This window comes from Serratia nematodiphila DZ0503SBS1, assembly GCF_000738675.1.
Classification (GTDB): Bacteria; Pseudomonadota; Gammaproteobacteria; order Enterobacterales; family Enterobacteriaceae; genus Serratia; species Serratia nematodiphila.
On record NZ_JPUX01000001.1, the window covers coordinates 3602938 to 3718280 of the forward strand.

At 59.4% G+C, this 115343-nt stretch carries 102 protein-coding genes and 2 pseudogenes (1 of these 104 running past the window's edge); 52 read left to right on the forward strand and 52 right to left on the reverse strand.

From position 1 onward, the window contains the following. The 7 genes from JL05_RS16600 to JL05_RS16630 all read left to right on the forward strand — a co-directional run. Positions 1-1831, forward strand: the 3' portion of a protein-coding gene (locus tag JL05_RS16600) for a putative bifunctional diguanylate cyclase/phosphodiesterase (RefSeq protein WP_033633055.1). The gene continues 275 nt to the left of window position 1, outside the view; 1831 of the gene's 2106 nt are visible here — the last part of the coding sequence; its start codon lies off the left edge, out of view; it ends in the stop codon at positions 1829-1831. A gap of 277 nt (positions 1832-2108) precedes the next feature. After that, entirely contained in the window at positions 2109-3485 is a 1377-nt protein-coding gene (locus tag JL05_RS16605; protein ID WP_033633057.1) for a glycosyltransferase family protein, read from the forward strand. Between the two features lie 76 nt (positions 3486-3561). Next, positions 3562-4839 (forward strand): glycosyltransferase family 2 protein, encoded by a 1278-nt coding sequence (locus tag JL05_RS16610; RefSeq protein WP_033633059.1) that lies wholly within the window; start codon positions 3562-3564, stop codon positions 4837-4839. Then, entirely contained in the window at positions 4839-6287 is a 1449-nt protein-coding gene (locus JL05_RS16615; RefSeq protein ID WP_033633060.1) for a radical SAM protein, read from the forward strand. Before JL05_RS16610 ends, JL05_RS16615 begins: the two co-directional genes overlap by 1 nt. 3 nt (positions 6288-6290) lie before the next feature. Continuing rightward, positions 6291-7100, forward strand: coding sequence for a hypothetical protein (locus tag JL05_RS16620; protein WP_033633062.1), 810 nt, complete (start codon positions 6291-6293; stop codon positions 7098-7100). After that, positions 7097-8269 (forward strand): MFS transporter, encoded by a 1173-nt coding sequence (locus tag JL05_RS16625; protein WP_033633064.1) that lies wholly within the window; start codon positions 7097-7099, stop codon positions 8267-8269. Before JL05_RS16620 ends, JL05_RS16625 begins: the two co-directional genes overlap by 4 nt. Before the next feature lie 22 nt (positions 8270-8291). Next, a complete protein-coding gene (locus JL05_RS16630; RefSeq protein ID WP_033633065.1) occupies positions 8292-9104 on the forward strand; it encodes a hypothetical protein in 813 nt (270 codons plus the stop codon). Between the two features lie 30 nt (positions 9105-9134). Here the strand turns inward: JL05_RS16630 and JL05_RS16635 are convergent, their stop codons facing one another. Further along, the gene (locus JL05_RS16635) at positions 9135-10328 is read right to left on the reverse strand and encodes an MFS transporter (protein WP_033633067.1); all 1194 of its coding nucleotides are present in this window, start codon (positions 10326-10328) and stop codon (positions 9135-9137) included. 149 nt (positions 10329-10477) lie between these two features. Here JL05_RS16635 and JL05_RS16640 point away from each other — a divergent pair, with 149 nt between their 5' ends. Further along, the gene (locus tag JL05_RS16640) at positions 10478-11395 is read left to right on the forward strand and encodes an ABC transporter substrate-binding protein (RefSeq protein WP_021504584.1); all 918 of its coding nucleotides are present in this window, start codon (positions 10478-10480) and stop codon (positions 11393-11395) included. A gap of 53 nt (positions 11396-11448) precedes the next feature. On the opposite strand, the pseudogene JL05_RS16645 reads toward JL05_RS16640, so the two are convergent. Beyond that, positions 11449-13223: pseudogene (locus JL05_RS16645) on the reverse strand (sigma-54-dependent Fis family transcriptional regulator). A 276-nt stretch (positions 13224-13499) separates the two neighbouring features. Here JL05_RS16645 and exaC point away from each other — a divergent pair. After that, positions 13500-15020: an acetaldehyde dehydrogenase ExaC gene (exaC, locus tag JL05_RS16650; RefSeq protein WP_033633069.1), complete on the forward strand. Its 1521-nt coding sequence runs from the start codon at positions 13500-13502 to the stop codon at positions 15018-15020. Positions 15021-15076: 56 nt separating this feature from the next. Here exaC and adhP read toward each other — a convergent pair whose 3' ends face one another. From adhP to JL05_RS16665, 3 genes are all read right to left on the reverse strand, one after another. Beyond that, positions 15077-16093, reverse strand: coding sequence for an alcohol dehydrogenase AdhP (gene adhP / locus JL05_RS16655; RefSeq protein WP_004928541.1), 1017 nt, complete (start codon positions 16091-16093; stop codon positions 15077-15079). Between the two features lie 197 nt (positions 16094-16290). Continuing rightward, positions 16291-17580: a bifunctional sulfur transferase/dioxygenase Blh gene (gene blh, locus JL05_RS16660; RefSeq protein ID WP_033633070.1), complete on the reverse strand. Its 1290-nt coding sequence runs from the start codon at positions 17578-17580 to the stop codon at positions 16291-16293. A 16-nt stretch (positions 17581-17596) separates the two neighbouring features. Then, positions 17597-18508, reverse strand: coding sequence for a sulfite exporter TauE/SafE family protein (locus JL05_RS16665; RefSeq protein ID WP_238545856.1), 912 nt, complete (start codon positions 18506-18508; stop codon positions 17597-17599). A gap of 65 nt (positions 18509-18573) precedes the next feature. On the opposite strand from JL05_RS16665, the gene JL05_RS16670 reads away from it, so the two are divergent. Next, positions 18574-19812: an NAD(P)/FAD-dependent oxidoreductase gene (locus JL05_RS16670; RefSeq protein ID WP_033633072.1), complete on the forward strand. Its 1239-nt coding sequence runs from the start codon at positions 18574-18576 to the stop codon at positions 19810-19812. A 127-nt stretch (positions 19813-19939) separates the two neighbouring features. Next, entirely contained in the window at positions 19940-20233 is a 294-nt protein-coding gene (locus JL05_RS16675; protein WP_033633073.1) for an Rdx family protein, read from the forward strand. A gap of 6 nt (positions 20234-20239) precedes the next feature. Here the strand turns inward: JL05_RS16675 and JL05_RS16680 are convergent, their stop codons facing one another. Continuing rightward, entirely contained in the window at positions 20240-21181 is a 942-nt protein-coding gene (locus JL05_RS16680; RefSeq protein ID WP_033633074.1) for a LysR family transcriptional regulator, read from the reverse strand. 97 nt (positions 21182-21278) lie between these two features. Here JL05_RS16680 and JL05_RS16685 point away from each other — a divergent pair, with 97 nt between their 5' ends. The 7 genes from JL05_RS16685 to JL05_RS16715 all read left to right on the forward strand — a co-directional run bounded on the left by JL05_RS16685 (position 21279) and on the right by JL05_RS16715 (position 25892). Beyond that, positions 21279-22478 (forward strand): MFS transporter, encoded by a 1200-nt coding sequence (locus tag JL05_RS16685; RefSeq protein WP_033633075.1) that lies wholly within the window; start codon positions 21279-21281, stop codon positions 22476-22478. Between the two features lie 94 nt (positions 22479-22572). Next, positions 22573-23067, forward strand: coding sequence for a TIGR00645 family protein (locus JL05_RS16690; protein ID WP_004928561.1), 495 nt, complete (start codon positions 22573-22575; stop codon positions 23065-23067). A 187-nt stretch (positions 23068-23254) separates the two neighbouring features. Continuing rightward, positions 23255-23710 carry a 3-hydroxyacyl-ACP dehydratase FabZ gene (gene fabZ / locus JL05_RS16695; protein WP_004928563.1) on the forward strand — a complete coding sequence of 152 codons (456 nt, stop codon included), beginning with the start codon at positions 23255-23257 and terminating at the stop codon, positions 23708-23710. Between the two features lie 30 nt (positions 23711-23740). Continuing rightward, entirely contained in the window at positions 23741-24529 is a 789-nt protein-coding gene (locus tag JL05_RS16700) for a spermidine synthase (RefSeq protein WP_004928565.1), read from the forward strand. A gap of 80 nt (positions 24530-24609) precedes the next feature. Then, positions 24610-24804 (forward strand): ribbon-helix-helix protein, CopG family, encoded by a 195-nt coding sequence (locus tag JL05_RS16705; RefSeq protein ID WP_004928567.1) that lies wholly within the window; start codon positions 24610-24612, stop codon positions 24802-24804. A gap of 147 nt (positions 24805-24951) precedes the next feature. Beyond that, positions 24952-25353 carry a VOC family protein gene (locus tag JL05_RS16710; RefSeq protein ID WP_015377846.1) on the forward strand — a complete coding sequence of 134 codons (402 nt, stop codon included), beginning with the start codon at positions 24952-24954 and terminating at the stop codon, positions 25351-25353. After that, positions 25353-25892 (forward strand): dihydrofolate reductase family protein, encoded by a 540-nt coding sequence (locus JL05_RS16715; RefSeq protein ID WP_174262915.1) that lies wholly within the window; start codon positions 25353-25355, stop codon positions 25890-25892. Before JL05_RS16710 ends, JL05_RS16715 begins: the two co-directional genes overlap by 1 nt. Here the strand turns inward: JL05_RS16715 and JL05_RS16720 are convergent. The 3 genes from JL05_RS16720 to JL05_RS16730 form a co-directional block, all read right to left on the reverse strand. Next, positions 25877-27271 carry an MFS transporter gene (locus JL05_RS16720; protein WP_033633077.1) on the reverse strand — a complete coding sequence of 465 codons (1395 nt, stop codon included), beginning with the start codon at positions 27269-27271 and terminating at the stop codon, positions 25877-25879. The genes JL05_RS16715 and JL05_RS16720 overlap by 16 nt on opposite strands. Positions 27272-27384: 113 nt before the next feature. After that, positions 27385-28452, reverse strand: a complete 1068-nt coding sequence (locus tag JL05_RS16725) for an oxidoreductase (RefSeq protein WP_033633078.1) — start codon at positions 28450-28452, stop codon at positions 27385-27387. Between the two features lie 12 nt (positions 28453-28464). Then, the gene (locus tag JL05_RS16730; RefSeq protein WP_033633079.1) at positions 28465-29214 is read right to left on the reverse strand and encodes a DeoR/GlpR family DNA-binding transcription regulator; all 750 of its coding nucleotides are present in this window, start codon (positions 29212-29214) and stop codon (positions 28465-28467) included. 143 nt (positions 29215-29357) lie between these two features. On the opposite strand from JL05_RS16730, the gene JL05_RS16735 reads away from it, so the two are divergent. Beyond that, on the forward strand, positions 29358-30233 hold the full coding sequence (locus JL05_RS16735; protein WP_033633080.1) for an alpha/beta hydrolase: 876 nt from the start codon (positions 29358-29360) through the stop codon (positions 30231-30233). On the opposite strand, the gene JL05_RS16740 is transcribed toward JL05_RS16735, so the two are convergent. Both JL05_RS16740 and JL05_RS16745 read right to left on the reverse strand, forming a co-directional pair. Further along, positions 30160-31377 (reverse strand): MFS transporter, encoded by a 1218-nt coding sequence (locus tag JL05_RS16740; RefSeq protein ID WP_033633081.1) that lies wholly within the window; start codon positions 31375-31377, stop codon positions 30160-30162. The genes JL05_RS16735 and JL05_RS16740 overlap by 74 nt on opposite strands. Continuing rightward, positions 31368-32522, reverse strand: a complete 1155-nt coding sequence (locus JL05_RS16745; RefSeq protein ID WP_033633082.1) for a serine hydrolase domain-containing protein — start codon at positions 32520-32522, stop codon at positions 31368-31370. Before JL05_RS16745 ends, JL05_RS16740 begins: the two co-directional genes overlap by 10 nt. A 121-nt stretch (positions 32523-32643) precedes the next feature. Between JL05_RS16745 and JL05_RS16750 the strand changes: the two genes are divergently transcribed. From JL05_RS16750 to JL05_RS16775, 6 genes are all read left to right on the forward strand, one after another. Further along, on the forward strand, positions 32644-33531 hold the full coding sequence (locus JL05_RS16750) for a LysR family transcriptional regulator (protein ID WP_033633083.1): 888 nt from the start codon (positions 32644-32646) through the stop codon (positions 33529-33531). Positions 33532-33756: 225 nt separating this feature from the next. Further along, positions 33757-35061 (forward strand): MmgE/PrpD family protein, encoded by a 1305-nt coding sequence (locus JL05_RS16755; RefSeq protein ID WP_033633084.1) that lies wholly within the window; start codon positions 33757-33759, stop codon positions 35059-35061. A 19-nt stretch (positions 35062-35080) separates the two neighbouring features. After that, entirely contained in the window at positions 35081-36418 is a 1338-nt protein-coding gene (locus tag JL05_RS16760) for an LLM class flavin-dependent oxidoreductase (protein ID WP_033633085.1), read from the forward strand. 17 nt (positions 36419-36435) lie between these two features. Next, positions 36436-37350, forward strand: coding sequence for an ABC transporter substrate-binding protein (locus JL05_RS16765; RefSeq protein WP_033633086.1), 915 nt, complete (start codon positions 36436-36438; stop codon positions 37348-37350). Further along, on the forward strand, positions 37347-38252 hold the full coding sequence (locus JL05_RS16770; protein ID WP_033633087.1) for an amino acid ABC transporter permease: 906 nt from the start codon (positions 37347-37349) through the stop codon (positions 38250-38252). The genes JL05_RS16765 and JL05_RS16770 overlap by 4 nt, the downstream gene beginning before the upstream one ends. Then, positions 38249-39010, forward strand: coding sequence for an amino acid ABC transporter ATP-binding protein (locus tag JL05_RS16775; RefSeq protein WP_004940693.1), 762 nt, complete (start codon positions 38249-38251; stop codon positions 39008-39010). The genes JL05_RS16770 and JL05_RS16775 overlap by 4 nt, the downstream gene beginning before the upstream one ends. 39 nt (positions 39011-39049) lie before the next feature. On the opposite strand, the gene JL05_RS24455 is transcribed toward JL05_RS16775, so the two are convergent. The 3 genes from JL05_RS24455 to JL05_RS16790 form a co-directional block, all read right to left on the reverse strand. Next, positions 39050-39187 carry an AcrZ family multidrug efflux pump-associated protein gene (locus tag JL05_RS24455; RefSeq protein ID WP_033633088.1) on the reverse strand — a complete coding sequence of 46 codons (138 nt, stop codon included), beginning with the start codon at positions 39185-39187 and terminating at the stop codon, positions 39050-39052. A gap of 193 nt (positions 39188-39380) precedes the next feature. Further along, positions 39381-39851 carry an Rrf2 family transcriptional regulator gene (locus JL05_RS16785; RefSeq protein WP_004940698.1) on the reverse strand — a complete coding sequence of 157 codons (471 nt, stop codon included), beginning with the start codon at positions 39849-39851 and terminating at the stop codon, positions 39381-39383. Between the two features lie 131 nt (positions 39852-39982). Beyond that, complete coding sequence (locus JL05_RS16790; protein WP_033633089.1) at positions 39983-40378, reverse strand: DUF427 domain-containing protein; 396 nt, start codon at positions 40376-40378, stop codon at positions 39983-39985. A 230-nt stretch (positions 40379-40608) separates the two neighbouring features. On the opposite strand from JL05_RS16790, the gene osmB reads away from it, so the two are divergent. After that, positions 40609-40821, forward strand: a complete 213-nt coding sequence (gene osmB / locus JL05_RS16795) for an osmotically-inducible lipoprotein OsmB (protein ID WP_004940700.1) — start codon at positions 40609-40611, stop codon at positions 40819-40821. A gap of 153 nt (positions 40822-40974) precedes the next feature. On the opposite strand, the gene JL05_RS16800 is transcribed toward osmB, so the two are convergent. Next, complete coding sequence (locus tag JL05_RS16800) at positions 40975-42522, reverse strand: methyl-accepting chemotaxis protein (RefSeq protein ID WP_050501279.1); 1548 nt, start codon at positions 42520-42522, stop codon at positions 40975-40977. Between the two features lie 413 nt (positions 42523-42935). On the opposite strand from JL05_RS16800, the gene JL05_RS16805 reads away from it, so the two are divergent. Together JL05_RS16805 and JL05_RS16810 are read left to right on the forward strand one after the other, a co-directional pair. Then, a complete protein-coding gene (locus tag JL05_RS16805; protein ID WP_033633090.1) occupies positions 42936-44174 on the forward strand; it encodes a hypothetical protein in 1239 nt (412 codons plus the stop codon). A gap of 46 nt (positions 44175-44220) precedes the next feature. Then, positions 44221-44619 (forward strand): SRPBCC family protein, encoded by a 399-nt coding sequence (locus JL05_RS16810; RefSeq protein ID WP_021504564.1) that lies wholly within the window; start codon positions 44221-44223, stop codon positions 44617-44619. Between the two features lie 6 nt (positions 44620-44625). On the opposite strand, the gene JL05_RS16815 is transcribed toward JL05_RS16810, so the two are convergent. Beyond that, positions 44626-46344, reverse strand: a complete 1719-nt coding sequence (locus JL05_RS16815) for a penicillin-binding transpeptidase domain-containing protein (RefSeq protein ID WP_033633091.1) — start codon at positions 46342-46344, stop codon at positions 44626-44628. A gap of 107 nt (positions 46345-46451) precedes the next feature. Next, a complete protein-coding gene (gene mrdA / locus JL05_RS16820; RefSeq protein ID WP_033633092.1) occupies positions 46452-48377 on the reverse strand; it encodes a penicillin-binding protein 2 in 1926 nt (641 codons plus the stop codon). Positions 48378-48671: 294 nt separating this feature from the next. Here mrdA and JL05_RS16825 point away from each other — a divergent pair, with 294 nt between their 5' ends. Then, entirely contained in the window at positions 48672-48953 is a 282-nt protein-coding gene (locus JL05_RS16825; protein ID WP_004940713.1) for a YjcB family protein, read from the forward strand. A 37-nt stretch (positions 48954-48990) separates the two neighbouring features. Here the strand turns inward: JL05_RS16825 and JL05_RS16830 are convergent, their stop codons facing one another. The 3 genes from JL05_RS16830 to JL05_RS16840 are packed head-to-tail and all read right to left on the reverse strand — an operon-like array spanning position 48991 to position 51116. Beyond that, the gene (locus tag JL05_RS16830; RefSeq protein WP_015377827.1) at positions 48991-49440 is read right to left on the reverse strand and encodes a MarR family winged helix-turn-helix transcriptional regulator; all 450 of its coding nucleotides are present in this window, start codon (positions 49438-49440) and stop codon (positions 48991-48993) included. 57 nt (positions 49441-49497) lie between these two features. Next, complete coding sequence (locus tag JL05_RS16835) at positions 49498-50547, reverse strand: FUSC family protein (protein WP_238545857.1); 1050 nt, start codon at positions 50545-50547, stop codon at positions 49498-49500. After that, a complete protein-coding gene (locus JL05_RS16840) occupies positions 50544-51116 on the reverse strand; it encodes a cysteine hydrolase family protein (RefSeq protein ID WP_033633093.1) in 573 nt (190 codons plus the stop codon). Before JL05_RS16840 ends, JL05_RS16835 begins: the two co-directional genes overlap by 4 nt. Positions 51117-51371: 255 nt before the next feature. Here JL05_RS16840 and JL05_RS16845 point away from each other — a divergent pair, with 255 nt between their 5' ends. After that, positions 51372-52571: a multidrug efflux MFS transporter gene (locus tag JL05_RS16845; protein ID WP_004940721.1), complete on the forward strand. Its 1200-nt coding sequence runs from the start codon at positions 51372-51374 to the stop codon at positions 52569-52571. A 171-nt stretch (positions 52572-52742) separates the two neighbouring features. Here JL05_RS16845 and JL05_RS16850 read toward each other — a convergent pair whose 3' ends face one another. The 4 genes from JL05_RS16850 to JL05_RS16865 form a co-directional block, all read right to left on the reverse strand. Further along, positions 52743-53234, reverse strand: coding sequence for a nuclear transport factor 2 family protein (locus tag JL05_RS16850; protein ID WP_021504558.1), 492 nt, complete (start codon positions 53232-53234; stop codon positions 52743-52745). A 9-nt stretch (positions 53235-53243) separates the two neighbouring features. Continuing rightward, on the reverse strand, positions 53244-53696 hold the full coding sequence (locus JL05_RS16855; RefSeq protein ID WP_033633094.1) for a MoaF-related domain-containing protein: 453 nt from the start codon (positions 53694-53696) through the stop codon (positions 53244-53246). A 310-nt stretch (positions 53697-54006) separates the two neighbouring features. Then, on the reverse strand, positions 54007-54441 hold the full coding sequence (locus JL05_RS16860; RefSeq protein WP_021504557.1) for a VOC family protein: 435 nt from the start codon (positions 54439-54441) through the stop codon (positions 54007-54009). A gap of 18 nt (positions 54442-54459) precedes the next feature. Further along, entirely contained in the window at positions 54460-55329 is an 870-nt protein-coding gene (locus JL05_RS16865; protein ID WP_033633095.1) for a helix-turn-helix domain-containing protein, read from the reverse strand. Between the two features lie 178 nt (positions 55330-55507). Between JL05_RS16865 and JL05_RS16870 the strand changes: the two genes are divergently transcribed. Together JL05_RS16870 and JL05_RS16875 are read left to right on the forward strand one after the other, a co-directional pair. After that, positions 55508-56425 carry a DMT family transporter gene (locus JL05_RS16870; protein WP_033633096.1) on the forward strand — a complete coding sequence of 306 codons (918 nt, stop codon included), beginning with the start codon at positions 55508-55510 and terminating at the stop codon, positions 56423-56425. 54 nt (positions 56426-56479) lie between these two features. Beyond that, positions 56480-57376: a PhzF family phenazine biosynthesis protein gene (locus JL05_RS16875; protein WP_033633097.1), complete on the forward strand. Its 897-nt coding sequence runs from the start codon at positions 56480-56482 to the stop codon at positions 57374-57376. A 158-nt stretch (positions 57377-57534) separates the two neighbouring features. Here the strand turns inward: JL05_RS16875 and JL05_RS16880 are convergent, their stop codons facing one another. From JL05_RS16880 to JL05_RS16910, 8 genes and pseudogenes are all read right to left on the reverse strand, one after another. Continuing rightward, positions 57535-57867: a hypothetical protein gene (locus tag JL05_RS16880; protein ID WP_033633098.1), complete on the reverse strand. Its 333-nt coding sequence runs from the start codon at positions 57865-57867 to the stop codon at positions 57535-57537. Further along, positions 57854-58192, reverse strand: a complete 339-nt coding sequence (locus JL05_RS16885) for a hypothetical protein (protein WP_050501254.1) — start codon at positions 58190-58192, stop codon at positions 57854-57856. The genes JL05_RS16880 and JL05_RS16885 overlap by 14 nt, the downstream gene beginning before the upstream one ends. A gap of 52 nt (positions 58193-58244) precedes the next feature. Continuing rightward, a complete protein-coding gene (locus JL05_RS24935; RefSeq protein ID WP_072010121.1) occupies positions 58245-58679 on the reverse strand; it encodes a hypothetical protein in 435 nt (144 codons plus the stop codon). Between the two features lie 262 nt (positions 58680-58941). Next, the gene (locus JL05_RS16890; protein WP_033633099.1) at positions 58942-59241 is read right to left on the reverse strand and encodes a hypothetical protein; all 300 of its coding nucleotides are present in this window, start codon (positions 59239-59241) and stop codon (positions 58942-58944) included. 336 nt (positions 59242-59577) lie between these two features. Further along, a pseudogene (locus JL05_RS25185) lies at positions 59578-60432 on the reverse strand (RHS repeat domain-containing protein); the annotation flags it as partial. A gap of 147 nt (positions 60433-60579) precedes the next feature. Beyond that, positions 60580-60933 carry a hypothetical protein gene (locus tag JL05_RS16900; RefSeq protein WP_033633100.1) on the reverse strand — a complete coding sequence of 118 codons (354 nt, stop codon included), beginning with the start codon at positions 60931-60933 and terminating at the stop codon, positions 60580-60582. A gap of 3 nt (positions 60934-60936) precedes the next feature. Next, positions 60937-65235 (reverse strand): RHS repeat-associated core domain-containing protein, encoded by a 4299-nt coding sequence (locus JL05_RS16905; RefSeq protein ID WP_033633101.1) that lies wholly within the window; start codon positions 65233-65235, stop codon positions 60937-60939. 31 nt (positions 65236-65266) lie between these two features. Beyond that, positions 65267-65698 (reverse strand): DcrB-related protein, encoded by a 432-nt coding sequence (locus JL05_RS16910; RefSeq protein ID WP_033633102.1) that lies wholly within the window; start codon positions 65696-65698, stop codon positions 65267-65269. Positions 65699-65932: 234 nt separating this feature from the next. On the opposite strand from JL05_RS16910, the gene JL05_RS16915 reads away from it, so the two are divergent. Both JL05_RS16915 and JL05_RS16920 read left to right on the forward strand, forming a co-directional pair. Next, complete coding sequence (locus tag JL05_RS16915; protein WP_033633104.1) at positions 65933-66937, forward strand: alpha/beta fold hydrolase; 1005 nt, start codon at positions 65933-65935, stop codon at positions 66935-66937. A 69-nt stretch (positions 66938-67006) separates the two neighbouring features. Next, entirely contained in the window at positions 67007-67657 is a 651-nt protein-coding gene (locus JL05_RS16920; RefSeq protein WP_033633106.1) for a dihydrofolate reductase family protein, read from the forward strand. A gap of 42 nt (positions 67658-67699) precedes the next feature. Here JL05_RS16920 and JL05_RS16925 read toward each other — a convergent pair whose 3' ends face one another. Beyond that, positions 67700-69316 carry a serralysin family metalloprotease gene (locus JL05_RS16925; protein ID WP_033633107.1) on the reverse strand — a complete coding sequence of 539 codons (1617 nt, stop codon included), beginning with the start codon at positions 69314-69316 and terminating at the stop codon, positions 67700-67702. 411 nt (positions 69317-69727) lie between these two features. Between JL05_RS16925 and JL05_RS16930 the strand changes: the two genes are divergently transcribed. Further along, complete coding sequence (locus tag JL05_RS16930) at positions 69728-70081, forward strand: AprI/Inh family metalloprotease inhibitor (RefSeq protein WP_004940750.1); 354 nt, start codon at positions 69728-69730, stop codon at positions 70079-70081. A 4-nt stretch (positions 70082-70085) separates the two neighbouring features. Here the strand turns inward: JL05_RS16930 and JL05_RS16935 are convergent, their stop codons facing one another. Next, the gene (locus JL05_RS16935; protein WP_033633108.1) at positions 70086-70607 is read right to left on the reverse strand and encodes a chromate transporter; all 522 of its coding nucleotides are present in this window, start codon (positions 70605-70607) and stop codon (positions 70086-70088) included. Beyond that, positions 70604-71170, reverse strand: coding sequence for a chromate transporter (locus JL05_RS16940; protein WP_033633658.1), 567 nt, complete (start codon positions 71168-71170; stop codon positions 70604-70606). The genes JL05_RS16935 and JL05_RS16940 overlap by 4 nt, the downstream gene beginning before the upstream one ends. A 103-nt stretch (positions 71171-71273) precedes the next feature. Here JL05_RS16940 and JL05_RS16945 point away from each other — a divergent pair, with 103 nt between their 5' ends. Further along, entirely contained in the window at positions 71274-72185 is a 912-nt protein-coding gene (locus tag JL05_RS16945; RefSeq protein ID WP_033633109.1) for a LysR family transcriptional regulator, read from the forward strand. A gap of 292 nt (positions 72186-72477) precedes the next feature. Beyond that, a complete protein-coding gene (locus JL05_RS16950) occupies positions 72478-73647 on the forward strand; it encodes a cupin domain-containing protein (protein ID WP_033633110.1) in 1170 nt (389 codons plus the stop codon). Between the two features lie 37 nt (positions 73648-73684). Here JL05_RS16950 and JL05_RS16955 read toward each other — a convergent pair whose 3' ends face one another. From JL05_RS16955 to JL05_RS16995, 9 genes are all read right to left on the reverse strand, one after another. After that, a complete protein-coding gene (locus tag JL05_RS16955) occupies positions 73685-74989 on the reverse strand; it encodes a c-type cytochrome (RefSeq protein ID WP_015377807.1) in 1305 nt (434 codons plus the stop codon). A gap of 11 nt (positions 74990-75000) precedes the next feature. Continuing rightward, entirely contained in the window at positions 75001-75459 is a 459-nt protein-coding gene (locus JL05_RS16960; RefSeq protein ID WP_004940763.1) for a (2Fe-2S)-binding protein, read from the reverse strand. After that, positions 75459-77681: a xanthine dehydrogenase family protein molybdopterin-binding subunit gene (locus JL05_RS16965; RefSeq protein ID WP_033633111.1), complete on the reverse strand. Its 2223-nt coding sequence runs from the start codon at positions 77679-77681 to the stop codon at positions 75459-75461. The genes JL05_RS16960 and JL05_RS16965 overlap by 1 nt, the downstream gene beginning before the upstream one ends. A 201-nt stretch (positions 77682-77882) precedes the next feature. Then, positions 77883-78707 carry a M55 family metallopeptidase gene (locus JL05_RS16970; protein WP_015377804.1) on the reverse strand — a complete coding sequence of 275 codons (825 nt, stop codon included), beginning with the start codon at positions 78705-78707 and terminating at the stop codon, positions 77883-77885. A 16-nt stretch (positions 78708-78723) separates the two neighbouring features. Beyond that, positions 78724-79779, reverse strand: a complete 1056-nt coding sequence (locus tag JL05_RS16975; protein ID WP_004940769.1) for a P1 family peptidase — start codon at positions 79777-79779, stop codon at positions 78724-78726. A 171-nt stretch (positions 79780-79950) separates the two neighbouring features. Continuing rightward, positions 79951-82050, reverse strand: coding sequence for a peptidase domain-containing ABC transporter (locus JL05_RS16980; protein ID WP_033633112.1), 2100 nt, complete (start codon positions 82048-82050; stop codon positions 79951-79953). Then, positions 82043-83317 (reverse strand): HlyD family secretion protein, encoded by a 1275-nt coding sequence (locus JL05_RS16985; RefSeq protein WP_033633113.1) that lies wholly within the window; start codon positions 83315-83317, stop codon positions 82043-82045. The genes JL05_RS16980 and JL05_RS16985 overlap by 8 nt, the downstream gene beginning before the upstream one ends. Before the next feature lie 261 nt (positions 83318-83578). After that, positions 83579-83815, reverse strand: a complete 237-nt coding sequence (locus JL05_RS25785; protein WP_238545859.1) for a hypothetical protein — start codon at positions 83813-83815, stop codon at positions 83579-83581. Between the two features lie 358 nt (positions 83816-84173). Then, complete coding sequence (locus JL05_RS16995) at positions 84174-84917, reverse strand: sulfite exporter TauE/SafE family protein (RefSeq protein WP_033633114.1); 744 nt, start codon at positions 84915-84917, stop codon at positions 84174-84176. Between the two features lie 107 nt (positions 84918-85024). Here JL05_RS16995 and JL05_RS17000 point away from each other — a divergent pair, with 107 nt between their 5' ends. Further along, positions 85025-85906 (forward strand): LysR family transcriptional regulator, encoded by an 882-nt coding sequence (locus JL05_RS17000; RefSeq protein ID WP_033633115.1) that lies wholly within the window; start codon positions 85025-85027, stop codon positions 85904-85906. 6 nt (positions 85907-85912) lie between these two features. Here JL05_RS17000 and JL05_RS17005 read toward each other — a convergent pair whose 3' ends face one another. The 4 genes from JL05_RS17005 to JL05_RS17020 form a co-directional block, all read right to left on the reverse strand. Continuing rightward, positions 85913-89485 (reverse strand): molybdopterin cofactor-binding domain-containing protein, encoded by a 3573-nt coding sequence (locus tag JL05_RS17005; protein WP_033633116.1) that lies wholly within the window; start codon positions 89483-89485, stop codon positions 85913-85915. After that, complete coding sequence (locus tag JL05_RS17010) at positions 89478-90020, reverse strand: (2Fe-2S)-binding protein (protein ID WP_033633117.1); 543 nt, start codon at positions 90018-90020, stop codon at positions 89478-89480. The genes JL05_RS17005 and JL05_RS17010 overlap by 8 nt, the downstream gene beginning before the upstream one ends. A gap of 85 nt (positions 90021-90105) precedes the next feature. Then, positions 90106-90579, reverse strand: a complete 474-nt coding sequence (locus JL05_RS17015; RefSeq protein WP_004938613.1) for a MarR family winged helix-turn-helix transcriptional regulator — start codon at positions 90577-90579, stop codon at positions 90106-90108. A gap of 66 nt (positions 90580-90645) precedes the next feature. Beyond that, positions 90646-91704 carry a 2,5-dihydroxypyridine 5,6-dioxygenase gene (locus tag JL05_RS17020; protein ID WP_015377796.1) on the reverse strand — a complete coding sequence of 353 codons (1059 nt, stop codon included), beginning with the start codon at positions 91702-91704 and terminating at the stop codon, positions 90646-90648. 326 nt (positions 91705-92030) lie between these two features. Here JL05_RS17020 and JL05_RS17025 point away from each other — a divergent pair, with 326 nt between their 5' ends. The 5 genes from JL05_RS17025 (at position 92031) to JL05_RS17045 (ending at position 96833) form a co-directional block, all read left to right on the forward strand. After that, on the forward strand, positions 92031-93182 hold the full coding sequence (locus JL05_RS17025; protein ID WP_033633118.1) for an FAD-dependent monooxygenase: 1152 nt from the start codon (positions 92031-92033) through the stop codon (positions 93180-93182). Beyond that, positions 93179-93973, forward strand: coding sequence for an alpha/beta hydrolase (locus JL05_RS17030; protein WP_033633119.1), 795 nt, complete (start codon positions 93179-93181; stop codon positions 93971-93973). Before JL05_RS17025 ends, JL05_RS17030 begins: the two co-directional genes overlap by 4 nt. A gap of 15 nt (positions 93974-93988) precedes the next feature. Next, a complete protein-coding gene (locus tag JL05_RS17035) occupies positions 93989-94741 on the forward strand; it encodes a maleate cis-trans isomerase family protein (RefSeq protein WP_015377793.1) in 753 nt (250 codons plus the stop codon). 9 nt (positions 94742-94750) lie between these two features. Beyond that, positions 94751-95380: an N-carbamoylsarcosine amidohydrolase gene (locus tag JL05_RS17040; protein ID WP_033633120.1), complete on the forward strand. Its 630-nt coding sequence runs from the start codon at positions 94751-94753 to the stop codon at positions 95378-95380. 142 nt (positions 95381-95522) lie between these two features. Beyond that, positions 95523-96833, forward strand: a complete 1311-nt coding sequence (locus JL05_RS17045) for an MFS transporter (RefSeq protein WP_033633121.1) — start codon at positions 95523-95525, stop codon at positions 96831-96833. A 36-nt stretch (positions 96834-96869) separates the two neighbouring features. Here JL05_RS17045 and JL05_RS17050 read toward each other — a convergent pair whose 3' ends face one another. Together JL05_RS17050 and dcp are read right to left on the reverse strand one after the other, a co-directional pair. Then, the gene (locus JL05_RS17050) at positions 96870-97493 is read right to left on the reverse strand and encodes a hypothetical protein (protein ID WP_033633122.1); all 624 of its coding nucleotides are present in this window, start codon (positions 97491-97493) and stop codon (positions 96870-96872) included. A gap of 90 nt (positions 97494-97583) precedes the next feature. Then, a complete protein-coding gene (dcp, locus tag JL05_RS17055) occupies positions 97584-99785 on the reverse strand; it encodes a peptidyl-dipeptidase Dcp (RefSeq protein ID WP_033633123.1) in 2202 nt (733 codons plus the stop codon). Positions 99786-100111: 326 nt separating this feature from the next. Between dcp and JL05_RS17060 the strand changes: the two genes are divergently transcribed. From JL05_RS17060 to JL05_RS24945, 9 genes are all read left to right on the forward strand, one after another. Continuing rightward, the gene (locus tag JL05_RS17060; RefSeq protein WP_134942532.1) at positions 100112-100375 is read left to right on the forward strand and encodes a hypothetical protein; all 264 of its coding nucleotides are present in this window, start codon (positions 100112-100114) and stop codon (positions 100373-100375) included. Then, positions 100372-100659 (forward strand): E492 group microcin, encoded by a 288-nt coding sequence (locus JL05_RS25930; RefSeq protein WP_135638172.1) that lies wholly within the window; start codon positions 100372-100374, stop codon positions 100657-100659. The genes JL05_RS17060 and JL05_RS25930 overlap by 4 nt, the downstream gene beginning before the upstream one ends. Before the next feature lie 80 nt (positions 100660-100739). After that, the gene (locus JL05_RS24370; RefSeq protein WP_139182632.1) at positions 100740-102266 is read left to right on the forward strand and encodes an MchC protein; all 1527 of its coding nucleotides are present in this window, start codon (positions 100740-100742) and stop codon (positions 102264-102266) included. Positions 102267-102284: 18 nt separating this feature from the next. Beyond that, the gene (locus JL05_RS24940) at positions 102285-102725 is read left to right on the forward strand and encodes a toxin-activating lysine-acyltransferase (RefSeq protein ID WP_072010105.1); all 441 of its coding nucleotides are present in this window, start codon (positions 102285-102287) and stop codon (positions 102723-102725) included. 27 nt (positions 102726-102752) lie between these two features. Further along, positions 102753-106559, forward strand: a complete 3807-nt coding sequence (locus JL05_RS17070) for an AMP-binding protein (protein WP_033633125.1) — start codon at positions 102753-102755, stop codon at positions 106557-106559. Then, complete coding sequence (locus tag JL05_RS17075; RefSeq protein ID WP_033633126.1) at positions 106559-110701, forward strand: non-ribosomal peptide synthetase; 4143 nt, start codon at positions 106559-106561, stop codon at positions 110699-110701. The genes JL05_RS17070 and JL05_RS17075 overlap by 1 nt, the downstream gene beginning before the upstream one ends. Before the next feature lie 250 nt (positions 110702-110951). Then, positions 110952-111212, forward strand: coding sequence for a hypothetical protein (locus tag JL05_RS17080; protein WP_016927848.1), 261 nt, complete (start codon positions 110952-110954; stop codon positions 111210-111212). Positions 111213-111236: 24 nt separating this feature from the next. Next, positions 111237-111404, forward strand: a complete 168-nt coding sequence (locus tag JL05_RS25420; RefSeq protein WP_156106908.1) for a hypothetical protein — start codon at positions 111237-111239, stop codon at positions 111402-111404. A 42-nt stretch (positions 111405-111446) separates the two neighbouring features. Beyond that, the gene (locus JL05_RS24945; protein ID WP_072010106.1) at positions 111447-111734 is read left to right on the forward strand and encodes a hypothetical protein; all 288 of its coding nucleotides are present in this window, start codon (positions 111447-111449) and stop codon (positions 111732-111734) included. Positions 111735-111921: 187 nt separating this feature from the next. On the opposite strand, the gene JL05_RS17085 is transcribed toward JL05_RS24945, so the two are convergent. Both JL05_RS17085 and JL05_RS17090 read right to left on the reverse strand, forming a co-directional pair. Continuing rightward, on the reverse strand, positions 111922-114021 hold the full coding sequence (locus JL05_RS17085) for a peptidase domain-containing ABC transporter (RefSeq protein WP_033633128.1): 2100 nt from the start codon (positions 114019-114021) through the stop codon (positions 111922-111924). Continuing rightward, on the reverse strand, positions 114014-115300 hold the full coding sequence (locus tag JL05_RS17090) for an HlyD family secretion protein (protein ID WP_033633129.1): 1287 nt from the start codon (positions 115298-115300) through the stop codon (positions 114014-114016). The genes JL05_RS17085 and JL05_RS17090 overlap by 8 nt, the downstream gene beginning before the upstream one ends. Between the last annotated feature and the right edge of the window lie 43 nt (positions 115301-115343).

A 115343-nucleotide genomic window follows, 5' to 3' on the forward strand; every position in this document is an offset into this window, starting at 1 on the left:
GCGCAGCGGCGCCTACCGGTGGTTTATGCTGGCGTTTAACGCCCGTCAGGACGGCATGGCGCAGGAGCCCAGCTGGTACCTCACCGCCACCGACATCCATCCGCAAATGCTGCAACGCCAGCAAAACGTTCAGGCGCTCTCTATCCAGCAAGACATGCTGGACGCCAGCGTCGACTGCATCAAAGTGATCAATCACGACGGCACGCTGCGCCACATGAATCGCTCCGGCAGCCTGGCGCTCGGTCTTGATCCGGCGCAAAAAGAGTTTGGCATGCCCTGGCTGGGGCTGCTGTCCCCCGAGATCCGTCGCCGCGGCAGCAAGGCGCTGCGCAACGTCAGAGCCGGAAAAAATGCGCGCTTCACCGGATTGAGCGTGACGCCTCAGGGTAAAAAACAGCACTGGGACAACATTCTCACACCGGTCAGCGATGAACACGGCGCCGTGGCCGAGATCTTGTGCGTCTCGCGCGACGTGACGTCGCAACGCGTGATGGAACAACGTCTGTTGCTCGCCAGCGAATATGACGAATTGACCGGCCTGCCCAACCGGCGCTTATTCAAGAAAAAGCTGAAGCAAGAGATGAAACGCGCCCTGCACGGCAAAAAGTCGCTTGGGCTGATGCTGCTGGATCTTGACCACTTCAAGCTGGTGAACGACACGCTGGGCCACGCGGCGGGCGACCATCTGCTGCGGGTCTTGGGTAAAAGGCTCAGCGCCTGCATGAGTGCGCATTCGTTCGTCTCCCGCCTCGGCGGCGACGAGTTCGCCGTGGTGATCAGCGATGTCGAAAACGAGCAGGATATTTTCCGCATCGCCAACAAGTTTCTGCTGCAGTTGGAGACGCCGATCACCCACGGCGGCAAGACGCTGCATTGCGGCATGAGCATCGGCGGCGCCATCTATCCCAAAGACGCTCGCGACGCTTCGGAGCTGATGAAATGCGCCGATACCGCGTTGTATGAACTGAAAGACGGCGGCCGCGGCGGCGTCTACATGTTCGATCGCAAGATGATGGACAAAGCCCGCGCCCGCGCCAGCCAGCTCAACTACGCGCGCCAGATCGTGCGCGACAACTGCATCCGCCCCAGCTACCAACCGAAAGTCTGCCTGATCGACGGCAGCATCGTCGGCTTTGAAGCGCTGCTGCGCTGGCACTGCCCGCAAAACGGCGTACAGCTGCCGGCGACGGTAAGCGAGGCGTTCAACGACTACGAATTGGCAACCAAGATCAGCGAAGCCATGCAGCTGAAAGTCTTCGCCGATATCGCCCGCTGGCGCGCGGCCGGCGTGGCGGTGCGGCCTATTTCGCTGAATGTGTCGCCGATCGAGTTTTTACGCGACAACTACGCCGAAACCTTCCTGCAACGCCTGCTGAAGTTCCACATTCCCCATCACCTGATCGAACTGGAAGTGACCGAACACGCGTTCAACAAGCACGGTTCGAAATACGTACTGCGCGCGCTGCAAATGCTCAAAGAGATGGGTATCCGCATCGCGCTGGACGACTTTGGCACTGGCCACTCCTCATTCAGCCATATCATGGATTACCCGCTGGACTGCATTAAGCTGGACTGCGACTTTATTCAACGCATGAACACCGAACCGGCGATCCTGGCGATCGTGGAAAGCATCGGCATTCTCGGTCAAAAACTGTCGATCGATATCATCGCCGAAGGCGTGGAAACCGAGCAGCAGCGCCAAACGCTGTGCGAAGCCGGTTTCCATATCGGCCAGGGTTTTCTGTTCAGCCGGGCGGTGGAGTCCCAGCAGGTGCCCGAGTTGCTGCAGGCGATACTTCAGCCTGCCGAAGGCGGCATGGCGAATCGTTAAATCGGCATCGCATGCCCCACATTCGGGGGGTTGATCCCCCCCTCTTTTCCTCTGCTTGTTTCACGCCTCCCGCACCGGAATATTTGTGAGAGCCCTCACAAAGCATAAACGTATCTTTACATTTTTGAACGGTTAAGCTTCCGTTCTGTCAGATTTGAGTGTATTCCAGAGCGTCAAAACGATTCTTTTTCCACTCAATTGGGAACGTTACCGGAGACTTGTTAAGAAATAGTTAATTTAAATCAATGCACTACAAATAATAGCAGGAGGTACTGCGATGCACGAAAGGCAAGAGAAGAATGCAATGTTCATTTCGTTCGATGCCGTCTCGGTCTCGGGGATCACGGTGGAAGCAATGAAGATTGCCAAACGACTGCAAGCCTGTGGATTTCGCTCTTATCTTGATCTGGGATACGACATCAAGATTGATAAGGGAAACTTTAATAAACCCTATCAGCATGAGCATGACATCTACCGCGATGTCTTTACGCTGGTCCGCCTGGACGACATCACGTCGATTCGAGATTACCACCCCGCCTTTCTCGACTACGCACACGCGGCGTTGATCGGCCAGAAAACGCCCATTGACGAGCAAGAAAAAGCCGCTTTGTTGCATACCATCGCGTTGACGGCGCGGCAGCTGGCGGATCGCCTCGTCGCCCAATGGGAAGCGCTCGCAGTCAGCCATGTGGTGGTGGAAAACGGCACGCTGCCGGAAAACATCATCTATACCAAAGCGCTGTATCTGGCGATCGAAGATTATGGCCGACGTTATCGACTGACGCGTTTCGTCATCTGGCGCGATCATGACCTGATGTGGAACAGCGAAAAAAAGGTGCTCAAATACGGCCCGCCACCTTATTCTCACGCCATCAAACCTATCCCTTCAAAATACATTACCTATGTCACGCTCAATCACGATCTGAAGCAAAAGCTGGAGGCCTGGTGCAATCATGATGTCCATGTCGAGGTAAAGAAAAATACCTATGACTTCTCGGACAGTCACGAAAGAACGAATGTCAGAAAGCAGATGAATATTCGCGATAATGATCTTCTCATTGCCAGAACCACCCGCATCATCCCTCAGAAAAGATTGGACCGCGATATTATGCTGATCAGCCGGCTTAACGATTTATTTATCCGCGACCACAACACTCGACGCGCCTATTTGGCGATCGCCGGCAATGAATATGAAAACCCGTCATGTTATCTGCAACTCGCCAAATTGGCGCAGGAACTGAATGTTCTCCCCTATGTCAAATTCGTCGGCATGCTTCCCCATGTCGATATGCGCTCGGAAAACGACGCGTTTTGCATAGAGGACCTCTATCACTCTTGCGACCTGGTCTCTTTTCTCACCTCGTATGATTATGATAGCTATGGCAATCCTATCGGTGAAGCGATCAGTTGTCGCCGTTGCTATATCACCACTCGCTACGAATATTATCACGAAGTCTACGGCCGGCATGGGTTTGAAGCGCCCGTCATGCCGATCTCCGAGTTACAGGATGGGCCGCCGAACGACGAATTCATCCAGGAAGTCTACCGGTTCATTAATAACAAGGAGCAGATGAAGCGCGTGGCGGAAAAGAATTACGCGCTGGGCAAGCGAATTTTATCCAACAACGTCATGGAGTTCTTAAATATCAGCTAATCATCGAATAACGTGACATTTCATTTTCAGACAAGCCATTTCTAACTGTGGACTTTCATTAGCCCTTGGAGGATCTATGCGTGATACTGTTTTTGTGTCTGTCGTACTGCCCGTTTATAATGAAAGCGACCGTATTGAGGCGGTTTTACTTTCGCTGTTCAATCAGCACACCAAGAATGAATTAATCACCCACGACACTTACGAACTGATTGTCGTTGATAACAACTCCACCGATGATTCCGTCGCTAAAATAAACGCGTTTAGTGAAAGGCATCCGGCTATGGCCATTCATGTTATCGCCGAAACGGTGCAGGGTGTCTCCTCGGCTAGAAAACGCGGCATGGACTATGCGTCGCTGCGTTCTAAAGCCCGCGACAGCCGGCTGGGAAATAAACGCAAGCACTATATCGTTTCCGCCGATGCCGATTGCACCGTGGATGCATTTTGGCTTTACGAGCTGGTGAATACCATGATCGAGCAACAAGGCGACCTGGGCACCTGCAACTATTACTACCCTCCCGCAGAGTTTGAGCACCGCCCTAACCTGTTCCGCGAGATCCAAAAAACGCTGCGTCTGCGCGAATTTTCGTTCTCCCTGTTCGGCGGCTTCCCCGACGGCAAAGGGTTCGGGGTGGAGCGCAGCCTGTATGACGCGGTAGGCGGCATCGAAATCTTCTACCAGCTCAACCATGGCCGCTTTGTCGAACACCTGTCCGACGACTGGGACTTCGGCATTAAGGTCATCGCCTACGGCGGCAAGCCGGTTTACGCTCGCCATGCTTACGTTGAGATCAACAGCCGCCGGGTGGACACCATTCTCGATGAGGTGATCAACGGCATCGCCTACGGTAAGGACGGCATCATTATCATGAAGGACGTCCGGCCGGACGTTGAGCGGCAGAAAACCGCGCTGGCGGACGCCACGCCGGCGGAGGCGAAACTGGCCTGGGACTACTCGATCAAGGACTACACGCCAAAGAATATCTTACTGCCGGTGCTGCTCAATCCGTATCTGCTGTTGGAAAACAGCGAAGTGCGCGATTTCTTCTCCGGCCCGCTGGCCGACAGCCTCTACCGCCGCATTCACGAGCTGAAACACGAGATGCGCATCATCGATTTCAAACCGATCCATGCCTACAAAACCCCCGCCTATCGGCTCTACCTCGAATTTCGCGATGCGCTGTTTGCCGCCATGCGGCGCGCCGTCGGTGACGATATCGGCTTCCCGCCCGCATTGCCGGCCTGCTTCGATACGGTCAAAGACGAGGATTTCACCCGCTTTGTTTATTACTTCTGTGAAGACCGCGAGTCCGGCGAAGCCCACAACTATTTCGGCAACGGAGGGGTATTCTGATGAACGACGAAGCCTTGCACTCATTGCTGGATATCGATGAAAACTATCCCACGCCGCGGGTGAACGCGTTCCTGGCGCAACCGGAAAACCGGGCCTTTCTGGAGTACGTCCATAAGGATCCGTTCGGCTGTCACGTGTTCCCCGGCGATCTCGTCGACTACCCGCTGGCCGCGTTTTTTGCCGATATGGAGGCCGACATTCGCCAGGCGGGCAAAATCCACCTCTGGGCCTATATCCCGACCTGCCGCTATCGCTGCCATTTTTGTCAGTACCCCACGGTGATCCTCAATCCCAAGGCGCCCGCCTCTCAGGCGGTATTCCGCGATTTGGTCGATTTCAACATCAAGGAGGCGCAAATGTGGCTGGCGCGCGTGCCCAGCCTGGCCGAAGTGGAAATCGGCGAATTCAACGTCTTTGGCGGCACGCCGTCCTTGCTGCCGGAGCCGGAACTGCGCCGCATGATGGCCTTCTACTTCAGCCACTTTAACTTCACCAACGCCACCCTGCGCTTCGAAGGGGAGCCCGGCACCCTGAACAAAGCCTATCTGGCGCTGCTGAAAGAGCTCGGCTTCAGCAAAATCAGTTTCGGCACCCAATCCTTCAATGACGACATCATCACCGCCTGCGGGCGCATGCACTCGGCCGAAGAGTGCGTGGAGACCATTCATCACGCGCGCGCGCTCGGCATTGATTGGGTCAGCGTGGATCTCATTTACGGCATGCTGGGCCAAAGCGTGGACGACGTGAAATACGACATGGAAAAAGCCCTCGAGCTGAATCTGTCGCACGTCGTCTGCACCAAGCTGCACATGGATGAGTTTATTAAAAATCGCACCGGCGTCTCGGGCGAGCGCGAAAGCCTGTGGCAGAAAAAGGGGCTGATCAGCATCAACAACCTGCGCTTCCCTGGGCTGGGCAAACAGTACCAAATGCGCGAGCTGGTCGAGAACTACCTGAATGGCGGCTATACCGAACACCCCACCATGTACTTTCACCGCAATGACCAACAGCCGGAAAAGTGGAAAGCGCTCATCACCGATCTCGACAAGCAGTATCCGGAAGTGGCGATCGGTTTGGGCGGTAGCTCCAAATCGACGCGATCCGAAGCCATCAACATCACCGGCTACAAGAAGTACAAGGAAGCGCTCAACCAAGACCGCCTGCCCATCGAGGAAAGCCGCGGCTTCTCCCCGATCCAGCGTGAAGTGAACGCCTTCAAAATGGCGCTCTCCACCTTGCTGCCGGTGGACGATCGGGTGTTTAAACGGCGCTTTGACGGCAACAGCCTGTTTGCCAACCCGGTCATCCGCCGCACGTTGAAAACCCTGGTGGATAAAGCGCTGGTCACCGTCGATGGTTCGTGCGTTACGCTCACGCCCATCGGCGTCACGCTGGTCGAAGCCATTATCAATACCCAATTTTCCGCCGCATTCGCCAATCAGGAGTGAAAGATGACGACGACAGTCTCCGATCCCAAACCGGTATTCAGCTTCTATTACATCGGCATCGATACCGAAGCCGGCGTCACGCCACAACAGTTTGAAACCTTCGTGCGCGAACAAGGCGTACATATCCCCTGTTATCCCGGCTGGCGCTGGACGTTGCTGCGCGGCCTGCGCGGCGAACGCGTCGGGCAATACCTGATGCTGTACGAGATTGACAGCGCCGAGCAGCGCGATCGTTACGTCACCGCCACCGGGCAGCGAACGGCGCACGCGCACGAATTCTGGCGGCGGCATGCCGCCGCGCAGGAAATCCTCGCCGAGTGGCGAAAACTGGGCACCTACAGCCTGCTGCCGACGCTGTTCAGCGATTATCGCCTGCTGGCTGAGAACAGAAAAAGCGACGTGCCGCCCGGCCCGCGTTACCGGGAACGGCCGGGCGAACCGCCCGAGGCGCGCATTATCGGCATCCACAATCTGGCGCTGCGCGAAGGCGTGACCCCGGCGCAATTCGAACGCTTTATCGCCGAAAATCACCATCGCATTGAGGATTATCCGGGCTGGAAGTTTCACTTGCTGAAGGGAGAGCGCGGCAATCGGCTCGACCAGTACGCGGTGATGATGGAAATCGTCAGCCTGGCGGCGCTGGACGTGTTCTATCCGGAGCCCGATATCGCCACCGACGAAGCGGCAACCTTCGCCAAAGCGCATCGCGACACCAAGCAAATGTATGAAGAGTGGAAGCAACTGGCGTCATTTTCCGGTTCACCGCAGATTTATACCGATTATCTGTCCGTCGCGCAGAGCCGATCGTCATGATGCTGCCTTGGCTAACCGGCGAGGCCGCAGAGAATCATCGCCGGCAAATCGCCACCCGAGCGATCTTCTTCCTCGCCGGGTTGGGCATGGCCGCCTGGGCGCCGTTGATCCCTTTCGTGAAAGCGCGATTGGGCATCGATGACGGTGCGCTCGGTTTGCTGCTGTTTTGCCTCGCCGCCGGCTCCATGGCGATCATGCCCTTCGCCGGTTATCTGATCGCCAAACTGGGGTGCCGCGCCGTGTTGCTGGGCGCAGGCGCCTTGCTGTGCATCGACTTGCCGCTGTTGGCGTTACTCGATGAGCCGCTGTTGATGGGGGCGGCATTGGGGGTGTTTGGCGCCGTCAACGGCATCATGGATGTGGCGATGAACTCACAGGCGATAATCGTCGAGCGGGAGAGCGGCCAGGCGAAAATGTCCGGTTTTCATGGCTTCTACAGCCTTGGCGGCATTGCCGGTGCCGGCGGCGTCAGTCTGTTGCTGCTGGCGGGCCTCGCCCCGGCCCAGGCCATCGGCCTGATCGCCCTCCTCATCGCGATCCTGCTGCTGATCGTCGCCGGCGATTTACTGGCGCACGGCGGCATCGACGAGCGGCGACGGGGCGGCGCGCGGTGGGCGCTGGCCCACGGCAAGATCCTGTTTATCGCCCTGCTCTGTTTCTTCGTGTTCCTGACCGAGGGGGCGATGCTCGACTGGTCGGCATTATTCCTGCATGCCGAGCGCGGCGTGGCCAAATCGCAGGCGGGGATCGGGTTCACGCTGTACGCCGTCGCCGTGGCCTGCGGGCGGCTGTATGGCGACAGGCTGATCGGCGCCGTCGGGCGCTTCCGCACCCTGCTGCTCGGCAGCCTGTGCGCTGCGGCAGGCGTGCTGTTGACCGTCACCGTCCCTCTGGCATCGGCCGCCTTTGGCGGGTTGATGCTCGCCGGCCTGGGCATCGCCAACATTGTTCCCATTCTGTTCAACGCCGTCGGCAATCAAAAACAGGTGCCGCCTGGCCAAGCGTTTCCGGCCGTGACGCTGGTCGGCTATCTCGGCTTATTAACCGGCCCGGCGCTGATCGGTTTTATCGCCAATTACACCAGCCTGGCCCTGGCGTTCGGCTGCACGCTGCTGTGCCTGTTGCTGGTCAGCATCAGCGCCAAAGCCGTGACGAACACATCTCACTAACTTAACTTGCGAGGATCGTTTAATGCATGCATCAACCACGCCGGTTTTCTCCCTGCACTACGTGGGAATCAACCTGAAACGGGGCGTCGCCTCGGATCGTTTCGAAGCGTTCGTTCGCCGTAAAGGCGTCGCCATCCCGGCCTATCCCGGCTGGCGATGGACGCTGCTGCGCGGCCTGCGCGGCGAGCGTGAAAATCAGTACCTGATGGTTTATCAGGCTAAAGACGCCGCCACCTACGCGCGCTATATCGACGGCAACGGCGAGCTGACCGACGAGGCGCACGCCTTTTGGCGGCAGTGTCCGGAGGCCGCCGCGCTGATTGAGGAGTGGAAAACCTTCGCGACCTTCGCCGAACTGCCGACCCTTTACACCTGTTACCGTCTGGTGGCCGAGAATAGCCGCAGTTCATTGCCGCCCGGCCCCAATTACCGCAGCGAACCAGGGAAGGAAAGCATTCAGCGTGTCATCGGCATTCATAACCTGGCGCTTAAAGCGGGCGTCTCGCCCGAGCAGTTTGAACGGTTCATTACCGACAACATCCACCGCGTGGAAGACTACCCGGGCTGGAAGTTTCACCTGCTGAAGGGCCAGAGCGGTAACCGGCTGGACCAATACGCGGTGATGCTGATCATTGAAAGTCTGGCGTCGCTCAACGCGTTCCATCCGGAGCTCGATGTTTCAACCGAGCAAGCGCTCAGGTTCGTGGCCGAGCATCAGGACACCGAACGCATGTACGACGAGTGGAAAACACTGGCGTCGTTCTCCGGCGCGCCGCAAATCTACACGGATTACCTGGCGATTGGCGGCAACGAGAATGACGCCCATCCGGCGTAAACCGCGCGGCGGCGTTGAGCGCCGCCGCTTTCACGGCCGCCGTTCGCCGAACGGTGCCAGCTTCATGCCGACCAGCGTCACCACGCAGATGATCGCCCCGGCGTAAAAGGTGGAGGCGGAACCGAACAGCTCCCACAGGGTTCCGGCGCCGAGACTCGCCAGCAGCAATGCCGCGCCGCTGATCAGATTGAACATGCCGAACGCGGTGCCGCGCAGATGCGCCGGCGCAGTGTGCGCCACCATCGCCGCCAACAGTCCCTGCGTCATGCCCATGTGTACGCCCCACAGCGCCACGCCAAACAGCACACCCGCCCAATGATCGCTCAGCGCCAATACCAGGTCGGCGGCGATCAGCACCAGCAGCCCGGCTTTCAGTAATCCTTCATGGCTCATGCGGTCGGACAATTTACCGAACGGATAGGCCGAACAGGCGTAGACCAGATTCATGGCGACCATCACCAGCGGGATCAACGCCAGCGGCGTGCCGCCCTGCTGCGCCTTCAACACCAGGAACGCTTCACTGAAGCGCGCCAACGTGAAGATCGCGCCGATGCTCACCACCCACCAATAGCTGCGCCCCAACAGCCGCAGGTTGGCGCGGGTAATCGGGTTGGTGCGCTTGTGGGTTATCGCGGCGGCCGGCTCTTTCAGGCCGAAAAACAGCAGCGCAATCGCCAGCGCCGCCGGGATCGCCGCCACCCAGAAGATGGCGCGAAAATCGTTGTGCCACAGCAGCATCAGGCCGACGGCCAGCAGCGGCCCTAAAAAGGCGCCAACGGTATCCAGCGACTGGCGCAGCCCGAAAGCCGCGCCGCGGATCTCCGGCGGCGTCACGTCGGCCACCAGGGCATCGCGCGGCGCCCCACGGATGCCTTTGCCCACGCGATCCAGCAGGCGCGCGCTCATCACCATGCCGGAAGACGACGCGATGGCGAAAAACGGTTTGCTGATGGCGCCCAGCCCGTAGCCCAGCAGCGCCAGCCCCTTGCGTTTGCCGAGGTAATCGCTGAGCACGCCGGAGAACACCTTGACGATCAACGCCGTCGCCTCCGCCAGCCCTTCGATCAACCCGATGACGATCACGCTGGCACCGAGCGTCGTCGCCATAAACAGCGGCAACAGGCTATGGATCATCTCCGAGGAAACGTCCATCAGCAGGCTCACGCCACCCAATACCCACACGCCGCGCGGTATGCGGCCCAACGTAGCGAAACGCGACGACATGGTTCATCCTCGATCGATTCAGCGCCGCCAGAGGCGCCTCATGATTTTTCCAAGATTGGTTAGTTGATTTTGTTCGTTCACAGATCTGCCGCCTTTAGAGATAGTGCAACGACCGTGTGACACCCATAATAATGAAGGTAATTAACATAATGATATATAGCAAAAAGATGATAGTGATTGCGGCGCTGCTGAGTTTTTCCGCCGCCGCCGCACCAGGCGTGGATCTCGTCGCCAACGAAACGCCGATCCACACGGTGAAGAGCGCCGAAGCCGTGGCCAAAATCCCCGCCGGCTTCCGGTTCGTGGAACCCGGCACGCTGACGGTCGCCATTTCTCTGCTGGGCAGCGGCCCGCCGTTCGGCCTGTACGCCCGCGACAATAAAACGGTGATTGGCAGCGAGGCGGACATTGCGCGCCTGGTGGCCGACGGTTTGGGGTTAAAACTCAAGCTGGTGCCCACCTCGTGGGAAGACTGGCCGCTGGGGGTGGCCTCCGGCAAATATGACGCCGCGGTTTACAACATCACCGTGACCAACGAACGCAAGACCAAATTCGATTTCGCCACCTATCGGCAGGATACGCTGGGTTTCTACGTCAAATCCGACAGTAAAATCACCCAGATCAAAACCGCGCCGGATATCGCCGGTAAAAAGATCATCGTCGACTCCGGCACCAATCAGGAAGCGGTACTGCTGGCCTGGGACAAGGAGAACCGCGCCAAGGGATTAGCGCCGCTGCAGCCGGTGTACGTCACCGATAAGGCCGCCTCCACGCTGGCCATTCAGTCGGGCCGCGCCGACGCCACCTTCGGGCCCAACGTCTCCGGCGCTTATCAGGCGCGGCTGACCGGTAAAACCCGGCTGGTGGGCATCGTGCCCGGCGGCTGGCCGAAGACCGCCAACATCGCCGTCACGCTGAAGAAAGGCAACGGCCTGGTGGACGCGGTGCAGGCTTCGCTCAACAGCGCCATCGCCAACGGCAGCTATCTGCAGGTGCTGGATCGCTGGGCGGAGAGCGACGAGAAGATTGCCCATTCCGAGATTAACCCGCCGGGACTGGGGGATTGAGAGAGCAACAGGCCCCGCGCAGCGGGGCCTTATCGCCGCTCAATCGCGCCGCCTTATTCCGCCGCCGTTTTCTGCCTCCCCAGCCTGCGGTACAGCGTGCTGCGTGAAACGCCGAGCGCCTTCGCCGCCCGGCTGAGATTGCCGCCCGCCCTGTCGATCGCCGCCTGCAGCGCCCCCAGATCGGTATCGGCGTTCTCTTGCCGCGGCGCCAGCACCGCAATGGACTGAGGAAGATCGTCCAGGGTAAGCACCGCATGATCGTCCGCCAGCGCCAGCAGCACCTTGAGCGTGCTCAACAGTTGCCGCACGTTGCCGGGCCACGGATAGCGCGCCAGCATCGCCAGCGCCTCCGGCAACAGACGAATGTCGCGCCGCTCGCCGCCCAGCTCTCGCCACAGCTGCAAAATGAAGGCCTCCAGCTGCGCCCGCTCTCTGAGCGGCGGAATGCGCAGGCTGTATTCCTGTATGCGGTACAGCAAATCCTCGCGAAACGCCCCGCCTCTACCTGCCGATGCAGATCGTGGTGCGTGGCGCAGACCAGCGCGAACTCGACCGGATAAGCGCTGCGGCTGCCGAGCGGGGTGACCGTTTTTTCCTGTAATACCCGCAACAGGCGCGTTTGCAGACCCGCCGGCATGTCGCCGATTTCATCGAGAAACAGCACGCCGCCGTCCGCCTCGCGGATCTTGCCGATGTAGCCTTTCGGATTGGCGCCGGTAAACGCCCCCGGCGCATAGCCAAACAGTTCGGATTCGATCAGCGGCTCAGGCAGCGCCGCGCAGTTGATCGCCACGAAGTTGCCGTTGCGCCAGCGGCTCTCTTGAAACAGGCGGCGGCTGAAATGCTCTTTACCGCAGCCGGTTTCGCCGGTCACGCACAGCGAAAGGCCGGCGTTGAGAATGCGCAGCGCTTTCTGATGCTGCTCGTCGTGCCGTTCCGCCGGCGGCGCAGAACGCAGAGCGCTGACGCGGCGCTGCGGCGCCTCAAGCAACGAATAATAGTGCTGTTGATTGCCGGCCAGCGTCTGGCGCGGTGCCCCGGAAGGCTGTCGCAACAGGTCGGGAAACAGCTGGGTGAACTCAACGGAGCCGAATGAGGCCGACGAGAGCTGGAACTCCATCATCGCCAGTCGATTGGCGGCGATCAGCACTTCGTCGTGAAACACCAGCAGCAGCTCTTGCGCGCTGCCCAGGCAGCGGGCATCGGCGTGCAGACGCAGCGTCCAGTGGCGGTCGGCGATCGCGCTTCTGACCCAGCGGTGTTCGATATGCCGCACCGCCTGCATGATCAGGCGCTGTGCATCGCGGTACGGGCGCTGCGCGGGTGCGGAGAGATCCAGTATGCCGGCAATGCGGCCATCCGGCCGATAGATCGGTGCGGCGGTGCAGTTCAATCCGGCATTTTGGTTGAGAAAATGCTGGTCGCCGCGCACTTCGCAGAACGCACCCAGCGCCAGCGCGGTGCCGATGGCGTTGGTGCCCCGCTCCGCTTCTCCCCACTGGTTGCCCGGCGCCAGCGCAAAGCGCGACGCCTTATGCAGAAAGTCGGTATTGCCGCGGGTTTCCAGCACCAGCCCGTCGGCGTCGGCGATCACCACAATGGCGGGCTGGCGCGTAATTTGCGCGCCCAGCTGCTCGATCAGCGGCTGTACCCGCTGCGGCACCCAATCGTTGCGGCTGCGCAGCTCTTCGAGCAATCCGGCTTTGATAAACGGGATATGTTGATCGGTGCGCGTCAAGCCATAACCCTGGCTGCGTTGCCAGGATTCCGCCAACGGCTGGGTCAGCAAGCTGGCGCCCTCTGCGGGCAAGCGGTCGTCAGACAACATGCGTTTCTCCCCCGTTCGCGAGTGTTGCAAATGTGTATCATAAATGTGTATCAGGCGTTGCGACACGGGACACAAAAAATCATCGGCGACGGCGGCGCCACCCGAAGTTCTCAGCTCTCTCAATGCTTAAGGTTTTAATAACTCGTTCTTTTTTTTACGGATGCTACCTCTGTCGCTAATCTGGCACGCGCCGTGCTTCTCTTTGCTGCGGCGACATGCCGCATTCACAGGCGCAGCCCAATAGCGCCGCTTTTCATCTGCAGAGAGGTGCTTAACATGAAATATGTCCACCCCGGTTTGCCTGGCTCGCTGGTTTCGTTCCGCAAACGCTATGGCAACTACATTGGCGGCAAATTCGTCGAACCGGTATCCGGCAACTACTTCACCAACACCTCGCCGGTGACCGGCCAGCCGATCGCCGAATTCCCGCGTTCCGACGCCAAAGACATCGAGCTGGCGCTTGACGCGGCGCATGCGGCGGCGGAAGCCTGGGGTAAAACCAGCGTGCAGGAGCGTTCCAACGTGCTGCTGGCGATCGCCGATCGCATCGAATCGCGGCTGGAGATGCTGGCGCTGACCGAAACCTGGGACAACGGCAAACCGATCCGCGAAACCCTGAATGCCGATCTGCCGTTGGCGGTCGACCATTTCCGTTACTTCGCCGGTTGCCTGCGCGCGCAGGAAGGCACCGCGGCGGAGATCGACCAGAACACCGTGGCCTACCATATCTATGAACCGCTGGGCGTGGTCGGCCAGATCATTCCGTGGAACTTCCCGCTGCTGATGGCCGCCTGGAAACTGGCGCCAGCGCTGGCGGGCGGTAACTGCGTGGTGCTGAAACCGGCGGAACAAACGCCGCTCGGCATCAGCGTGCTGATGGAAGAGATCGGCGATCTGCTGCCGCCGGGCGTGCTCAACGTAGTGCAAGGTTTTGGCGCCGAGGCCGGCGAAGCGCTGGCGCGCAGCAAACGCATTGAAAAAATCGCCTTCACCGGCTCCACGCCGGTCGGCCGCCATATCCTCGCCTGTGCGGCGGAGAACATCATCCCCAGCACCGTCGAGCTGGGCGGAAAATCGCCGAACATTTATTTTGAAGACATCATGCAGGCGGAACCGGAGTTTATCGACAAAGCGGTTGAGGGGCTGGTGCTGGGCTTCTTCAACCAGGGGGAGGTGTGCACCTGCCCTTCACGCGCGCTGATCCAGGAATCCATCTACCCGCAGTTTATGGAGAAAGTGCTGGCGCGTATCGCTACCATCCGCCAGGGCGATCCCTTCGACACCGAGACCATGATCGGCGCCCAGGCGTCAAAACAGCAGTACGACAAGATCCTGTCCTATATCGAGATCGCTAAAAACGAGGGAGGCAAAATCGTTGTGGGCGGCGAGCCCGCCCAGCGCGGCGACGAAGTGCAAAACGGTTTCTACCTGCAGCCGACGCTGATTACCGGCAACAACAGCATGCGTTTCTTCCGCGAGGAGATCTTCGGGCCGGTGATTGGCGTCACCACCTTCAAGGATGAGGCCGAAGCCCTGGCGCTGGCCAACGACACCGAGTTCGGGCTGGGCGCCGGGCTGTGGACCCGCGACATCAACCGCGCTTACCGCATGGGCCGCGCGATCAAGGCCGGCCGCGTGTGGACCAACTGCTACCACCTGTACCCGGCGCACGCCGCGTTCGGCGGCTACAAGAACTCCGGCATCGGACGCGAAACCCACAAGGCGGCGCTGTCGCACTATCAACAGGTGAAAAACCTGCTGGTCAGCTACGACGCCAAGCCGCTGGGCCTGTTCTGAATCCGGCGTAATGACAAGAAGGCCACCCGCAGGTGGCCTTCTTTTTTTCGCGTGGCCTACTTCGCCATGCCGAGATCGATCACCATGCGACCGCGAATGGTGCCCGCCTTCATCTCGTCGAAGATGGCGTTGATATCCCCCAGCGGCCGCTTGGTCACTTTCGGCGTCACCTTGCCTTCGGCGGCGAACTGGAACGCCTCCTTTAGATCTTCGCGCGTGCCCACCAGCGAACCCACCACCTGAATGCCGTCCAGCACCAGGCGCGGAATGCTCAGATCCATGCTCTCCGGCGGCAGCCCCACGGCCACCACTTTACCGCCGGCGCGCACCGCATTCACCGCCGAGTTGAAGGCGGCTTTCGCCACCGCCGTCACCACCGCCGCGTGAGCGCCGCCGGTTTGCTGCTGAATGATCTCCTCCGCGTTTTGCGTTTTGGAGTTGATGGTCAGATCGGCGCCGATCTGTTTGGCGAACTCCAGCTGACCGTCGTTGACGTCGATGGCGATCACTTTGGCGTTAAACACGTTCTTGGCATACTGCAGCGCCAGGTTGCCCAGCCCGCCCAAGCCGTAGATGGCGATCCACTGCCCCGGTTTGATATCGGAAATCTTCACCGCCTTGTAGGTGGTGACGCCGGCGCAGGTGATGCTGCTGGCGGCGAAAGAATCGAGCCCATCCGGCACTTTCACCGCGTAGTCCGCCACCACGATGCACTCTTCCGCCATGCCGCCGTCAACGCTATAGCCGGCGTTTTTCACCGAGCGGCACAGGGTCTCGTTGCCGCTGACGCAGTATTCGCAATGGCCGCACCCCTGGTAAAACCAGGCGACGCTGGCGCGGTCACCCACTTTTAACGAGGTGACGCCCTCACCGACGGCGGAGACCACGCCGATGCCCTCATGCCCCAACGTAATGCCCGGCACCTCACCGAAATCGCCATTTTTCACGTGCAAATCGGTGTGGCACACCCCGCAACACTCCATTTTCAACGCCGCTTCGCCGTGCTTCAGCGGGCGCAGCACTTTATCCTGAATGTCTACGGTATGGTTTTTCGTCACTACGGCAGCTTTCATGGTGTTTTCCTTAGCAGAGTGGGAAGTACAGTTGTTAATGTAGTGACTGTATTCGGTGAGGGCAAGTGCCACCTGTTTTGTGTAAAAACAAATAATTAAATATGAATCAGTCTGCTTATTTCATAAAAAACCATTAACAGACGGCGCGATCGCCTCGAGGTTGGCAGCCGTGAACGATCGCGCCTCCATGGCTTGATTTATCCCTTGAAGCGATTAACTGGGATTTTGAGGTAGTGCCGCCCATCATCTTCGCAATCTGGCAGAACGCCGCCGCGAATATTGACCTGCAGCGCCATCAGCATCAATTCCGGATGCGGCAACGTGGCGTCTCGCTGCTTTCTTTGCGCGATAAATTGGGCTTTATCCATGTTGGCCACCCAGGGGTTGTTCTCGCGCTGCTCTCGCACGGTGCTTTCCCAGCGGGCCTCACGCCCCGCCGGGCGATAATCATGGCCGGTAAACAGGCGGGTATCCGCTGGCAGGCTCAAGATCCGCTGCAACGAATCCCACAGGGCTTCCGCATTTCCGCCGGGGAAATCGGCCCTTGCGGTGCCGCTGTCCGGCATGAAAAACGTATCGTGAATAAACGCCGCATCGGCGATGTGATAAGTGACGGACGCCAGGGTGTGGCCAGGAGACAGCAAGACTTCAGCACGCAGGTTGCCGATAAAAAAGACGTCCCCATCCGCAAATAGCGCATCCCACAGGGTTTCGGCGGGAGGCAATTCTTTCAAATTATAGATGTCTTGCCACAGCCCCTGCACGGCGGTAATTTTTTCGCCTATGCCGGTGAGAGCGCCGGTTTTCTGCGCCAGCCAGGTGGCGGCAGAAAAATGGTCGGCATGCGGGTGCGTATCCAGCACCCAGGCCACTCCCCATCCTTGCTGCTGGATAAAGCTTAAAATGGTGCGGGCCTGCTGATGCGAGACCGTGCCCGATCGGCGATCAAAATCCAGCACCGGGTCGATGATGGCGCAGCGACGCGCTGCGGGATCGGCGACGACATACTGCAGGCTGCCGCTTTCCGGCTCATAAAACGCGTGCACTTGCGCGTGAGGCTGAACGGCCTGATGCCGGCCATACCAGCCCAGCGCCTTATCGGCATCGGCGCCATACTCTGCGCACTGGCTGCGAAATTGCGCTTCGTCTATCTGGCCTTCACGCAGCGCATACAGCAGGGAAAGGCAGGCAGAACGCGCTCCGCTCCTGCAATGCGCCAGGCTCTTCTCACCCCGCCGCAACAGGTAATGGAAGGTATAAACGGTCTCCCAGGTCAGCGTGTCGAATGTGTAAGGCAGATAGACGTAGCCCATTCCCCATTGCTCAGCCAACGCTTTTTCTTGTTGATGGTTAAGGTACTCGCCCGGCTCTTCATCTGGCCGATTGTTGACGATAAACCGATAGCCTTGTTGATGCAGGATGGCGAAATCATTCGCTGCGGGCGCCCCCGAAAAGGAGAGCTGATGATGGTAAGTACGGATGTGCATATTTTTTCCTTTTGTTTTATAGGCTTTTAAAAAGCATATAAAGGGCCAGCACCAACAACATGCCGGCATAGAGCACACGGATAATGTCCTCGCGTTTTTTCAGGCGCTCGGTGAGTGCCACCCCCACGACGCCCCCCAGAACACCGCCGACGATGAGCCAGCAGGTAATGACCAGCGACACCTTGCCAGACATGGCATAGCTTGCGCTTGTCGATAATCCCATGGCGGAAACCACGACCAGTGAGGTCGCCACCGCTTCAACCAGCGAAAAGCGGAAGAACCAGAGCAGCGCCGGCACCACCAAAAATCCGCCGCCGATGCCCAAAAAACCGGCCACCGCGCCCAGCGCCAGCACGCTGGGCCACACGATGGCGGGATGAAATGTCGGATGGGAGGACGGTAATCCGTTGCCTGCCCGATGATTTTTTTTCAGCGTCAATCCGGCGACAACCAGCATCAGCAGAGAGAAAGGCAGGGTTAAATGGTGCCCGTCCGTCATTTTTCCCACCTGAGAGCCAGCCAGCGTTCCCACCACCGCCACCAGAGAAACGGTAACGCCGGTCCGCCACCGGACGTTTCCTTTGGCGGCATGAACAAAAAGATTGATCAGCGCGCTAATGGCAACGGACATGGCACTGGTGCCTATAACCAAGTGCGTATCCGGGATTTTCACCATATACAGCAACAAGGGAACGCAGACGATGGATCCGCCTCCCCCGGTCAGAGCCAGGAGAAATCCGACTATTCCCCCGGTTATCACCAACAGCGTCAGGGTATAAAAAGTAAAATGGAAAAAATCCAATGCATTAATTCCCTTTCGATATTTATGGCATTTATTAACGATCAGTTTGCGTTGATTGTCAAATAACTTATTACATTTAGCTATTACATATAGCCAAATCGAATATGCGATTTTTAATATAACCATAAGTTCTATAAATTATCTTTAAATCTGAGCCGCAACCCCCTACTTTCTTATGAAAGGAGACCTGCATGAAACCAGAAAAAATAAACACCCTGAAGAAAGTTGTTGTTATTGGCGGTGGTTCATCTGGCATCGGCGTCATCGCAAGCATAAGGAAGCGAGTTAAAGATGCGGATATAACTGTCGTTGAACCCAATGACTGTCATTATTACCAGCCGGCATGGACCCTGGTGGGCGGCGGGCTCTTTGATATCAATAAAACGCAGCGCGCCATGCGCGATGTTATTCCTTCTGGCGTCTCATGGCTCCAGGACAGCGTTGTCAGGGTTGATCCCAATGAAAAATATATCGAGACCCGTCAGGGGAAACGCGTAAGCTATGATTTCCTTATTGTTGCCTGCGGCCTTGTTTTACGTTGGGATAAAATAGAAGGCCTTGAAGAGACGTTAGGATTTAACGGCGTCACCTCTAATTATCGTTTTGATCTTGCAGAATACACCTGGCAACTGGTCCGGGAGATGCAAGGCGGCAAGGCGATATTTTCCCAACCCACGCTTCCCATAAAATGCGCCGGCGCGCCGCAAAAAGCCTTATATCTTTCATGCGACCATTGGCGGCGGCAAGGCGTTCTGAATAATATTAACGTCAATTTCTGCCTTGCGGGCACGGCGGTTTTCGGCATTCCGCAATTTGTCCCCCCGCTGAGTGGCTATTTGGAAAAATACCGTGCACAGGTCAACTTCAATCATAATTTAATCCGTATAGATGGCGAAAATCGGCAAGCGATATTTGCCGTGGAGAAAAATGAAGAGGAAAAACGCGAGTTAACCCTGCCCTTCGATATGCTTCACGTGGTGCCGCCTCAATCAGCCCCGGCGTTTATTTCGCAAAGCGGACTCGCGGATGGCACCGGCTGGTGCGATGTGGATAAATTGACGCTGCAACATAAGCATTGGCCGGATATTTTTGCGGTAGGCGACTGTTGCTCAACGCCAAACGCCAAAACCCTGGCGGCAGCGCGAAAGCAGGTGGTGGTGGTGGCGGAAAACGTCGCGGCACGTATTCATGGCACGCCTCTCACAGCCCATTATGATGGTTATGGTTCCTGTCCATTGACGGTCGAGAAAGGCAAAGTTGTGCTGGCGGAGTTTGGCTATGACGGTAAATTGCTGCCCACGTTTCCACTGCTCGACGCAACCCAGCCCAGCCGTATGGCCTGGTGGCTGAAAGCCTGTTTTTTACCCCGGTTTTATTGGGCGGGCATGCTGCGCGGGGTTGAATGGTTTGCCGGAAGCAAGCGGCCGTGATGCACTCTCGGCTCCCCTTGTCGCTCTGGCCGCAGCAGGCGCTTGACTATTCGGCGATACACGGCCACCATCGCTTGCGAGCCAGCAGGCTGATTGCAAGCCGTCACCACTAACCGGTCGATCAACGATGAAAAACGCACCCGCCGTTACGATTCACTACTGTTCACAATGCAACTGGCTGCTGCGCGCCGGCTGGATGGCGCAAGAGCTGCTGAGCACCTTCGGCGACGATCTCGCCTCCGTCACCCTGATGCCGGGCACCGGCGGGGTCTACCAAATCAGCGTCGATGGCGTGATGATTTGGGATCGCAAGATTGACGGCGGCTTCCCCGATGCGGCGCAGTTAAAGCAGCGGCTGCGCGATCACAGCTTCCCCGATCGTTCTCTCGGCCACAGCGACGGTAAAAAAGCCAGACACTGAAGGCCGTCAGCGCCCCGTCGGCGGCTGCGCGCCGAGAATGCGCGGCATCGTTTCTTTCATCATTTCCATGAATTTGCGTAAACGCGCGGGATAATAGCTGGCGTAGGGATACAACAGGTAAATAGGCAGTGGCTCAGCTCGCCACAGGGGTAACAGCGTCTGCAGAGCGCCTTGCGCCAATTCTTCTTTCACCACCCAAGACGACACGATCGCGACGCCCAGCCCTTCCAGCGCCGCCTTGCGCGCCGCATAAAGGCTGTCGGTGCTCAACCTCGGCGCGATGTCGAAACGCCGCTGTTCACCGCTGGTCGCGTGGGTCAAGACGACCTCATTACGATAAAAACTGTTTACCGCCAGCCACGGCAATGAGGCCAAATCGTCGAGATCGACGATCGCCGGTCGTTCAGCCAACAGCGCCGGTGACGCCACCGTGCTGCGCGGCACCTCCGCCAGCAACACCGCCACGACCGACGGATCGGTCACCGCACCGACGTGAATGGCGCAATCCACCCCCTCGGGAATAAAGTCCGGAGAATGATCGTTCAGCGTCCACTCAACGTAAGTTTGCGGGTAGCGCCGCAAATACTTGCCCAACGGACCGATCAGCTGCTCCTGGCCGAATGCGTGCGGCGCCCGCACGCGCAACACGCCGACCGGTTCGTCGCGCGCGCCGCCAAGCCCTTCTTCCAGGCTTTGCCATTGTTCAATCAGCCCCCGCGCCTGGCGGTAACAGCGCTCGCCGTCGTCGGTCAGTTTGAGGGCGTGGGTGGTCCGCTGGATCAGTTTGGCGCCCAGCAGCTGTTCCAATGCCTGCAGACGCCGGCTGATCGTCGGCTGAGAAGTGCCCAGCTGCTGCGCCGCCGCCGACAGGCTGCCGCTTTCGACGATGCGCACCAGCGTATGCAGCAAAGTTATGCGGTCGCCGTTAGGTAAGTTAATTTTATTCATACGTTGAGTGTATAACAGTTTTACCTGCGAGGGGGCTACAGCGGCATGAAGCAAGCGGTAAAAATGACCGCACATTCACTTTGCAGGAATTTTTACCATGAACACCGCCACCACCCACGGTGCACCGTCCGCCAACGTCGTATTTCTGCTGGCCGCCGGCGCCGGCCTCAGCGTCGCGTCAATCTATTACAGCCAGCCCATGCTTGGCATGATGGGCGCCGATTTCCACGCCGGCGTCGCCGATGCCGGCATGGTGCCGACGCTGACCCAGTTAGGCTATGCGCTGGGCATTTTACTGTTGGCGCCGCTCGGCGACCGGTACGATCGCCGGCGGATCATTCTGGTAAAAGGCGCGCTGCTGACGCTGACGCTGTTACTCTGCGCTTTTGCTGCCTCGTTCCCGCTGTTGTTGCTCAGCAGCCTGGCGATAGGCCTGACCGCCACCGTCGCGCAGGACATTATCCCCGCCGCCGCCACGCTGGCGCCGGAGGCCAGCCGCGGCAAAACCGTCGGCGCAGTGATGACCGGGCTATTGGCCGGCATTTTGCTGTCGCGGGTGTTCAGCGGCGCGATCGCCGAGTACGCCGGCTGGCGCAGCGTCTACGCACTCGCGGCGCTGGGCGTTTTGTCGATCACGCTGACGATCTGGCGCATGTTGCCGCGTCTTCGCCCTCATAACGCGCTGAGTTACCCCGCGCTGCTGCGCTCGCTGGGACATCTGTGGGCCGAGTATCCCGCGCTACGGCGCGCAACGCTGGCGCAAGGCTTTCTGTCATTGGGCTTCAGCGCTTTCTGGTCAACGCTGGCGTTGATGCTGGCGGAGCGCTACCAGATCGGCAGCGCGGCCGCCGGCGCGTTTGGCCTGGCGGGGGCGGCGGGTGCGCTGGCGGCGCCGTTGGCGGGCAGTCTGGCCGATCGGCACGGCCCTGACGTCGTGACCCGTATCGGCGCGGGACTGGTTCTGGCCTCCTTCGCCTTGATGTTTCTGCTGCCGCTGTTGCCGCTCCCGGCGCAACTGGCGCTGATTGCGCTGAGCGCCGTCGGATTCGACCTGGGCATCCAGGCTACGCTGATCGCGCACCAAACCATCGTTTACGGTCTCGATCCGGCAGCCCGCAGCCGATTGAACGCCCTCTTGTTCACCGGCGTGTTCATCGGTATGGCGACCGGCGCCGCCCTCGGCAGCCGCATTCTGGCAAGCGCGGGCTGGCCGGGCGTCGTGGCGCTGGCGACGGCGGCGGGGGCCGTGGCGCTGTGGATCCGCAGCGGGCGCAAAACGGCGCGCGTAGTGGCCTGATAGCACCCTCTACTGGCGCAAGCGGTTGATTTCACCCAGGCCTCTTGCGCTATACTGAGCGCCCTTTTTGCTACGCATTTAAAACAATTTTATGATGGAACGCTTGCTAGAAAACGCGATGTACGCCTCCCGCTGGCTGCTCGCGCCGGTTTATTTCGGCCTTTCGCTCACTCTGGTCGCCCTGTCGATCAAGTTTTTTCAGGAAATTCTCCACGTCCTGCCAAATATTTTTGCCGTTACCGAAGCCGATCTGGTGTTGACCTTGCTGTCGCTGATCGACATGGCGCTGGTCGGCGGCCTGTTGGTGATGGTGATGTTCTCCGGCTATGAAAACTTCGTCTCGCAATTGGATATCACCGAAGGGAAAGAGAAACTGAGCTGGCTGGGCAAAATGGACGCCACCTCGCTGAAAAACAAGGTCGCCGCATCTATCGTCGCCATCTCCTCCATTCACCTGCTGCGGGTGTTTATGGACGCCAAGAACGTGCCCGACAACAAGCTGATGTGGTATGTGATCATCCACCTCACCTTTGTGCTCTCCGCCTTCGTGATGGGTTATTTGGACAAGGTGACCCGCTCCAAGCACTAAACGCGCCACCACGCCCGATCGTCAGGATCGGGTGTCTTCCCCTCCTTCGCTGTTCCCCAACCGTCACCGCCGTCATGTCTTTCATCTGGCACATCTGATGATAATTTTATTATAATGTCATTACACTCATTATGGACCGAACGCCGGCCACGCACCGGATTCGCCGCAGACAGGATCACGCACTTCCATGCCATTAAACGGTCACCCCCTGCAATTCAACGATATTCAGGCGATCCTGCCTCATCGTTATCCCTGCCTGTTGGTCGATCGCGTGCTGCCCGCCGGCACCTGCATTGCCGAAGGCCGGCTGAGCGCCATCAAGAACATTACCGCCAATGAGCCGACGTTCTGGAACGGCCATGCGCACTTCGCCGGTTTTCCCGGCGTGCTGTTGGTGGAAGCGCTGGCGCAAAGCACCGGGCTGCTGGCGCATTATTATCTCGGGGCGTTGAATGAAGGGGAACATTACTACTTCGCTTCCATTCAGCGGGCGCGGTTTTATCGCGCCGCCCGTCCCGGCGACCAGGTGTTGATGGAGGTCGCCTTTGTACGCCGGCGGGGCGCGATCGCCCGCTTCACCGGCCGCGCCAGCATCGATGGCCGGCGCATTTGCACCGCCGATTTCATGTGCGCCCGTAAATAGGCCGCTTGCCAAAGGAAACCTGCGAATACCATGTCTCTGGTTGACAGCTTACTCAGAACCCTCGATTTCTCCCCGCGCGGCCAGGTGATCGCTCGCGAAACCGACGCCTGGGGCGAAATCATCGTTTCTGATCACAAGGACTACCGCACGCTGCGGTTTGACGGCATCTGCGAGCAAAGCAAGATGAGCCTCAGCAACCCCGCGCAACCGATCCACAACTACATCAAAGCGATGCTGATGGCGGTGGCCTGGCAGCCGCCGACCTCGGCGTTGATCCTGGGATTAGGCGGCGGCAGCTTGCTGCGTGCGCTGCACGCGCTCGATCCGGCCATGCGTCTGGACGTGGTTGAACTGCGCGCCGCGGTGATCGCCGTCGCACGCCGCTATTTTACGCTGCCGGCCACCGACACCATCAGCCTGCGTACCGCCGACGCCATGGACTTTGTGCGCCCGCCCGCCGAGACGCGTTACGATCTGATTTTCTCCGATCTCTATTCGGCGTTCGCCATGGATCCGCAGCAAGGCACCCAGACATTCCTGGAAAACTGCGCCGCGCGGCTGAACGACGGGGGCTGGCTGGTGCTCAATTACCACGATCTGCCCGATGAAAACAGCCTGCTGTACCACAGCCTGCACCGGATATTCGGCACCGTATTATTTTGCGTCGCCCCCAGCGGCAACGTGATCATTTACGCCACGCCGGCGCAGGTGACGTTGCCGCTCAGCACGCTGCGCACGCTGGCCGCCGGCAGCGGCGAGCTGTTCAACTGCGAACTCGGCTACCTGTCACGCAAAATAGAACGGCTGCATTTCCGCTAAGAACGAGCGGCGACGCGGTCTGGCTGGCCGCTTCGTCCACATGGTATTATCATTCAGTCATCATTCTCTGGAGGATCCTGATGGAAAAGAAAACGGCGCGGCTAACGGTGCTGATTGACCCGGACAAGAAGAAAGCTCTGGAAGAGCTGTGCCTGCAGCAGGACGTCACCCCTTCTCAGGTGGTGCGTCAACTGATCCGCGATTATCTGCACAAGCATCAGGTGGATTATCCCAGCCAGCCGACCCACGCCAATCCGCGCGTCGAGAGCAATTGAGGCGGCCCGCCCCATAAACCGTGAAGCGCGCTTTGCCCCCCTGCGCGCGTCCCTAATCCGAATCCTCCACGGCGGTCTGTCCATCCTGCGATATCGCTGCTACTGTTTTAGGCGTTCATTATTCTCTCTTGGGGAAGGAAACGCGCCATGTTCAGCCATATTACCGTCGGCGTCAGCGATCTGGATGCCGCCGCCGCGTTCTACGACGCCATTCTGTTGCCATTGGGCTTACAACGGCGGGAAGTGACGCCGGACGGCGGCCCCGCCGCCCGCTGCTGGGTGATGCCAGGCCAAACGCTGCCGCGTTTTTACGCCTACCAACCCTTCGACAGACAGCCCGCCAGCGCCGGCAACGGCAGCATGCTGGCCTTCCTCGCCGCCGACGAGCTGGCGGTTAAACGCGCCTACGCCGCCGGTCTGCTGGCGGGCGGCAGCAGTGAAGGCGAGCCCGGCGAGCGCGCGCACTACGGCAAAGGCTATTTCGGCGCTTACCTGCGCGATCCCGACGGCAACAAGGTGCATGTGGTTTATCGGGGAGATCTCGCCTGATGAAATGCTCGGTTTACATCGCCACCAGCGTAGACGGATTCATTGCCGGCCCGGATGGCGACATCGACTGGCTGCTGCGGCCCGAATATGCGGTTTCGCTGCTCAATGGGTTGAGTTTTGAAGCGTTTGTCGCCGACATCGACGCGCTGGTGATGGGCCGCCATACCTATGATAAAGTCCGCGCCTTTCCCGAGTGGCCTTATGGCGCACTGCCGGTGGTGGTGCTGTCGACGCAGCCGCCCGCGCCGCACGCAACAGGCCACGTTCGCTGGATGAATGGCGAACCGGCGGCCATCGTGGCGCAGTTGGCCGAGCAAGGCTGCCGTCACCTGTATATCGACGGCGGCCAGACCGTGCAACGCTTCCTGCAGGCCGGCTTGATCGACGAACTGACGATTACGCGCGTGCCGCTGCTGCTGGGCGGCGGTATCCCCTTATTCGACGCCGATGGCCAGGAGCAGCGCCTGCGCCTGCTTGCCGTCACCTCATCGGACAACGGTTTCGTGCAAGAACGCTACGCGGTTCAGCGCGCGCCGTAACGCAGCATCAGGCGGCGGCCGCCGAAGGCGATGAGCAACGCCGCCAATGCCAACAGCGCCGCCACGCCGTAGGTCACCCGCATGCCGTAAGCCGCGGCGGCCGCAGTGCCCGCGACCTGCTGCGAAGCCAGATAAAACAGCGCCCCCATCGCCGACGCGCCGGTGATCGCCCCCAGATTGCGCGACAGGTTCACCATGCCGGCGATCAGCCCGCGCCGTTCAGGAAACAGATCCTTCATCAGCATGGTGTTGTTGGCCACCTGAAACAGCGCATAGCCGGCGGTCAACAGCGCGATCGGCGCGACATAGCCAAGTACGCCCCAACGGCCCAGCAGCGACAGCAATCCCGCCCCGGCAGCCACTGCCGCCAGCCCAAGCTGGGCGATGCGTTGCGATCCAAAGCGATCCACCAGATAGCCGGCCGGTATGCCGGTCAGGATCGCCACCGCCGGTCCCGCCGACATCACCAGTCCCACCTGCGCGGCGCTTAAGCCCAGCGCCCGCGACAGATAGAACGGCCCGACCACCAGCGTGGCGGTCATCACCGTCATCACCAGCGCACTGGCCGCCAGCCCTGCCGTCAGGGCCGGATGGCGGAACATCGACGGCGCAAGCAACGGCGATGCGGCGCGGCGTTCCACGCGGATAAACAACCCCGCCGCCAGCAGAGCGCCCAACATCAACCCCAGGTTAAGCGCGCCGAAGTCGCCGCGCCCGAGGGTCATCGCCAGCGAATAGCAGAGCAATGCGCCGCCCAGCAGCAACGTGCCGGCGCGATCGAACGGTTCCGCGCGCGTTGCCGCGCGCGGCCCATTCGGCAAGTATCGCCAGGCAAGCCACAGCGCCAGCAGCCCCAGCGGCAGGTTGATCAGGAACATCGCCCGCCAGCCGAAACCGGCGATCAGCGCGCCGCCCAACGACGGCCCCAGCGCGGTGCCCACGGCTGACATCGTGCCGAGCAGCCCCATCGCGCGGCCGATTTTTTCCGTCCCCAGAACCTCGCCCGCCAGCGCCATGGCGATTGACATCATGACTGCGCCCCCCAACCCCTGCGCCAGGCGCGCCGCCAGCAACAGCCACAGTTGCGGAGCCAGCGTGCAAATCAGCGAAGCGGCGGTAAACAGCGCGATGCCCGCCAGCAGCAGGCGGCGGCGATTGAGGCTGTCGCCCAAACGGCCGATGCCGATAATGCAAGTGGTGACGGCCAGCAAATAGCAGAGCAACACCCACTGCACCGCCTGGAACGAGGCATGGAACGCAGTGGCGAGCGCCGGCAGCCCGACGTTGGCAATGCTGATGCCAAGCGATGACAGCAGCATGCTCAGAGAAAGAGCGGCCAGTATGCCGCGGACGCCTTGCGGCGAAGGGTGGGATAACATGATGAACACTCCTGACATAGACTGCGGGTAAGCCTATGTCAGGGGTTAGCATGGCGGAAGACGCATGGCATGCACTGTATCCATGCGCCTGACGCCTTATCTGACGCGAGCCGTTACCAGGCGGCGATTTCCGCCTCGGAGAGCGGCAATGGCTGAGTCACACCGGTTTCCGCCGCCAGGGTGGCCGCTTCCAGCACCGCCATCACCGCCAACGCCTGCGCCGCGGTAACCGGGTTGGCGCCTGCGCCGCGCAACGCATCGCGCACCTGGAAGTAATACTGGCGCTGATCGCCATCCGGCGTCGGCAGCGTGCGCACCGGCTCCGTGCCGATAAACAGGCTCATCGCGTCGTCGTCTTTGCCCCACTCCGCCGAACCCGGCGTCACGCCGGCCAGTAGCTGGCTTTCCTGCCCGTCGGCGCGCGCTTTGACCACGCTGCCTTTCTCGCCGTGCACGGTAAAGCGTGAGACGCCACCCGCCACCAGCATGCTGCCGTGCAGGATCACGCGGTGCGTCGGATAGTTCAGCACCACGTGGGCCCAGTCGTTAATCTGCGCGTTGGGGCGCAACGTAGCGATGTTGGCCTGCACGCTGTGCGGCAAACCGAACAGCTGCAGCGCCTGATCGACCATGTGCGGCCCCAGATCGAACCACAGCCCGCTGCCTGGGAGGTTTTGTTCACGCCAGCGCACCCGTACTTCAGGGCGATAGCGGTCGATATGGGACTCAAAGTGCGTCACCTTACCGATCAGCCCCTGCTCGATCACCTGTTTCACCCCCAGGAAATCGCTGTCCCAGCGACGGTTCTGGAACACCGACAGCAGGCGGCCGTGCTTCTCCGCCGCGGCAATCAGCGCGCGCGCCTGCGCCAAATCCAGCGTAAACGGCTTATCCACCACCACGTGCTTGCCCGCCTCCAGCGCGGCCAGCGCCAGCGGCGCATGGGTGTCGTTCGGCGATGCGATCACCACCAAATCCACCTCCGGCCGGCGGATGGCCTCCAGCGGATCGGCGATCACCTGCGCGTGCGGCAGATCGGCATGTACCTTGGCGGCATCGCGCGAAGCCACCACGCTCAGTTCCAACCCCGGCACCGCGTTAATCAGCGGCGCGTGAAACGCCTTGCCGACAAAGCCGTAGCCAATCAGCGCCACCTGCAACGGTCGAGCGGTATCCTTCATCAGTGTTCTCCTCTAGCGGTCGTCGGCGACGACACAAAGTTCAATCAATGATTGTTCGTCCAGGTTGTCCCACGGGCGATCGGTAAACAGGCGTTGGATCTGCGCCAGATCCGCAACGTGATGCGGTTCGCAGCGGTCCAGTTTCATATGGTCGGCCACCAGCCAGCGCTCGCCGCTGTTAGCCAGCATGGCGCGTTTGACCTCTGCATCGGCCTCTTCGCCGGCGCTCAGTCCCAGCTGAGGATGCACCGCGCAGGCGCCCAGCAAGGCGATATCCGCACGGTAGCGCGCCAGCAACGCCAGCGTGGCGCTGCCGGCGAACAGCCGCTGGCGCGCATCCCACTGGCCGCCGAGCAAGATCAGGTTGATCTCCGGCCTGTCGCTCAGGCACTGCGCGATATCCAGCGAAGCGGTGATCACCGTCGCCGGGCCGCGCAACGCCTGCGCCACCGCCAACAGCGTACTGCCCGCATCCAGCATCAGGGTGCTGCCGGGCGGGATCTGCGCGGCCACCGCGCGGCCAAGCCGCTGCTTGACCTGCGGCAACAGCGCAGCGCGCGCCTGGCGCGGCATGCCGGACGGTTCGAGCGCTATCGCGCCGCCGTGATGTTTCTGCGCCAACCCTTGCCGCTCGAGATCGGCCAAGTCGCGGCGCACGGTATCGACCGAAACACCGATGGCGGTGGCCAATTCCGCCACCGCCGCCTGCCCGCGTTCGCTGAGCAAATCCAGTAAATGGCGCTGTCGTGCCGCTTTGTGCATGGGGTCATTTCCGCAGTAGAACGCATAAAACAGCAATATACCGCAAAAAGAAGCAAAAAAGAACGCCCGTCGGCGGCGCATTCCGCATCAAACATTAAAAAAGCATTAGGTGGATAATCGAGCGTCACCAACAAGGAGAAGTTATGAAAATCGACCTGATGTTCGACGATACCGCCGCCAGAGCGGTGCAATACAACGCCCGCGCGTCGGTGGAGGATTTTGACGCCTGCATGGCGGAATACGCCGCGCTGGCCCAGCGCGCCAAGGCACAGACGCCCGGCATTTACGATCTGCGTTACGGCATGAGCGCCGCCGAGCGCCTCGATCTGTTCCCGGCCTGCACGCAGCCCGCCCCGCTGCTGATCTTTATTCATGGCGGCTACTGGCATTCACAGCGCAAAGAGGAAGCCTGTTCGATGGCCGCCGCGTTTGCCCAGCGCGGCGTGGCCGTCGCCACGCTGGAATACACGCTGGCGCCAGAAGCGACGCTGGCGGAGATCGTGCACGAGGTGCGCAGCGCCGTCGCCTGGCTTTATCATCACGGGGCGCCTTTCGGCATCGATCCGGCGCGCATTTTCGTCAGCGGCAGTTCGGCCGGCGGCCACCTGTGCGGCATGCTGATCGCCGACGGCTGGCAACAACGCTATCGCCTGCCGCCCGACGCGATCAAAGGCGCGCTGGCGCTGAGCGGCCTCTACGATTTGCGCCCGCTGTGCGATATCTACATCAACGACTGGCTGCATCTGACGCCCGAACAGGCGCAAACCCTCAGCCCGCTGTTTCTGCTGCCGGAGAAAGACCATGCGCCGCAGATCCTGCTCGACGTCGGCCAACGCGAAACGCAAGGGTTCAAAAACCAGACGCAGGCCTATTATGACGCCTGCCTGGCGCGCGGCCTCGACGTTCAATTGCTGGCCGATCGCCACTGCAATCACTTTACGCTGGTCAACGAACTGGCCGATGCGGAAAGCGCGATGTTCCGGCAGGTGATGGCGATGATTGACGCAACGCAGCGGTAGCCTGCCGTTGCAACCGCAGCCTGGCGGCAATCGCGATCGCCGCCAGTGCGGCAAACATGGCCCCACACAGCAGGCTGCCCTGTAGCCCCCACGCGGCGATAAACCAGCCGCCCGTCAGCGCCCCCACCGCCACCCCCAGATTGATAAAGGCGATATACAGCCCGGTGGCGAACGCTGGCGCCTGCGGCGCTTCGGATGTCAACCAGACCTGCGTCACGATCAAACCGCTGGTGTGCACCGCTCCCCAATACAGACAAAGCACCGTCATCGAACCGATATTCGCGCTGCCGTAGCGATACAGCAGCGCATAAGCCACAATCAAGGCTATCGGATGCAGCAGCACCGTCACTGCACGATGGCGGCTCAACCCCTTGCCGGCCAACAGATTGCCCGCGACGCCGCCCACACCGAACACCACCAGAAGAAAGCCGATGGCGGCGGCGCCAATGCCGGCTTCACGGCTGAGGTACTCGGCCGCATAAGCGTAGACGGCGAACATCGCGGCAAAGATCAGCACGCAGGTAATGATATTCAACCACAGCGTGCCGCTGCGCAGGATTGCCAACTGTTTGCCATAGCTGAGGCGCTGCACGGCCGCATCAGGCAAGCGCCACAGCAATCCCAACGCCGCCAGAAGGTTTACCAGCGCGCAAAATCGGAACGACGCCTCATAGCTGAACTGCCCGGCGATCCATTGCGTCAATGGTATCCCCAACACCATGCCCATGCTGGTGCCGATAAACGCATAGGCGGTTGCTTTGGTGGCCAGATGCGGCGGATAAAGCGCCGCGGCCGCCACCATGGCCAGTGAAAAATAGATCGGATGAAACAACGCCGGCACAATGCGCAGCAGCATCAGCATGGCAAAGCTGTCCGCCTGAGCGGCCAGCGCGCTGGCTGCCGCAAACACGGCCAACGCGATCAACAACATGCGTTTGCGATTGAAACGCGACGCCAGCAGCACCAACAGCGGCCCGAGCAGCGCGATGGTCAGGGCGAAGATCCCGACCAGCCAGCCGGCCTGCGCCGTGGAGATGCCATACCGTGCGATGATCTGCGGCAAAATGCCCACCACGCCGAACTCGATGCAGTAGACGCCGAACAGCCCCAGCGCGATGAAGAAAATCGGTGGCATCAGGCGCATTGCATCGCTCCCGTCGCGGCATAGACCGCCTGACAAATCTCGCCGACAAAGGCGCCGGACATGCCCTCCAGCGCCGTGTTGGTAAACGCCACCACGCTCAGTTGCCGGGCGGGATCGACGAACCACGAGTGGCCATAGGTGCCGCCCATTCGCCAGCTGCCAACGGACTCCGGCGTTTGCGCGGCGATGGGGTCTTTCAGTACGGTAATGCCGAGGCCGAAACCACGCCCCGGCCAAAACGGCATCGGCAAATCGCCGATTTGGTTGGTGGTCAGCGCCATCACCCATTCGGCCGGCAGCACCTGCCCGCCCCCCTGGCGCAACGCTTCCAGCAGGCGCAGGAAATCCTCCGCCGAGCCGACCATGCCGGCGCCGCCTGAGGCGTAAGCCAACGGATCCAACGCTCGCGCCGGCGACAGATGAAAACCGGCGCTGCCATCGATGAACGGTAAACGATCCGGTTGGCGCAAACGGCGCGGCTCGCCGGGATGGTCGGCGTAAGCGGCCGCCAGGCGCGCGGCGTCCACCGCAAGGAAATCGGTATCCGTCATCGCCAGCGGCCCGGTCACCCATTTTTTTACTGCCTGCGCCAGCGGCAGGCCGCTCGCCTGTTCGATCGCCGCGCCCAGGACATCGGTGGCGATGGAATAGCGCCACGCCGCGCCGGGCGCAGCCAGCAAAGGGGCGCAGGCAATACGCCGCACGTTCTCCTGCAGGCTGACAGACGCTTCATCCATGCCGTCGGAGACGCCCAGCTGGGCATAGAATCCCCCTTCCGGCTGGAAAAAGCGGTAGCTTAGTCCGGCGGTGTGGGTCATGAGATGCCGTAGCGTCATCAACGGAGCGGTGCCATCCGCCAGCCGCGGGCGAAAATTCGGCAGCCAACGGGTGATCGGATCGTCTAACCGCATGGCGCCTTGCGCCATCAATGCCAGCGCCGCCGTGGACACGATCGGTTTGGATACCGAAGCCAGACGAAACAGCGTATTGAGCGCCATCGGCTTGCCCGCTTCGCGATCTGCCATGCCCGCCGCGCGGCGATAAACGATCTCACCGCCCTGCGCCACCAAAACGACCGCGCCAACCAATCGTTTTTCGCGCAAGGCTTGCTCAATCGCGTTGGCAGAGGATCCGTATTCATTCATCTTTATTACCCCAGGTAGTCAGCCCATGCTGTCGCCACCGAGCATAGAGCGTGGCGATTAACGAAAAAACAGGCTAGATTTCCTTTCATAGCGGACACTCAAGTCCGCAATGGGGCAAGCAATGGATAATCTGTCTGGGGTGAACGTCTTTGTGCAGGCCGCAGAGACGCTGAGTTTCGTAGAGGCCGGGCGCGTGCTCGGCATTTCCGCTTCCGCAGTGGGGAAAAGCGTCGCCCGCCTGGAAAATCGGCTGGGCGCGCGTCTGTTCCACCGCAGCACGCGCAGCATGACGCTGACCGCAGAAGGCCGGCTGTTTCTGCACCGCTGCCAGCGCATTCTCGGGGAATTGGCGGCGGCGGAACGGGAAATCAGCGATACGCACAGCGCGCCGCGCGGCAAGCTGCGTGTCAGTTTGCCGCTGGTGGGCGGCCTGCTGAATCCGGTGCTGGCGGAATTTGTCCGGCGTTACCCGGAGATTGAGCTGGAAACCGATTTTTCCGACCGTCGAGTCGCGGTGATCGAAGAAGGGTTCGATGCGGTGATCCGCGTGGGCGATACCGAGGATTCTCGCTTAATGAGCCGCCAACTGGGCACGTTTCACCTACAGCTGGTGGCGGCGCCAGAGTATCTGCGCCGAGCGGGAATACCCCGCCAACCGGCAGAACTGCGCGATCACGCCTGCCTGTTATACAGATTCCCCACCACCGGCAAAGTCGAGACCTGGCCGGTGGCGGGCGGAGATAAACTGCTCGACGAAGGCCTGGGCAAGCGCACGGTATGCAACACCGTCGACACGCTGATTTACCTGGCGGAACAGGGCCTGGGCATCGCCTGCTTGCCCGATTTCGCGGTGCGAGAGGCGCTGGAGCGTCGGCGGCTCCAAACGGTGCTTGGCGACCACTGCCGACACAGTGGCAGTCTCAAAATTCTCTGGCCTTCAAGCAAACATCTTACACCGCGTCTCAGGGCATTTATCGACATCATGAGCGTTCGCCTTTTCTCGGCCTGAGTCCTCTATCGTGCTAGAGCAAATTCAGCTTTGCTTTGCACAAAAATAGCTAAGGCGCAGCCTGCCGCGCCTGCCAGCAGCTCTGACGGCGGCGCAGTGCCGTCGTTATATTCCATTCAGAGATATGGAAGCGCCGTTCGTTCTTTCGGGACAACGAAAATCGCCACACAATACCTTTCACCCCGCACTCGTGCATAACCGTATATAAATTCAGGTGTTAACGCCTTGTCATTACCGATAACCGCCCAATTCGCCCATCTGATATTGAACAGCCAGCCGGATGAAAACGCCCTGTCAGCCGCTCGCCGCGGCGTGAAAGATTACTTCGCCTGCGCGCTGCCGATTGCCCGCGGGGCGTTGAGCGATGCAGGTCTGGCAGCGATCGGTAAGACGTTTCCGCCGAACGGCAGCGAGAACCGCGCACTGCGCTATGGCTATGTCAGCCACGCGTTGGACTTCGATGATTACCATCCTGCGCTGCGTGGCCATCCGAGCACCGTAGTGCTCTCAGCCCTGCTGGCGCTGAACGGTGAGAGTGACGATGTCACTGAGCTGTTAACCGCCTATGTCATCGGCGTAGAGGCCGCTGGCCGGCTGGGATTGGCCGCTGGCACGCAACATTACGCGCTGGGTTTTCACAGCACCGCCACCCTGGGCGCGGTCGCCGCCTGCGCCGCCGTGGCGCGTTATCTGCAGCTTGACCAGCGGCAGACGCAGATTGCTCTGGGCCTGGCGGCCACGCAGGCAGCGGGCCTGCGCAGCCAGTTCGGTTCGGCGGCCAAACCGCTGCACGCCGGGCTGGCGGCACGCAACGCGGTCAACGCCGCCCTGCTGGCTCAGGCCGGCTTCATCGGCCAACCGGAGGGCGTGCTGGACAGCCTGCTGACTTCCCACGGCGGCGGCCGGCAAAAACCGGAATGCCTGACCGCCGGCTGGGGCACGCCCTGGCGCATCCTGCAGCCGGGGCTGGAGTTCAAGCGGTACCCGACTTGCGGTGGCACTCACAGCGCGGCCGAGGCGGCGCTCGCCCTGCGCGCGCGGCTGCTGGCACAAGGCGACGCCCTTGCGGAGATCGCACAGGTTGAGGTCAGTTTTCCGCCCGGCGCAGATACTGCGCCCTTTATTCGCCAACCGGCCACCGGTGTGGAAGCGCGCTTTAGCCTCGAATACGTCATCGCCGATGCGCTATACCACGGCGAGGTCCCGCTGACGCATTACGGCGAGCAGCCTGTCGATGCGGCTATCGCCGCCCTGGCGGCAAAAGTTGAGCGTCATGCCGATCCCGCAGCCCCGCCGGACGCGCTCGATCCGGAGATGCGCTTCCATCGCCTGACCCTGACGCTGCAGGACGGGAGGCAAATAAGTGACATAGTCACAAGAAAGCAAACCGCCGCCCGGCCGACAGACCTCGACGCCAAGCTGCGCGCCATTCTGCAGCTGCTTCCGGGCCTCGAAGGCGAGAGCGTTATCCGCGACTGCGCCCTTATGTCCCCTGGCGCGCTGCCGCGACTGATTGCATTGTTAAATTAATAATAAAACAGGAATAATTATGAGTACTTCACCTTCAACACCATCGCGCCAACTCCGTCTCGGCCTGTTCGTTCAGGCGCTGGGGCACCACATCGGGGGATGGCGCGCAGAAGGCGCCAGCGGTTCACCGACCGATATCGACTGGTTCTCCTGGATCGCAAAAAAAGCCGAAGAAGGCACCTTCGATATGTTCTTCGTCGGCGACGCGTTGGCAACCAGCGTGCACCGCCTGCCCTCGACGATGTCACGCCTGGAGCCGCTGACGCTGCTCGCGGCGCTGGCGGTCAACACCCGCCATATCGGGCTGGCGGCGACCGCCTCCACTACGTTCGATCAACCCTTCCACCTGGCACGCGCCATGGCCTCCATCGACCATATCAGCCACGGCCGCGCCGCCTGGAACGTGGTGACCTCTTTCTCCAGCGATGCGGCGCGCAACTTCAGCCGTGAAGATCTGCCGTCGCACGCCGAACGCTATGAAGTGGCGCGGGAATTCCTCGAGGCCAGCTACAAACTGTGGGACGGCTGGGAAAAAGACGCCATCGTGCGCGACAAGCAAAATGGCGTGTACGCCATCGACGAGAAAATCCACGCCGCCAACCATAAGGGCAAGCATTTCTCGGTGCAGGGCCCGCTGAACATTTCCCGCTCGCCGCAAGGACGGCCGGTGATCATTGAGGCCGGCTCTTCCCCGGCCGGCCAGCAGCTGGCGGCGGAAACCGCCGAAGTGGTGTTCACCGCCGCCGCCAGCCTGGAAGAAGGACAAGCTTTCTACCGCAGTCAGAAAAAATACGTGGCCGACGCCGGCCGCAACCCGGACCACCTGCTGATCCTGCCAGGTGTGATGCCGATTGTCGGGCGTACCAAAGAAGAAGCGCAGGAAACCTGGTATCAGCTGAATCAACTGGTGGATATCGATAACGGCATTGAGCAGCTGTCGGCGCGCTTTGGTTTCGATTTGAGCGATTATCCGCTGGACGGCCCGGTGCCGAACGTGGGCGCCACCGAAGGCGGCCAAAGCCGCGTGAAACTGCTGACCGATCTGGCCGCGCGGGAAAACCTGACGCTGCGTGAGCTGGCGGCCGTCGCGGCCGGTTCGCGCGGCCACCGCGTGGTGGTAGGCACCGCCGAAGAGATCGCCGACGACTTCCAGCTGTGGCTGGAACAGCAAGGCGCAGACGGCTTCAACATCATGCCGGCGGTATTGCCCAACCAGCTGGAACTGTTCGTCGAGCTGGTGATCCCGGAGCTGCGTCGCCGTGGCCTGTTCCGTGAAGAGTATCAGCATGCAACCCTGCGTGAAAACCTGGGTCTGCCGGAACCGGCAATCAACTTCGCTAACGTAAAATCGGCTTAATCCGCAGGGAAATCATGATGAAAACCACATTCAAACGCACCGTACTGTCCCTGCTGTTGGCTTCCTCCACGCTGGCGCCGTTGGCAGCCGGTCATGCCGCTGAAGGCGATGTTCCCTTCAAGGCTGCGGTGAAAGCTGCCGCCGATCCCGCGCTGCACGACAGCCTGCCTGAAGCGATCAAAAAGGCCGGCTATATCGTTGCCGGCACCAACCCGAACACCCCGCCGACCACCTTTTACCAGGCGGACAATAAAACGCTGGCCGGGCGTGAAATCGACGTGATGAGCGCGATTGCCGATCGCCTGGGCGTGGCGATCCACTGGAAGGACACCGGCGGCTTCGACAACATCATCCCCGGCCTGAAGTCCGGCCGTTATGACGTCGCGCTGGCCAACATTGACGCCAACAAAAAGCGCTTCCAACAGGTGGACTTCGTCGGCTATTACCACGCTTCCAAGCTGGCCTTGATCGCGCGCAAAGATGCCGCGCCAGGCCCTTACACCGAGCTGGCGCAGCTGTGCGGCCAGACCGTCGGCGCCGGCGCAGGCACCTCGCAGATCACCCGCCTGCAGCAGGCCAGCGATCAATGCGTCGCCGCCGGCAAGCCGGCCATCACCATGCCGATCTTCCCGGACCGCCCGGCCGGGGTGCAAGCGGTGATCAGCGGCCGCGTACCGATGTTTTTCGGCCCGTATGAAGGGTTGCGCTACCAGGCCACCCACGTTAAACCGCTGACGCTGGCCGGTGATATCAACATTGACGGCACCACGGTGGCCATCGCCCTGCCGAAAGGCTCCGAACTGGTGAAACCGGTGCAGGCGGCGCTGAATTCTCTGATCGCCGACGGCAGTTACCAGAAAATCCTCGACGGCTGGGATATCGGTTTTGGTGCAGTGAAAACCGCCGGCATCAATGAAGAGATCGCCAAATGAGTGGGCAACACCCTGTCGACGACGCGGAACTGAGCATCGTCGGCCATCGGCATTACGGGCGCTGGCTCAGCGCCCTGGTTGTGCTGTTGATCGTCGGCGTTATCATCAATTCCATGCTGCACAACCCGCGCTTTGAATGGGCGGTGGTGGCGGAAAACCTCACCGAGGCTTCCATCCTCAACGGCGTGCTCATGACGCTTAAGCTGACGGTGATTTCGGTGGTGTTCGGCTTCGCCGGTGGCGTGCTGCTGGCGATGATGCGCCTGTCGGCCAATCCGGTATTGGCTGCGGTAAGCTGGTTCTACACCTGGTTCTTCCGTGCGGTGCCGATGCTGGTGCAGCTGTTCCTTTGGTACAACATCGCCGCGCTTTATCCGCGCATCAGCCTGTGGATCCCGTTTCTTGGCGAAGTCGCCAGCGCGCCGACCAATACCCTTATCAGCACCTTCAGCGCGGCGGTGATCGCGCTGGTGATGCATCAGTCGGCCTATGCGGCGGAGATCGTGCGCGCAGGCATCCAAAGCGTCGGCAGCGGCCAGCTGGAAGCCGCCAAAGCGCTGGGATACCGTCGTGGGCAAATCCTGTGGCGCGTGGTATTGCCGCAGGCGATGCGCACCATCCTGCCGCCGGCGGGCAATGAGGTGATCGGGCAGTTGAAAACCACCGCGGTGGTGTCGGTGATTGCCCTGCAGGACGTGCTGTATTCGGCGCAGATCATTTACCAACGCACCTACGAGGTCATCCCGCTGCTGCTGGTCGCCACCCTGTGGTATCTGGCCATGACTTCGATTCTGTCGATTGGCCAATACTACGTGGAGCGCTATTTTGGCCGCGGCACGCAGGCAACGCGCCGCGGCGGGTTCTTCCTCAACCGCAAAGCCCCTCAGGGAGGTGAACAATGAGCGCATCCATCCACATCAACCGGGTGCGGAAATCCTTTTCCGGCACCGACGTGTTGAAAAACATCAGCCTGACCATCCCGGCAGGCTCGGTGACGGTGATCCTCGGCCCTTCCGGCTCCGGCAAATCCACCCTGTTGCGCTGCATCAACCACCTGGAAAAGCTGGACGGCGGCACCATTCGCGTTGGCGAACAGCTGATCGGCTATCGTCAAAAAGGCCGGCATCTGTACGAGCTGAAAGAAGCCGAGGTGGCCGAACAGCGTAAAAGCATCGGCATGGTATTTCAGCAGTTCAACTTGTTTGCGCACCGCACCGTGTTGCAAAACGTCAGCGACGCGCCGCTGCGGGTGAAAAAGGAAAAAAAAGCCGAGGTGCAGGAACGGGCGAAGCAGCTGCTGGCCCGCGTCGGGCTGGAACATCGCATCAACGCCTGGCCGCGAGAACTGTCCGGCGGCCAGCAACAACGCGTCGCCATCGCCCGCGCGCTGGCGATGAACCCGCAGGTGTTACTGTTTGATGAACCGACCTCCGCCCTCGATCCTGAATTGGTTGGCGAAGTGCTGCAGGTGATGAAAGACCTGGCGCATTCGGGCATGACCATGGTGGTGGTCACGCACGAAATCGGCTTCGCCCGCGAAGTGGCCGACCAGATTGTCTTTATGGATCAGGGAAAGGTGGTTGAAACGGGCAGCGTGCAGCAGGTTCTGGATGCGCCGGGACATGAGAGGACGCGCAACTTCCTGGCGACGGTATTGTAGTCCTGCGTCAGGGGGCGTTGCGTCCCCTGACGTTCAAATTCAGCCGTTTTTTTTGCGGCCGATAGCGGAAAAGACGTTGAACACTTCACCCAAGCCGTAAATCGCGCCGAGCAAGACGGCCACCATTACCGGCACCAGGACCACCACGGTGGCCAAGCTTTCAAGCATTTCTAACATCGTTCTCTCCTGGTTTATAAGCACAGCGAATCTGCGCCGGAAGAAAAGGTTTCCGGCCAATCGATCGATTATCGTGGGGAGGCAGTCTAAAACGTGAGCCACATCACACTTGATGCGAGCTAATGTAACTTACACAATTACATTAACGCAATGCAAAAAATGCTCTGCGGGAAGACGGAATTGGCGTGGGTTTTTATTGCGTATCCGCTTGATATTGCGCTGAACAAGGGACAAAAGGATAGCCGGCTTGCCGCTCGACCTGCCCGGCCATTTCGGCGATGCTGGTTTGCGCCAGGCTGGCCTCCAGCGCGTGACCAACGCGCGCAAACTCTTGCTCCAGCACCGGGGTAATCGCGTGGCCGATATAACACGCATCGTTAGGCCGGGCGCGGTGCAGCATGAAATAGGGTTGATCCTCCACCGCGCGATACACGTCCAGCAGCGAGATCGCTTCTGCCGGCCGCGCCAGCAGCGCCCCGCCGCCTTGCCCCATCTGCGAATAGGTCAGCCCGGCCTCCGCCAGCGCGCCGAGGATCCGCCGCACCACCGTCGGGTTGGTGTTGACGCTGCGCGCGATATCTTCGGAACGCACCGTCTGGCCACGACACAGCGTGATGTTGGTCAGAATATGGATGGCAACGGCAAATCGCGTAGAGGTAGACACCTTGGCACCTGCTCAGAGTTTCGTTTATGTCGGATTAAAACATAAGGAAAGCGTATCAGTTTCCAGTAATACACATAATGAGTAGGGATAAGCGGAATGTCAACCTGCCCCCGCCCGGCGGCGGCGGCAGGTCAGGCTTCAGTACTGATTTCTGTCACTTTGTCGGGATAAAATGCCAGATAATCCTTGATCGCCACCACGGCGTTGTAAGGCATTTCATAGCTCCAGGCCGTATTGGCCCCCTGTGCGCCGTTCAGCGTGAAGGTGAAATAACTGCAGTCGCCCTTATACGGGCAGTAGCTGACGTGCTCGTTTTTCTGCAACAGCGCCATATTCACGTCCTCACGCGGAAAGTAAAACACCGGCGGATAGGTGGCTTCCTGCAGGATGAGCGCATTGCGACTGTCGGCCAGGGTTTTCCCGGCAGCACGCACCACGACCAGCGTCGGATGACGGGTCAAGGTGATCGGGTGATCCGGGCCGGGGATTTTCACCGGTTTGCCGGACGCGGAAACGAGATCGGACATGGCGGCCTCCAGAGTGTGTGCCCCGCCCCCGCGAGGCGTCTTCCCAGTATAGACCAGCGGTTTTGTCGGTGGCCGCACATTCGGCGAGCAATCGCTTTTCACCGCCGCAAAATTAAGAATTTTTACCTGTTCGATTTTCTTTCGGAGGAATACATTCATCCCAACTTCTACCGGTGGGTTAATCGGATTATTTTTAATCCATTAATCAGCCAATTTACCAGGAACTCATTATGAATATTAAACGTGCCGCAGGTGTGTTGGTGGTGGTGATGGCGACGCTTTCCGTTACCGCATGTGGGCATATGTCCAATCGCGATCGCAACACGGCGATCGGCGCGGGCGTCGGCGCGGTCGGCGGCGCAGTGCTGACCGACGGCAGCACGCTGGGCACCCTCGGCGGCGCGGCGCTGGGCGGCATTATCGGCCACCAGACCAGCCGTTAATCCTCCCGTTAAAATAATCTCTGCAGGCCGACGCTTTTTTAATCCATAAGCGCCGGCCTGTTTTTATTTATCGAAATAACGTCTCTCAGCACAGGGAAATAATGAATAACATTAAGCGCAGCGTTATTATTCATTAACCCGCGTCAGGGTTATTTATTGCACCGGCAGCCTGAAGCGCGCCATCGCTTTATCCAATCGTTCCGACTCCCCCTGCAGCAACTGCGAAGCCTCGGTCACCGCGCTCACCACGGCGCCGGTTTGCTGCGCCACCTGATTCAGCGCGGTGATGCGCGCCGTCACGTCCTGGATGCTCTCCCCTTGATTGAACGACGCCAGCGAGATTTCCCCCATCAGCGCACTGCATTTGTTCACCAGATCGATAATTTTGCGCAGGTTACCCGTCAGCCGTTCGACCGCCTGCGAACCTTGATCGATTTGCTGCAATGAGCGACCGATCAACTGCTGAATATCGCGCGTCGAATGGCTGCTCTTTTGCGCCAGCAAGCCCACTTCTTTAGCCACGATGGCGAAACCGCGGCCGTGAACGCCGGCGTGCGCGGCCTCGATCGCCGCATTCAACGCCAGAATATGGGTCTGAAACGCCACGCTGTCGATCAGCGCGACAATGCCGCGCATCTCAGCCGATTGGTTGACGATCCCGTGCATCGAAACATTGACGGTTTGCATCATCTGCTCACCGGCGCCGGCGCACTGCCGGGCCTGTTCGGTTCGTTGGCTGGCCTGCTGCGCGTATTGGCCGTTTTCTTCCACCCGCGCCGCCAACTGCTGCACGTGCTCGGTCGCCAACTGCAGTTCCCCGTTCTGCTTCGCCGACTGTGCCGTCAACTGTCGATTGCCGTCCGCCAGCCGCTCGACGCCGTTCAGGATCCCGCTCGCCGCATCGCGCACCTCGCTTACCAGGCGCTGCAGACCGCCCTGCATGTGGCCAATGCTGGTTTGCAGCTGACGCATCTCGCGGTTCAACGCCCGCTCAGGCGGCAGCGGCCGCGAAAGATCGCCGGCGGCCAGCACGTTGAGGTGGACAATTGCCCGCTGCAGCGGCGCTATCACCCAGCGGGCGACGCCGAACCACACCCCCACGGCGATCAGCGCCAGCGCGGCCAATGCGCCAAGCGCAAAGGTATTGGCCTGCTCCAGCGCCGCCAATTGCCGCACGTTGACGTCATTGCCATGCTGTTCGTTCAGCGCCTGATAAGCGAGGTACTTTTCGTTGAAATCCGCCTGAAACGCCTGGATCGGCACGGCGAAAAACGCATCGATGCTGGCGCTGCTTTGCAACCCTTGCGCCTGTTCCTTCAGACCGTCATAGAACAGGCGATAACTGTCTTTCAGAGCGCCCGCCGCTTCGGGCGCGGCCGCGCTCAAGCGCTCGAACCGGGCAAAGGCCTGCTTTGAAGCCTCCAACGCCGCCAACGATTCATCCAGCAGGCTATGCCAACTGCCGTCGGAGCCAGTGACTTTGTCCTGCAGATAATAGATGCCCGCACGGTTCAGGGTGTCGCTGGCCGTCAGCAGCGACAGTCTGGCGCGATCCATCGTCGCCTGCTGGCGATGCAACCCGTCTCCCGTCACCAGGTTAACCTTGGCGTCGTGCAGAATAGTGGAAATAAATACGGTGGAAAACAATTGCAGCAGAGAAAATAGCGCAATAACGCAAATTACGCCGCCTAATAAGCCCATGCTCTTGCCGATGCCAAACGCGTGCGGCAGCGCTGCCGCAGGTTTTACCCGGCGGCCAAGTGTCAGTTTTATGCTCATGATTTTTAGTCAGTAATGCCAGAATGCCGCGAGTCTAACGCGCATTTATGACACGACTATTTCAGCCTGCTTTGTGTCGCCCCCGCAAACCAGGGCGACTCAATAATCGGAATTTCTCGTCAACGCTCATTTTTATTTCTTGACTTGTTCAATACCGGATTTATAGTTTTCCCATTAAACAAGAAACAAAGTTTCATATATTAACCGAAAATGAATTTAATATATGAAACGCACAATGAAACGTCTCAAATATAAAACAAACGAGCAACATCGCCTTATTCACAGGTAAACCCCGCTCGTCTTAATAAAAACAAAACATTCACCAGGGGCCAGGCATGCGCAAGATCACTCTTTGTTTTTTTCTTGTTTCACCAGCGAGTTACGCGACTGCCGTCGCATTACCCAGCGATGCGGCTGCCACCGTGGCGCCGGTAAAAAAAAACCGCCCGGTCTTTCCGCATATTCATTGGCAAAGCGAGGATAATAAAAAGAATATTGACATCGGCGGTGCGCTGCGCGCCAATTATCGCTATGAAGACTGGCGCAGCAGCAATTATCGGCATCCGCCGCATTTACGCTTTGACGCCTTTCGCATCGATGCCGCCGGCCAGATAAACGACGCGTTTTTCGATAGCGGATTCTGGTTTCAGGATCGGCGCAAATACGCCATCGACCGCGCCTATGTCGGCTACCACCTGTCTGAGCGCTCCACCGTGCAGTTGGGCGCGCCGTTCAAACCGTTCGGCCTGATGCCCTATCCGCAGTTCGGCTGGTCGTACGGCATTCCGTTTTACCTCGGCTTTGGCGTCAACACCGGGCTCGGCGCCAAATACCAATACCAACGGGGCGATTGGGCCTTCGACGCCGCCTACTACCCGCGCATGATGCCGACCGGCGTGCGTTACGCCCCCGACGTCGCCAGCTACGACGATCTGAAGAACACCAATTTTGCCTCACAGCATCTGCAGCGCAACGAAAAACGCGATCAGGTAAACCTGCGGCTGACGCGGGCTTTCCACCAGGGCGGCTGGGACAATGAGCTCGGCGGTTCGCTGGCGGCTTCACGGCTCTACAACCAGGCGACCGGCGATAACGGCAGCTTCTGGGCGGCGGGCCTGCATACGCTGGTGAATCGGGATGCCTGGCATCTGTCCGGCCAGGTGATCCGCTACGGTTACGATGCCAAAGGCCCGGCCGGCGCCAGCAATTCGGTGATCCTGATGGGCGGCAACGGCCTGACGCCGGCCTATCTGATCCCGTCGCAGGCCACCACTGCCGCCATCAACCTGGCGCGCGACGTCGAGGTGCCCTGGGGACCGGTGAAAAAGCTACGCTTCTACAACGACTACAGCGTGCTCTGGAAGGACAGGCACGGCGACTCCGACTCCAAAATGAATACGCTCGGGGTGCAGGTGTTCGCCATGCCGGTGATGCTGTGGGTGGATCTGACCTGGGCGCAGAACGCCAATCCGTGGGGCGGCGTGGAAAACGCCACCGGCTGGACCGGCACCCAGTCCTCCGGCAGCAATAAATGGTATTTTCGCACCAACGTAAACATCGGTTACTACTTCTGAGCGCGGCGGGTTCTACACTGAAGTATCGCCGTCAACCGGAGAAATCATGATGCTGAGCGCGCAAACGCTGCATGTCGCCATCAACCGCCCCTGTGACGAGGTGTACGCCTTTCTCAGCCGCCCGGAAAACTTCCCGTTGTGGGCCAAAGGATTAGCCAATAGCTTACGGCGGGAAGGTGAAGATTGGATGGCGGAGACCCCGCAGGGGCGGATCCGCATTCGATTTAGCGCGCCCAATGCCTTCGGCGTGCTGGATCATTGGGTGACGCTGCCGGACGGCGGCGTAGTCTACGTGCCGCTGCGCGCGCTCGCCAACCGACAAGGCGCCGAGGTGATCTTCACCCTGTTCCGCCAGCCGGACATGGACGACGCGCTGTTCGCCCGCGACGTCGGGCTGGTGAACGCCGATCTGCAGGCGCTGAAGCGCCTGCTGGAATCGCGCTAATCCCCCTTACCCCTTGACCGACGACACCACGTTAAGCGGCTGGGCATCCGGCAGAATATTCATGTGCTCCAGCACCTGGGCCATGATCTTGCCAAACACCGGTCCGGCCACCGAACCGCCGAAGTGCTTGCCGGCTTTCGGGTTGTTGACCATCACCACCAGCGCCACCTGCGGATCGCTGGCCGGCGCCACGCCGGCGGTGTAGTTGATGTAGCCGCCATCGTATTTGCCGCTCGGGCCCATTTTCTCGGCAGTACCGGTTTTGATCGCCAGCCGGTAGCCCGGCACTGCGGCGCTCACCCCGCTGCCGCCCGGCAAGGCGTCGCTCTCCATCATATGCACCACGGACCGAACCGTATCCGCCGGCAGAATACGTTGCCCCATCACCGGCGGCGTCACCTTGGTGATCGACAGCGGCCGATAAATGCCAAAGGAACCGATCGCGGCATACTCGCGCGCCATCTGCAGCGGCGTCACGCGCAGCCCATAGCCGAAAGAGAAGGTAGCGCGTTCGATATCGGCCCAGCGTTCGCGATGCTGCGGCAGATAGCCGCTGCTCTCGTTGCCGATGCCGAGCTCGGTTGGTCGCCCCAGGCCAAAGCTGCGGTAGACCGCCGGCAGCACCGTGGCCGGCAGCGCCAGCGCAATGTGCGATACCGCGATGTCGCTCGATTTTTGCAGCACGCCGGTGATGGTCAGTTTCGACCAATGGCCGACGTCTTTGATCAGGTGACCGTTCACCCGATACGGCGTGGTGTCCAGCACCGTATCCGGCCGGATCAGCTTATGCTCCAGCCCCACCATTACCACCACCGGTTTCACCGTCGAGCCCGGTTCGAAGCTGTCGCTGCTGCACACGTTGCGAATATCCTTCGCCGGGGTGCTGCCATAGTTGTTCGGGTTGAACGACGGGTAGCTGGCCATGCCGAGGACCTCGCCGGTGTCGATCTTGACCAGCACCGCACAGCCGGAGTCGGCCTGGTTAGCCACCACGCCGTCGCGGATCTGCGCATAGAGCACGTACTGAATAAATTTATCGATGCTGAGCGTCACGTTCGGCGGCGGCACCGGATCCACGCTTTTAAGCACGCCGATCACCGCGCCGCTGCCGTCCTTCTGATAGACCCGCAGGCCGTTTTTGCCCTGCAACAGCGGGTTGAAACCCAGCTCAATGCCCTCCAGCCCCTGATTGTCCTGGCCGACGATGCCGATCAGCCCGGCGGCGTCCTGGCCCATCGGATAAAAGCGGCTGAAATCCTGCTCGGTGCTGACGCCGGTCAGGTGCAGCTTACTGATGTAGGCGGCGTTATCGTCCTCCACCTTGCGCGCCAGATAAACGAAGCGTTTGCGCGCGTTGCTCTGGATCAGGTGCTGGATGTCCGCCAGCGGGATCTTCAGCACGTTGGCCATGCTCTGCCAGCGTTCGTTGCCGGTATCGGTCTGGGTATCGAGAATATGCTTCGGATCCAGCACGATGTCTTTGGACGACACGCTGACCGCCAGCGCCTCATCGTTGCGATCGGTGATCATGGCGCGGTTGGTCGGCACCACCTGGGTGCGGATCGAACGCTGGTCAGCCTGGTTGGCCAACTGCTGGTGTTCCAGCAGTTGCAGGTAGCCGACCCTGAACGCCAACAGAAAAAAACAGACCAGCATGCCGGCGCAGATCCAGCCGAAACGAACTGTGGAATAGGTTTTACCGCTCTTTTTGGTCGATGGCGCCACTGTTGTGTTAACCCTACGTTTTTATTCAGTTTATGGTGTTATTTCAGTCTACCTTGCCGGAAATGGTCAGGAGATTGCAGTTTGTAAGAAAGTAAAAACAAACCGCATCACCGTTGCACATCCGCGCTGTCGTTTAACTGCGGTTTACTTTGCGGCGTATCGCCGGGCTGTGGCGCGTTGGCCGGGTCAAAAATGTGGTCGAGGATCGCGCGCGCGGTCGGCCCCGCCACCACGCCGTCGCCGCCGCCGTTTTCCAGGATCAGCGCCATCGCCACCCGGGGATTTTTGTAGGGCGCAAACAGCGTATAAAAGATGTGATCGCGCAGCCGCACCGGGATCATTTTGGCGTTGTAAGTCTGGTTTTGCTTCAGGCTGAACACTTGCGAGGTGCCGGATTTGGCGGCGATCTGATACGGCGCGGTGTGGAACAGCTTGTAACCGGTGCCGTTCGGCAAGTTGGCCATGCCGTACATGCCGTTGCGCACGATGCCCCAGTAAGGCGAGTTGGGATCGCCGATCTGCGCCGTTTGCGCCGGCGGCTGGTAGCGCGTCACCCGGTTGCCCTGCTGCAGCGAATACAACAGATGCGGCGTTTTCACCCGGCCGTTGTTGAGCAGCGTGCTCAAGGCTTTCACCATCTGGATCGGCGTCGCCACCCAATACCCCTGGCCGATGCCCACCGAGACCGTATCCCCCTGATACCAGCCCTTTTTGTGCACCTTCAGCTTCCAGTCGCGGCTCGGCAGCACGCCGCGGTACTCTTCGTTCAGATCGATGCCGGTCGACTGGCCGTAACCGAACTGGCTCAGCCAGTGGTGAATGCGATCGATGCCCATCTCATACGCCACCTGATAAAAGAAGGTGTCGGCGGACTCTTCAATCGCTTTGGTGACGTTGAGCATGCCGTGGCCGGTTTTCAGCCAGTCGCGGTAGCGCCGCTCGGTGCCGGGCAGCGTCCAGGTCGGCGCGCCGAAAAAGGTGGTGGCGGGCGTGATCACCCCGGCGAACAGCGCCGAAACGGCCATGTAGGGCTTCACCGTGGAAGCCGGCGGGTACAACCCCTGGGTAACGCGGTTGATGAGCGGCAGATCCGGGTTGCGGAGCAGCGCCTTATAGGCCTGATAGCCGATGCCTTTGACGAAGGGATTGGGATCGTAACTGGGGCTGGAGACCATCGCCAGAATGCCGCCGTCGCGCGGATCTTCCACCACCACCGCGGCGCGTTGCCCCTTCAGCACTGATTCGATGTACTGCTGCAGCGGCAGATCCAGCGTCAGGTAAATGTTTTTGCCGGCCTTCGGCGGCTGTTCCTTCAGCAAGCGGATCACCCTCCCATGGTTATCCACCTCCACCTCCTGATAACCGGTGGTGCCATGCAGTTCGGATTCGTAATAGGCCTCGATACCCTGTTTGCCGATATTGCGGTCGGCGGCGTAGTTCTCGCTCAGGCCGGCCTTGTCCAGGCGCTTGAGATCGCTGTCGTTGATCTTCGACACATAGCCCAGCACGTGCGCCAGCTGGGCGCCGTAAGGATATTCACGCTGCTGATAGGTATCGATGGTCACCCCGTCGAAACGGTATTGATTGACGGCAAAGCGCGCCACCTCAGTGTCGCTCAGCCCGGTTTTTAGCGTCACCGGCTTGTAGCGGCTGTTGTGGCGCATATCGTCACGAAACGCGCTGATGTCTTCCGGCGTCAGATCGACGATCGGCGTCAGCGCCTGCAGCAGCGCCGCCATGTCGGTGATTTTGCTGGGCGTGATTTCGACACGATACAGTGTCACGTTTCGCACCAGCGGAGTGCCATTGCGATCGAAGATTAACCCGCGGCTGGGGGCGAGCGGCAGCATCTTGATGTCGTTCTGGTTGGAACGCGTCTGGTAAAAGCCGTGCTGGCGGATTTGCAGCCGGTAGAGGTTAACGATCAGCGCGCCGAAGCAGACCACCACCAGCGCCAGCGCTACGCCTGCCCGGCGGATAAACAGCCTCTCTTCCGCAGAGTGGTCGCGAATTTTTTCTTTTAACAGGGCCATGCGGTGCCGGTACCTTTTGCGTCACATTTCCCCGTAAAATCAGGGAACTGAAAAGCCGGCAAGCATAGCGTTATCGGGCGCGCCGCCCCATGAAAAGGTTGCTAATGAAATGGCATAACTGTTTCAGCATATTGGAATGTTACCGTCGGCGTTTTTTTCACCGCGCGCCCCATTGAGCCGCCGTTCGCCCCAATGCTACAATGTGATCTGAATCACATTATTCCCGTTATTCCCCCGCATTTCCCTGTCGGCGCCCTGCCGGATGCGGCTTTTTGTTACATAGGATCGAGTTCGATGAGTACCATTGCCACCGGTTTAGTCATGATGCGCTGGGAGTTGCTGAGCGCCGTGATGATGTTCTTCGCCAGCCAGTTAAACGTCGTTTGCCGTAAAACCAGCCGCAACGGCATGGCGTTCATGTTCAGCAGCCTGGGCCTGTTTACCGCCTGCTGGTTCGTGATGGGCCTGATGGGCATCCACCTCACCCTGGAAGCCTTCACCCAATTCTGGTCATCGGCCTGGGATCGCTACGTGGACGTCGTCAGCACCATGCCGGCCGATTGGCCGATGCCGTAACCTCGCTGCACGGGCGGCGCATCTGCCGCCCCGCCGATTATTCCGCGTCCGTTGACGGCGCCGCCGCCAGCCGCGCCATCAACGCCCCCGCTTCGATCAGCTGCGCCTGTTCTTGCTCCGTTAAACAGCTTTCCATCGCCGCCAGCAGCCACGCCTCGCGCCGGGTGCGGCTTTGCTGCAACAGCCCCAGCCCGGCGGGCGTCAGGCGCACCCGCACCCGGCGTTTGTCTTCAGCATCCGGCGTGCGCACCAGCAGCCCATCGGCCTCCAGCTCGCGCAAGGCGGCCGCCAGGTTAGAGGAACGCATGCGCTCCGACTCCGCCAGCAGCGACGGCGTCGCCTCGCCGCCGTGGCGATCGATAGCTCCCAGCAGCATCAACTGGGCCCAGGATTTTTCGTCGCTGCGCGACTCGCGCCGCAAACGGCGCACCAGCGACATTAACTGCGTGCGCAGCAGCGTCACGTCTTCAGGATGATCTTTTTTCATTGGCATCAATAGATAACGATAGATTTGTCCGTACTTTCACACCGAGACCGGGAACGGTCAACCGAAATTGGCGGACGAAATATGCCAGCTCGCTATTGGCGGGTGCCGGCGTTGAGCGGCAACACCGGCACCCGCCAAAGCGAACAGCAGACCGATGCCACCGCCCAGCAACACATTGACCACCCTTTCTGCGGCGATCGACGGCGCTTTTCCGGCAATCACCAACGCGCAGGCGATGCAGGCGCAACGGGCGCCAAACCCCAAGGTATAACGATGAAAAGACACCAGGGTGAGCATCGTCACCACGCTCAGCAGTTCATAACCCACATTGCCATGCGGCATGAGGCTGCCCAGCAAAATACCGACGGGCACCCCCAGCAATGCGCCTGACGCACGCTGGCGGAGTTTGTTGCGCGTACCGGCCATATCGCCGCTGATCACGCTGACGGCCGACCAGATCACCCATTGCCCGTAATCGAGGTGTTGCCACTCAACGATCGCCGCCGACAGTGCAACGGCACAACTTACGGCGAGCAAAGCCTCGCCGCAGGCCACGCGAGCGCCAAGCTCATCGCTGCGGCGCAGCTGGAGATAATGATGCAGGCTGTCACTCGTCGACAACCACACTAGCCGCCGGTGCTCCGCCAATGCAAGCATCAGCACCGGCAAGACGGCTGCCTCCAGAAAAGGGAGCAGCGCCCAGCCGCATTGGGCTAATGGCGCGCCGGCGCCACCTTCAGCGGTTTCACACGCCAGATAAAGAGCCGGAATAAAAATAAAATTCCCCAGGGATCGCAGCTTGCCGCCGAACGCGGAGATCCCAACCGCCGCCGCCGCTGCCAACACGCACGCCAAAATGAAGATGACCGGCGTGTGCATGGCGCACAGCAGCGCCATAAAGAGCAGCAGCAATGCCGCCGCATGCAGCGCCACGCCGAGCGGCGCCAGTTCAAGACGCTCGCAAACGACAAACAGCGATATGGTGACCACCGAAGCCTTCAGCCAGTTGGCATTGCCTGTCGCCAGGCTCAGGGCCAGCAACGGCGCCAACACCCATGCTCCCCGTCGCAGCTGACGCCAGGCGATTTCTTCACGCAGCAGCTTCACAATGCGCTCAGCTGTTCCAGCGTGACGATATCGGCAATAGTGGCAAGCGTTTCCATTGAGATCCGGTGCTCTTCCGCCGTGGCCGCCGCGCAAGCCTCTTCCAGTATCAGCACCTGATAATCGCGATCGTGCGCGTCGCGCGCCGTCGCCTGTACCGCCCAGGTGCTGCTGACCCCACAGATCACCAACCGTTCAATGCGGCGGGCGCGCAGCGTCGCATCCAGATTGGTGCCATAAAACGCGCTGACGCGCGGTTTTACGATGGTTAACTCCCCCAAATCAGACGCTAAATCAGGATGAAAATCCGTGCCCGGCTGGCCCAGTGCGATAGCGCCAAATTGATGCGCCTGCCCAAACATCCGCGAGTATTTGGGTTGATCGACATAGCCGGCCGCGAAACCGACTTTAACCAATATGCGCAGCCAATCCTTGCGCTGCGCGAGAGACAATGCGCTATTTGCCCGCGCGATAGCATCGCGCTCAATGACCTGCTGCGCCGAGCGCGCAATTTTTCCTTCCGGGTGGGAGATATCCACGATGTAATCCAGAGCGATCAGTGCGGTATTCATAGAAAGCGTCTCCTTGCCGCCGACACGGCGAAATGGGTAGAGAGAGTGTGGCGCCGCCGAATTGTTGAGCGGCTTGGTGGAGTAGCTTAAAATAAATATCTATGATAATATAGCTATTAATTTATAGCTAAATGTAACAACGCCGCCGACGGGCTTTACGTTTTCTCACGCATTTCCCCCGCGCCGGCCAGTTCGCGGTGTTATTATTATCTTGCTTAACAAATCCCTCCAAATTCAAAGTGGTACGACAAGTCGATGGAAGCGTGGAAAGTCAATCTGATCTCGGTCTGGCTCGGGTGTTTCTTCACCGGGCTGGCGATGAGCCAAATCCTCCCTTTTCTGCCGCTGTACGTCGAACAGCTCGGCGTCAGCGATCATCAATCCCTCAGCCTGTGGTCCGGGCTGGTGTTCAGCGGCACCTTTTTGGTCTCGGCGGTGGTGTCGCCGCTGTGGGGCAGCCTCGCCGACCGCAAAGGCCGCAAGCTGATGCTGCTGCGCGCTTCGCTGGGCATGGCGATCGTCATCGCCCTGCAGGGGCTGGCCACCAACGTCTGGCAGCTGTTCGCGCTGCGCGCCCTGATGGGGCTGACGTCCGGCTATATTCCCAACGCCATGGCGCTGGTCGCCTCGCAGGCGCCGCGCGATAAAAGCGGCTGGGCGCTGGGCACGCTCTCTACCGGGCAGATCTCCGGCGTGATCGCCGGGCCGCTGCTGGGCGGGCTGATGGCCGACCATTTGGGGCTGCGGGTGGTGTTTTTTGTCACCGCCGGGCTGATGTTCGTCAGCTTCCTGGTGACGCTGTTCCTGATTAAAGAACGGCGCATCACGGTGAAAAAAGCGGATCAGCTGAGCGGCAAGGCGGTGTTCCGTTCGCTGCCTTATCCGACGCTGATCGTCACCCTGTTCGTTTGTACCCTGATGATCCAGCTGGCTAACTCCTCCATCAGCCCGATCCTGACGCTGTTCATCCGCGAACTGTCGGGCGACGTCAGCAATATCGCCTTTGTCAGCGGCATGATCGCCGCCGTGCCCGGCATTGCGGCGCTGATCTCGGCACCACGCCTCGGGCGGCTCGGCGATCGCATCGGCACCGCGCGCATCCTGATCGCCGCGCTGCTGTTCACCACCGGCCTGTTCGCCGTGATGGCCTGGGTGAATACGCCGCTGCAGCTGGGCATTCTGCGCTTCCTGCTGGGGTTCGCCGACGGCGCGCTGATGCCGGCGGTGCAGGCGCTGCTGCTGAAGTATTCCTCCGATCAGGTGACCGGGCGCATCTTCGGCTATAACCAATCCTTTATGTACCTGGGCAACGTGGTTGGCCCGCTGCTGGGATCGGGCATTTCGGCGATGATGGGGTTCCGCTGGGTGTTCGCCGTCACGGCGGTATTGGTGCTTTGCAATGCGCTGCAGCTGCGGCATCAGTTCAAAAAAGTGGAAAATCAACGCGCGGGATAACGAGGAATGTGGGGAAACGCCTCAAGCAGTGGCGGGACAATGACGCCCATCAACCGTACCACCACTGCCAAAGGCGGCCGTAGCCTACTCGACGCGGCGGTCATTTCCTATTTATGTAAGTAAATAAAGTGTTGCGGGCATGTAGAGGGCCGCCGCAGCGGCCCTTGCGGATCAGAACATGGTATTGTCATTGGCCGATTTTTCCGGCACATCCTGATTGACGTCCCAATGCTCGGTGATTTTACCCTGATCGTTCACCCGATAAATATCCACGCTGGCGGTGCCGCGATCCTGCGGATTATTTTGGTATTGGACGTGAACGTAGACCAGATCGCCGTTGACCGCGCTGCGGTATATTTTGGCGCTGTACTGCGGATTGTCTTTGAAGGTCTGGCTGAAGAAATCCAGGAACGGCTTGATGCCGTCGCCGACGAACGGGTTATGCTGCTTGTAGTTCTCCACAATCAGCTTTTGCGCCACGCTGATGTCATGACGGTTGAAAAAGCCCGCATACAGATCTTCCACCACCTTCAGCTTCTGCTGGGCATGATGATAACCGCCCTTGCCGGCCGATTTGTAAGACGCCGCCTGATCCGTTGACAGCGCCGGGTAACTCGCCAGCAAACCGCCGACGATCGCACAGGTGATCAATGCCTTTTTCATAACTGCTCCTTAGTTTCCTGAGTGACCTACGATTTTCAGCTCCCCTTTCAGATGGGTGAAGCTGCCGTCCCTGGCGGCGATGTTGGTGTATACCTCGCCGCGCTCAAAGTCCTCGACATGCGTCACGTTGTCGCCGGACTGTGGTTCATGCCAATAGACCATGTAGACCTTCGGCCGAATCTCCACCGCGGTGTACTGCACGGTATCGGTGATGCCCTGCGACGCTTCGCCGATACCGGTGAAGGTCATGGTCTTGTCATCGGTAAAATCCAGCTTGAAGGCGAAATCGCCGAAGGTCACCTGCACCACTTTACCGACCGCAATAAACTGCCCGTGTTTTTCCGTCATCGTCGCCGCCTTACTGTTTGTCAGGGTGGTTTGCGCCGCCAAAGCGGCAGGCAATGCCAGGGGGAAAGTCAGGGCTATCGCCAGCGCGATGCCCGTTCGTTTCACTGTTTTCATCGTTCCTTCTCCTTTCCGTGGTTGAAAACGAGAATCATTATTATTTCTTAACGGTTGGCGGAAATATAAGAATAATCTCTATTCCTATCAGGTACCTGGCGGCGAAAAAAGCGGGCGAAAAATCGCCGTAAAATGGCATGGCAATAGCGCGTTCTGGCCATTGGTTTTTACGCAATGAACGGAATTACTGCTTTCAGAAAGGGAAACCACTCGGGGATTTGATGGGTCTATAGCGCAGATCGCTTTAAGCTAATGCGTATTTATTCTTAAGCCGCCCGCCGCAGGGAAACGGCGGCGAACGGCGTGGCGTTTAACGCAGCCAGGGCGTATAGGTGACGCCAACCAGCAACCCTTCCGGGCTGAGCAAACGGGTAACGCTTTGCCCCCACGGCTCTTCACGATTGGCGACCAGCAGCCGATAACCGCGATCGACCAGCCCCTGGGTGGCGGCCGCCATGTCGGCCACGTCGAACTCGATCCATGCCTGCGGCACCGCGAGATCCGCCGGCCAGCGATCGTCGCCAAAGCAGGACTGCGCCGCCTGCGCCAGCGGCCACAGGGCGAAGTGTTTCACCCCGTCCAGCGCGCCCTGCTCGGCCAGCAGATAGGTTTCGTTGCCCGGCATCGGCTTGAGCGGCAACCCCAGCGCCTCGACATAAAACGCCTTGCTCTCGTCGCTCTCACGCGTGATCGGCCCGAATCCGGCGACGAACAACACGCCCAGCCCGGCAAATGGTTGATCCATGCTTGCACTCCCTTCCGGTTAGCGCCCCTGCCGCACCTGCAGCGGAGCAAATCCATAGGCCGCCTTGAAGCGGTTGCTGAAATGGCTGGCGGAGCTGAAGCCGCACGCCAGCGCGATCTCGGTGATCGGCTGTTGGCTGTGCCGCAACAGCTGTTCCGCCCGCTGCAGCCGCGCGCGCATCACAAACTGGTGCGGCGCCAGGCCGGTCGAATGTTTGAACATGCGGGCAAAATGGTATTCGCTCAACCCGGCCTGCGCCGCCAGATCGGCCAACAACAAAGGCCGATCCAGGTGGCTTGCGATATATTCCCGCACCCGCCTGGCTACCGCGGGAGCCAGGCCGCCGCGCGCCGCCGGCAGCTTCCACTGCAGCTGGCTGTAGCGCTGGATCAGGTGCGACATCAGCAGGTTCGAGGCGCTGCTGAGCGCCAGCAGGTTGGCGCTGTCCCGCCAGTCGCAGTTGAGCAAAAACTGACGATACAGCAGCGTGATCTGCGGATCTTCGCCGAAGCTGCGTTGCTCCACGTTGATCGCCGCCGGGCTGCGATCCCAGGTTTGCTCCGCCAACTGCCGCAGATGGTCATCGGTGCAGTACAGATGCACGAATGACAGATCGCTGCGCACATCCCAGGTGGAAGCGTACTGGCGCGGCATGATGCAGAAGCGATCCGGCCCGCCGCCGTTGCGCCAGCCGCCCGGCACCTGCTGGTAGCACTCATAGCCGTCGGCGACGTACAGGCTCAGGGTATGGTGGTCGGCGCTTTCCTGCGTGACGCGATCGTTGCAGTTAGACCAGGCCGCCAGCTCCACGCCGGTGCCCAGCAGCACGCTGCCGTGCAGCCGCGCCTTGTGCTCACGCAGTGTTTCAAACGCCTGATAGTTGGACATCGCCGGCCCCGTTGTTCGACATGCTGACAGTGTAAAGAGTGGCGCCGCGGCATGCCAGCGGCCGCCCCGCGCTTTTGGCAAAAAAAGCGCAAGAATATGCAACTGGGCGCAAAGCGCTGCAAGCGCCGCCGCGCGCCAAAGCGGATACTGCGCCATCGGTTTTTTCGGAGTGAATAGAATGAATGCGCTGTTGTACCTCGCCGTGGTGCTGATTTGGGGCACCACCTGGATAGCGATTACCCTGCAACAGGAAGGCCCGGTGGCCATTCCCGTGTCGATCGCTTACCGCTTCGCCATTTCCGCCGCGGTGATGTTCGCCGTGCTGTTGCTAACGCGCCGCCTGCGCCGCATCGCCCCGCGCGATCATCTGTTCTGCGTGCTGCAGGGCTGCTGCGTGTTCGGTTTCAACTTCTTCTGCTTTTACCATGCGGCGGCTTATATCAGCAGCGGGCTGGAATCGGTGATCTTCTCGATGGCGGTGCTGTTCAACGCCCTCAACAGCCTGCTGTTCTTCCGCCAGCGCCCCAGCCCCAACCTGCTGCCGGCGGCGCTGCTGGGGTTGACCGGCATCGTGGCGCTGTTCTGGCAAGATCTGGCCGCCACCCGCATGGCGCCGGAGCTGCTTAAAGGCATCGGCCTGAGCGCGCTCGGCACCTACGGCTTCTCGCTGGGCAATATGATCAGCGCGCGCCATCAGCGCCGCGGGCTGGATATTTTTTCCACCAATACCTATGCCATGACCTACGGCGCGATGCTGATGGCGCTGATCGCCCTGGCGCAGGGCGCATCGTTCCAGATGGAATACAGCAGCCGCTATATCGGATCCCTGTTGTATTTGGCGATCTTCGGATCGGTGATCGCCTTCGCCGCCTACTTCAGCCTGCTCGGCCGCATCGGCGCCGGCGCGGCGGCCTACAGCACCCTGCTGTTCCCGCTGGTGGCGCTGACCATCTCAACGATTTACGAAGGCTACCAGTGGCACTTCAACGCCGTGCTGGGCCTGTGCCTGATTTTGCTGGGCAACCTGGTGATGTTCGCCAAGCCGGGGCTGAAGTGGCGACGGGCGGGCATCTCAAAACAAAACTCAACCCTTTGAAGCCATTGGCGAATATCGTTATTATCAGGTTTTGTTGATAACGGATGATGGCCAATGCTCAGAAGTGATGATGTGACACCCCGCGCCTACCAACAGGTGGACGTTTTCACCGCCACGCCACTGCAGGGCAATCCCGTGGCGGTGGTGCTGGAAGCCGAAGGGCTGAACGACGCGCAGATGCTGGCATTGGCCCGTTGGACCAACCTTTCGGAAACCACCTTTGTGCTTAAACCGACGCACCCGGCGGCGGATTATAAGGTGCGCATTTTCACCACCGAAAAAGAGCTGCCCTTCGCCGGCCACCCAACGCTGGGCACCGCCCACGCCCTGCTGGAAGCCGGGTTGACGCCTAAACGCCCTGGAACGATGATGCAGGAATGCGGCGTCGGCCTGGTGGCGGTCAATATCCTGCCGGAAGGTACATTGGCGTTCGCCGCGCCCGAAGTAGAGTTCCGCCCCATGGCGGCCGAGGAAACCGAACGGCTGACGGCCGCTTTACGGCCTGCAGTGATTGCAGCAACCCCCCTGCCGGTGATTGCCGAGATGGGTATTCGCTGGCTGATGGTGCGCCTGCCGGACGCGCAGTCCTGCCTGGCGGTAACGCCGGATCAGGCCACGATTAAACAGCTGCAAACCGCCTGTGATGTGGATGGCGTAGTGATTTATGGCGCCTGCTCCGCAACCGAACCCGCCGATTACGAAATGCGCGCGTTTATGGTGGAATGCGGTGTTTTGATTGAAGATCCGGTAACCGGCAGCGCCAACGCCTGCCTGGCGCGCTTGCTGCAGGCCAGCCGCTTCCCCGACGGCGGCCGGACCGCGCAGGGCTACCAGGTGCGCCAGGGCACCCAACTGAAGCGAGATGGCCGCGTGAGCGTGCGCTTTATTGACGGCGAGCCCTGGATCGGCGGGCAGTGCTGCACCCTGATTAATGGCACATTGGGTATTTAGTTTGGGGGGGTAACAGGTTGGAGGGAGTGGTTTTATCTGCCTATTCGGCTTCCCCTAATAGAGAAAGGTTAATCGTAGCATAATGCTTGGAAACCCACTCATTAATTATATTGTCATCAATAAATTTCATAAAGTATTTTCTCAAATAGATTTAAACATCATTCGTCAACGGGTTTCTCCCAATAAATGATTTTCTCCATTTCCCTTTCTATATCATCCATATTATCCATCCCTAACTCATGACTAAACCTTTCAGAAATAACCCCTCTTACTTTTGATAAGCGGCCAGTAACATTATTTTTATCAATAAACTGCGTAGTTTCCTCACAATATGCATTTCTCACCTTCTGACTTACTTCCCCACTTGCATCGGTATAATAATGCCGTGCAATGTTCCGCAATGATATCAAAATAAACTCTATCTCAGATAATATATCTATCGCTTCATGGCCAGATAGAACTATTCTCTCATTCTCTTTATTTAGTTTCATTTGTAAAATCACCCATATTAAAAAACAGACTCTTCCATTGTTCAAGGCACCCCTCAAACTCATCTATACTCGAAACAATCATAGACTCCTCGGTGTACTCATTAAAAATCCCCACGCCATTAGGTTTAATAGTTATAGTATGAGAGTTTCCCGTTCCCTCCCAAAATGGCAGATTTCCAGATCTTACAAGTTTACAAGCCTCAATAAACTCATTGACACCATAAAAACCTCTTTGGATATCATCCTTTATAAAGTCAGTTAGTATCCTATAGTCACTATTAGATTCTATAGACGGATAACCGTCATCACAGATAAAAAACCTCATGACAATCCTCCATGTTCTTTATTTCCTCATTCAATTCCTGCACACTCAGCAATCAAACTATCACCATTTCCTCAGATTTTAGCACATTGACCTTCAGTCGGAATCCAGCACTTGAATCTATAGCAACCGTTGAATCATGTAATATGGTTGCAGAAACGAAGGGGTTGGAGTTTTCCGAGTAAACAACCCAAACTAGTTTTTCTTCGCGATCCAAATAAGCGATAAAACCTTCTGAACCATAGCTCCCCTCACCTAAACATAAGTATCCACCACAACTCAAGTTAATTTTTTTAATTACATCAATAGTAGTAATCTCATCTTTATTTTTTTCATAGAACTCAAAAAAATCGAAACATCCCGATTTAGATACTTTAGGCGTGGGGTAGGATATGATATCGATCAACTCAGCTCTACCATCTGAAAAATACAGAGCATTTTTAATCGGTAATTCACCAGCTTCCCACAGTTCAGTAATTACATTCTTCATTTTTATGGACATATCTTAAACGGAACAACTCACATCGACGTATTCAGCACATACGGATAAAGGTTCAACCCACCGCGCAGCCCTATCGGCTCCAGCGTGGTAAAACACCTAGCCTAGGAACAGGTTAGGTTGTATGCAGGCCACTTGATATTGCCCGACGTAGCGAGCGGTTGCTGATATTTCGCGCCCTGCAGCTTCTTTGCGCCGACTACCACCTGATCCTGTAGTAGTTAGCACTATCCAGTACCAACACTATCAATAATCAGGTTCGAAGAAGAAAAACATCCGCTACTTTTTTGGGACCTTCGTAAATTTCGAATTTATCATGCTGAACCATACGCTCTTTAGGTGCAGATTCCATAAGAAAATCTACAGTTCCCAACGAAAACGTCTTGCCATTTTCAGACTTGGATTCCTCTAGCTCAAAAACAACGCTCCAGGCATTGTTTTGCCACTCCTTGTCCTCAGGAAATCGAGATACTGCATAATACTTTCCTGCTGGAGGGACTGTTTTTCTCCCGCCCATATGTTCAGGAGTCCAATCAACCTTTACGAGATTCATAACACACTCTCCATTAGATACTCAACACCCACGCTTAGCTTTAATTTCTTTGCTCCAAGTAACCTTAGCGTGATTATTCAAATCAACAACTTCAGCATATCTCGCAGGTCCTATTCCATCTAGGTGAGGGTCAATATGCATTTTACTTGCCACGTTGTCGGGCACATCAATTTGTACGACTCTAAAAACATCGCCCCCATGCCCCATTTTGTTACCCCACGTAACTGCATCTTTATAAGACTCAGCGAACCATTTCCCCTCCATCGTTCCTTGGCCTGCTTTCCATCCCTCATTCATCAAACTATTGTACTCATCGAGACTCATGCCTCGATATAGTACTTTCAACCCCAACGGATCCACCCACATCAGCGGGTTCGACGCATACTGATAAAGGTTCAGCCCGCCGCGCAGCCCTATCGGATCCTGCGTGGTGAAACGCCCCACCTCGGGTTCGTAGTAGCGGAACAGGTTGTAGTGCAGGCCGCTTTCGTCGTCCTGATATTGCCCGGCGTAGCGCAGCGGCTGCTGATATTGCGCGCCCTGCCGCTTCGCCGCACCGGCCACCGTCTGGCCCTGCAGCTTGCCGAAGGTGTCGTATTGCCCGGACCAGCACAGGTTGCCCGCCGCGTCAGTCACCTCCAGCGGCGCGCTGTTCAGATCGGTGTGATACCAGTAAATATCCGCCGAGCGGCTGTCGCCCGCCTGCTCCAGCGCCGCCAGCGGGCTCCACGGGCTGGCCGGATCGTAGCTCCAGCTGCGGCGGCTGCCGTCGTCGCGCTGCTCCTGCAGCAACCGGTAGCCCTGCCACAGGAAACGGGTCGTCTGTTCGGTTTTGCCCCTGTAGCGCACCGTTTTGCGGCTGCGGCGGCCCAGCGCGTCGTAATGGTACTGCGCCTCGAACTCGCCCTGCGGGCCGCGGCCGTGCGCCTGCACCAGCCGATTGGCGTCGTAGCGGTAGTGCTGTTCGTACAGGCCGTTGCGCCGGCTGATCAGGTTGCCCCAGGCGTCGTAACGGTAAAACAGTTTTTGCCAGTGCGTCAGGCGGTTGTCGGCGATCGGCGCCAGCGGCAGGTGCGCGTCGATGTCGCTCTGCGGGCTGCGCTCACCCAGCAGGTTATCCGCCAGATCGTACACCAGCCGCGCGCCCGGTTTGCCCTGATTGGGTTCGCGGTGTTGCAGCAGGCGGCCTTTGATGCAACTAACAATCTAATGTTTTTACTCTTCCTTTTTTATTTTTAAAGAACCTAATATCTCCTTTTCAAGCTTTGATCTTATATCTCATATTTAATACTGCACACTAAAGAGCCCCAAAGAAAGGATCCTTTCGCAGCTTGTCGGTCACTCTTCTTCGATGCACTCATCACTTATGATCGATAATCCATCAAGTTGATTAAACGCATTCTTCAAGAATTTGTACCTGCTGAGTTTTTCTGGATTCTTCCCATTAGTGAAAGACACCTTAATTATCGTGCTAAACTCTTTGTTATCTTCCTCTAACCACTCATTAGAGTGAGGAATATAATTATCAGTAATGGTTAACTTGTCCGCATAAAGGCCAGTATATGCAAAGTAAACACCAAAATAGGAGCTATCATACTCCGAACAAGTTATATCCCATTTATCGTCCAGTAATTTGCTCGCTTCTTTTTTTGATATAATACTACCATATTTTAAAAAATATAATTTTTTCATAATTTATCCACCACATTTACCAGGTATTCTAGTTCCCTTTCCTTTAGCCTTAACTTCAGCAGCAGACTCAAAGACCATTGCGTTCACAGGTCTACCTCCTGACATTTTGGATAATTTTTGCAATGTATCATCAATACCTAATTTCTTAGCCATTTCACTACCCATATCAATTGGTCCAGTGCGCCCTCCTTTTCCTATTCCCAGCTGCTCTGCTTTTTGATATAGCTCAGGATGTGAAATAGCAACGTCAAAATCACTAACACGGCCAACATCAAATGGTTGACCTGTAGAGAAACTTACCCCCGATACGGAGCTTCCTTGCATATATGAAACTGTGCCGGGATATCCTAATTTACTCATTCCTGCCTGTAATGCTTCACCGAACTGTTTAAATTGGCCGAAACTATTAAAGCCATGTGGAACTCCTTCTACAGATAACCCAAACGGATCCACCCACATCAGCGGGTTCGGCGCATACTGATACAGGTTCAACCCACCGCGCAGCCCTATCGGATCCTGCGTGGTAAAACGCCCCACCTCGGGTTCGTAGTAGCGGAACAGGTTGTAGTGCAGGCCGCTTTCGTCGTCCTGATATTGCCCGGCGTAGCGCAGCGGCTGCTGATATTGCGCGCCCTGCCGCTTCGCCGCGCCGGCCACCGTCTGGCCCTGCAGCTTGCCGAAGGTGTCGTATTGCCCGGACCAGCACAGGTTGCCCGCTGCGTCGGTCACTTCCAGCGGCGCGCTGTTCAGATCGGTGTGATACCAGTAAATATCCGCCGAGCGGCTGTCGCCCGCCTGCTCCAGCGCCGCCAGCGGGCTCCACGGGCTGGCCGGATCGTAGCTCCAGCTGCGGCGGCTGCTGCCGTCGCGCTGCTCCTGCAGCAACCGGTAGCCCTGCCACAGGAAACGGGTCGTCTGTTCGGTTTTGCCTTTGTAGCGCACCGTTTTGCGGCTGCGGCGGCCCAGCGCGTCGTAATGATACTGCGCCTCGAACTCGCCCTGCGGGCCGCGGCCGTGCGCCTGCACCAGCCGATTGTCGGCGTCGTAGCGGTAGTGCTGTTCGTACAGGCCGTTGCGCCGGCTGATCAGGTTGCCCCAGGCGTCGTAACGGTAAAACAGTTTTTGCCAGTGCGTCAGGCGGTTGTCGGCGATCGGCGCCAGCGGCAGGTGCGCGTCGATGTCGCTCTGCGGGCTGCGTTCGCCCAGCAGGTTATCCGCCAGATCGTACACCAGCCGTGCGCCCGGTTTGCCCTGATTGGGTTCGCGGTGTTGCAGCAGGCGGCCTTCGGCGTCGTAACCATAGTGCACTTCGCCGCGCAGCGCGTCGCTCACCCCGGCCAGCTCGCCGCGGCCGGTGTAGCGATAGGCGCGCCACAGCACGCCGTCTTCCGGCCGGGTCAGTTTATCGTGGCCGAAGGCGCTGCTCTGCCAGCTGCGGCGGCCCATGGCGTCGTAACGCCGCTGCTGCTGCAACGCGCCCTGGCTGCGGCCGGTTTCCCGGTGCAGGCGATCGCGGGTGAACTCGCTCACCACCTGCTGGTTGAATTTGATGGCGCTGGCGTGGCCGGAGCCGTAATACAGCCACTGCAGGCGATCGCCCTGCGGCAGCGTCAGCGCCTGCAGGTTGGCCAGCGCATCCCACTGGTATTGCAGCTCGCCGTTCACGCCCTGCTCGCCGAGCAGCCGCCCGGCGGCGTCATAGCGCATCTGCACGCTGTCCGGCTCGATGCCCAGCGCCGCGCCGCTCGCCGTCGGCAGGCGGTTCAGCTCGCGCAGCCGCCCCATGGCGTCGAAACGGTAATGCCATTCCGCGCTGGCGTTGCCGCGCCAGACCAGCTGCCCCGCCTCGTCGAAGCGGAAGCGCTGTTCGCGCTGCGTCAGCTCACCTGCGCTGCCCGGCAGGCCGACCTCGCGGTGCGCCTCCAGCAGCCCGGCCGCGCCGTAGCGATAATCGTGGCGGGTGTCGTCCGGGCGCTCTTCGGTCAGCACGCGGCCCACCGCATCGTAGCTGAAGCGGTATTCGCCGCCGTTGCCGTTCTCCAGCCGCGTCAGCCAGCCCTGCGGGCTGTAGTGATAGCGCCGGGTGCGGTTGATGCGATCGGTGATGCTGACCGGCAGCCCCAGGGCGTTGTACTGCCAGCGGGTCAGGCTGCCCAACGCGTCCTGATGCTCGGCCAGCTGGCCGTGCGCATTCCAGTTAAAGCGCTCTTCGCCGCCGTCCGGGTGGATCAGGGTGTGCAGGCGCCCGCCGTTATCCCATCGGTAATGCGTCTGATGGCCTTCGGCATCGGTCTGCGTCGTCAGCTGCCCCAGCGCATCGTAGGTATAAGCCGTGACGCTGCCGGAACAGTCGGTGTAGCGCGTCAGCTGGCCGCGAGCGTCCCACTCCAGCTTCACTTCCCCGCCCAGCGCGTCGATCACGCTGGCCGGCAGGCTCTCTTCGTCATCCGGATAGCGGTACAGCGTGGCGTTGCCCAGCGCATCGACATAGCGCGTCGGGCGCCCCAGCGTGTCCCAATGCTGCGCCTCACTGCTGCCGTCCGGGTAGGCGACGGCGAACAGCCGGCCGCTGTTGCGCGAATATTGATAGCGCGTCACGCGGCCGAGCGGATCGGTCTCCGACAGCAGGCGGCCGTAGGGATCCCATTCGCTCTGGCGCTGCGCGCCGCCGGGCAGCAGCACGCTGCACAGCTCGCCGCGTTGGTAGATGAAACCGTAGCGGCGCTGGTCGAAATCGGTGTACTGCGCCACGTTGTCGTCGTCATCCAGCCGCCACTCCGCCCGTTTGCCGTCGCCGCGCACCGCGCTGCGGCGCCCGCCGGCGAAGTCATAGCCGAACTCAAGGGATTCCCCGGCGCTGTTGCGGTAGGCCGTCACGCGCGGCACGCCGTCGATCTCTTGCCATTGGTATTCGTTCAGCAGCCCGGCGGCGTCCTGGTGGCTGATCATCAGGCCGTCGCGCCAGCCAAAGCGCCGCGTCACCTCACCGGCGCGGTTGCTCACCGTCGTCAGTTGGCCCTGCTCATCGTAACCGTAGCGCGCCAGCGTTCGTTCACCGTCGGCGGTTTGCAGCGCCACTTCACGCAGGCGGCCCTGCGCATAGCGGCACATCAGGCGCTGCCCGGCGCTGTCCACCAGTTCGCTCAGCAGTCCCTCATCGTCGTAGAACAGCGAGGTGGCGTTGCCGATGGCGTCGGTGATCATGCTCAGCCGGCTCGGCTGGTCGCCCGCCAACGGCGGGTAGTGGAAAATCTGTTCGCCGACGTCAAACAGCTGCCAGCTGCCGTCGTCGTTGTGCATCAGCCAGCATTTTTCGGCTTCGCAGTAGGTTTTGTGGCCGCGCGGCACCATAGGGAAAGCGACGAAGTCGCCGGAAGGCGCACGCCACACCAGGCCGTCCTGATACGGCTGCAGGCTGCTCTCCCAGAACAGGTTCCAGCCGCGGCCCAGTACGCCGTCGCCGGGGTTGCCGCTGCGCCAATAGCGCTGCCAGGCGACCGGCAGCCGCGAAGGCAGCACGAAATCGAGATCGTCTTCGCCGTCGAGGAATTTCTGGCCGCTGACGATATCCACCGGCCGGGCGATAATGCCGACCGCGGCGGTGGCGGTCATCAGCGTGCCGGCGCGGCAGGCGATGCGCGCCAGTTTGTTGATGCCGGGCAGCTTGCCCAGCAGTTTGCCCAATGCCCCCAGCTTGCCGGCGGCGCCGCCCACGCCGCCCACCAGGCCGGCGAACAGCAGCGTCAGGTCAGAGACCTTGTACAGCCAATCCGGCACTTCGGGCTTGATCGGCAAGGTGGTGACGGTGCCGCCGCCGATAAACACGTTGGGCGAGCCTTCCATCACCTGCGCGTCGCAGTTGGTTTTGTCCCCCACGCGCGAGGCGGGCTGGCCGTTGATGCTGACCTTGTCGGAGCCCTGCGCCATCTGCATGCTCGGGCCGTCGTCGCTGCAGGCCACCTGGCTGTTGGTGGCGAGCGCAGCGGGTTTGCCGTTGATGAAGACGTTGGGGGAGCCGGTGACGATATTGCCTTTGGGGGTCAGGCTACCGGCACCGGCGTCGGCAATGCCGTCGCGCGCCGCGGTGGCCGCCTCCCCGGTGAGATACCCCACCGCCAGGCTGGCGCCGATAAGCAGCACGCCGACGCCGATACAGGAAGCCGCCAGGCCGGCGACGAACAGCGCACCCGCCGCCAATGCGCCTGCGGCGGCGATCAGGCCGCCGACAAGGGTGCCGGCAATCATGCCGGCCAGGGCATGGGAATGCCCGATGGTATCGCCGACGCGAGCCGCTTCGGTCATCGTAAGTTCCTTTTACGCAAAGAGTTCATCGTTAGGCCGCCCGGTAGCTGTTCAGCACCTGCTGCAGCAGCGCGTCGTCTTGCGGCGTCAGCTTGCGCGCCATCGCCAGGGTGAACACCAGCACCCGGCCCTCCGCCAGCGCGAACACCGCCTGGTTCTGCCAGATGCGTTTGCCGTCGCGCAGGTAGCTGGCGCGCACCCACTCACCGGCGGCCAGCCCATCGCCCAACGTCGCCGGTTCGCGGCTTTTGAACGCCCAGCCTTTCAGCCCCTGCGCCAGCGCATCGAGCTGGCGGGTGACGTAGCTTTCCAGATTCTCCGCCGGCTGCAGCGCATCGCGGGAAATATTGACTGAGGGGGAAACATCATCGCCGGCCAACAGGACGTTGACCGTGCGATCGGCATAGCCTTCCGGCAAAGCGACGCTGCCTTCGCTAAAAGCGCAGCGGGATAAAGCGGACATGCGAGGATCCTTTTGCATAAATAATGCTTAAGCATCGCATAACTTAGCCTTGAAATAAAACCATCAGATACGGCGAATGTTGCGCGGCGTGACCGCGTTCACTGTGCAAAAGAGCGGTGCCGGAATCTGGCCGGGAATCAAACCGTCATATTACAGAATTATCTGAATCCACCGGCGCGCCGCCGCGCCGATTATGGCTATACTCGGCTTTCGTCCGTTTTTCAGGAGATCAGGATGCTGAGATTCACCCGTAGCGCGCTGCTGTGCGCCGCGCTGGCCGCGTTCGCCGCCGGTGCCGCCGAAACGCCGACGTTCGGCCCGGAGCTGCAGGGCTTTCACTACACCTACCCGTTGCAGCAGTTCAGCTTCACCTCGCAGGGGCAGCCGTTAAAAATGGGCTATATGGACGTGCCGCCGGAAGGCACCGCCAACGGCCGCACCGCGCTGTTGCTGCACGGTAAAAACTTCTGCGCCGCCACCTGGCAGGACACCATCAAGGCGCTGAGCAAGGCCGGTTATCGCGTGATCGCGCCGGATCAGATCGGCTTTTGTTCCTCCACCAAGCCGGCGCATTACCAGTACAGCTTCCAACAGCTGGCGCAAAATACCCACGGCCTGCTGCAGAACCTGAACATCAGCAAGGCCATCGTCATCGGCCACTCCACCGGCGGCATGCTGGCCACGCGCTACAGCCTGATGTATCCGCAGGCGGTGGAACGGCTGGTGATGGTCAACCCGATCGGCCTTGAGGACTGGAAGGCGAAAGGCGTACCGTGGCGCAGCGTCGATCAATGGTTCGCGCGCGAGCTGAACACCTCCGCTGAGAGCATCCGCAATTATGAGCAGCACACTTACTACGGCGGCCACTGGAAGCCGGAGTACGATCGCTGGGTGGACATGCTGGCCGGGCTGAACAACGGGCCGGGCCATCGCCTGGTGGCGTGGAACTCGGCGCTGATCTACGACATGATCTTCACCCAGCCGGTGTATTACGAGTTCAAGGATCTGCAAACGCCCACCACGCTGATGATCGGCACCGCCGACACCACCGCCATCGGCAGCGATATCGCCCCGCCGGCGGTCAAGGCCGCGATCGGGCATTATGACGTGTTAGGCAAACAGGCGGCGAAACTGATCCCGCACGCCACGCTGATCGAGTTCGCTGGGCTCGGCCACGCGCCGCAAATGGAGGAGCCGGAGCGTTTCCATCAGGCGTTGCTCAAGGCGCTGCAACCCTGAGCGGCCGGTTGGCGCAGCCGGCGCGCGGCGGCTAAACTTTCAGCTGGCACTCAATTGCAGGAGACAGCCATGCGACAGATTATTGCCAGCGCGTTCGTCAGCCTCGACGGCGTGATGCAGGCGCCCGGCGGGCAGGACGAAGACCGCAGCGGCGGCTTTCGCTTCGGCGGCTGGACCGCCCCCTACTGGGATGACGCCGTCGCGGAAACGATGAGCGATCTTTTCTCAGCGCCTTTCGATCTGCTGCTCGGGCGGCGCACCTACGATATCTTCGCCGGCTACTGGCCGCAGATCACCGACGAGGCCGACCCGTTTTCGGCCGATATCGCCCGCGTGTTCAATCAGGCCACCAAGTACGTCGCCACCCACCACGGCGAGACGCTGGCGTGGCAGAACAGCCAGTGGCTGGGGCGGGACATCATCGCCCGGCTGCGCGAGCTGAAGCGCGCTCAGGGGCCGGTGCTGCTGGTGCAGGGCAGCAGCACGCTGATGCAACAGCTGCTGGCCAACGATCTGGTGGACGAACTGCGCCTGCTTACCTACCCGGTGCTGCTCGGCGCAGGCAAGCGGCTGTTCGATGACAACGCCGCGCCGGCGGCCTTCACGCTGACCCAATCGGTGGTCTCACCCGGCGGCGTGATCGTGGCCCACTACCGCCGCGCCGGCGAGGTGGCCACCGGCGACTTCACGGTGGAAAGCGCGGCGGCGGCCCAGTCGTAAAAAAAGGGCCGTTCGGCCCTTTTCTCTTTTCCTTCCTCGCCCTCAGGCAAACAGAATATCGCTCTGCTCCACCTGCCCGACCACGTGGATCTTGAAGTCGGCGGCGTAGCTGTTGCTCTGGGTGTTCATCAACAGATCGGTGGTGCCGTTGAAGGCGTCGAAGTTGAGCTGGATCTCGCCTTTCTGGCCGCTGAAGGCGCTGCCGCTGTCGATAAAGCGCAGCTCGCTCAGGCTGTTGTTGAAGCGCAGGCCGGAGAGATCGATCTTGTCGATGCCGTGCTCGAAGTCTTCAATCACGTCGAACGCCGCCACCGTGGACTCTTTGGCGTTGAGATAGACGAAATAGTCGGTGAAGTTATTGGCGTCTTTGCCGCCCCACAGATGATCCGCCCCCAGGCCGCCGTACAGGATATCGGAGCCGGCGTTGCCCGCCAGCAGGTTGTCCTGATCGTTGCCGATGATCAGATCGCGCCCGCTGCCGCCGATGGCGTTCTCGATGATCGCCCCGCGCGCGATGGCGACGTTCTGCGTGCCGCCGCCGACGCTGGAGAACGCGCCGTCGTTCAGGTTGATCATCTGCTGCTGGCTGTAGCCGGAGAAGTCCAGCGTGTCGTTGCCGCCGGCGTCCCACACCGCGAAGTTGACCGGTTTGCCGTTGTCCGCCGTGGCGGTCAGGAAATCGCGCCCGGTGTTGGAGTTGAAGCCGTACACCGTGTCGCCGGTGCGGGTGCTCATGTTGGCGCCGTACAATTTTTGGATCGCGGCGATGTCATCCACCATCGGGCCATAGCCATACACCCCTTTGGTGTCGGCGCCGGTGTAACCGGCGTTGAAATAGCTCATGATCGAGTATTGCAGCGAATCCTGATAATAGGCGGCATCGTTCTGGTAGCTCGGGTTGCCCAGCGACGCGTCATAAGATCCCGGGTGCGCCAGCCCCAGGGCATGCCCCAGCTCGTGGGTGAAGGTCTGGCTGCTGAAGTCGCCGCTAACCGGCGCCTTATGGGTGGCGAAATTTTTGTTGAACCACACCGTGCCGGCGAAGGCGTTATCGCTGCCCGCTTTGGAGCTAGGCGGATAATAGGCGTACGCGTTGATGGCATTCGGGCCGCTGCCGGCGGCGGTGCTGCCGTCGGCGCGCTGGGTGAAGTAAGCGAAGGTAATATCCGCGCGGTGGTTGATGTCGGTGGACGCCGCCGCAGTAAAGGTTACGTTCGCCACATCGGCCCAGGCCTGCATCGATTTCAGCGCCTGAGCCTGCGCCGCCAGGGTCAGCGGCTGCAGCCCCTTGTCGCCGTCGCCGGTCTGGCCGATGCGGTTCAGCGCGCTCTGCGTCAGGAAGGAATAGGTCAGCGCCACCGGCTGGTGATACGCCTGATCGCCGTTGTGCGTCAGGCCCGGCCGCGTCAGCTGATCGGCGGCGCGATCGAAGCTGAAGTTATCGCGGATTTTACCCAGGTTGTTGATGGCTGCCCCGCCGCGCTGGTTGCTGTACAGGTTAGCGTTGTCCAGCGTGAGCAGCGCGCCGTAGCCCAATCCGTCATAGGGGCTGCCGGGCTGATGATAGTAAAACTGATAGTTGTGATCGTTGGGGGATGTGGCGGCCAGGCTGGTGAACTCATCGTCATCTTGCAAAATGTCGTTGTGGCGACTGCTCATTGCATTCTCCTTTTACACAGTAGGAATCCACTCGCTTTGTAAGACTATTCATCAGTCGTTCTAATCTAAGCCAAGGCTTAGGATTGACCAGTATAGTAATTAACCCCGACGGCGCGAGCCCACGCCGCCGCGCATCACCGCGCCGGGCGTTAAGGCGGAAACAATCATAACGATTTGTATTAGCGCAGTATTAATGAGAAAGATAAGCGTATCGGCGGGCTAATGACTCGTCTTTTTGGGCATGTTATCGCCGGTTAGATCAGAATTATCGAGGATTAAAAAACCTAATCCTTGCCTCATCATCCTGCCGGGAACGTGCTAAGGTGTGAACGGACAGCCGAAAGGAGTGACCCGATGCCAACCCATTTCCTTATGCGCGCCTTGCGCCGCGCCAGCCTGACAGGAGTCATTATGAGCGTATTGTGCAGCAGTGCCCTGGGCAGTTCACTGCCGTTGCTGGAACCCGCCGCGCTGAAGGGCGACTGGCAACTCGCCGCCATCGGCGACGGTAAAACCGTCTGCGAGGTGCAGCTGAGCGACGAGGCGGTAGCCAATACCAACGCCTTCCGTTTCAGCGCCTCAGCCGAATGCCTGCAGCCGCTGGCGCTGCACGCGCTGCCGGTCGCCTGGCGGCCAACGCCGGACGGCATGACGCTGACCGACGCCGAAGGGAGCATGGTGGCGTTTCTGGCCCTGACCGCGCCGAAGCGCTATGAGCTGATCGACCGCAACGGCCCTTCACGCTTTGTGCTGATCCCGCGCTAATCCTTCAGGCGAACAGCAAGCCGAGCAGCGCGCCACCGGCCAGCACCCACAGCGGATGGAGGCGCTTGCTCATGCTCAACCCCGTCGCCAGCGCCACGATCGCCGCCAGCCGCCAATTGGGCGCGGAAGCCTCGGCGATCAAAAGGCCGCTGGCCGCCACCAGCCCCACGGTCAGCGGCACCAGCCCGGCCTGCACGATGCGGCGCCACGGACGATCCTTAAAGCGCCGCCAGGCCCCCATCACCAGCAGCGTGACGATGGAAGACGGCCCGAACTTGGCGATCGAAGACACCAGCAGCCCCGCCCAGCCGGCCACGTGCCAACCGACCAGCGGCACGATCATCATGTTCGGCCCCGGCGCGGCCTGCGCCATGGCGAACAGCGCGCTGAACTCCTGGGCGCTCATCCACTGATGCACCTCCACCACCTGCCGCTGCATCTCCGGCAGAATGGTCATGCCGCCGCCGAACGCCAGCAGAGAGAGCTCGGTAAAGATCAGCGCCAACGCCATCAACACCCCGCTCATGACGGCCACCGCCACATCAGCAGAATGCTCAGCGGCGCCAGCACCAGCATGGTCGGCAACAGCGGCAGGCGCAGCCAGGCAATGGCGATCAGCGCCAGCGCCACAATCGCCAGCGCCGCCCACTTGCCGCGCAGCGGCAGCAGCATCTTAATCCCGGTCGAGAGCAGCAACCCGGCGGCGGCGGCGGCCAGACCGGCGAACACATGCTGCACATGAGGATCGTTTTGGAAGCGGGCGTACACCACGCCCAGCCCCACCACAATCGCCGTCGGCGCACTGATGAGGCCCAGCAAGGCGCACAGCGCGCCGCGCAGCCCGCGAAACTCCATGCCCACCGCTACCGACAGGTTGATCACGTTGCCGCCGGGCAGAAACTGGCACAGCCCGAGCAGCTCGGTGAACTGTTCGCCGCTCAGCCAGCGCCGCCGCTCCACCAACATGCTGCGCGCCATCGGCAGCACACCGCCGAAGCCGATCAGCCCCAACCACAGAAAGCCCAAAAACAGCGCCGCGTTGCCCGGCGCTGCCGCCGGGTGCGGTTTTAACGTATTGATATCTGACATGACATTGCCGTTCCACATCGCTTGTTTTGATGTCTGGTATCATGCGCGCCGCCGTGCCATGATGTCTAATGCATTCCGGAACTACTAAAGATACCTTTGAGGTATGGCTATGATCGAACTGCGTCGCCTGCGGGCGTTCGTCACCGTGGTGGAAGAAGGCAACATCACCCGCGCCGCCGAGCGGCTGTTTATCCAGCAGCCGCCGCTGACCCGCCTGTTGCAGGGGTTGGAAGACGAATTGGGCGTGAAATTGTTGCAGCGATTGCCGCGCGGCGTGCGCGTCACCGAAGCGGGCGGTGTGCTGTTCGAAGAAGCCCGCGCCCTGCTGGCGCGCGCCGAACGCCTGCGCGAAGCGGTGCAGCGCGCCGCCCGCGGCGAGCAGGGCCACATCGCCATCGGTTTCACCAGCTCCGCCGCGCTGCACCCGTTCGTGCCCAACCTGCTGCGCCGCTACCGCGACATCCTGCCGGGCATCACGACTCAGTTGGAAGAGGCCGGCAGCGGCGAACTGATGGAGGCGTTGCTGGAACAGCGCCTCGACGCCGCCTTCGTGCGCTCGCCGGCCAACGGCATTCCCGGCCTGAGCGTCGAGCCGGTGCTCAGCGAACCAATGATCGTCGCTCTGCCGCTGGGCCATCGGCTGGCGCATGAGACGCAGCAGCCGCTGCCGTTGGCCGAACTGGCCCACGAGGCGTTTATTCTCTATCGCCGCCCGGCCGGCCAGGGGCTGTACGACGCCATTCTGGCCGCCTGCCACCGTGCCGGCTTCAGCCCGCGCATCGTGCAGGAAGCGCCGCGCCTGCCGGCCACCCTCAGCCTGGTCGGTGCCGGATTGGGGGTATCCATCGTGCCCGGTTCGATGCGGCGGCTGGGCGGCGACGGCATCGTCTACCGCACTCTCGCCGCAGAGGCGCAGCTCAGCGCCCCGCTTTACCTGGCGCTGCGCCGCAGTCCGGCCTCGCCGATCGTCGAGCGCTTTCGGCAACTGGTGCTGGAGACCGTGGGGCAGTCATAAAAATAGCCCAAACGGCCAATAAAAAATGACGTTCGTTTATTATTTATTTAAATTATCCGGCGACTAAAATTAATTCCATCCAATGACTATTCAACTTCCGTTTAATTAATTAAACCTGCACTCACTTAGTAACAAACGCAAACAAATAAGCGCCTACGCAATACCTTCCAGCCGCTAGGATTTAAGGGTCACAGCCTATTTCCGCCGATGACAAAAAATCATTTCAATGGCGAACGCGCCTTCCCTGTCGCCTGCTTCTGCAGGCGCACGGCTTTATATTGGAGAAAATGCTATGCTATCGCGTCGTGATATATTGAAAGTCTCCGCCGTCAGCGCGGCCGCCGCCGGCATGATTGGCGGCATCGCCAAAAATGCCGCTGCCGACGACCATCGCAATATCGTGCCCCCCAGCAGCTATCAGCCGCCTGCCGATGCGCAGCATCTCTATAAATACAAATTCACCGACAGCAAAAAGCGCAGCCTACCCAGCGGCTGGGCGCGCGAAGCCACCGTCGAGCAATTCCCGATCTCCGAGGGCGTGGCCGGCGTCGACATGACGCTGGAACCGGGCGGCGTGCGCGAACTGCACTGGCATGCCATCGCCGCCGAATGGGCGTTTATGCTGGAGGGCCATGCGCGCATCACCATTCTCGATCCCGAAGGCAAATGCGAAGTGGCGGATTTCGGGCCCGGCGACGTCTGGTATTTCCCGAAAGGCTACGGCCATTCCATTCAGGCGTTGGCGGACGGCGCGCATTTTATTTTGGCGTTCGATAACGGCCATTTCTCCGAATTCGGCACCTTCAGCATCACCGATTGGGTGGCGCATATGCCGAAAGAGGTATTGGAAAAAAGCGTCAACATGCCGGCGGCGGTATTTTCCAAGGCCAAACAGGGTGAAGCTTATATTGTCGGCGGCGCCATCCCGCCCACCTTGCCATTGCCGAAAAACGACGGCGGATTAAATAACGCCCCGCTGACCCACCGTTATGAATTAATGAAGCAAAAGCCGTTCTTTGAAAATGACGCGGGCAGCGTCCATTTGGTGTCGTCAAAAGAATTCCCCATCTCCACCACCATGACCGGCATCATCGAGATCGTGAAACCCGGCGCGATCCGGGAATTGCACTGGCACCCCAATGCCAACGAATGGCAATACTATATTTCCGGCAAAGGCCGAATGACGGTGTTCAGCTCGCACGGTCACGCGCAGACGGAAGAGTACGCCCCTTCAGACGTCGGTTACGTGCCGCAGGGCTTCGGCCATTACATCGAGAACATCGGCGATGAGGATTTGAAGGTCTTGATCGTGATGGACAACGGCATTTATCAGGATATTTCGTTGTCCGACTGGCTGGCGAAAACCCCGGCCTACCTGCTGGCGGACAACTTCAACAATCAGGTTGAGGACTGGCAGGATCGGCCAAAAGACAAACGGGTGATGTCGCGGCGCAGCCGCTGACGCCGCGGCGAGGGAGCCGCTCCCTCGCCGCTTTTCTTTACTGCTTGCGCTGCTCCGCCACCTGTTTGGCGGTGACTTTGCCTTGCTTGTCGCCGAAATGGCCGACCACAAAGTTGGCGACCGCCGCCACTTCCTCGTCGGAATAGGCGCTGCCGAACGCCGGCATCATCTCATGCCGCTCGCCGACGCTGATGCTCGTCCCCTTCAGGATGGCCTGCACCACGCTGCGCCCCTGCGGATCGTTCACCGCCGTGCTGCCGACCAGCGATGCGTACTCGCTCTGGCGGCCCGGCCCGTTCCACTGGTGGCAACCGCTGCAGTCGTTGGCGAACACCCGGCGCCCAAGCGAACTGTCTTGCCCGCCCGGCAGGATCGGGGTGGAAGCCCCCGCGCCCTTCGGCTGCAGGTTCACCGCCGCCGCGCCGTCGCCGGCGATAGGCTCGATGTCGCGCAGGTATTTCACCAGCGCCAAATTATCTTCCGGCGTCAGGAACTGCAGGCTGTTTTCCACCGCTTCCGCCATCGGGCCGGCGGCGCTGCTGCGCCCCGGCGCATGGCCGGTAGCCAGATATTGCGACAGCTGCTGGTCGCTCCAGCCGCCGATGCCGGTCTGTTTGTCCGGCGTGATGTTGGCGGCGAACCAGCCCTGCACCACTTCACCGCTCAGGTGCTTGCTCTGGTTAAGACCGAACCCCAGATTGCGCGGCGTATGGCACTCGCCGCAGTGGCCCAGCGCCGTCGCCAGATAGGCGCCGCGATTCCACTGTTCATCCTTGTTGAGATCCGGCGCGAAGCGCTGCTCATGGAAGAACGCCAGGTTCCAGAATTTCATGCCCCAGCGCTGGTTGAACGGGAACGACAGCTCGTTTTGCGGGTTGGCCTGTTTCACCGGCGGCAGGCTGAACAGATAATCCTTGATCGCCAGCACGTCGTCGCGGCTCAGCCCGGTGTACGAGGTATAAGGCATCGCCGGATACAGGTTGCCCTGCGGGCCGATGCCCTCACGCACCGCGCGCACGAACTGATCGTCGCTCCAGTTGCCGATGCCGGTCTCCTTGTCGGCGGTAATATTGGTGCCGTAAATGGTGCCGAACGGCAATTTGAAGGCGAAGCCGCCCGCATAAGGCGCGCCGCCCGGCGCGGTGTGGCACGCCACGCAGTCGGCGGCGCGCGCCAGGTACTCGCCGCGCGCCAGTTTGTCGGTCATGCCGGCCGGCGCCCCGGCGATCGGCGCCGCCGGCTCAGCGCCGGTTGGCCGCAGCAGCGTGTACAGCGCGTATCCTCCCGCCAACACCACCACGGCGATAATCAGCCATAACAGCCCTTTCAAGGCATTGCTCATCGCATCTCTCCCTAACCCAACGCCTTGGCGGCCTGGTGGATGGCGGCGCGAATGCGCACATAGGTGGCGCAGCGGCAGACGTTGCCGCCCATCGCCGCGTCAATGTCCGCATCGCTCGGATCCTTGCTTTGCGCCAACAGCGCGCTGGCGCTCATGATCTGGCCGGACTGGCAGTAACCGCACTGCACCACGTCCAGATCAAGCCAGGCTTCCTGCACCGCCTTGCCTTCCGGTGTGGCGCCCACGGCTTCGATGGTGGTGATTTTCTTGCCGACGGCGGCGGAGACCGGCGTCATGCACGAACGCACCGGCACGCCGTCCAGATGCACGGTACAGGCGCCGCACATGGCGATGCCGCAGCCGAACTTGGTGCCGGTCAGGCCGGCTTCGTCACGCAGAAACCACAGCAGCGGCATGTGCGGATCGCCCTCAAAGGTCAGCGGCTGATCGTTTACAGTTAAATGAATCATCAGGTTCTCTCCTTGTCAGACGCCGGATTCGCAGTGGGATTATGCAGCGGCAGGCTCAGCGAGGTGCGGGGCCGCCCGAGCAGCGCCAGCGCATTGCCGACCGCCGGGGCGATGGTCGGCACCCCCAGCTCGCCCACGCCGGTCGGTTTCTCGGTCGAGGGCACGATGATCACCTCGATCTCCGGCATCTCATCGATGCGCAGCGGGCGGAAGTTATTGAAATTGGACTGTTCGACCACGCCGTCTTTCAGCGTGATATTGCCGTATAGCGCCATGCTGAGGCCGTAACCGATGCCGCCCTCGATCTGCGCGCGGATCACGTCGGGGTTCACCGCCACGCCGCAGTCCACCGCGCACCACACTTTATGCACTTTCGGGATGCCGCCCTCGCCGATCGACACCTCGGCCACCTGCGCCACATAGGTATCGAACGCCTTGGCGACGCCCACGCCGCGCGCGCGCCCGTCCACCACCTTGGCGCCCTGCCAGCCGGCGGCTTTGGCCACCGCCCGCAGCACGCCCGCCGCGCGCGGCGCATCGCCCATCAGCGCCAGCCGCCCTTCGACCGGATCCTGCCCGGTTTCCTGCAACAGCTGATCGATAAAGCTCTCCACCGCATGGCCGGTGTGGGTGCTGGCGACCGACCGCAGCGAGGTGGTCGGCACCTTGCCGGGCACGATGTGCGCATCGCAGCGGAAGGCTTCGAAGGTGTATGACACCTCGCTGGCGCCCTCGACCATCATTTGATCGAGCCCGTTGACCACCAGCGCATCCATCGCGCTGTGGCGCGTCCAGGAGTGGCCGACCACGGTATCGGTCCAGCCCACCACCTTGCCGCCGCGAATGGCGCCGCGCAGGCGGTGCAGGATCATCGGGCGATACCAGCCGTTGCGGATGTCGTCCTCGCGCGTCCACACCACCTTCACGCCGTAACCGGGGCCGATGCCCTTGGCCGCCGCCGCCATGTCGGCCGCCAGATCCGGCCCCAGCGTCGGGTTGCCTAAATCGATGCGCCGGCCGAAGCTGCCGCCCGCCAGAATGGTTTCAATCTGCACCTTGTCCGGCGGCAGCTCGAACAGATCGCACAGCTGCTTATGGTCAAGCGTCTGGATTTGGCAGCCGTAGCGCGCCTTAACGCTCTCGCCGTCCCAGAACAGATAGCCGCCCAGCGGCTCCATCGGCGCGTGGGCGACGTACGGGAAGGTGTATTCAGCCTCGATCACCTTGTCGGCCTTATCGAACACCTCGTCCGGCTTGCCGTGGCTCTTCGCCACCACGCCGGTTTTTTGCGCCACCTGGCGGAACTCGGCGTAGATTTCCTCGGTGTTGCGCCGTTCGGCCTGCGCATCGTCCCAGGTGACCCTCAGCCGTTCCCGCCCCTGGATCGCCGCCCAGGTGTTTTTGGCGTAAACCGCTACGCCGGTGGCAACCTGTTTCACCGCCACCACGCCCGGCACCGCCAGCGCCCGCTCGGCGTCGAAGGTCGCCACTTTGCCGCCGAAACGCGGCGGTTTCTTGATGGTGACGGTCAGCATGTCCGGCTCGTGGATATCCTGCGAGAACTGCGCGCTGCCGTTGGTTTTCGCCAGCGAATCGACGCGGTGCAAACCGCGCGTTTTGCCGATCAGGGTGAAATTGGCCGGATCCTTCAGCGTCAGGCTGGCGGGATCGGGCGGCGGCAACGTGGCGGCCAGCGCGGCGAACTCGCCAAAGCCCGCTTCGCGCCCGCTGGCGGCATGGCGGATCTTGCCCGCCTGCACGGTGATTTCCTGCGCCGAGGTTTTCCAGCTCTGCGCGGCGGCCTGCACCAGCAGCGCGCGCGCCATGGCGCCCATGCGCCGCATTTGCTCATAGGCATTGGCCACCGAGCTGGAACCGCCGGTCCCCTGGAATCCGAAGGCCAGGTTTTTGTAGATATTGGTGTCCACCGGCGCGGCCACGACCCGCACCTGCGCCCAATCGGCATCGAGCTCTTCGGCAACCAGCGTCGCCATGCCGGTATAGACCCCCTGGCCCACTTCGGTGTGTTTACTGATGACGGTGACGACGCCGTCGGCGCCGATCTGAACGAAGGCGTTGGCGTCTAACGCCGCCGTGCCGGAGACGGCCGGGGCGTTCGAGCGCGCCAGCGCGCCGGTGGACGGCAGATAGGCGCCGATCACCAACGCCCCGGCGCCGACGATAAACCGCCGCCGCGAAAGCGGAACTTGGGATATGCTCATTGCTCATGACTCCAAAAAAACCGAAGGCGTCACTGCCTTCGGCGAAACAACTCTTGTTATGGGAATGGCTTGCCGCGCCGATCAGGTGACATAGCGCAACAGAGCAATAATTAGCGTAGCCTATTATTCAGCAGGCCTAATCTTGATAAGGGATTTTCTGTTGGAGAATCGTGCGGTGCGGGCGGGAACCCGCACCGGGGGTCAGCTCTGCGTCGTCGCCAGAGAGGAAAAGACGCTGAGCAGGCGGATTTGCGCCGCCATGTTGTCGCTGTCGAAGGCCACGGTGAGCGCGTCCTGGCGCTGCACGCCGGGCACCAGGCTGAACAGATCCGCTAGCACCGGTTTGGCCGCCATCAACGTCAGCCGGTAAGGTGGCATGAAGCGGCGCTCCACCGGCAGTCTGGCGCCCTGGCGCACCTGCTGCATCGCCCGCTCGCGGATCTCCGCCCGCGCCCGCTGAGGGCTGAGCGATTCAGCGGCGGTTTGCGAGATGGCGCGTTTCACGCAAACATAGCCAGATTGCGGATAACGCTCAGCGATCCAACGTTGCAGCTCGTCGTCACCGCTCACCAGCCACAGCGGGACGTTCAACTCGGCCGCCGCCGCCGCATACAGATCGCTTTCGCCTACCACCTCGCCGTTCAGGCTGACGCGGTAAAAGGCCCGGCCATTGATGGTATGCGCCAGCACGCCGCGTTCGCCGGCGGCGCTGTGATAACCGATACACATCAGGCCGTCGTAACGTTGATGCTGCAGCCCTTCCACCATCGATAGCCCGCGCGGTTTGCCCTGCACCAGGCGCGCCCGCGCATCGATGCGATCGGCGCGCAGGTTCTGCATCATCGCGTGGCTGTCGGCCACCGTCACCTCGGTGGCGCCGCCGGCAAAAGCGCCGTCGATGGCGGCGTTGACCTCCTGCTCCATCAGCTCGCGCGCCGCCGCATAGTCAGCATGGGCCGGGTTGCACTGCTCCGGCCGCATCACGCCGGCGATACCCTCGATATCCGCAGAGATAAAGACTTTCACATCACACTCCCGTTATTTAATTTTCCGCCAGCCGATCGAGCAGCGGGCCCAACGCCATACGATCGTGCTGCTGGAAACCGCTGACGCCTTCGGCGCTGAGCAAGGCATCCAGCACCGCGTATTCGGTGGCGTCCGCGGCCGCCGCAAACAGCGGCTCCAGCCGTTCGTCCGGCAACGTCGCCCCCAGCAACCGGGTGGAAAACGCCAGCGCGATATCGCCGGAGCCGTGCCCCCAATGGCTGCCCACCCGCCCCAAACCAGCGCCCGCGCGGCGGGCGATGCGGTTCAGCTGGCGGCTGTCCAGCGCCCGATCGCAGGCGATGATGATAATGACCGAACCGGCGTCTACCTGCGGCGGCGGATCCGCCAACAGTTTGCCCAGCGCCTGGCCAACGCGCACGCCGCTCAGCGTCAACGAGTCGAGGGTGCCGAAGTTGGCCAGCACCAGCACGCCGAGCGTGGTGCCAAGCCCTGGGCAATAGCGTGAGGCAGTGCCGATGCCCCCTTTCAAGCCGAAGCTGCTCATGCCGCGCCCGGCACCGACGCTGCCGCGCGCAAAGCGGGTGGAATGGTTATCCAGCGCGCTGAAGACGTGCTCCTCACGCACCGCCATCGCCTGAATATCGTTGAGGTAACCGTCGTTGCACTCCAGCACCAGCGGGTTAATGGTGGCGCTGCCGCGGCCGATCTGCGGGTAACGCAGACAGCTGCGCCGCACCATGGCGTTGAACAGCGTGCCGACGGCGAAGGTGTTGCTCAGCAGGATCGGCGTTTGCAGCACCCCCAGCTCGTTCAGCTGCACCAACCCCAGCGGCTTGGCGAAGCCGTTGAGCACCGCGCTGCCGCACGGCAGCGGCTGGTTAAACAGATCGCCCGGCGGCACGATGGCGGTAACGCCGGTCTGGCATTCGCCGTCGGCCAGCGTGTGATGCCCGACGCTGACGCCCGGCACGTCGCACAGGGTGTCGGTCGGGCCGGCCGGATAGCGCGCGCCCGGCAGGCGGCGATGGCGCCGCCAATAGCTCAGCAGATTGTCGAGGCTTTGTTGTTCAAACGCCTGGCTGTCTGTCATGGTTCCCTCATCCGCCGTCAGCCCATCAGAAAACCAGAATATCGCGCAATGCGCCGCGCCGTAAATTGAAAGCCGAAGCGAGCAGCAAAAATAGCCTTGCCCCATCGCCATTTATTGGTTTTTTGGGGGGGAAACAGTGTAAATGGCCGGTGCCGCGGGTGATATCCCCCCTTATCCCAAATGTATAACCCGATCTGCCGACGCAATGGTCGTTTCACGGTGGGCAATGATCAGCTTAGTGATATTGAGTCTCTTGATGGCCTGATTCACCACAGCTTCGCTCTCCTTATCCAGCGCGCTGGTGGCCTCATCCAGAAACAAAATAGCCGGTTTTTTGTAGATTGCCCGGGCTATGAATAGCCGTTGTTTTTGCCCGCCGGACAATCCTTCCCCCAACTCGCCAATCAGTGTTTCATATCCCATAGGCATGCGTAAAATCACGTCATGCAGATAGCTGGCACGGGCACAGGCTTGCATCCAGGCATCGTCCACCTCGTCCGCAAACCCGCAAATATTTTCCCGGATCGAGCCGGAGAACAGTTTGTCGTCCTGCATCACGCAGGCAATCATTTTGTGGTAGTTGTTGATGCCGAGCTGGCGGATATCGACACCGTTCACCTCAACCCGCCCTGAATCCGGGGTAAACAGTCCGCACAACACCTTCATCAACGTGGTTTTGCCGGCGCCGGACGGGCCCACGATGGCCACGCTTTCGCCCGGCGCAACGCTGATGTCCAGGCCATCAAAGATAGCCGATGACTGACTGTCGTAACGATAGCTCAGGGCATGGGTCGTCAATCCCAAAGGTTGCAGCCCCGCCGTGTAAGGGTGATCGGGTTTACGCGCCTCCCGCGGATGCAGGGCGATATCGGCAATGCGCTCGTTATGCAGGCTCATCATGCGCAGCTGCAGCAAAAATTCCGTCAGCGACCCGATGCGGTCGGAGAACTGGCCCCGAAAGGCGCCGAACGCCACGAACATGCCGAGGGTCATCTGGTTATCGATCACCAGGCTGGTTCCCAGCCACAGAATGACGATCTGGTCGCACGCCGCTATGAAGGTGTTGATCCCGCCAAACAGCATGTCCATCCTGGTGACGCGGATACCCGTGTTGATGGTGTCGATTTCAAGGTTTAGCCAGTGAGCGATGCGGCGTTCTGCCATGCCCTGCATCTTGACGGTAGCGATACCGTACAGCGTTTCCATAAAATACGAGCCGGCCCGCGCCTCTCTCACCAGCGCCTCCTCGGACAGCTGACGGTAATATCCATAGGTCAGCAGCCGCATCAACACATAAAGCGCAGTGAAAGTGAGCACTACCCAGGTCAGCCAGCCGCCATACAGCACCATCATCACCAACACACCGATCACCATGATGCCGTCCATGATGGCGCCGACGATACTGGTGGTGAAAGTGCTGCGCAGCGTATCCAGTGAACCGAAGCGTGATTGAATGTCACCCAGCTTACGCCGTTCAAAGTAACCGAGTGGCAGGCACAGCAGATGGGTGAACAACCCGGACTGCCACTGCACGTTGATAAGCGTCGCCATGACCAATCCTGACCATGCCCGCACCATGCCGATGGCAGCCCGCAACAAGATAAACAGCATCAATCCGGCGCAGATGAGCGACAGTAACCCGCGATCTCCGGCGGGAATGGCGTGATCCATCACCAGCTGCGTGCCGATGGGCATCACCAGGTTGATGGTTTCGAATACCAGAGACAGGCAAAAGATTTTGCCGAGCGCCCCCTTGAGGCCATGCACGCTGCCGATCAACGTGCGAAGATGAATGCGATGGCGGACGCTGTCGGCGGTGAACTCGCTGCCGGGCCAGGCCTCAAGCGCTACGCCGGTGAAACTGTGCGACAGTTCCGTCAGGCTGACGGCCCGGCGCCCGCGCGCCGGATCGTGCAGCACCGCGCGGTGGCCTTTGACGCTGACCAGCACCACGAAATGGTTGAATTCCCAGTGCAGAATGCAGGGCAGTTTTAGCGCACCGAGTTCGTCCAGATCCAGAGACAGAGGACGGGTGCTCAACCTCAATTGCTCGGCGATACCGGTCAGTCCAGCCAATGTGGCACCGCGGGATGACAGATTGAACTGCCGGCGCAGCGCGATCAGGTCGATGTTTTTGCCGTAATAACCGCAGATCATCGCCAGACAGGCCAGCCCGCATTCCGACGACTCGGTCTGGTGCATCATCGGAACCCGGTGGCGCAGCCGCAGATCCAGTTGGCTGACCCGCTGTTTGAATGTGCTCCTACTCATTGACCGGCCCCGTCGCACTGTGCTTCATGTCGTAGAACGGCGACAGCATCCATTGATACATCTTCCTTTTTTCCAGAAACAGAGTGCTTTGCGCTTTCATGCCGTTTTCCAGGCTCAGACGTTTGCCATCGTAAGCAATGGATTGTTTTTCCGGGATAACAATCACCTTGTAGTAAGGCACGGCGGCGGTCAGCGCCGTTTTGGGCGCCCCCTGGTAGGTCAGCATTTCCTGCGGTGAAGCCGGGGCTTTGGAGATGACGGACACGGTGCCGGCGAACTGGCCGAACTTCTCCGCCGGAAAGGCGTCATAGCGCACATTGACCTTATCGCCTGCGGCAATGTAGGGGATGGCGTCGTTGGGCACCCACAGTACCAGGGCATAGCGATCGATGTTTTGCGGAATAATCTGCAGCAGACTGTCGCCAATGTTGACCATCTGGCCAACCGTGACGCTCAGCGAATCGATGCGGCCGCCGGCCAGCGCGCGAACGATAATATCGCCAGTGGCATCGATGTTTTGCCGCTCCTTTTGCAGCTCATAGCGCTGCAGCTCCATCTGGTAGATCTGGTTGTCGAATTCGGCAGCCTGGATATGGATCTGGCTCTCCAGCGCGGTGATCTGCAACGCATTCTGTTCGTTCTGGCCGGACAGGCCCAGCAGGTTGTTCTGCTGCTGGTAATACAGCGCCACCTGATTGGTGAGCTGATCCTTATTGATCAGCCCCTTGGTCTGATAGTGCCGGTAGTTCTCCATGTTTTCCTTCATGATGCGTATCCCTTCCTGGGCGCGTTTGAGGATATCGGTGGAGCGGGTGAATGCAGCGGTGTATTGCGCCTTCTGTTGTTCCAGCATGATAAGCGTGGCCTGCTTGCTGCTTTCCAGTCGGTTAATGATTTGCGCAATGCGCGCCAGCTGGCCATCGATATCCCGCCGTTGGTTGTCGCTGAGCACACCGCTACGGGTACTCTTGCTGACGTCGATCTGGTAAATGGGGGCACCAACGGCAATCACCTGCCCTTCGGTGACAAATTGTTTGACCACTACCCCTTGAACCGTGGAGTAAACGTTCGCGGCGCGGGGATAGGTGCTGATCTCACCGGTCACGTTGACCCGCCGGGTATAGGTGCCGGCGATGGTGAAGGTGAGAAAAGCAATGAGAAAAAACAGGCACAGCCCCGCCGTGAACCAAAAGGGAATGCCGGGAAGGAGGAGCGCCCGGCCACGCCATTTCATTTTCTGATTATCGATCGCTTCCTGGCGAAACATGATCAGCGTCCCTTATTGATAGCTAACATTCAAATTCACAGGCTATTGTATTGATAATAAAACAAGCAGAAGATCAGTTAATTTTGGTGAGAGGATATGAAACTATTAAAATAAACACCTTTAAATCTTCTGAGTGATCCTAGCACCAATAAATTTTCATGAACGTATTTTTCACCCAATGGCAGTATCATATCCAGAGAAAAATCAGAGAGATCCAGTTCGACAAGTCTTTTTATTTTTTAAATCCTACAGTATCTACTTCTAACTCATTTTCATCGTGGTAAAATAGACTATCGTCATAACAATAACAAAAATAGAACAGAACAATAAATCACCTGAAAAATTTCTCAATGAATCCAAATAATCATTGCTGTTCTTATTTAATTTTTTAATGGCATCGCTTTCGTTATCAGCCTCTACTTCGATATGATGCTTTCTGAACCCCTTCTGCTTCATGTCTTTAATTATTTCTCGTGTAACCACTTCCTTTCTTAGCACTTTTTATTCATCACTCTTTATAAAAACAACATATCTATTCATCATATACCCCATCTCCGCTATCAGACGATCTTTTTCCACTCCCATCGCGATCCTGCCATCCACCCGACACCGCATCGAATTGGCTGCTTAAAATTTCCTTCATAAATACTCTCCTATGGGTTTGCTGGTTTTACAGCCATTAAAAATAGCTGTAGTGGAAAAATCAAAACACACTAATAAAAATCCATAACCATCCTGTATTTCATGAAAAAAAACCAATAAGAAAAGTGTGTTCTAAACATTGCAACCCATCATATTAAAATAAAACCCAGAATAATATACCGAACCTAATTACACGCAGATGCTATCGATTCAATTAATTGAATCGCCAAATAATCTCAACGCCCAGGATTAATAACCCAATAAAGAAAAGGCGGCGAAACAGCTGCGGGCGACAATGACGGCGCACCCTCTCCCCCAGCCACATGCCGGCCAACGCCGGCAACAGCGACAGCAAGGAAACGCCGAGCAACGAGCCGGGCAGCGCCTGATGCCAGGCCAACCCTGCGGCCAGCGCCAGCGTCGAGACGGTGAACGACAGCCCCAGCGCCTGCACCAGCTCATCGCGCGCCAGGCCTAACGCATTCAGGTAAGGCACCGCCGGAATGACGAACACCCCGGTGGCGCCGGTCAGCGTACCGGTCACCAGGCCGCACAGCGGCCCCAGCCAAGGCTCTGCCTCGGCGGAAATGCGCCAGTCGAAACGGGTGAATCCCAACAGGGCATAGCCGATCAGACACATGCCCAGCGCCAGCGGCGCCAGGCCGCCGTCGCCAGCAGTGAGCGCTCCGGCGCTCAACAATGTGCCCAGCGTGACGCACAGCATCATCGGCCAGAGCCGCCGCCACAGCGCACACAGCGTCGGCCCGCACAGCAGTTGCCACAGGTTGGTGATCAGCGAGGGCAACAGCAGCAGCGCGGCGGCCTGCCCCGGCGGCATCATCAGACTGAGCAACCCCATCGACACCGTCGGCAACCCCAGACCGATCGCCCCTTTGACCGTGCCGGCCAGCGTAAAAATGCCCGTAAGGGCGACAATTTCGAGTAACGTCAGCGACATGCGTCTATCCTTATGGCGAATCAACGGCTCGATTGTGGCCAGCGCCGCGCCGCGGCACAATGCGGCAATGACAGAGCCTGCCTGCGGCAAAGACAGAGGGAAAACGCATGCATTTTGACTTTATCGATCTGCGGCTGTTGGCGGCGGTGCTCGAGACCGGCAGCATCACCGCCGGCGCCGAGCGCGTCGGGCTGTCGCTGGCCGCCGCCAGCGCCCGCATGCGCGGGCTGGAGCAACAGGCCGGCGTAGCGCTGCTGACGCGCAATCCGCGCGGCGTCCAGGCGACGCCCGCCGGTGAGCGCCTGTTGCATCACGCGCGAGTGCTATTGCAGCAGCGCGACCGGCTGCGCGGTGATATGGCCGAGTTCGCGCCGGGCCAGCGCAGCCAGCTGCGCATCGTCGCCAATACCGTCGCCGCCGACGCCTTTTTGCCGGAGCTGTTGGCGGATTTTCTGATGCTGCACCCGCACACCGATATCGCGCTGGAAGAGCTGCCCAGCCCGGCCATCGCGCAGACGATCGCCGAACGAGCGGCGGATATCGGCATCGTCGCGGACCACGCCGATCTGCGCGGGCTGACAAGTTACCCTTTTCGCCAGGATCGTCTGGTGCTGGCGCTGCCGCCGGGGCATGCGCTCAGCGGCCGCCGGCAGGTCAGCTTTGCGGACGCGCTGCCTTTTGATTTCATCGGCCTGCCGGAAGAGAGCGCGCTGCAACAACATCTTGAGCAATTGGCGATACGCAGCGGCGGCCCGATGCGATTGCGGGCGCGTGCCGCTCATTTCGACGCCATCTGCCGCATGGTGCTGCGCGGCGCCGGGCTGGCGGTGGTGCCGGAAGAGAGCGCACAACGCCAGCCGGAAATTCGGCACAGCGCACTGCCGCTGACGGACGATTGGGCGACCCGGCGCCTGTCGATCGCGGTGCGTGACCCGGCGCAGTTGCCGCTGCCGGCGCAGCGGCTGGTGGCGTTCCTGCGCCATGCCTGAGGCGGCTCAGTGCGTGCCCGGCTCTGCGCGCAACCGCGCAACCTGCGCCTCCACGTCGCGCCAGGCCGGTTTGTCGCCGGCATAGCGTTGGCGTAAATAATTCACCAGCGCCGTTACCTGCCGATCGGAAAAACTGTCCTTAAAGCCCGGCATAAAGCCCAATTCGGCGGTGGCCGGTTTGGGGATACCTTGCAGGATCACCTTGATCAGGTTATCGGGGCGATCGCTGAAGATGTTGGTGTTATTGGCCAGATCCGGGCTGACGCCGAACAGCTGCGGCCCGCCGGCGGCGGCGCTGTGGCAGGCCTGGCAAGCGCCCTGAAACAACCGCTCACCGGCAAGTTGCCCCACCGCCGGCAATGCGCGAGCCGCCAACTGCGCCTGCGGTTCCACGTTCAGCGTCGACTTGGCGCTCAGCGACATCACATAATTGGCCATCGCCCGCAGATCGCTCTGCGGCAACGTCGCCAGCTCGCTCACCACCGGCCCCATCGGCCCGGCCGCCACGCCGTGCTCGGCGGAATGCCCGCTGCGGAAATACTGAAACAGCTGTTCCTCGGTCCAGGGTTTTTCCGCGTTGGCCAATTGATTCAGCGCCGGCGCTTCCCACCCGTCCACCATCCCCCCCGCCAGGAAAGCCGCGCCGCCCTTTTCCGCCCCCAGCAGGTTGCGCGGCGAATGGCAGGCGGCGCAATGGCCAAGCCCGTTGACCAGATAAGCGCCGCGGTTCCATTGCGCGCTTTGTTGCGGATCGGGTTGATATTCCCCCTGGCGCAGGAACTGCGCGTTCCAGCCGGCCATCAGCGGCCGCAGGTTAAACGGGAAACGCATCTGATTGGCCGGGTTGCTCTGGCGCACCGCCGGTTGCGACATCAGATAAGCGTACAGCGCCTGCATGTCGCCGTCGGTCATTTTGCTGAAGGCGGTGTAAGGAAATGCCGGATAGAGGTGGCGGCCGTCGCGGGCGATACCCTGGCGCATCGCCCGATCGAACGCAGTAAACGACCAGTTGCCGATGCCGGTTGCCACGTCCGGGGTAATATTGGTGCTGTAGAGCGTGCCGAACGGCGTCGCCATCGCCAGCCCACCGGCGTTGGTCGCCCCTTCCGATGCGGTATGGCAAACCGCGCAGTCTCCGGCGGCGGCCAGCTGACGGCCGCGCTCCAGCGTGGCGGCCGACCAGGTGCCGGCGCCGGGCGTCGCCACCGGCGCGATCTCCGCCCGCCACGGCAAGGCGCTGCCGGCGATGCCCAGCACGGCGCCGAACAGCCCCGCCGCGCCGCCGAACCACCATTTGCCGCGCTTCTTTTTCTTGGGCGGCGCGGCCTGCCGTTCGGCATCCGGCCCGTTCAGCGCCTCACGCAGCTTGTCCGAGGTGATCGGCAGCTCGCGAAAACGAATGCCGGTGGCGTCGAACACCGCGTTGGCGATGGCCGCCGCGCTGGGCACCGACGCCGACTCCCCGGCGCCCAGCGGCGGATCGTAAGGGCGCGGCATCATCACCACGTCCACCTCCGGCACCTCCGGGAAGGTCAGGATCGGGTAGGCCCCCCATTCTTTGGCTGAGACCGTCGATTCCTCAAAGGTCACGCGCTCTTTCAATACCCGGCTGGTCGATTGCAATACATTGCCGTGAATTTGGTGGCGCACGCCGTCCGGGTTAACCATCATGCCCGCGTCGTGGCCGACCACGATGCGCGTCACCGCCACTTCGCCGCTGGCTTTGTCGATCGCCACGTCGGCCACCCAGGCGGCCCAGGCAGCGCCAAAGCCGGGAAACTTGCTGTGGATGTAACGGGCATAGGCAAAGCCGCGCCCGCGCAGCACGCCGTCTTCCGCCGGGGTCTGCATCGGTTCGGTATGCGGCGTCCAGCCGGCGCGTTCTGCGGTGCTGCGCATCAGTTCACTGGCGCGTTCATCATTGATGTAGCGCAGCCGATACTCCAGCGGATCGACGCCGGCGGCGTGGGCCAGCTCATCGATATAAGACTCGTGGGCGAAGGTGTTGGGCAAGGCGGAAACGCCGCGCATCCAGGAGGCACGCACGATCGGCGCCATGTCCTCGATGCTGACGCGCAGCGACGGATACTCATAAGGCGGCACCGAAGTGCGATCGCCCATTTCATAGGCCACCGGCAGCGGCTCGACCCGGCCGGTCAGCAGCAGCGCCAGCGTCGGCGCGCCGTTGGAAGGATAATAGGTGCGAAAATCGTAGGCGACCGGGTGCCCGGCGGCGTCCAGCCCGCCGTCCACCTCCATCAGTTGCGCCGTGCCCTTCGGTTCCCACACATGTTCTTGCTCGCGGGTCAGCTGCACCCGCACCGGCCTGCCCACCGCGCGCGACAGCAGCGCCGCGTCGGCGCAGACGTCATCGGCGCAATTGCGGCCATAGCAGCCGGCCGCTTCCATGCGAACGATCTCGATCTGCGCTTCCGGGTACTCCAGCAGCCAGGCCAGATCGGCGCGCAGCAGGTGCGGGTTCTGGCTGCCTGACCAGACCTGCAGACGTTCCGGCCGGTAGTCCGCCAGCGCGCAGGAAGGGCCAATCGAGGCATGAAGCTGATACGGCCACAGGTAGCTGCGGGTGAAACGCCTGTCGGCCGCCGCCAGCGCCGCGTCCACGTCGCCGGTATCGTGCACCACCCGGGTCGAATGCGGGTTGTCGCGCAGCGCCTGCGCCACGTCGGTCATCTGCGGCAAATTGCGCCGCCAGTCTTTCCAACTGACCTGCAGCGCCTGCGCCGCCTTGACCGCCTGCTCTTCGCGCTCGGCGACAATGCCGATGAAATCGCCGATCACCACCAGTTTGACGATGCCGGGAATATGCGCGATCGAGGTTTCATCCACCGCCAGCAGGCTGGTGCCGACAAATTCGCCGCTGTCGTAACCGGCATAGGGCGGCCGCACTACCCGGCCGTGCAGCATATTCGGCAACCGCATATCGTGTACGTAAGTGGTTTCGCCGGTCGCCTTGGCCGGAATATCGACGCGCGCGGCGCTGGTGCCCACCAGGCGATACTCCGCCTGCGGTTTCAGCGGCGCGTCGCCGGAAATCGACAGCTCGACATGACCGCCGGCCACCAATTCGGCGTAGCTGAGCGCCTGCCCCTGCGGGCTGCGGATCACGCCCTCCTCCAGCGTCAGCTGTTCCACCGGCGCATCGAAGCGCTGCGCCGCCTGGCGCAACAGCCAACGGCGCGCTTCGGCGGCGGCGTTGCGCAGCGGCACGGCGGAGATCTGCAGCGTGGCGCTGGCGATGGTGGCGCCCTGATTCGGCGCGCGCTCGGTATCACCCAACACCATCTGCACCTGATCCATGCGCAGGTACAGCTCTTCGGCGACGATCTGCCCGAGCGCGGTGCGCACGCCGGTGCCGAGATCGACATGGCCGTTAAAGGCATAGATTTCACCGCTGCCGCACAGGGCGATAAACAGCCCTTGCTCCTTGGGCTTCAGCACCGGCGTTTGCCCCTTGGGCACCAGCCCCGGCGGCGGTTGCACGCTGTCGACGATCAGCAGCACGCCGTCGCGCTGCAGCAATTCGGCCTGGCTCGGCGATGGGGTACGGGAATCAGTCATGATCGTGGGCGTCCCCATCGCGGCAGAGAATGATGGCGCGCTGAACCGCACGCAAGATTTCAAGATGGGTGCCGCAGCGGCACAGATTGCCGGACAGCGCCTGACGGATCTCCGCCTCACTCGGGGCGGGATTGCGATCCAACAGGGCTTTGGTGGTCATGATCATGCCATTGAGACAGTAGCCGCATTGCGCCGCCTGCTCTTCAATAAAGGCGCGCTGCACCGGATGCGGGCGCTGGCGAGTGCCGAGACCTTCCAGGGTCACGATCGCCCGGCCGGACACGCCGAGGGCCGGGATCACGCAGGAGCGCGCCGCCACGCCGTCGATCAGCACGGTGCACGCGCCGCATTCGCCCAGGCCGCAGCCGTATTTTGGGCCGTTGAGCGCCAGATCGTTGCGCAGTACCAGCAAGAGCGGCGTATCCGCCATCACCTGCGCATGAAGCTGTTCGCCGTTCACCGACAGCATCAGCGGATGCTCCGTCAGCGTGGTTTTCGCGCCTTCCCTGGGCGATTGCACTTCAGATATCGCCATTGTCTGCGTCTCCGCCTGCACTTGATGGTCTTATGGGCTGGCCTCTCGCCACCGACCACCAGGCAACCGACGTTGCGCGGGCGAATCAGCCGGTGGCAGGGTCTTCCAGCATTTTATTCAGCAGGAATATCAGCGCTATCCGTTCGGCCGGGTTCAGCGTGCCGAACGTCAATTCTGTGATTTTCGCCGCCTGCGGCACCGTTTCCGCCAGCAGCGCGCCGCCGGCGTCGGTCAGGCCGACCACCACCTTGCGCCGATCCACCGGATCCGGCGTCACCGTGATCAGATCGCGCGCCTTCAGCCGCTCGACGATGCCGCGGATGGTGGCTTGATCCACCGCCGTCACCTGCACCAGCTCGGTCAGCGAGCTCGGCCCCATATCGCGCACCGCGCACAGGGTGATGAACTGCACCGCCGTCAGCTGCGAATCGCCGACGTTTTGCTGGAAAATCGCCACGTGGCGCTGATAAACCTTGCGCAGCAGGTGCCCGACTTGCTCGGTAAAATGATAATTTTCGGGTTGGCCGCTCACGGCTGACGGGTATTCGGGGGGCGTCATTGCGTTACTCTCACCATCTATGGAATCCACGAGAATAGTACAAACCCCCGCCGTTGGCAGCAACGATTACGCCCGGCGCACGCGCGACGCCTCCGGCGCCACCACTTCCCCGTCCGCCACCACCGTTTGCCCATCGAGACGAATGTCGCAGCGGCGCAGCGCGATGTCCATATGGCAAGGCGTTTTGCGCGTGCCGCCCACTTCGGTATTCGGCCCGGTGGAGAACAGGAAGTTGCCATAGAACGCGCGCGCGTCCATGCACATGCCGTCGTTCTTGTCGTGCAGGCCCATCGCCGTCCACTGGGCGCGAGGCTGCAGGCCCCAGCCGATGTGCGAGATGCCGTACACTTCCGGATCGTCGAAGTATTTCATGTATTCGCGCAGGTATTCCGCCTCAAAACCGCCGTGAATGCGGGTGACGAACCCTTGTTCGATCTCCAGCGTGATGCGTTCGCGCGCATAGCTTTTGAACGGCAGCAAGATATCGCCAACCTCCAGCACCAACACGCCCTCCGCCTGCTCCTCATTCGGCCAGGTGAACAGGAAACCGCTCGGCCAGTGATCCCAGCGCCCCGGCTCATCGGCATAGCCGTACTCGGTCACCGTCGGGTATTGCCCGAGCGGCGCGCGGAAATCGCTGCCGGCGGCGGAGGTCACCTGCATCAGCTTCGCCTGCTCCAGCACGGCGGCGGCGGCCAGCACCCGCGCTTTGTCCTCCGCGTTGGGCAACATGCGCGCCAGCACCTCCGGCGGCTCCACCGCCAGCAGGATGCGGGTGCCGGTTTTCAGGATCTGTTCCTGCTCCGGCGAATGCAGCAGCATCATGGTATCGACGATCAGGTCGGCGGCCTCCAGCGCACGCTGCGCCGCCAGGTTGCCGGTCAGCGCGGTATCGCCGCAATAGGCGGTCATGTCGTTGCCCATCGCCCGCGGATGGTTGAACGCCGGCAGTTCGACGGCATACACCCTGGCGCCCAGCCGCAGCGCCGCGTCGGTCGCGGCGCGCACCGTGCGCGCATCGGAATAATGGCTTTTCAAAATCGCCACGCTCTGCGAAGCATCGACCTTCGACAGCGTAAGCACCTGCTCGAACAGCTGTACCAACTGGGTTTCATTGACCGCCATGGCCTGTCTCCTGTCACGTCAAGGGTATCCGACGCCCGCAAGGCGGCGGTTATATTTCAAACAATTTAAAGTGAACACACTCATTTTATCTAAGTCAAAAAAGGAAGAGAAAGCAAGCCACAGATGGCCATCATAAGAAAGTCCTATTTCATGCCTTATCAATCCTGTGATTAACATGAGCTTAACAGTAACGCGCTGTCAATTAGCGTGAGCAAGATCTGATTTAACACTTTTGCAACTTTGCGTTATCTAGTGCATACACTATAAATCAATCGTCCAACCACGCGTTGGGCCTACGCTGAAAAAAGCCAACAGACAGGGGAAACATGATGAGCAAACAACCACGCATCGCCGTCGTCGGCGCCGGGCTGGGGGGCGCCGCCGCCGCCGGGCTGCTGCAAAAAGCCGGCTTTACCGTCGATCTGTATGAGCAGAGCCCGGCGTTCTCGCGCCTCGGCGCCGGCATTCACATGGGGCCGAACGTGCTGAAGATTTTCCGCCGTCTCGGTATTGAGCAACGGTTGGAGCAGATGGCGTCTCATCCCGATTTCTGGTTCAGCCGCGACGCCGAAAGCGGCGACTACCTGTCGCGCATCGAACTGGGCGCCTTCGCCCGCCAGGAGTACGGCGCCGCCTATGTGACGGTGCACCGCGGCGATTTGCAGGCGTTGCAGCTCTCCGCGCTGCAGCCCGGCACCCTGCACTTCGGCAAGTGCCTGAGCAAGATTGAAGATCGCGGTGACGAGGTGGTGCTGAACTTCGTCGATGGCACCTCGGCCCACGCTGATATCGTGATCGGCGCCGACGGCATCAACTCGCGCATCCGCGAGCATCTGCTGGGCGCCGAAGCGCCGACCTACAGCGGCTGGGTGGCCCACCGCGCGCTGATCCGCGGCGAGAAGCTGGCGAAATACAACCTGACGTTCGAAGACTGCGTGAAGTGGTGGTCGGCGGATCGCCATCTGATGGTCTACTACACCACCCAACGGCGCGACGAGTATTACTACGTCAGCGGCGTGCCGCACCCGGCCTGGGATTTCCAGGGCAGCTTCATCGACAGCAGCCGCGAAGAGATGTTCGAGACCTTCGCCGGCTACCATCCGATCGTGCAGGCGCTGATCGAATCCAGCGAACAGGTCACCAAATGGCCATTGCTGAACCGCAAACCGCTGCCGCTGTGGAGCGAAGGCCGTCTGGTGCTGCTCGGCGATGCCTGCCACCCGATGAAACCGCACATGGCGCAGGGCGCGGCGATGGCGATCGAAGACGCCGCCATGCTGACCCGCTGCCTGCAGGAAACCGGCCTCGGCGACTACCGTACCGCTTTCCAGCTGTATGAAGCCAACCGCAAGGAGCGCGCATCCAGGGTGCAGGCGGTGTCCAACGCCAACACCTTCCTGCGCACCCAGGAAGATCCGGCCTGGGTTTACGGCTATGACCTGTACGCGCAAGCGCTGAAATCGGAGAACGCCGCATGAGCACCTTCCTCTACGGCGCCCACGTTCACGCCAACAACATTCGCCAACACTATCTGCGCTACGGCGGCGACGGCCCAGCGCTGATCCTGGTGCCCGGCATCACCAGCCCGGCGATCACCTGGGGCTTCGTCGCCGAGCGGCTGGGGGAAAAATACGACGTCTACGTGCTCGACGTGCGCGGCCGCGGTTTGTCGTCCAGCGGCCCGGAACTGGCTTATGACGCAGAGACCTGCGCACAGGACGTCAACGCCTTCGCCGCCGCGCTGAACCTGGACAGTTACGCCCTGCTCGGCCATTCGATGGGCGCCCGCTTCGCCCTGCGCGCCGCCGTTTTGCGGCCCGCCGGCGTGCGGCGGCTGGTGCTGGTCGATCCGCCGGTTTCCGGCCCCGGCCGCCGCGCCTATCCCGGCCAATGGCCGTGGTACGCCGACTCCATCCGGCAGTCGCTGCCGGGCATGAGCGCCGAGCAGATGCGCGCCTTTTGCCCAACCTGGAGCGAAGAACAGCGCCAGCTGCGCGCCGAGTGGCTGCATACCTGCTACGAGCCGGCTATCCAACGCGCCTACGACGATTTTCATCAGGTGGACAGCCACCGCGACTACCCGCAGCTGACCATGCCGACGCTGCTGATGGCCGCGGGCAAAGGCGGCGTCATTCAGCCCGAAGACCGGGCGGAGATCCGCGCGCTGCAGCCGGAGATCGCCATCGTCGAGGTCGAGAACGCCGGACACATGATCCCGTGGGACGATTTCGACGGCTTCTTCCGCGCCCTGGGCGATTTTCTGGATTAACTGAGGAACACCGACATGAGCAACCACTACCGCATCGGCCAGATCGTGCCCAGCTCCAACACCACGATGGAAACCGAGATCCCGGCGATGCTGGGCGCGCGCCAGCTGATACGCCCGGAGCGTTTCACCTTTCACTCCAGCCGCATGCGCATGAAACACGTCAATAAAGAAGAATTGGCGGCGATGGACGCCGAGTCCGACCGCTGCGCGCTGGAGCTGTCCGACGCGCGGGTCGACGTGCTCGGCTACGCCTGCCTGGTGGCCATCATGGCGATGGGGCTGGGCTACCACCGCGAATCGCAGGCCCGGCTGGCACAGGTGACGAAAGACAATCAGGCCGCCGCGCCGGTTATCAGCAGCGCGGGCGCGCTGGTCAACGGCCTGAAGGTGATCGGCGCCAAACGCATCGCGCTGGTGGCGCCCTACATGAAACCGCTGACCCAGCTGGTGGTGGACTACATCCAGCACGAAGGCATCGAGGTCAAGGTATGGCGCGCGCTGGAGATCCCGGACAACCTCGAAGTCGGCCGGCACGATCCGGCCAGGCTGCCGGGGATCGTCGCCGAGATGGATTTACGCGAGGTCGATGCTATCGTGCTGTCCGCCTGCGTGCAGATGCCTTCGCTGCCGGCCGTCCCGACGGTGGAGGCCCAAACCGGCAAACCGGTGATCACCGCCGCCATCGCCACCACTTACGCGATGCTGACCGCGCTGGAGCTGGAGCCGATCGTCCCCGGCGCCGGCGCCCTGCTGTCCGGCGCCTATTGAGGAGGCAGAATGAACGACACCCTCAGCGACAACTATCGCGGCGTCTGGGGCCAGCGCATCGGCTTCGGCCGGCGCCCGGCGCTGCTGGCGATCGACTTTATGCAGGCCTACACCACCGAAGGCGCGCCGCTGTTCGCGCCGGGCGTAGTAAGCGCAGTCGAGGAAAGCCGCGAGCTGCTGGCCTGCGCGCGCCGAACGGGAATTCCGGTGATCCACACCCATATCCGCTATCATGCAGGCCATTTTGCCGATGGCGGCCTGTGGGTCAAGAAAGCGCCGGTGATGAAGGACATGGTGGAAGGCAACCCGCTGGCGGCGTTCTGCCCGCCGGTGGCGCCGCTGGGCGATGAGGTGGTGCTGCGCAAGCAATACGCCAGCGCCTTCTTCGGCACCGCGCTGGCGCCGCTGCTGGTGGCGCAAGGGATCGACACGCTGCTGATGATCGGCTGCTCCACCAGCGGCTGCATCCGCGCCAGCGCGGTGGACGCGGTGCAGCACGGCTTTCGCGCCATGGTGGTGCGCGAGTGCGTCGGCGATCGTCACCCCGGCCCGCACGAAGCCAACCTGTTCGACATCGACAGCAAGTACGGCGACGTGGTGCACAAACGGGAGGCGCTCGACTATCTGAACCGGTTATGAATCAACGATTCACCTGCAACGACAATAACGAAGGCGCAGACAGCGCCTCAGGCGACCGCCCGAAACAGGGCGGCGTCCATGCAACGCAAACACAACAGGCGCCTCCTGCGGAGGCCAACACGCACCACCTGGAGACAACATCATGGCCATTGTCGACACCCCGCTGGCGGGGAAAGCGGACGCAGAATCGCTGCTGCTGTACCGCAAAATCACCTGGAAACTGATCCCGTTTCTTTGCCTGTGTTATCTGGCGGCCTACCTCGATCGCATCAACGTCGGGCTGGCCAAGCTGCAGATGGCCGACGCGCTGCAGCTGAGCGAAGCGGCCTTCGGCCTGGGCGCCGGGCTGTTCTTCGTCGGCTATATTCTGTTCGAGGTGCCGAGCAACCTGATCCTGCAGCGCGTCGGCGCCAAGATGTGGATCGCCCGCATCATGATCACCTGGGGGCTGCTGTCCACCGCCACCATGTTCGTCACCACGCCGACGCAGTTCTACGTCATCCGCTTTCTGCTCGGCGTGGCGGAGGCCGGTTTCCTGCCCGGCGTGCTCTTTTACCTGACGCTGTGGTTCCCGACCTATCGCCGCGGCCGCATCATCGCGCTGTTCATGATCGGCCTGCCGCTCTCCAGCGTGATCGGCGGGCCGCTCTCCGGCTGGATCATGGGCCATTTCGACATGCGCCACGGGCTGCAAGGCTGGCAGTGGCTGTTTTTGCTGGAGGGCATTCCCAGCGTGCTGTTGGGCGTGCTGACCTTCTGGCTGTTGCCTAACACTTATCAGCAGGCCAAGTGGCTGACGCCCGAGGAAAAACAGCGCATCGCCGACGATTTGGCGCGTGACGACGCCGAGGCCGATCACGGCAAGCACAGCTTCCGCGACGGCTTCTTCAACCTGAAAGTGTGGATGCTCGGCGGCATCGACTTCGCCATTCTGCTCAGCGCCTACGCCATGGGCTTTTGGATGCCGACCTTCATCAAAACCGCCGGCGTCACCGACATCACCACCATCGGCTACCTGACGGCGATCCCCAGCGTCGCCGCCCTGCTCGGCATGCTGCTGATCGGCAGCAGTTCGGACCGGCAGCGCGAACGGCGCTGGCACATCATCGTGCCGTTTATCGTCGGCGCGTTGGCGATGGCCGGCAGCACCTTCTTCACCCACAACGCGCTGGCCACGGTGCTGCTGTTCTCCATCGCCCAGGCGGCGATCATCGGCGCGGTGCCGGTGTTCTTCAGCCTGCCGGCCACCTTCCTGCGCGGTACGGCGGCGGCGACCGGCTTCGCGCTGGCCTGTTCGCTGGCCAACATCGCCGGGCTGGTGAGCAATTCGCTGATGGGGCTGGCGCTGGATCTGACCGGCAAGAGCGGCGGCGCGCTCTGGGCCTTCGCCGGCTGCCTGCTGCTCAGCTCGCTGCTGGTGGTGGCCCTGCCGGCCAAGGTGGTGAACCGCTGAATTAATGATGGGGGCGCAATATTTTGCGCCCCGACATTACCGCCCAGAATCTGAATAATAGGCGTCTATGTGTTCTTGAGCTTTCTTTCTAAGCCCGCAAGATGGGGGGAATGCAGCGATTGATATCAAAAGAAATACCCCCCAGAGAACAAAAAGCACGAATCCAAAAAGAGGATCGCTTCTGAGGTTAACAAAGGAAGCTATCAAGAAAGAAAACGAAAACAGCATCATCCAGAATGCATCTTTATATCTTCTTTTTATTTTCCCCTCATCAACAAAGACCTTCCCACTCTTCAACGATATGAAAAAATTAAATTTACTGAAGTACTTGGGGCCCAGTAACTCATGGGAGCTCATGATGATTTTAATCATTTCATTCTGTATATGTGAATTACTGATTCCAATGATTTTTTTAATTGACGTGCGCTTTATTTCAAAATCAACAATCTCCGCATACTCTTTTTCCGCAATACCGTTTTTCTTCTCAGCAACCAGCCTTTTACGATAGCGATCTGACATCAAACCAAAGAGTTTTATTGAGGAAATATCACGAAAAAGCCATCTAAAAATAAGAAAGATGGCGCCTAATGCCATGACATTTAAAGTCCCATTTTGGAACGTTGATAAAATCCAATTTCCAATTTTCAGTAGCTCCTGCATATCCATATTCCTTTCATGTTTCAATCAAGATCGCCAAGTAAAAAAGGCGCAATCTCCTGCGCCTTTTACTCTGCATGAACACTCTCGCAGTTACTCGTCCTTCAGCCCGCGGTTGATCAGCATCGGCTCAATGCTCGGCTCTTTGCCGCGCCAGTCGATGTACAGCTTCTCCAGATCCTGGCTGTTGCCGCGCGACAGGATCATGTCGCGGAAGCGCTGGCCGTTTTCGGCGGTCAGGCCCCCGTGTTCGGTGAACCACTGGAAGGCGTCGTCCGCCAGCATTTCCGTCCACAGATAGGCGTAGTAGCCTGCGGCGTAGCCGTTACCCCAGATGTGCTGGAAGTAGCTGGAACGGTAGCGCGGCGGCACATAGCTGAGATCCACCTTGTCTTTTTGCAGCGACTCGGCCTCGAACTTGTCCACATCCTGCTGCGGCTGATCGGCGGTCAGCATATGCCAGTGCATATCCAGCAGCGCGGCGGACAGCAGCTCGGTCATGCTGTAGCCCTTGTTGAACTTGTCGGCCTTCTTGATCTTGTCGACCAGTTCCTGCGGCATCGCCTCGCCGGTCTGGTAGTGCTTGGCGAAGTGGCTGAACACTTTCGGATCGCTGACCCAGTGCTCGTTGAACTGCGACGGGAATTCGACGAAGTCGCGCGCGGTGTTCGTGCCCGACAGGCTCGGGTATTCCTGATCGGCGAACATGCCGTGCAGCGCATGGCCGAACTCGTGGAACATGGTGATCACGTCGTCATACGACAGCAGCGCCGGCTGCCCCGGCGCCGGTTTGGTGAAGTTGGCGACGTTGTAGATCACCGGCTTGGTGCCGTTGAGCTTCGACTGATCGACGAAGTTGCTCATCCAGGCGCCGCCGCCCTTGTTGTCACGCTTGAAGTAATCGGTATAGAACAGCGCCAGCGATTTGCCGTCCTTGTCGAACACTTCATACACCTTGACGTCCGGCTGATAGACCGGGATGTCCTTGCGCTCTTTGAAGCTGATGCCGTACAGCAGGTTGGCGGCGTAGAACACGCCGTTGTTCAGCACGTTGTTCAGCTCGAAGTAAGGTTTGATCTGCGATTCGTCCAGATCGTACTTGGCCTTGCGTACCTGTTCGGCGTAGAACTGCCAGTCCCAGGCCTGCACCTTGAAGTCGCCTTTCTGCTGATCGATCACCGCCTGTATGTCTTTGGCTTCACGCTCGGCGCGCGCGGTGGCCGCCGGCACGATGTTGCGCATAAAGCTCAGCGCGGCATCCGGCGTCTTGGCCATCTGGTTCTGCAGCTTCCAGGCGGCGTAGTTCGGGTAGCCCAGCAGTTTGGCCTGCTCGGCGCGCACCTTGGCCAGACGCGAAATGGTCTGACGGGTATCGTTGCTGTCGCCCTTCTCCGCACGCGTCCAGGAGGCGTCGAACAGCGCTTTGCGGGTGTCGCGATCTTTCAGGCTCTGCAGCAGCGGCTGTTGCGTGGTGTTCTGCAGCACCAACAGCCACTGTTTCTCCAGCTTGCGTTCGGCGGCCGCCTGCGCTGCCGCAGCCAGCTCACCTTCGGACAGACCGTCCAGCTTCGCCTGGTCGGTTATCGCCAGCGCGCCGTTTTTGCTCGCCGCCAGCAGTTTGTTGGTGAACTGGGTGCTCAGCGTCGCCGCTTCCTGGTTCAGCGCCTTCAGCTTGGCCTTGTCGGCGTCCGACAGGTTGGCGCCCGCCAGCTCGAAGTTCTTGTAGGTCACTTCCACCAGCCGGCGCGATTCCGGATCCAGCTTCAGCGCATCGCGATCCTGATAAATGGCCTTGATGCGCGCGAACAATTTGCCGTTGAGCATGATGTCGTCGTTTAACGCCGCCAGCTTCGGTGAGGTCTCTTCATCCAGCTTCTGCAGCGCGTCGCTGGTGTTGGCCGAGGTCATGGCGCCGAACACATTCATCACCCGCGTCAGCAGCGAACCGGCCTGCTCCAGCGCCACGAAGGTATTTTTAAAGTTGGGCTTGGCCGGGTTGTTGGCGATCTTCTCCACCTCTTCCCGCTTTTGCTTGATGCCCGCTGCGATCGCCGGCGCGTAGTCGCTCTCCTTGATCAGGTTGAACGGCGGCGCCTGGAACGGCAGACGGCTTTGATAGAAGAACGGATTTTGAGTCTTTTGCTTGTCGTGCTGATTGGCTTCACCGGTCACGGTAGCCTCCTTCGCCTGGCCGCTGGGCAGCGCGCTATGGTCGGCGTGAGGTTGGGTTTCTGCTGCCTGTGCCTGCGAGCCCAGCGCCATGCCGATCGCCAGCACCAATGTGGATAAACGCATCAAATCGAAACTCCTCCATGTTCACGGAATAAGGTCTCGGGGAATGGCTCCCTCTGAGTCATCACCTAGCTTAGGCGCAGTTGGCAGTTTGAGCAAAAACAAGTGATTAGAAGTTAGCCGCCTCGCCAACCATGACCAAAACCGCTGTGACGTCGCTGCTTCCCATCATCGACACATAGTAACCAAAAGAAATGATTCTATGATTAATTAATTCAGTTACATGATAAACAAAGAAGAATCATAAAATACCCTGTTGACTTATCAGGTTACCCAATGTAACTTGATGTAAATTTTGATTAATGGAGCTAATCAAATTGGATCTTATAATGGAAATAGTTCTTATTGTCATTTTCATCCTCATTATCAGTGTGGTCTATAAAAACGCCAAGAAGAAAGGCTTGCGCACATACCACATCGTCATGCTGTTCTTGATATTTCCCCTTGCCGTATTTTTAGACTACTGCCTGCAGCGCCAAGCGATCCTTTTGGATACGGCCGCCCTGAAAACCACGGCAAGTTATGGTTTGCCGATGGCGATTATTTTTTCGTTTGTTTTATCTATCACCTCTCGCAAGAAGGAATTTAAATGAGAGCCTTAACGGAAGCTGAATTGTCGTGTATTTACGGATCCGATGGCAACGATTCTTATAATCCGACGTCACTCATTGTCGGTAGCCTGAGCACAATAGCGAAATTACCCACCCCTGTATCATTAGCCGTTGGCGTGGGCACGGAAATCGCTATTCAGGCCGCACCGCACATGCCGGTTAACGTTGCTATTCCACAGGTTCCTATGGGCCCAACCTGGAATGGCAGTGGCGGTGGTCGCCCTTCACCTTCTTTGTCACTTTCAACACCGGACTCTTCAAATTAAAAAATCGCAACCCTATTCCCCTTTGTAAAACAAGGCCGAAATTTAACTTACTCTGCACCAATAAAAATAACGATTAAAAAATGAAAAACCTTGCCATGCTTCACGAAAGTTTGATTCCTTTCGTCGCAAAAAAGACAGGCTCTCAATTACTCTGGCACAATGCATTAAGCCCTGCCGAGCAGGACGAACTGAAAATAGAGGCCAGCTATCTCATCGAAGAAAATAATCGCCATGCTATTTTTGATGAGGGCACGCCGCTCTTAAACGATGAAAAAGTCTTTTTCGCCGAACGTTATGGCGGCGGCGCTATTTCGCGCAACGGCGGTGGCGCACGCTGTGGCTTTGATGGGCGATGGCAGATTAAAGGCATCGGGGCCAATGCGTTAGTCGGTCAAGGGGCCAAACATGTCGATGGCGAGTTGACAATGACCGGTGCAGTATTGGAGGCATTATGGGGAAACGTCATGGCCAAACTGCTGCCTTATGGCGCCGTGCCCAATAAGGCAATCTTGCTGACCGACAGCCCCATTGCCACCCTCTATTCTGCATCGGCAGGAGGCCCCCATAACCGCAAGGCGTTGCTGGTGCGCGAGCCCGTCGTTCGCCCTGCACATTTTTGCCGCGCGCCTTACTATCATCCTCATGATGCGATGCAAAGGCAACCTTCGGATATTGAGCGGACCGAAAAACTCATTGTCGCCGCACCTTCTTTTCTGCCTCGTCCCTCTGAGTTTGACGCTGCACACTGGTTGGCATTGCCCCAGGAAGAACGCGCATTCTACGGGCTCTGCGAGCTTGCCCGGCGTCTTGCGACGCAGATCGCTTACTGCCGTACCCGCCATTTGGTAATGATGACCTCCCCCTCCAATTGCGATATGGCTGGCAGGCTGTTGGACTTTCATGGTGTTCGCAGTGTTTTTCCCGCAGAACGTCGCGATCCCGGACGCAGCTACATTCAACACAACAAACTCAACGAAGACGCCCCTTTGTTGCTGAGAGGCGTGCAAGATCTCGCTTTTTATTTAGCCAAGCATCAATTCGGCCCGGTATTTCTCGCGGCAGCGCACCAAGGCATCGGCGCCGCCTTTAATATGGCCTACAATCGGGCCTGCCTGCTGGATAATCTCGGTATGGCGGGTTTTGACCCTGCATTCTTACAACGCCTGCCCCTCACCGCCGAGTGGTTCGCCTTAGGCGAACGCTTGCAAAAAATGTTCGATTTGGCTCCCGGCGTCTTTACCCGTCGACAAGGCCTGGGCCAGGGAAATGCGCATCCGGCGATTGCCCTGTTGCACCGGCTCATCGACACGGCCGTAAAGGTCCCCACCGAACAACAGGGTGCGACCGCGGAGGAGAGATTTTCTCTGGCATTCCATCGGTTATGCGCGAAGTACCTTCAGGAAACATCAGCAGGCCAAACCGCCGCCGGATTACAGCAGGCGATGAAGCAGACAGTCACCAGAAGGTTGGGCTCCCGCACGTTCATGCGCCGTGAAGTGATTTTTCAAGACATTACCAGCTGGCGCGGCGAAGTCAGCGAGATCACCGAACAATTGCAAACCTATCTGGATCGTTTCGAGCGCCAGGCGATCAACGTATTACAATAATAACGCTGAGGATATTTCGTGAGTTTTATCAAAGAAAGCCACCTGGGTAAAAGTAAGTTCAGTCAATACGAGAGCCTGGGTTTCGCCGTTAGCTGTATGTTGATGAATAAAAATTACAGCTTATACCATATAAAAACGTTGCAGCTATGGACTCAGGAAGCGATTAATCAAAATCAATTTAAAATATTATTCGATCATTTGGATAATCCATTGGGGTATATAACCTGGGCCTACCTTCGAGATGAGACGCTGGGCCGACTTATTAACGATCCGCAGTTTCTTCTCCATAACTCAGAGTGGGATGAAGGCGGCACGCTGTGTATTTTAGATTTTTGCTGCAAGCCAGGCAGCGCCCATTTATGTTTGGAACATCTTAAAACAGCTCACCCAGTCGCAGAACGTCGCACGGTTGTATGGCGCTCCCGCCGAACGGGAAAGCTGATGACGGCAAAAAGATAAAGAAAAATAACTATCAGGGATGAGGCGATGAGCAAGCATCAATTATTGGATTCACAAGTTGGATTTTACTATGGCACCAAGATCGGCGATGACAAATCGGGCTATAACATCGCGGAATATGTCGAAATAAATCACACTCTCGATATCGCAAGAATGAAACGCGCCATTCATCGTGTCATCAGCCAAACGCCGACGCTGCACGTTTTGTTTGATGAAGATAACGGCACGCCTTATCAATATCCCGTCACCGCCAACATCTCAGTAGAATGGGTGGATCTTTCGCAGCAGGCCGACGGTATGGCCTCCGCTATCGAATTAATGGAAGCGGATGCTGAGCGCCCCTTCTCGTTGAACGCTGCGCCGTTATTCAGACAAAAAATCATCAGGCTGGGTGAGAAACGCTTTCTGTGGTATTTCTGCAGCCACCACCTGCTGCTTGATGGTTACGGCACTTATTTGCTGATCCATCAAGTAGCGCAGGCCTACCGAGATCAGACGCAGCATCCGCAAGGCGCCCCCACGATCGATGCTTTGCTCATGGCTGAATCTGAGTATAAACAGTCAACGACCTATCAAGCTGATAGGGATTTTTGGCAAGCGATCTGCACCTCACTGCCAGATCCGATAACGTTAGCCTGCACCAATATTCCCTCGGGACAGACAATCCGCCATGTGACGTCGTTACCCTGTCCTGCCGAACGCCTTGCACTGCAAACCGGGCACCCTTCTTGGCTGGCGCGCACTTTTGTAGCGGTGATGGCGTATTTGTACTTATGTACCGGCAAGAAGCAGCAAACGATCGGCGTACCAATGATGGCGCGAACAGACGCCCTGACGAGGCAGGCGCTGACTTGCAAGACCAACGTGGTTCCTTTGACTCTCGATATTGAGGACACCGCCTCATGCCGACAGTTGGCGCAAACCATTGAACACATACTCAAGCACCTCAAGAAACATCAGGCGTTTCGTTACGAAGAGATAAAAAGTCTGAGGAGCGTCGCCAGTCGCTCGCCGTTGTTCAACATCGTGGTCAATATCATTCCATTTGAAGCGGCAGCCTCATTTGCTCCCGCGCAGCGCAGCGAAATCCGTAATTTACGCTCAGGAGGCGCGCAGGATCTGGTCTTCAATATGCGCCCCGATCTCGATAACCAAACGCTTAGGCTGGAGATCGATGCCGATTCAGGGCTTTACGATACGGCCAGCCTGGTGCGGCACTGCCGGGGGATACAAACCTTGTGCGCCTTGCTGTACGACGATCCGGAAAATCTTTCCGTCGCGGCATTGCGACAACATTTCTCGCTCTCGCTGCTGGGTAAAACCGCCAACGACAACGTGGTCGATATAATGCAACGTATCGAACGTGCCGCTATTCAAGCGCCGCAACGCGCGGCGATCCTCACGCCTGCACACGCTTCGTCACCGCTCAGAACACTGTCTTATGCCGTCCTGCAGCAACAGTGGCATGCACTGGCCGATGCCCTGACCCCTGCTCGCGCCGCGCACACCGTGCTGTTGCTCGACTTGCCGCAAGGGCCGGAAGCCATCATCTGCATGCTTGCTGCGCTGCAATTGAAAATGCCGTTCGTCAACCTGAATGCCAAAGGGGATGGAGCGTCTCATCATCAGCTGCTTGAACAGTTTAGCGACGCTATCCTGATTACCGATCGCACTCTGCCCTCCTTTCATTCCGAACCTGACGCATTGGCGCATTGGCACGCATCGACACTCGATATGCCGACGGATTTCGCGCGCTTCACCGTGTTTCGCCGACAAACATCGACCGAGGCGCCAGCGTTCCCGGCCGGAACCGGCTATCTCATGTTTACCTCCGGCTCGACAGGAATGCCTAAAGGCGTGATAGGAGCCCGACATGCTCTCAACGTTTTTGTCGATGCGGCGATAAAATGCTATGGCATTCAACCGCACGAACGCGTGTTGCAATTTGCGCCCTTGCATTTCGATGCCTGCATTGAAGAAATTTTCATGACGCTGGGTGCCGGCGCCCACCTGTGTATCGCCCCCGAGACCGTCAAGCATAACTTTGCCGCGTTATTCACATTCTGCGCCGACCATCAAATCAGCCTGTTGGATCTGCCGACCGCCTACTTTAATGAGATGCTGTTCGCCTCCGGCGGTGAACAGACACTGCCGCCGACCGTCACTACCGTCATCATCGGCGGTGAAAACCTTTCACCGCGTGCCAAAGAACGCTGGTTCGCGCGCTATCCCAAAGGCATAAAGTTATTCAACTCTTATGGCCCAACCGAGACAACCGTGGTGGCGACGGCCGCGGAGATCAAAAACGATGGCGCCGCGGTGACGATAGGCACACCGCTGGACGGTATATACACGGCAATCGTCGGCGAGGATCTCAGGCTGTTGCCGCTCGGCTGCAGTGGCGAATTACTGATCGTCGGGGCTACCGTCGGCCTGGGCTATTTGCATCAGCCAACGCTGAGCGCGGAAAAGTTCGTCACCTTTGAGGTCAACGGCCATCTCATGCCCGCCTTTCGCACCGGCGATATCGCCTGCCAGCTTCAAGATGGGCAGTTGGTGTTCCTTGGGCGCAAAATACGTGAAGCGAAAATCGCCGGGCAGCGCGTCAATATGGGTGAAATAGAAAGTTGTCTGGCCCGGTTGCCCTCAATTATCGAGATTGCCGTGCTGGCCAAAAGCGGCGATGCGGGAACGGAACTTTACGCGCATTATCACAGCCGGCAGCCACTCAGTGAGGCAATGCGCCGCACACTGTATGGCGCATTGCCCAATGCTCATATTCCTCAGCGCTTCGTGCATCATCTAACGCCGCTGGCCAAACTGGCTAACGGCAAGATTGATTATCACACCCTGGAAAGGCAATCCCGGATGCCCGAACCCACACGGGAATTACGTTCGACGACCTTCAACACCCTGGTGCATGAGGTTTGGCTGGCGACGCTGGGCAGTGACGATGGCGACTTCTTCACGCTCGGCGGCGACTCCCTTCAGGCTATAAAAATCATTAACGCGCTTAACGCACACTGCCAGTTGGATCTGAACCTGAGCGACATTTTTGAACATCCAAGACTTGCCGATTTTTGCCGACACCTAACGCAATTGGCCCATGCACGCTACGGCCTGGATCAGCAGCATCTGGACATCCGTTGCGCTATCGGCCGCTGTCTATCAACCGAGGCGCCGACCAGCAACCGGCTGTTTATTCAATCTCCCGAAGGCGCAGATGAACGGCTTTTGTTAGCCGCCCTCGCTGACAAGCACGGTGTGGACATTCTGTCGCCGCAGGCGCTGCCGTTGCATGCTGATTGGCCGCTGAACGCGATCATATTCAACGTACCGAACGAAGCCACGCAATATGCACCTTGGCTCGACGCGCTTTCGGCCCTGCTGCATTCCCTGCCGGACCGAGTTAACTACATGATATTTATGCATGATACGGTAGGCGGCGCCAATCTCACGCAAGGCCTGTTGCACGATTTTCGGCATGAGCGGCTGCTGTTGCTGCATAAAGTCAATTCGCGCCAGCAAGCCGTCGACGCCGGCGTTACTGAGTTGATAACCCTTTCTGCACGGCTTGGCTATTTCCCGCACATCCGGTTCGATACGGCCAATGAGCGATTGAACGGTTGCGTACTGAAGATCTTCGGTTTCGAAGATGGTGACAACATCGATCATCGCGCCGCCTTCACAATGGCGCAGCGGAGAAACCCGGGAGTGCAGTTGTGTAGCTTGTCACATTGGCTGAATCTGATTTCCGCCCACAGCGACAAACGCCCGAATAAAAGCGGTCGAACAGGGAAAGCTATCAACGTCAACATGGAAGGAGTGCACTGATGAGCGTCATCGGCCTGATCAATCTGATGGAACTGGCGAAACAGGGAGCAACATTCGGCGAGCTGTCGCCTCGCCGCCAAACCATCGAGCATGTCGACGCCGCCGTACTCCGTACGGTGCAGGAAGACATCATCGCCTTTTTATCTGTCTGCGCGCCAGATAATTCAGAGCGACACACCGGGGAGAAGCCGTGTTACACCGTCAATCACTACGCGGGGCAATACCTGTGGCTGTATGAAAACTTCACCAAGAACAGCCCGCTGTATAACATTCCAATCGCCAAAGAGATTCTGGGGGACTTTGAACCCGCGCGTTTGCTCGCTGCGCTGAAAAAACTGCTCAAGCGACACGGCGCGCTTTGCGGTCGCTACCGGCTCGACGGTGAAACCATCACCGTTGACATTGCGCATCCTGATGAAACCATTTTCGAACACTGCCTCGAGGACATCAGCGGTCTGAATAGTGAAGAGCAGCAAGAAAGTATACTGGCGGCGCTTAACGCCCAGTGTACGATGCCGTTTGACCTCGGTGCTGAGTATCCCCTGCGCTGCCGAATCTTGAGAAAGAGCGCGCAGCACCACTATCTCTTCTTGACCTTTCACCATTGCGTGGTCGACGGCTGGACGGCCAATTTGCTGGTGGATGAACTGAGCCGTGATTATCAAGCGCACGAAGCGCATTGCCATTATGACAACGGTCAGGCTTTTTTCCGGTTTCTTGAGGATCCTTTCCTCGCCGTCGCCAATGTCGATGACAGCCTGGCATTTTGGCGCGATGAACTGGATGGTGCGCCGGAAAAACACGCGCTTGAATACGATATCGCCATCACGGAGGCAGGCAAAACGCAGAATATCGTCAGAACATCGCTGGCGGACGAACTGCAGCCAGTGCTGACTCAGTTAGCCAAACATAACGGTACGACGCTGTTTACGCTGTTGCACTCCGCCTTCGCCTTACTGATTGCCAGAGCATCGGCGACGGATCGCGTGGTCATCGGCAGCCCGATCGCCAACAGGAACGAGCCGACGTTAAACAGCGCCGTGGGCAGCTTCGTCAACACGGTCGCTCACCAATTTCGCGTCACTGGCGACGACAGTTTCACCACGCTGCTGCAGAAGAACGCGAATAAATTTGCGCGCGCCTTCAAACATCAGGGGTTGCCCTTCTCTTACCTGGTTGAACAACTCAAGCCCACGCGCGGCAAGTTCCACCCCATTTTTCAAATCATGTTCGTCTGCCAACATCGCAAAAGCAACGAACTGAATGTTGGCCGTGCACAGGTTAACACCCTGCCGAGACGCTATGCGCCGCCCAAGTTTGATTTGGTGCTGGAAGTGATTTCCGGCGCAGAGGGCATTCTGTTGGAGTGGCAATACAACGCCAAGCTGTTTACGCCGGAGCGCATTAACGGATTGGCGCAAGCTTACGCATTGCTGTTGCAGCAAATTGCCTGTGATCCTTCGCGGGCCGTCGACCACTATTCGCTGGCGCCAATGGCCGATAACCGGCAATTGCGACAGCTCTCCGTCGGGCAGGCGATGCCAGCATGCTTGCGGCAACCTCTTTCTGATCGGCTGTTACGCGCTGCCCACCAGCATACGGATCGCCCGGCGTTGTTCGAGGGCGACCAGGTGTGGCATTACGATCGGCTATTGCACCACGCCGGCCTCGTGGCGCATTGGCTGATAGCCCATACCGCCCCAGGCGCACTCATCGCCATCGATCTTCCACGCGGCGCTCATCAAGCTATTGCGGCGCTCGGCGTGATCCTCGCCGGACGCGCCTACTTGCCGTTGGCCGAAGGATTGCCGGATGCCCGCGTAGCGGCCATTATGCGAATATCGGGTTGCGCCTGGGTTTTGAGCAACCTGGCTCACCATCGCGCCCGCTATCCGCAGACAACCCGCGTTCAGGATCTGGAGGCGCTGTTTTCCCGCCATGTCACAGGCACAGCGCCCTTCCCGCCAGGCGAAGCAGAAGCGCTCGCGTATGTTATTTATACGTCGGGGACGACCGGCACGCCAAAAGGCGTGGCTATGGAACACGGCGCCGTCACCAACACCCTACTGACCATGAACCGACTGTTTAACGTCTCTCATCGTGACAACGTATTGGCTCTCGCCGACCTGGCCTTCGATTTATCGGTCTATGACCTGTTCGGCAGTTGGCTAGCCGGCGCATCGGTAACGGTGTTATCGCCGCACCACGCTAAAGAGCCGTCAGCATGGCTACATGCGATACGCCAGCGGCAAATCAGCATCTGGAACTCGGTTCCCGCCATCTTGCAAATGCTGGTGCAATATTGTGCACAAGAAAACATCCTGTCGCTGCCTCAACTGCGGCATATTTGGCTGAGCGGCGATCGTATCTCTCCGCGGCTGATCGCCCAGGCACATCAGCTTTGCCCCAACGCCACCATCACCAGTCTTGGTGGTGCCACCGAAGGGGCAATATGGTCAATTTATCATCCAGTTACACGGGATACGCACTACAGAAACGCCATCCCCTATGGAACCGCATTGCCGAATCAGAGCATGTGGGTGTTGAATGAAAAACTTGAGCCGTGCGGTTTCGGCGTTACCGGCGACATTTATATCGGCGGCGTTGGCGTTGCCCGCGAGTATTGGCGGGATAGGCAAACCACCGCCGGCAGCTTTGTTCTTTTCCCAACTACCGGTGAACGCGTGTACCGCACCGGCGATCGCGGCCGTTGGCACCGCAGCGGTTATATCGAGTTTCTCGGCCGCGAAGACCAACAGGTGAAACTGCAAGGTTTTCGCGTCGAATTGGGTGACGTCGAATTCGCACTCAAAAGCAGCAAACTGGTCGCTGAAGCATGTGTCCTCTGTCGCGATGAAACCGGGAACGGCACACCGTATCTGGAAGCCTATATCACATTGACCGAGGCGGGAAAAGCCAGCGTCCAGGCGGAGCGAAGAATACGCGAAGAGGTTACGGCCGTATTGCCCGCGTATATGGCGCCATCCCGATATCATCTCATTGAACGTTTCCCGCTTTCACGCAACGGCAAATTGGATCGCACCTTGCTATCGCCAGGAACCGAGCGGAGTCAGGCCAGCGATGCGGCTGCGCCAGCCGCATCCGCGGAGCTCATGCTGCTACGAGAGCTGTTGGCGGATACGTTAGGCTGTACTCCAGACAAGATCGACCCACATGCCAGTTTCTTCAGCAATGGCGGCAGCTCGCTTTCCGGCATCACGTTTTTGGGCAACATCAAGCGCGCCCTTAATGTGGAATTAACCCTGGCGGAAATCCTTGGCTACTCACAGCTCGATAAACTTGCCGAGCGTCTGCGCGATAGCGCACCCCTGCCGTTATCGATGCTGTCCGGCGCAGCCGATCGCTCCTCCCTGCCCACCTTGTATTTGGTGCATGGTGCCGGTGGTCAGGTGCATCAATATGCAAAGTGGACAAAACAGCTTTGCGCCTGCGCCAACATCATCACCATCGCCAGTCCGGGATTGGCCGCGCCAGGTGCAGACGACACACTCACCCTGCAGCGATTGGCCGCCTCTCATTTGGCGGCCATACCGCGTGCCAAACGCGACACTGCCGTTATCGCCGGCTGGTCATTGGGCGGCCAATTAGCTGTCCATATAGCGGCGCAGGCGACGGAACAAGGCGCGCCTTTTGCGCATGTGGTGGTTGTCGACAGCGGTTTGCCCGCCCGGCAACCCTCAGTGAATCGACGTTTCAGCGTGGCGCAAAGTTACCTCAGTCTGTTCGACTCTCTCGGTATTGCGCGACATTTGTGTCGGCATCAAGCAACGAATGCGATAGACAGCTTCGCCAACGAGATAAAAATGCACTATGCGCTGAATCAGAGCGTGCTTGCGGAGAAGATCACGCTGGAACATGCCGAAGCCTTTTGTTGGGCGCTGAAAAAATCGTTTGAACTGACGAATAACGCCGGTCCTTTGCCGCAGATAGCGATACCGCTTACGCTTTGGCTCAGCCAGCAACGTCAGCGTAAACAGCCCAATCTTGCACAACGCTGGGAGAGGCAATCCTCACATGGCGTTCAACTCACCTATTGTGCAGAAACGCATTACAGCATTTTAAACAACGCTCAACTTCTTGAAGCGCTAACGCGGCTGCTCCGCTCGTTGTCAACATCATGATATTAATGCGAGAAAATTCCCATATCCCATCAAATCTATCGAGGCACTGATGAAATTACCCAGCAGTTGGATTTTTTTGTTCTGTTTTTACTATACATTCATGGACATTTTTTATTCGTTATTTTTTACCGAAGACAGGAGGTTTACCAGCACAATCATTCAATCCTTTATCTTTTCAACCTTGCTAGTGGCATTTTTCTGGTATCGGAAAACTGCAAAAAACAAACACCAATAATATAAGGAAGTAGTTATGAGAGAGCTTACAATTAATGAAGTTAACTTTATCGCGGCCGCTGGGGATTTCAGCTATGCGGAATTGGGCGGGGCCGTCGCTGCCGGCGCGGTTGGTGGCGCGATGACCGGCGCCATGGCCGGCGGTGTCGGTGCCGGCCCAGGCGCTGTTGCCGGTGCCGTTATCGGTGGTGCCGCCTATACCGCTGGCAAAATGGTGGAATCCATGTTAGGTGGCAATAAACAAACATCGACGAATAATCCTGCCGACAGTAACTAATGTCGGAAGATTCGTGTTTATCATATGAAAAAGTTACTCATTATCTTGTTCGCCATTTTAATTGGGCTTATTGCTGGCACGATTGCGGATTATTTCACCCTCAATCGTTTCTTGAAATACGCTCTTATCGCCTTTGCCGTTATCGTCACGCATAAATTGCTCAATAGCGATCGCGGGCAACGCACGGCATGATGAATGTGGCTTATTTTAAAATTTAATGATTAAGGAAAAAATATGCGCAATCTTACCTCTGAAGAATGTTCAATCATTTCCGGTGCAGGAGATCGCAGCGGTACATTGACGGTTTCCGCAGAAACTGTCGGCGCAGCGATCGGCGGTGGCATCGGTTCTATCGGCGGCGTCGCAGGCGGCGTTGTCGGCACCATTGTCGGCGGTGCTGTCGGGAACTATGTCACCGGCGATCGCGCTCCCGGCTCTATTGGCCCATCAGGCATTCCCTGGGGCGGGAGTAACGGCGGCGGTACCATGTGGGGAAACAACAACAATACCGATTCGAACTGATCGAGGCTCTGCAAGTCTCGCGGCTGACCTCAGCGGTTAACGCTGGCTTCAGCGTCTAAACATCACTTCATGCCAGGGTTATCATTGTGATAACCCTTTTTGTCATGGGCTCACACCACAGGGTGAGCTGCGCGTTTGGCGTAGCGAAAATGTCGAGGTGAAAAAGACAGGTAAAGCGACGCTGGCGTTATCCGAGCCGAATGACTCTATCCGCAGAGGCAATCGTCGATGGACGGTGTGCAATAATCACGCGGGTAATGTTCAGTTGTGAAATAGCGCGGTTAATATGTGTTTCATTATCGAGATCCAGGTGGCTGGTCGCTTCGTCCATAAACAGAATGCTGGGGCGACGATAGAGCGCGCGGGCTATCAATAAACGCTGTTTCTGCCCGCCAGAAAGGCTTCCCCCCAACTCGCCGATCAATGTTTCGTAGCCCATCGGCATGTTTTGAATATCATCATGCATATTGCAACGCTGTGCGCACGCCTCAATACGTTTCAGATCCATTTCGGCGTCAAATCCTGAAATATTTTCAGCGATAGATCCCGCCAGCAGCTTGTCATCCTGCAGCACGCAAGCGATACATTGGCGATAATTATTTACGCCAATGTTGCTGATATCCATACCGTCGACCAACACGGCCCCTTCATCTGGAGACAGCAGCCCACACATTAACTTCATCAACGTGGTTTTACCCACGCCGGAGGGACCGACAATCGCCACGCTTTCTCCCGCCGCAATGCTGAGATTCAAATCCGCGATAATGGGTTTCGCCAAACGATCATACTGGTAGCGCAAATTCCGCACCTGAAGCTCTGCGGCGTTGCCTTTTGTGAACAGCTGACGCGCGGGCATTTGCGGTTCCGGTGACGACAGCACAATGTCAGCCACCCTTTCATTATGCAAACTTAGCATTCGCAGCTGAAGCATCATGTCAATCAGGCTGCTGGCACGCTCCGAGAACTGACCACGGTAGGCGTTAAACGCGATAAACATCCCGATCGTCATTTGATTGTCTATGACCAATGCCGCGCCGAGCCAAAGGATGATCACCTGATCACAGGTGGCAATAAACGCCCCCAACCCGCCAAACATCATGTTTAACTTGGTCAGCTTGATACCGGCATTGATCGTTTCTACGTTTAGATTCAGCCAATACTGCGAACGGGTTTCAGATAACCCCAACGCCTTTAACGTACTGACGCTATATAACGTCTCCATGAAATGCGACCCTGCCCGCGCGCCCTTCACCAACTGCTCTTCCGACAGCTGCCGATAATGTTGATAAGTCGACAGCCTGAGAATGACGTATATCGCCGTAAAGCCGAGCACCACCCAAACTAACCAGCCGCCATAGAGCAACATCATGATAAATACCCCTACAGACATGATGCCATCAATAATGCTGCTGACGATGCTGGTAGTGAAAGTCGCTCTTATCGTATCCAATGAGCCGAAACGGGATTGAATATCACCCAACTTGCGCTTCTCAAAGAAGGAAAGCGGCAATTTCATCAGATGATCAAACACGCCAGCCTTCCATTGCACGTCTATCAACGCGCCCATGACGATAGAGATCCACGAGCGCAACATGGAAACGCCGGTGCGGAATAAAATAAAGAACAGCAATCCTATACATATCAGCGCCAAAAGATCATGATCGCCGGCCAAAATCACATGATCCATGACCAACTGCGTACCGACGGGCAACAGCAGATTAACCGCTTCAATTACGATCGACAGGCAGAAGATCTTTAGCAAGGCCCCCTTGAGGCCGCGCACATTGCTCATCAGCTTGCGAAAACGCAATCTGCTTTGCTGTTTGATCGGCTGAAATTCACTGTCTGGCCATAGCTCAAGCGCTACGCCAGTAAAATGCCGCGACAGTTCATGCAACCCCAGCACTTTACGGCCAAAAGCAGGATCATGGATCACCGCCCGCCCTCGGCTGACACTGACAAGCACCACGAAATGCTTCATGTCCCAATGCAGAATACAGGGCATTTTCAACGCTTTAAGCTCATCGATATTCAACGATAACGCTCTGGATTGCAGTTTCAGTGCGCTCGCGATGTCAATCAATGCGGACAGCGTTGCCCCGCGTGAAGAAAAGCCGTAGCGGCTGCGCAGATTAAACAGATCGATTTGCAAACCATGGTAATGGCATACCATCGCTAAACTGGCCAGCCCGCATTCCGAGGCTTCAGTTTGCAGGATCTGCGGCACTTTGCGGCGCAGCGACAAATTGAGTTTGCCCTTTAGCGCGTCTAAATACGATTCAGTCATTGATTGGCCCCATCAGGCTGTTTTTCATATCGTAGAAAGGTGAGAACATCCATTGATATAAAGGTCTTTTTTCCAAAAACAGCGTGGATTGGGCCCGCATGCCGTTAGTGAGCTGCAACGCTTTGCCCTGGTAACTGATATGCGTTTCATCCAGGGAAACGGTCACCTTGTAAAAAGATGCCGTTTGCACGCTGGGCTGATGCACGGGAGAACTGCTGTAAGTTGACATTTCTTGAATGGAGGCCGGTACATAAGCAATGCTTTCTATCCTGCCGGGAAACTGGCCGAACTTCTCATAAGGGAAAGCGTCATAGCGAATGTTAATGCCGTCCCCTGCTGAAACATAGGGCACACTGGTGTTCGGCAACCATAAAACTAGCTGATAAATCGCGCCATTACGTGGAATAATCTGTACCAAGCTGTCACCGCTATTGACCATCTGACCCGGCGTAACGCTGAGAGACTCAATACGGCCATCGCTCGGGGCGTTCACGATCAATGCGCCGCTGGCATCGGCTTCCGCTAACTGCCGTTGCAAATCATTGCGCTGAAACTCGTACTGCGAAATTTGGTTATCGAAATCCGCCGCGCGCGTAACGATGTCACTTTCCAAATTCGTAATTTGCAGTGATTCCTGAATATGTTGACTATGCAGGTTTTGAAACAGGCTTTGTTGTTGATAAAACGAATAGGTTTGTCCGCTAAGCTGATCTTTGGTAATCAGACCGCGCTGTTGATATTCCTTATAGGAACGCATGTTGTCCTGAGCAAATGCCACCCCTTCCCGCGCGTTATCCAACAGCTGTTTGGACTGCATGTGCGCCAATTCATACTGTTTTTTTTGCGCGCGTAGATTTTCCAGCGTCATGCGCTTGTTGTCTTGCAACTTAAGAATGATGCTGTCGACGTGTTTTAACTGGTTTTCAAGCGCCAGGCGCGTATTGGCGCTCACTTTCCCGTTATCCGTCACTCGGCTGACATCAATCTGATAAAGACGCTGGCCTTTTTTAACCGCATCCCCCACTTCGACGAAGCGTTCCGAGATAAAACCCTGTTGGGGCGCAAACACGTTGACTGAGCGGGGGAAGGTGGTGATTTCACCATAAACATTAATGCGGCGTGTATAATGACTGAATATAAGAAAAGAGAGGAAAACAAGAATAAATAAAAACGATAAAAGACCAAAACACCAGGCGGGCAAGCCGTTTATCAATAAGGCCTTACCCGCCCATTTCGCCCGCTGATGATCCGTGGCTTCCTGTCGAAACAAATCACGCATGAAATCCCTTTCCAGAAATAAAATTCGCGCCAGCCTTGGCTCG

Excerpts from the sequence above, each read along its gene's own strand:
- JL05_RS16680 (WP_033633074.1), bottom strand. The coding sequence starts at position 21,181 with ATGAATAAAATTAACTTACCTAACGGCGACCGCATAACTTTGCTGCAT.
- JL05_RS16745 (WP_033633082.1), bottom strand. The coding sequence starts at position 32,522 with ATGAATGAATACGGATCCTCTGCCAACGCGATTGAGCAAGCCTTGCGC.
- JL05_RS16630 (WP_033633065.1), top strand. The coding sequence starts at position 8,292 with ATGCATGCATCAACCACGCCGGTTTTCTCCCTGCACTACGTGGGAATC.
- JL05_RS16955 (WP_015377807.1), bottom strand. The coding sequence starts at position 74,989 with ATGAGCAATGCCTTGAAAGGGCTGTTATGGCTGATTATCGCCGTGGTG.
- JL05_RS16935 (WP_033633108.1), bottom strand. The coding sequence starts at position 70,607 with ATGAGCGGGGTGTTGATGGCGTTGGCGCTGATCTTTACCGAGCTCTCT.
- JL05_RS16900 (WP_033633100.1), bottom strand. The coding sequence starts at position 60,933 with ATGAAAAAATTATATTTTTTAAAATATGGTAGTATTATATCAAAAAAA.
- JL05_RS17080 (WP_016927848.1), top strand. The coding sequence starts at position 110,952 with ATGAGAGAGCTTACAATTAATGAAGTTAACTTTATCGCGGCCGCTGGG.
- JL05_RS24945 (WP_072010106.1), top strand. The coding sequence starts at position 111,447 with ATGCGCAATCTTACCTCTGAAGAATGTTCAATCATTTCCGGTGCAGGA.
- JL05_RS16615 (WP_033633060.1), top strand. The coding sequence starts at position 4,839 with ATGAACGACGAAGCCTTGCACTCATTGCTGGATATCGATGAAAACTAT.
- JL05_RS16665 (WP_238545856.1), bottom strand. The coding sequence starts at position 18,508 with ATGGTTATATTAAAAATCGCATATTCGATTTGGCTATATGTAATAGCT.
- JL05_RS16980 (WP_033633112.1), bottom strand. The coding sequence starts at position 82,050 with ATGAGTAGGAGCACATTCAAACAGCGGGTCAGCCAACTGGATCTGCGG.
- JL05_RS16845 (WP_004940721.1), top strand. The coding sequence starts at position 51,372 with ATGGAAGCGTGGAAAGTCAATCTGATCTCGGTCTGGCTCGGGTGTTTC.
- JL05_RS16930 (WP_004940750.1), top strand. The coding sequence starts at position 69,728 with ATGAGCGTATTGTGCAGCAGTGCCCTGGGCAGTTCACTGCCGTTGCTG.
- JL05_RS16830 (WP_015377827.1), bottom strand. The coding sequence starts at position 49,440 with ATGAAAAAAGATCATCCTGAAGACGTGACGCTGCTGCGCACGCAGTTA.
- JL05_RS25420 (WP_156106908.1), top strand. The coding sequence starts at position 111,237 with ATGAAAAAGTTACTCATTATCTTGTTCGCCATTTTAATTGGGCTTATT.
- JL05_RS16610 (WP_033633059.1), top strand. The coding sequence starts at position 3,562 with ATGCGTGATACTGTTTTTGTGTCTGTCGTACTGCCCGTTTATAATGAA.
- JL05_RS16790 (WP_033633089.1), bottom strand. The coding sequence starts at position 40,378 with ATGTCCGATCTCGTTTCCGCGTCCGGCAAACCGGTGAAAATCCCCGGC.
- JL05_RS16850 (WP_021504558.1), bottom strand. The coding sequence starts at position 53,234 with ATGAAAAAGGCATTGATCACCTGTGCGATCGTCGGCGGTTTGCTGGCG.
- JL05_RS17020 (WP_015377796.1), bottom strand. The coding sequence starts at position 91,704 with ATGGCGGTCAATGAAACCCAGTTGGTACAGCTGTTCGAGCAGGTGCTT.
- JL05_RS16710 (WP_015377846.1), top strand. The coding sequence starts at position 24,952 with ATGTTCAGCCATATTACCGTCGGCGTCAGCGATCTGGATGCCGCCGCC.
- JL05_RS17085 (WP_033633128.1), bottom strand. The coding sequence starts at position 114,021 with ATGACTGAATCGTATTTAGACGCGCTAAAGGGCAAACTCAATTTGTCG.
- dcp (WP_033633123.1), bottom strand. The coding sequence starts at position 99,785 with ATGCGTTTATCCACATTGGTGCTGGCGATCGGCATGGCGCTGGGCTCG.
- JL05_RS16890 (WP_033633099.1), bottom strand. The coding sequence starts at position 59,241 with ATGAATCTCGTAAAGGTTGATTGGACTCCTGAACATATGGGCGGGAGA.
- JL05_RS16855 (WP_033633094.1), bottom strand. The coding sequence starts at position 53,696 with ATGAAAACAGTGAAACGAACGGGCATCGCGCTGGCGATAGCCCTGACT.
- JL05_RS16730 (WP_033633079.1), bottom strand. The coding sequence starts at position 29,214 with ATGCACAAAGCGGCACGACAGCGCCATTTACTGGATTTGCTCAGCGAA.
- JL05_RS16690 (WP_004928561.1), top strand. The coding sequence starts at position 22,573 with ATGGAACGCTTGCTAGAAAACGCGATGTACGCCTCCCGCTGGCTGCTC.
- JL05_RS16620 (WP_033633062.1), top strand. The coding sequence starts at position 6,291 with ATGACGACGACAGTCTCCGATCCCAAACCGGTATTCAGCTTCTATTAC.
- JL05_RS17090 (WP_033633129.1), bottom strand. The coding sequence starts at position 115,300 with ATGCGTGATTTGTTTCGACAGGAAGCCACGGATCATCAGCGGGCGAAA.
- JL05_RS16965 (WP_033633111.1), bottom strand. The coding sequence starts at position 77,681 with ATGAGCATATCCCAAGTTCCGCTTTCGCGGCGGCGGTTTATCGTCGGC.
- JL05_RS16700 (WP_004928565.1), top strand. The coding sequence starts at position 23,741 with ATGTCTCTGGTTGACAGCTTACTCAGAACCCTCGATTTCTCCCCGCGC.
- JL05_RS17015 (WP_004938613.1), bottom strand. The coding sequence starts at position 90,579 with ATGACGCCCCCCGAATACCCGTCAGCCGTGAGCGGCCAACCCGAAAAT.
- JL05_RS16810 (WP_021504564.1), top strand. The coding sequence starts at position 44,221 with ATGATGCTGAGCGCGCAAACGCTGCATGTCGCCATCAACCGCCCCTGT.
- JL05_RS17030 (WP_033633119.1), top strand. The coding sequence starts at position 93,179 with ATGAGCACCTTCCTCTACGGCGCCCACGTTCACGCCAACAACATTCGC.
- JL05_RS24370 (WP_139182632.1), top strand. The coding sequence starts at position 100,740 with ATGAAAAACCTTGCCATGCTTCACGAAAGTTTGATTCCTTTCGTCGCA.
- JL05_RS16975 (WP_004940769.1), bottom strand. The coding sequence starts at position 79,779 with ATGACAGACAGCCAGGCGTTTGAACAACAAAGCCTCGACAATCTGCTG.
- JL05_RS17010 (WP_033633117.1), bottom strand. The coding sequence starts at position 90,020 with ATGGCGATATCTGAAGTGCAATCGCCCAGGGAAGGCGCGAAAACCACG.
- mrdA (WP_033633092.1), bottom strand. The coding sequence starts at position 48,377 with ATGGCCCTGTTAAAAGAAAAAATTCGCGACCACTCTGCGGAAGAGAGG.
- JL05_RS16800 (WP_050501279.1), bottom strand. The coding sequence starts at position 42,522 with ATGGGCTTATTAGGCGGCGTAATTTGCGTTATTGCGCTATTTTCTCTG.
- JL05_RS16670 (WP_033633072.1), top strand. The coding sequence starts at position 18,574 with ATGAAACCAGAAAAAATAAACACCCTGAAGAAAGTTGTTGTTATTGGC.
- JL05_RS24455 (WP_033633088.1), bottom strand. The coding sequence starts at position 39,187 with ATGTTAGAAATGCTTGAAAGCTTGGCCACCGTGGTGGTCCTGGTGCCG.
- JL05_RS16885 (WP_050501254.1), bottom strand. The coding sequence starts at position 58,192 with ATGAGGTTTTTTATCTGTGATGACGGTTATCCGTCTATAGAATCTAAT.
- JL05_RS16685 (WP_033633075.1), top strand. The coding sequence starts at position 21,279 with ATGAACACCGCCACCACCCACGGTGCACCGTCCGCCAACGTCGTATTT.
- JL05_RS16625 (WP_033633064.1), top strand. The coding sequence starts at position 7,097 with ATGATGCTGCCTTGGCTAACCGGCGAGGCCGCAGAGAATCATCGCCGG.
- JL05_RS16880 (WP_033633098.1), bottom strand. The coding sequence starts at position 57,867 with ATGAAACTAAATAAAGAGAATGAGAGAATAGTTCTATCTGGCCATGAA.
- JL05_RS16905 (WP_033633101.1), bottom strand. The coding sequence starts at position 65,235 with ATGACCGAAGCGGCTCGCGTCGGCGATACCATCGGGCATTCCCATGCC.
- JL05_RS16875 (WP_033633097.1), top strand. The coding sequence starts at position 56,480 with ATGCTCAGAAGTGATGATGTGACACCCCGCGCCTACCAACAGGTGGAC.
- JL05_RS16985 (WP_033633113.1), bottom strand. The coding sequence starts at position 83,317 with ATGTTTCGCCAGGAAGCGATCGATAATCAGAAAATGAAATGGCGTGGC.
- JL05_RS16605 (WP_033633057.1), top strand. The coding sequence starts at position 2,109 with ATGCACGAAAGGCAAGAGAAGAATGCAATGTTCATTTCGTTCGATGCC.
- JL05_RS16760 (WP_033633085.1), top strand. The coding sequence starts at position 35,081 with ATGAGTACTTCACCTTCAACACCATCGCGCCAACTCCGTCTCGGCCTG.
- JL05_RS17070 (WP_033633125.1), top strand. The coding sequence starts at position 102,753 with ATGAGCAAGCATCAATTATTGGATTCACAAGTTGGATTTTACTATGGC.
- fabZ (WP_004928563.1), top strand. The coding sequence starts at position 23,255 with ATGCCATTAAACGGTCACCCCCTGCAATTCAACGATATTCAGGCGATC.
- blh (WP_033633070.1), bottom strand. The coding sequence starts at position 17,580 with ATGCACATCCGTACTTACCATCATCAGCTCTCCTTTTCGGGGGCGCCC.
- JL05_RS16860 (WP_021504557.1), bottom strand. The coding sequence starts at position 54,441 with ATGGATCAACCATTTGCCGGGCTGGGCGTGTTGTTCGTCGCCGGATTC.
- JL05_RS17035 (WP_015377793.1), top strand. The coding sequence starts at position 93,989 with ATGAGCAACCACTACCGCATCGGCCAGATCGTGCCCAGCTCCAACACC.
- adhP (WP_004928541.1), bottom strand. The coding sequence starts at position 16,093 with ATGAAAGCTGCCGTAGTGACGAAAAACCATACCGTAGACATTCAGGAT.
- JL05_RS17045 (WP_033633121.1), top strand. The coding sequence starts at position 95,523 with ATGGCCATTGTCGACACCCCGCTGGCGGGGAAAGCGGACGCAGAATCG.
- JL05_RS16995 (WP_033633114.1), bottom strand. The coding sequence starts at position 84,917 with ATGTCGCTGACGTTACTCGAAATTGTCGCCCTTACGGGCATTTTTACG.
- JL05_RS16715 (WP_174262915.1), top strand. The coding sequence starts at position 25,353 with ATGAAATGCTCGGTTTACATCGCCACCAGCGTAGACGGATTCATTGCC.
- JL05_RS16940 (WP_033633658.1), bottom strand. The coding sequence starts at position 71,170 with ATGTCAGATATCAATACGTTAAAACCGCACCCGGCGGCAGCGCCGGGC.
- JL05_RS17050 (WP_033633122.1), bottom strand. The coding sequence starts at position 97,493 with ATGCAGGAGCTACTGAAAATTGGAAATTGGATTTTATCAACGTTCCAA.
- JL05_RS16735 (WP_033633080.1), top strand. The coding sequence starts at position 29,358 with ATGAAAATCGACCTGATGTTCGACGATACCGCCGCCAGAGCGGTGCAA.
- JL05_RS16765 (WP_033633086.1), top strand. The coding sequence starts at position 36,436 with ATGAAAACCACATTCAAACGCACCGTACTGTCCCTGCTGTTGGCTTCC.
- JL05_RS16675 (WP_033633073.1), top strand. The coding sequence starts at position 19,940 with ATGAAAAACGCACCCGCCGTTACGATTCACTACTGTTCACAATGCAAC.
- JL05_RS16750 (WP_033633083.1), top strand. The coding sequence starts at position 32,644 with ATGGATAATCTGTCTGGGGTGAACGTCTTTGTGCAGGCCGCAGAGACG.
- JL05_RS17040 (WP_033633120.1), top strand. The coding sequence starts at position 94,751 with ATGAACGACACCCTCAGCGACAACTATCGCGGCGTCTGGGGCCAGCGC.
- JL05_RS16925 (WP_033633107.1), bottom strand. The coding sequence starts at position 69,316 with ATGAGCAGTCGCCACAACGACATTTTGCAAGATGACGATGAGTTCACC.
- JL05_RS17005 (WP_033633116.1), bottom strand. The coding sequence starts at position 89,485 with ATGACTGATTCCCGTACCCCATCGCCGAGCCAGGCCGAATTGCTGCAG.
- JL05_RS16920 (WP_033633106.1), top strand. The coding sequence starts at position 67,007 with ATGCGACAGATTATTGCCAGCGCGTTCGTCAGCCTCGACGGCGTGATG.
- JL05_RS16725 (WP_033633078.1), bottom strand. The coding sequence starts at position 28,452 with ATGAAGGATACCGCTCGACCGTTGCAGGTGGCGCTGATTGGCTACGGC.
- JL05_RS16910 (WP_033633102.1), bottom strand. The coding sequence starts at position 65,698 with ATGTCCGCTTTATCCCGCTGCGCTTTTAGCGAAGGCAGCGTCGCTTTG.
- JL05_RS16960 (WP_004940763.1), bottom strand. The coding sequence starts at position 75,459 with ATGATTCATTTAACTGTAAACGATCAGCCGCTGACCTTTGAGGGCGAT.
- JL05_RS17075 (WP_033633126.1), top strand. The coding sequence starts at position 106,559 with ATGAGCGTCATCGGCCTGATCAATCTGATGGAACTGGCGAAACAGGGA.
- JL05_RS16825 (WP_004940713.1), top strand. The coding sequence starts at position 48,672 with ATGAGTACCATTGCCACCGGTTTAGTCATGATGCGCTGGGAGTTGCTG.
- JL05_RS17000 (WP_033633115.1), top strand. The coding sequence starts at position 85,025 with ATGCATTTTGACTTTATCGATCTGCGGCTGTTGGCGGCGGTGCTCGAG.
- JL05_RS16640 (WP_021504584.1), top strand. The coding sequence starts at position 10,478 with ATGATATATAGCAAAAAGATGATAGTGATTGCGGCGCTGCTGAGTTTT.
- exaC (WP_033633069.1), top strand. The coding sequence starts at position 13,500 with ATGAAATATGTCCACCCCGGTTTGCCTGGCTCGCTGGTTTCGTTCCGC.
- JL05_RS16840 (WP_033633093.1), bottom strand. The coding sequence starts at position 51,116 with ATGAATACCGCACTGATCGCTCTGGATTACATCGTGGATATCTCCCAC.
- JL05_RS16865 (WP_033633095.1), bottom strand. The coding sequence starts at position 55,329 with ATGTCCAACTATCAGGCGTTTGAAACACTGCGTGAGCACAAGGCGCGG.
- JL05_RS16705 (WP_004928567.1), top strand. The coding sequence starts at position 24,610 with ATGGAAAAGAAAACGGCGCGGCTAACGGTGCTGATTGACCCGGACAAG.
- JL05_RS17025 (WP_033633118.1), top strand. The coding sequence starts at position 92,031 with ATGATGAGCAAACAACCACGCATCGCCGTCGTCGGCGCCGGGCTGGGG.
- JL05_RS16770 (WP_033633087.1), top strand. The coding sequence starts at position 37,347 with ATGAGTGGGCAACACCCTGTCGACGACGCGGAACTGAGCATCGTCGGC.
- JL05_RS16945 (WP_033633109.1), top strand. The coding sequence starts at position 71,274 with ATGGCTATGATCGAACTGCGTCGCCTGCGGGCGTTCGTCACCGTGGTG.
- JL05_RS16720 (WP_033633077.1), bottom strand. The coding sequence starts at position 27,271 with ATGTTATCCCACCCTTCGCCGCAAGGCGTCCGCGGCATACTGGCCGCT.
- JL05_RS16950 (WP_033633110.1), top strand. The coding sequence starts at position 72,478 with ATGCTATCGCGTCGTGATATATTGAAAGTCTCCGCCGTCAGCGCGGCC.
- osmB (WP_004940700.1), top strand. The coding sequence starts at position 40,609 with ATGAATATTAAACGTGCCGCAGGTGTGTTGGTGGTGGTGATGGCGACG.
- JL05_RS16775 (WP_004940693.1), top strand. The coding sequence starts at position 38,249 with ATGAGCGCATCCATCCACATCAACCGGGTGCGGAAATCCTTTTCCGGC.
- JL05_RS25930 (WP_135638172.1), top strand. The coding sequence starts at position 100,372 with ATGAGAGCCTTAACGGAAGCTGAATTGTCGTGTATTTACGGATCCGAT.
- JL05_RS16635 (WP_033633067.1), bottom strand. The coding sequence starts at position 10,328 with ATGTCGTCGCGTTTCGCTACGTTGGGCCGCATACCGCGCGGCGTGTGG.
- JL05_RS17060 (WP_134942532.1), top strand. The coding sequence starts at position 100,112 with ATGGAAATAGTTCTTATTGTCATTTTCATCCTCATTATCAGTGTGGTC.
- JL05_RS16805 (WP_033633090.1), top strand. The coding sequence starts at position 42,936 with ATGCGCAAGATCACTCTTTGTTTTTTTCTTGTTTCACCAGCGAGTTAC.
- JL05_RS16915 (WP_033633104.1), top strand. The coding sequence starts at position 65,933 with ATGCTGAGATTCACCCGTAGCGCGCTGCTGTGCGCCGCGCTGGCCGCG.
- JL05_RS24935 (WP_072010121.1), bottom strand. The coding sequence starts at position 58,679 with ATGAAGAATGTAATTACTGAACTGTGGGAAGCTGGTGAATTACCGATT.
- JL05_RS16870 (WP_033633096.1), top strand. The coding sequence starts at position 55,508 with ATGAATGCGCTGTTGTACCTCGCCGTGGTGCTGATTTGGGGCACCACC.
- JL05_RS16740 (WP_033633081.1), bottom strand. The coding sequence starts at position 31,377 with ATGCGCCTGATGCCACCGATTTTCTTCATCGCGCTGGGGCTGTTCGGC.